The organism is Pseudomonas sp. SR18, from assembly GCF_023701505.1.
In the GTDB taxonomy this organism is placed as follows: Bacteria; Pseudomonadota; Gammaproteobacteria; order Pseudomonadales; family Pseudomonadaceae; genus Aquipseudomonas; species Aquipseudomonas cyclaminis.
The window spans coordinates 113,091-210,383 of the sequence record NZ_JAMQAU010000011.1 but is presented as its reverse complement, the minus strand read 5'-3'; the positions used below and the strand labels follow the sequence as shown (position 1 = coordinate 210,383).

Below are 97,293 nucleotides of genomic sequence, written 5' to 3'. Positions count from 1 at the left end.
AACGCGCTCATGTCGTCAAAGGTGCGCACGTAACGGCCGTCCTTGAACACCGTCACCGCGTTGCAAATGCGGAACACTTCTTCCATGCGGTGCGACACGTAGAGCACCACTTTGCCCTCATCGCGCAAGCGCGTGATGATCGCCATCAAGCGGTCGATCTCCCGCGCCGACAGGCTGCTGGTGGGTTCGTCGAAGGCAATCACATGGGCGCCACGGGACAACGCCTTGGCGATTTCCACCAGTTGGCGTTGGCCCAGGGACAGCCGCCCGAGCTTTTCTTCAGGATCGATTTCATCCGCCAGGCCCTTGAGGCAAGCCAGGGCCTGCTTGCGCAGCAGGCCCCGATTGACCACGCCGAAGCGCGACGGCAGATGGCCGAGGAACAGGTTCTCGGCGACGCTCATTTCCGGCACCAGGTGCAGCTCCTGATGGATCACCGCGACGCCGCTGGCGATGCTGTCCGCCGCGCATTTGAACGCCATGGTCTGCTCGCCGATTTGCACGGTGCCGGTGCTTGGGATGTAAGCGCCGCCGAGGATTTTCAGCAGCGTCGACTTGCCCGCGCCGTTCTCGCCCATCAACGCGTGCACCTGCCCCGGCTGGGCGCTGAAGCTGATGCCGTCCAGCGCCTTGACCCCGGGAAAGGTCTTGCCGATCCCCTCGAACCGCAGGGCCGCCGTACTCATTTCCACAGCCCGATCTTGGTCAGTTCTTCCTGGAAGTTGGCGCGGGTGATCAGGGTCACTTCATCCATCGCGGTGTACTTGGCGGGTTCCTTGCCGGTGGTCACCCACTCGTACATCGCCAGCGCGGTGTTGTAGCCCTCGATATGCGGGCTTGGCAGCATCGAGCCGAAGAAGCCGCTGTCGGCCTTTTTCAGTTCGCCGATGGCGTCGGTGCCATTGATGCCGATGCCGATCACGTTGGCCGCCTTGAAGCCGGCGCTTTCCGTGGCGCGCACGCCGCCAAGCACGGTGTTGTCGTTCATGCCGCCGATGATCAGGTTTTTCGCGCCGCTGGGCAGCTTGACCAGCGCCGAGTTGGTGGCGTCCATGCTGCCGGGCACGTCGAGGGTTTTCAGCGCGGCGGTGAGGATATGGTCTTTCGGGATGCCGGCTTCTTCGAGGGATTTGATCGAGCCGTCGGTGCGTTTTTTGCCGGTGTCGAGTTCATTGAAGGTGTTGATCACCGCGTAGGTGTCTTTCCAATCCCAACCGCGTTTTTTCGCTTCGGCGGCCATGGCGGCGCCCTGTTTCTGGCCGACTTCAAACGCGGCCATGCCCAGGTACGGCACGTCCTCCATGAAATTGCCCTTGGCATCGACAAAGCGGTCATCCACGGCCATGACTTTCAAGCCATTGAGCTTGGCCTTGGCCACAATGGCCGGGCCGAGGGACACGTCCGGCGGGCAGATCACAAAGCCCTTGGCGCCGTTGGCAGCCAGGCTGTCGATGGCAGAGAGGGTTTTTTCGCCATCGGGCACGGCGATCTTGATCACGGTAAAACCGTGTTCCTTACCGGCTTTTTCGGCGAAGGCCCATTCGGTCTGGAACCAGGGTTCTTCGGCTTGTTTGACCAGGAAGCCGATCTTTACTTCTTCGGCTGAGGCGATGCTGCTGAGGCTGCTTAACGCAACGGCGGCGGCAAGGACGCGTAGGACTTTTTTCATGAACGACACCTCTTGTTGTTGTTTTTGAGTCTTGGGGTTTAACCGGCAAAGCGATGGCAAGGTTTGCCAGGAATATCCACTTCAATAGCCAGCACCGCACCGTCCAGGGAGTGATCCAATGGACTGGCGGCACTGGTGATGTACAGCGTGGTGAGGTCGGGCCCACCGAATACGCAACTGGTGGGCCGGCTGACGGGCAATTCAATGATGCGATCCACCTCGCCATCGGGCGTCAGACGCAACAGACAACTGCCGTCCCAACGGGCATTCCAGACATAGCCTTCGGCATCCATCGCCGAGCCATCCGGACCGCCCCGTGTGTGCGGGCCGAACCAGACCTGTGCCGGTTCGAGTTGGCCGTCGGGCTGGATCGCATACTGGTACAACGTTCCATCCATGCTGTCGCCAAAGTGCACCCGGCTGCCCTCCTCGTTCCAGAGCAAGGTGTTGGGAATGCCCAGGCCGCTCAGCAACGGCTTGACCTGCCCATCGGCGTCGATGCGAAACAGGCCACCGGAACGCCGTGTGATCGGCAGGTCTTCGCCGTGTTCGCCGATGTTGTTCTGCATGGTGCCCAGCCACAGCCGACCCTGGGCATCGCAGCGCGCTTCATTGCCACGGTTGCCCGGTTGCGGGTCGGCCACGCACAGCAGGGTCAGGGCTTCGGTGACCAGGTCCAGGCGGTAGACGCCGCTGCTCAAGGTCACCAAGGCATCGCCGCTTTCACACGGGATAAAGGCCGAGACGTGCTCGGGCAATTGCCAGATCTGCAACTGCCCTTCCATCAGGCGCAAGGCCTGTTTGCCGGCGATATTGACCCAATACAGCGCCTGGGTGGGCGCGTCCCAGAACGGGCCTTCGCCCAATTGCGCACGGTGTGCAGTGACGGCCTTACACGACATGAAACCTCCGGGTTCCTTACAGCGAATCGCGCGATGGCGTGCCATCCACCAGGCGCTGGATACGCAACGGGTTAGCGTTTTTCAACGCATCGGGCAGCAGGCTATCAGGGTAGTTCTGGAAGCACACCGGACGCAGGAAACGATCGATGGCCAAGGTGCCGACCGAGGTGCCACGGGCATCGGACGTGGCCGGGTACGGGCCGCCATGCACCATCGAATCGCAGACTTCCACGCCGGTCGGGTAGCCGTTGAGCAGGATGCGCCCGACTTTCTGTTCCAGCAGCGGCGTGAGTTCGGCGAACTGCTGAAAGTCCGCCGGCTCGCCAATGATCGTGGCAGTGAGTTGACCGTGCAGGCCGTGCAGCGCGGCGCTGAGTTGGGCCTGGTCCGCCACTTCGATAAACACCGTGGTGGGGCCGAAAACTTCTTCTTGCAGCACGTCATCGCCATCGAGCAACAGGCGCACATCGGCCTTGAACAGCTGCGGTTGCGCCTGATTGCCCGCCTGGGTGCTGCCTGCCAGATGTTTAATGCCAGGGTGCGAGAGGAGTTTTTCCAGGCCCTTGCCGTAGCTGCTCAAGGTACCGGCGTTGAGCATGGTTTGCGCCGGTTGCTCGCCGATCAAGTGCGCCACCTGCTGGGTGAACGCAGTGAATGCCGGCGAGGCAATACCGATCACCAGGCCAGGGTTGGTGCAGAACTGGCCACAGCCCTGCACCACCGACGCGGTGAGATCACGGGCGATGGTCTCGGTCCGCGCCTGCAACGCCTGAGGCAACACGATCACCGGGTTGATGCTCGACATCTCGGCAAACACCGGGATCGGTTGCGGACGCGCCGCGGCCATATCGCAGAGGGCGCGGCCACCTTTGAGGGAGCCGGTGAAGCCCACGGCCTGGATCGCCGGGTGCTTGACCAGCGCCTCGCCGACGCCACCGCCAAAGATCATGTTGAACACACCGGCCGGCATCTCGGTCGCTTCAGCGGCGCGGATGATTGCATTGGCGACCTGTTCAGCCGTCGCCATGTGCCCGCTGTGCGCCTTGAACACCACCGGGCAACCGGCGGCCAGCGCGGCGGCGGTGTCACCGCCTGCCGTGGAGAATGCCAAGGGGAAATTGCTCGCGCCAAACACCGCTACCGGGCCGAGGCCGATGCGGTATTGACGCAGGTCCGGACGCGGCAGTGGTTGGCGATCCGGCAGGGCTTTGTCGATGCGCGCACCGTAGAAGTCGCCGCGACGCAACACGGTTGCGAACAGGCGCATCTGGCCGCTGGTACGTCCGCGCTCGCCCTTGATGCGGGCCGCTGGCAAGGCGGTTTCACGGCAGACCAGCTCAACGAAGTTATCGCTCAGCGCATCCAGCTCGTCAGCGATCGCATCCAGAAATTGTGCACGACGTGCGGCGCTCAATGCACGGTACGCCGGGTAAGCCTGCGCGGCGGCCTGGGCGGCGGCGTCGACTTCCTGCGCGGTGGCCTGGTAGAACGCCTGGGGCAAGGCTTCGCCGGTGCTGGCGTCGACGCTTTGCAGCGTAACGCTGCCGTTGGCGCTACGCTGGCCGCCGATGAAGTTGTGGCCGAGAAACTGGGTCATGTTGCGCTCCTTAAAGGGTGATGACATTGCCGGGTTCGAACACCGCATCGACGCTGCCGACACTGTTGATCAACGGCGCGCCGAACTCAGCCTGGCTGATCTCGAACACATCCCCCGGTTGGGTACGTATACCGTCGGCGAATGACAAGGTGGCGGTGCCGAAGAAGTGAATGTGCACGTCGCCCGGCTTGAGGAACTGGCTGTACTTGAAGTGGTGGTATTCGAGGTTTTCCAGGCTGTGGCACATATTGGCCTCGCCACTGAGGAATTCGTTCCGCCAGATTTCCTCACCGTTACGCAGGATGCGGCTGGTGCCGGCCAGGTGCTGGGGCAGTTCGCCGACGCGCAGCTCCGGGCCGTAGCTGCAACTGCGCAGTTTGGAATGAGCCAGATACAGGTAGTTCTTGCGCTCCATTACGTGGTCGGAGAACTCATTGCCCACCGCGAAGCCCAGGCGATAGGGCTTGCCGTCGTGGCCGATCACGTAGAGGCCGCCGATTTCCGGCTCCTCACCGGCATCTTCGGCAAATGGCGGCACCGGGAAGGCCTGGCCTGGGCGCACCACGATGCTACCGTCGCCTTTGTAGAACCATTCAGGCTGCACACCCGCCTGGCCGGCGGCGGGTTTGCCGCCCTCCACGCCCCATTTGAAGATGCGCATGGTGTCGGTCAAGGCGCTGTCGTCACCGCCCTGGTGCATTTTGTCCCGCGCCGCGGCGCTGCCCAGGTGGGTCAGGCCGGTGCCACTGATCAGCATGTGGGCCGGATCGGGGTGGTCCAGGGGCGGCAGGATTTTTTGTTCGGCCAGCAAGGCGGCGTAGTCGTGGCTGTCGCCCAGGCCGAGGCTGTCGACCTGCTGCTGCAGCTTGACGCCCGCTTCGATGGCGGCCAGCGCCAGTTCGCGCACGCTGTGGGCGCTGCGCACTTCACGCAGTTGCTTGCCTTCCACCACGCCAACGCGGCGCTCGCCATTATTGAGTTCGAACTGCACTAAACGCATGAAGGTTCTCCTAGATTAAGTACGTGTGGCGCCACGGGCGCTGACGGCGAACTGGTCGGCGGGCAGCACATGCTTGCGCTCCAGCAGGCGATAGACCACGCCGGTCAGCAGCAGCCCGAACAGCATCACCCCGGACAGGAAGTACAAGCCCGAGGCCAGGTTGCCGGTGTATTCCTTGAGTGCGCCGATCACGAACGGGCCGATATAGCCGCCGAGGTTGCCCACCGAGTTGATCAACGCGATGCCAGCCGCCGCACTGGCGCCGGCGAAGAAGCGCCCCGGCAAGGTCCAGAACACCGCCGTGCACGAGAACATCGCAAATGCCGCCAGGCACAGCGCCGCCATTTGCAGCACCGGCACACTCAGCCAGGCGCTGCAGAACAGGCCGATGGCGCCCAGCACATAGAGCACGGCGAGGTGGCCGTAGCGGTCATTCAAGCGGTCGGAACTGCGCGGGATGATCAGCAGGCCAATGATGCCGAAGATGTACGGCACCGCCGAGATAAAGCCGGTGGTGAGGTCGCTGCCGCCGAACTGTTTGATCAGCGTCGGCAGCCACAGGCCCAGGCCGTAGATGCTCAGGGTCACCGGCAGGTAGAACAGCGCCAGCAGCAACACGCGCTTGTCCTTGAGCGCATGCAAGGGGTTGCCATGGCGGGTCTGGCCGTAGGCTTGCAGGTCTTTGTTGAGTTCGTCGGTCAACCAGGTTTTTTCGGCGTCGGTCATCCACTTGACCTGCCTGGGACCATCCGGCAGGTAACGCAGCACCGGCCAGGTCAGCAGGATCGCCGGGGTGCCGATCACGATAAACAGCCACTGCCAGCCGTGCAGGCCGAGGATGCCGTCCATGCCCAGCAAGCCGCCGGACACCGGGCCGGTGATCATCATCGCGATGGGTTGGGACAGGATGAACAGCCCGAGGATCTTGCCGCGATGGCGCACCGGGAACCACTGGGTGATGTAGTACAGCACGCCTGGGAAGAACCCGGCTTCGGCCGCACCGAGCAGAAAGCGCATCACATAGAAGCTGTGCGGCCCCTGCACGAACGCCATGCCAATGGTGATGGCGCCCCAGGTGATCATGATCCGTGCGAACCAGCGCCGCGCGCCGAAGCGGTCGAGCATCAGGTTGCTGGGGATCTCGAACAGGAAGTAGCCGATGAAGAACAACCCCGCGCCCAGGCCATAGGCTGCATCACCGATACCGACGTCGGCGCCCATGTGCAACTTGGCAAAGCCCACGGCGGAGCGGTCCACGTAGGCGATCAGGTAGAGCAGGATCAGGAAGGGAATCAGTTTCAGCGTGATGCGCCGGATAAGCCGCAATTCCTCGCTCATGGGGTCGATCTCCGATTGTTGTTCTTATAGGAATCGGGGATGCCTCTCGCGGAACATCCGCCAGGGTCATACCTCAGTTAAGCCAGACTATATAGTAGGACTATTTGCAAAACAACTCTTCCAAAGCGAACATTTTGCGCTTATGTTTAGCCGCAGAGAGAACATATAGTCATACAATAAGAGAATCGATCATGTCTGATAAAAAGCCCGGCCTACGCTCCGCCCAGTGGTTTGGTACCGCCGACAAGAACGGCTTCATGTACCGCAGCTGGATGAAGAACCAGGGCATTGCCGACCATCAGTTCCATGGCAAGCCGATCATCGGTATCTGCAACACCTGGTCGGAGCTGACCCCGTGCAACGCGCACTTTCGCCAGATCGCCGAGCACGTCAAACGCGGCGTGATCGAGGCCGGCGGCTTCCCGGTGGAGTTCCCGGTGTTCTCCAACGGCGAATCCAACCTGCGCCCCACCGCCATGCTGACGCGCAACCTGGCGAGCATGGACGTGGAGGAAGCCATTCGCGGCAACCCCATCGACGGCGTGGTGCTGCTGACCGGCTGCGACAAGACCACCCCCGCCCTGCTGATGGGCGCCGCCAGTTGCGACGTGCCGGCCATCGTGGTCACCGGCGGGCCGATGCTCAATGGCAAGCACAAGGGCCAGGACATCGGCTCGGGCACCGTGGTGTGGCAGCTCAGTGAACAAGTGAAGGCCGGCACCATTACCCTGGATGATTTCCTTGCGGCCGAGGGCGGCATGTCGCGTTCGGCGGGCACCTGCAACACCATGGGCACCGCGTCGACCATGGCCTGCATGGCCGAGGCATTGGGTACCTCGCTACCGCACAACGCGGCGATTCCGGCGGTGGATGCGCGGCGTTATGTGCTGGCGCATATGTCCGGCATGCGCGCCGTAGAGATGGTGCGTGAAGACTTGAAGCTGTCGAAGATCCTCACTAAAGAGGCCTTTGAAAACGCGATCCGCGTGAACGCCGCCATCGGCGGGTCGACCAACGCCGTGATCCACCTCAAAGCCATCGCCGGGCGCATCGGCGTCGAGCTCGACCTGGACGACTGGACCCGCATGGGCCGTGGCATGCCGACCATCGTCGACCTGCAGCCGTCGGGCCGCTTCCTGATGGAAGAGTTCTACTATGCCGGTGGCCTGCCCGCCGTACTGCGTCGCCTGGGCGAAGCCAACCTGATCCCGCACCCGAACGCGTTGACCGTCAACGGCAAGTCGCTCGGCGAAAACACCAAGGACTCGCCGATCTACGGCCAGGACGAAGTGATCCGCACACTGGACAACCCGATCCGCGCCGACGGCGGCATCTGCGTGCTGCGCGGCAACCTGGCGCCATTGGGGGCGGTACTCAAGCCATCGGCCGCCAGCCCGGAGCTGATGCAGCATCGCGGCCGTGCGGTGGTGTTCGAGAACTTCGACATGTACAAGGCGCGCATCAACGACCCCGAGCTGGATGTGGACGCCAACTCGATCCTGGTCATGAAAAACTGCGGGCCCAAGGGTTATCCGGGCATGGCCGAAGTCGGCAACATGGGCTTGCCGGCCAAGCTGCTGGCCCAGGGTGTGACCGATATGGTGCGTATTTCCGATGCGCGCATGAGCGGCACGGCGTATGGCACGGTGGTATTGCACGTCGCGCCGGAAGCGGCCGCGGGCGGGCCGTTGGCCACGGTGAAGGAAGGTGACTGGATCGAACTGGACTGCGCCAACGGCCGTTTGCACCTGGACATCCCCGACGCAGAGCTGGCGGCGCGCATGGCCGACCTCAAGCCACCGCAAAACCTGATCGTCGGCGGCTACCGCCAGCTGTACATCGACCATGTGTTGCAGGCGGACCAGGGCTGCGACTTTGACTTCCTGGTGGGTTGCCGTGGGGCGGAAGTCCCCCGTCATTCCCACTAATTGGGATGCTATGATGCCGCGTCTTTAAGCCAGAGCCTCCCCGTCGTTATGGATCACCAGCCGCCCAAGCCGCGCAAGAGCATGCATGCCCAGATCGTTCAGGACTTGGGCATGCACATCGTTTCCGGCCGCTTCAAGCCCGAAGAAAGACTGCCCATGGAGGCCACGCTCTGCGAGGAGTACAAGGTCAGCCGCTCGGTGCTGCGCGAGGCAACCCGGGTGCTCAGCGCCAAGGGCCTGGTGTATTCCAAGCCACGGGTGGGCGCGGTGGTGAGGCCTCGGCTGAAGTGGCACCTGCTGGACCCGGATGTGTTGTCATGGTTGATGCAGTCCACGCCCCACAGTGAATTCTTCAATACCCTGGCCGGGGTGCGGCGCATCCTCGAACCGGAAATCGCCGCCATGGCCGCCACGACGGCGACCGATGAAGACATCGCCACCATCGAAAAAGCCTACACCGGCATGGAAACCGCGAAGACCCACGAAGACCTGTTGCAGGCCGACCTGGACTTCCACCGCGCCATTGCCGACGCCACGCGCAACGACCTGCTGGCGTATATGTGCAACATGCTGTCGTTGCCGTTGCGCGAGTCGATCAATATCACCAACCGCCGCCCGGACATCCAGGGCCTGAGCCTGCCCCGGCACAAGGCGATCCTCACCGCGATCCAGAACCGTGACGCGCTGGGCGCACGGCATGCGTCGCTGGTGCAGCTGGATGACACGCGGGTGGCGTTGGATACGGTGATGAATGTGCTTACGCCGCTCTAGAGCCTGGTGAAAGCAAATGTGGGAGGGGGCTTGCCCCCGATGGCAATAGATCAGTCAGTATTGCTGTGACTGATCCACCGCTATCGGGGGCAAGCCCCCCTCCCACATTGGAGCTGTACAGGCCGTTAGAGGGTGTAGGCGATGCCGACCTGGACTGTACGCGGGGCGCCTGGGTAGGCGTAGAAATTACCGAATGCGCCTTCTTCAAAGTCACGGTTGAACAGGTTCTTCACGTCCAGGTTGAGCCGGACTTTCTCGTTGACCTTGTAGTAGCCGAGCAGGTCGACCACGGTGTAGGCGTCCATCGTGAACGGCGTGTTGGAGGTCTGGCCGACGCGCTCATCCACGTATTTCGCACCTGCTCCCAGTCCCAGCCCCTTGAGGCTGCCATCTTGGAATTCATACACGTTTAGCAGGCTGAAGCTGTTGCGCGGGATGTTGGCGAGGTGGGTGCCGGCGCGCAGGGTGTTGTCCTTGGTGACTTCGGCATCCACGTAGGCGTAGCCGCCAATTACGCGCCACTCGGGGGTGAGATTGCCGGCGACGTTCAAGTCAAAACCGCGACTGCGGACCTGGCCGGCGGCGACCCTGGAGTTGGTATCCAGCGGATCGGTAGTCAGGACATTCTTTTTATCGATCTGGTAAACCGCAGCGTCGATGCTCAACTGGCGATCCAGCGCTTCCCACTTGATGCCCATTTCATAAGACTTGCCCTTCTCCGGCTCAAAGCCCTCACCGGTCCGAGTGGCGCCCGTATTCGGCTTGAATGAACGCGCGGCATCCGCGTACACGGCGAGGGAGTCAGTGAGGTCGTAGATCAAGCCGACACGTGGCGTCACTGCGTTATCGCTGGCCTCCCAGCTCTTGGTATTGGCGACGTACGTCTCGTACTTGTGCTCAAACCGCTCGAAACGGGCGCCCGCCAGCACCTTCAAGCGCTCGGTCAGGGCGACCTGGTCCTGGACGAAGGCGGCGTAGGTCTTGAGGTTTTCTTTATCGTTCGTCGGCGTGTTGACCAAGGCAGGACGCGGCTTGCCGTACACCGGGTTGAAGATATCGCTGGTGTAGGCGGCGGCGGAACGCTGGATGATCGACTTGTAGTCGTAGTCCTCGAATTCCACGCCGGTCAGCAAGGTATGCTCGAAACCACCCGTGGAGAAATGACCGGTAAGGTTGAGCTGGGTGTCCTTGTCGGTCCACTCCAACTTGCGGTAGTTGAAGTTGCGGTTGAGGGTGTGGCCGTCGGCGGCCAGGCTGTTGGCCTCGATGGCGTTGCCTTGAAGCGTGCCGTCCAACCACTGAAAACCACCGCCCAGGGTCCAGTCTTCGTTGAGGATGTGCTCGAAACGCAGCTGGGCCATGTTGTTGTCGTTGTGCAACTTGCCGACGTCTTTATCACCCCAGAAGGTATCGCGGGACGCGGTGCCTTTCTGCGTGGAAAAACGCGTCAAACCACGATCCAACGGATGATTGTTACGCATGAAGTCACCTTCAAAGATCACCTTCGTCTCATCAGTAGCTTGCCAGGTGATCACCGGCGTCACGCCGTAGCGTTCGGTTTCCACGTGGTCACGGAAGGTATCGCCGCCCTCGCCCACCACGTTCAGGCGATAGGCCAGGCGACCTTCTTCATCCAGCGGGCCGGAGGCGTCCAGGGTGCCGCGTTTCATGCCTTGGTCATTCAACTGGCTGCCGAGGGTCACGGTACGCTCGGGCAGCGGTTGCTTGGACACCACGTTGAAGGTTCCGCCTGGGTCGCCACGGCCGTAGAGCATGGTCGCTGGGCCGCGCAGTACTTCGAGGCGTTCGATGGTGTTGGCGTCCGGCATGTTCGGGTAGCCACGGTTGATCGGGAAACCGTTGCGGTAGAACTCGCCGGTGGTGAAGCCGCGCACGGTGAAGGTGGTCAGGCCCTGGCCGCCAAAATTGTTGGCACGGCCGACGCCGCCGGCATAGTCGAGGGCGTCTTGCAGGCGGGTAGCGCCGATATCCTCGACTACATCCTTGGACACCACGCTGATGGACTGCGGGGTTTCATGAATCGAGGTGTCGGTACGCGTCGCACTGGCTGAGCGTGTGGCGTGGTAGCCCTTGACCGGTCCCTGAGCGGTTTCATAGTCGGCCGTACCGGTCACATTGGTCGCTTGCAACTCCAGGCTGGTTTGCTCGGTAGGCGCGACATCCGCCCAGGTGAAGGGGGAAAACGCCTGCAACACGCAGATTGAAATCAGGGTACGACGCATGGATGTTGGACCTAGTGAATGAGCCAGATGGGACGGCAAACCTGCCAAGAATTTGCGGGGCATGCTATACCATCGAATTCTCGTTTGATATCTATTCTCATTCGTTATTTTTTGCGTATCTGCTTTGTATCAAAATCAAGATAAAGAAAAGCCACTCGATTGAGTGGCTCCCTGCACTGCGTGGCTCGCCTCAGCGATACCGCTCCAACCAATGCGCGTAAGGCGCCGGCAAGGTCCAGGAGGACTTGTCCACGCCCAGCTCCTTGGCCGCAAAGTACGCCCAATGCGGGTCGGCCAGGTGCGCACGACCCACCGAGACCAAGTCCAGATGCCCCGCCTGCAACGCGCCTTCTGCCAGTTGCGGCGTACCAAACCCCCACGCCGACGTCACCGGAATACCGGCTTCACGCCGCACGCGTTCGGCAATCGGGCCCATAAAGGCCGGGCCCCACGGGATGTTGGTGTCGGGGATGGTGAAACCGACGCTGACGCTCAGCAGGTCCAGGCCACCGGCCTTGAAGTTACGTGCCAGTTCGATGGATTCGGTGAGGGTCTGCTCGTCACGGCCGTCGTATTCGATCACGCCGAAACGCGCGGTCAATGGCAGGTTTTCCGGCCAGACTTCGCGTACGGCGGCCAGGGTTTCCAGGAGGAAGCGGCTGCGGTTATCGAAGCTGCCGCCGTAGGCGTCAGTGCGCTGGTTGGAATGCTCGGAGAAGAAGCTCTGGGCCAGGTAACCGTGGGCGAAGTGCAGTTCGATCCACTCGAAACCGGCGTCACGGGCACGGCGGGCAGCGTCGACGAAGTCCTGTTTAACCCGAGCGATGTCTTCCAGGGTCATGGCACGCGGTACGTTGGGCAGGTTCGCACCAAAAGCGATGGCCGAGGGCGCAATGGTTTCCCAGCTGCGGTCGTCGGCGGACGAAATATGGTCATCCCCTTCCCACGGACGGTTGGCGCTGGCTTTACGACCGGCATGGGCAATCTGGATGCCGGGCACCGAGCCTGCGGCCTTGATGGCCTGGACCATCGGCACGAACGCCTGGGCGTGGGCATCGCTCCAGATACCGGCGCAGCCTGGTGTGATGCGGCCTTCCGGCGCCACGGCAGTGGCCTCGACCACCAGCAAACCGGCGCCGCCACGGGCCATGCCGGCCAGATGCACGTGATGCCAATCGTTGACGATGCCGTCGTCGGCCATGTATTGGCACATCGGTGGGATGGCGATGCGGTTACGCAGGGTCACGTCTTTGAGTTTGAACGGTTCGAACAGAGCGGACATGGAAAACTCCAGCAGCAAGTGAGTGATTCGATAGTTCGATGGTAATCGAACAATGGTATTCAGCGATACCCCCCTGTTATCATCCGTCCCCATGCGAGCCTTCAAACACCCTACCCTTCAAGACCTGACCTTAGAGCGTCTGCTGTACGCCTTGAGTGATCCGGTGCGCCTGGAAATTGTCCGCTACCTGGCGGGCGTGCCAGAGGCAACCTGTGGCGAACTGGACGGTGGGCGCCCCAAGTCGAGCATGTCCCACCACTTCCGGGTACTGCGCGATGCCGGCCTGGTGCACACCCGCAGCGTGGGCACGACCCATCTGAACTCGTTGCGCGCCGAAGAGCTGGAAAGCCGGTTTCCAGGATTGCTGGCCAGCGTTCTCAGCCAGCGCTGAGGCTGATTGCCTCACCGTCCAGGTACACGCGGTCTTTGCCGTTGTGCTTGGAGGCATACAGGTTGCGGTCGGCACATTTAAGTACCGCCGACATATCGGCCCCCGCCGAAAAGCGCGCCATGCCCGCGCTGCAGGTGTAGTGGTGAGGCGGAGCCACACTGCAGCGGATCGACTGCAACAGGCGTAGCGCGAAATCACTGGCGACTGAAGGGTCATCGCCCACCAATAGCACGCCGAACTCCTCGCCGCCGATCCTGCCGAAGCTATGACTGCCCGGCGTCGATTTGAGGCAACCGGCCATGGCGCAGAGGATGGTGTCGCCGACATCGTGACCGAACTGGTCGTTCTTCAACTTGAAACTGTCAATGTCCAACATCATGAAATAGCCGCTCTCGCCTGCCGCAAGCAACGCGGCGAAGCTCTCCATAAAGGCGCGTCGATTCAGGATGGAGGTCAGGTAGTCTGTTTCAGCCAGTACCCGAAACTCACTCTCGACCAGCAACACCGAACGCAGGTTTTTCAGGTAGGACACATTAAGAACGCAGCCAATCGAAACGGACGCCGCGCAAAAGATAAACAAGTAAATGTCGACGCCTTGGTAAATACCTACCGGAATATGGGGCCAGGCCATTAACCACACCACGATCGCGCACACCAGAAAGTCCTGGACCGCGATAAACAGAATTGCACTGCACGCCACCAAGATCACTGCCAGCGGCAAGGCAAACACCTGCAACTGCAGGTCGGTGCGAACAACGTAGGTAAACCCGGCCGTCAACAGCGCCATGTAGACCACCCCCAGCGCCCGCCACAAATAATAGTGAGTGACGCGTCGGTGAAGCCGATACACAACGATCAGACAGAGGGTGACAATGACGGCCTGCACGCCCAGCAGCTTAGCGTGATCAGCCATCAGCACTCCAACCCACGCAATAATCCCGATAAGCTCGGCCTGTGCGATCGCGGGTGACAATAGCCTTTGCATCCGTGGCCTGAGTTTCAAAATAGCTGGCACCCCTTCACTCCTTGCGAATAAGCAGCCTACTGACTGTCGGCCTGACTCGCTTGCAGACTCAACAAACAAGTTGCAAACGAATACGCCATAAAGCGTCTTACCAGATAAATAAACGGTGGCAGTACCTCAAGCATGGTCTTGGAATGGATTTTGAAATACCCCCGGTCAGCACCTTCTTGAACCAGACGAATAACGTGGGTTTTAGACACCGACAACTGCTCGGCGATTGAAAGATAAGACGACGACCTGAAACTTGCGCCCTGGTTATCCAGCGAACACGCGTCGTTATAAATTGCGAGCATCAACATATGTCCTGCATCGCGGTTTACCAGCCAATAACAGTCAGGCAGTAACAGATCAATCGTCAAATTTTCATTGAGCAACGTCGAATAACCTTTGAAGTAACGGGCGAGATACGTACGGTCATCCAACTCATGCAAATGCCGAAAAACTGCTTCATCGACGTGCATCAACTCCAACGGCTCCACAACGGACGCCAGCATCAACCGGATTTCCCCACACGCCTGGGAAGACGGCCTGAACACGCGCAAGCGGCTGTCATCCGGATGCCCCGCCACCTTCATGAACCCCAGTGCCCTGAACAGCAGAAATATGGATTCGAGGCTGTTTTTCGAACAGAACCTGCGCGCAACGCAAAATTCTTTTACTTCCGACAGTAATGCCACGGGTTTGGAGAAATAGGTGCTCAATAATGTGTAGGACACCATCAAACGGTTGAACTTAAGTGCTGTCTTGTAGAAAAACGCTCTTTTTGAATAGGGCTCCAGCAACATTTTGTAATGATTACGCACGCACGCTTCAAACTCCACATGGCGCTCCAATGCTTGCGCCGTATGTTCCATCGCCAACTTCAACGAACTGCCACACATGAGAAAGAGCCCTGATCAAACAACTTGGATTATGATCTCAATGCAGTACCGGTAATGGCGTTTTGCCTTGAACGCAATCTATCGCGATTAAGTAAAAGGACATCGTCGCTACCAAAATTGTTCCAACATCCCGAAGTGGCTTAAGCGTTTCAGTTGCCCAGCGAACCTTCCCCCCAACCCGGCGTCCGAGCTAAGGCACTGTTGCTTACCGCTCACCGCGAGGTTGTCGTTTGAAAGCCGCCATCATCAAAAAGTACCGCCTGATCATCAAGACCATGGGCTACGTAGGCTGGTCGCTGTTCTGGCTGTTGCTGTGGGATATCGCCGTCACGGTGGATTTCATGCTGTTTCTCAATGCCAAGATCAACCTGCCGCTGATGCCCCTTACGCTGCTGGGTTCGGCGCTGATTGTGCTGATCAGCTTTCGCAACAGCAGCGCCTACAACCGCTGGTGGGAGGCCCGCACGCTGTGGGGGGCGATGGTCAATAACTCGCGCAGCTTTGCGCGCCAGGTGCTGACCCTGCTGGACGACCCCGGCAGCGAAGTGAACCCGGTCAAATCCACCCTGCTGCGCCGCCATGTGGCCTACGTCAATTGCCTGGCCGCGCACCTCAAAGGCGAGCCGTGCCCGGATGAAGTCCGCGCGTTTATCCCCACCGAGGAGTTCGCCCGCAACGGCGCCACCAATAACTTTGCCAACGATATCCTCACCGGCTCGGCGGCCATCCTGGCCCGGGAATACAAGGCCGGGCACCTGGACAGCATTCGCCTGGCCCGGCTGGAGTCAACCCTGGTAGACCTGTCCAACGCCCAGGGCGGCATGGAGCGTATCGCCAACACGCCACTGCCCTACCCTTACGTGTATTTTCCACGGCTGTTTATCTCGTTGTTCTGCCTGATCGTACCGGTGGGCCTGGTTGAATCCCTGGGCTGGTTCACCCCGCTGGCGTCTACGGTGGTGGGCTTTATGCTGCTGGCCATCGAACGCATCGGCACCGATTTGCAAAGCCCGTTCCGCTCCAGCGAACACCAGATCCAGATGGAAGCCATCTGCGAAACCATCGAAAAGAACCTGCAATCGATGCGACGCGACGCCCTGGCCGACGACCAAATCGGCTGATCACCACTGCGGCCCTAAAGTGCGTGACTTCGCGGTCGATAAACCGGAGGTACGCATGGGCCACACCCCCTCATAACAACACATGCGACGTTCAGCGCTACCCACTGCCTTGCCAAAACTATAAATACTCCGCAGGTGAAGTCATGAATATCAAGCAGAAGCTGACCTGGGCGTTCGCAGCTATCGCGTGCGTCCCCGTCATCCTGGTCGCCGTGTTGGTAGTGTTGAACCTGCGCGAGGGGGCCCAGGCCAATTTCCTCGACAGCAGCGGGCGCGAGATCCGCCAGATCGACAATGGCATGAAGCAGTTTTTCGACGGCATCAGCCAGAACGTCGACTTTGTGGCCAAGGACCCGCGTGTTATCGCGGCCAAGGACCTCAAGAGCTACGCCGGCGCCGACGCCGCGCAAATCCCCCTCACACCCACGAATAAAGCACTGCTGGATATCTTCGACCAGTTCGCCAAAAGCCATCCGAGCACCGCTTACCTGTCCCTGGGACTGAGCGACGGCGGCTACGCCAGTTGGCCGGACGACACCAAACTGAACAACTACGACCCCCGCGTGCGCCCTTGGTACAAAGCGGCCATCGCCGCGCCTGGCGCTACCGTGCGCACCGGCGCCTACTACTGGGCACCGGATGACGTAGTGCTGATCGGCACCGTGCACACCGTCGCTGACGCCACCGGCAACATCCTCGGTGTGGTCGGCCTGGACGTGTCGCTCAAGCAGCTCACCGAACTGGTGCGCAACATCAAGCTGGGCGACAGCGGCTACCTGATGCTGGTGGAAGCCAACGGCAACGTGCTGGTGGACCCCAGCGATGCCAAGCACAACTTCAAGCCCCTGGCGGACCTCGGCCCCAACTACGCGGAACTGTCCAAGCGCGGCGACGGCGTGACCCAGATCGACATCGACGGCGTGGCCTACATGGCCAACGTGGTCAGTTCCAAAGACCTGGGCTGGCGCTTTATCGGCCTGATCAAGCGCGACGAAGTGATGGCCGGCGCCACCAGCCTGACTTGGCTGATCGCCGCAATTGCCGCCGCGCTGGCGGTGGTCTTTGCGATTGTCGGCGCCAGTTTCGCCAGCGTCATCGTGCGTCCGATCCGTGGCGTGGCCGACGGCCTGCAAGAAATCGCCGAAGGCGAAGGCGATCTCACGCGCCAACTCAAGGTGCAGGGCAAGGACGAAACCGCCAGCCTGGCGGGCTGGTTCAACCAGTTCCTGAGCATGATTGCGCAACTGGTGCAGCGCATCGGTAACGCGTCATCCGACTTGCAAACCGCCGCCGCCGACACCAGTGAAGTGGCCAACAACATGAACCAGGCCGCCGGTCGCCAGCGTGAAGCGGTGGAACTGGTGAGCACTGCGTTCAACGAAATGGTCGCCACCGCCAACGAAGTGGCACGCTCTTGCAGCGCCGCAGCCACCAGCGCCGACGAAGGCTACCGCGATGTGCACACCGGCCAGCAACACATCGGCGAAGCCACCGGCAGCGTGCTCAAGCTCAGCGAAGACCTGCAGAAGTCGACCCAGACCATGCAGTTGCTGGAGCAGGACAGCCAGAACATCAACACCATCCTCGACACCATCCGTTCGATTGCCGAGCAGACCAACCTGCTGGCACTCAACGCCGCAATTGAAGCCGCACGTGCCGGTGACCAGGGCCGTGGCTTCGCCGTGGTTGCCGACGAAGTCCGCGCCCTGGCGCGTCGCACGGCTGACTCCACCGGCGAAATCGACAGCCTGCTGGGCAACCTCGCCCGCCGCACCCAGGAAGTCACGCAGCAGATGCAAGGCAGCCTGCTGGTGTCCCACACCAGCGTGGAACGCATCCAGCAAGCCCGCGACAGCTTCGACAAGATCCGTGGCTCGGTGGACTCGATCCGCGACCAGAACACCCAGATCGCCACGGCCGCCGAAGAACAGCACCAGGTGGCCGAAGAGATCAACCGACACATCGCGCAGATCCATGCCGATGCGCAGTTGGTTGAAGGCTTCGCCCATTCGGCGCAGACCGGGTCAGGTCGTTTGACGGATATTTCCGGTCAGCTCAAAGGCCTTGTGGGGCGCTTCAAGTTTTAAGCTTTCTCAGCCCGGGGTCGCTTGGGTGGGCGTGTATTGGCTACTATAGCCACGTATTACCCGCCCTTTGCCCAGCCACTCCGGAGCCTCAATGCCCACCCCCAAGGACACTGCCCCCGACAGCAGCCCACCGATGATTCCCGAGCAGCGCCGCGAGCAAATCCTGCGGCAATTGCGCAAGCATCAGGTGATGAGCGTGCACCAGTTGATGGAAATGTTCGACTGCTCGCACATGACCGTGCGCCGTGACATCGCGCTGTTGGAGCAGGAAGGTCGGGCGTATTCCGTTACCGGCGGGGTCAGGATCGCCAGCCAGTTGCACAGCGAACCAAGCCATCAATCCAAAGCCGTGGTGGAATTACCGCAAAAGCAGGCGATGGCAAGGTTGGCCGCGCGGTTGCTGCACGCGGACATGACCGTGTACCTGGACGCCGGCACCAGCACCCTGGAAATCGTGCCGTATATCAAGGCGCTGTCGGGCATGACGGTGGTGACCAACGACTTCGGAATCGTGCAGGCGCTGATGGATGCGACACAGGTGACCGTGATCCACACTGGCGGCCAACTGGACCACGATAACCACTCCTCCGTCGGTGGGCTGGCCGTGGCGACGTTGCGCCAGGTGGTGACGGATATCGCGTTTGTGTCCACCAGTTCGTGGGACCTGCACCGAGGCATCACCACCCCCTCGGCGCTGAAGGTCGAGGTCAAGCAAGTGGCAATGCAGTCAGCGGCTCAGGTGGTGCTGGTGGCGAGCAGTTCCAAGTACGGCACGTTCAGCATGTACCGCATCGCCGGGCTGGAACCGTTCGACGTGATCATCAGCGACGACGACCTGACCCCGGCTGCGGCAGACGGCATCCGCAAGCGTGGGATTGAACTGATGCTGCCGGGTGATCCGTTGCCGGCGTGATGCCCTAGCCCCCTCCCACATTTGAGCGCTGTTGGCAGGCAGAACGGCTCGTCGACTATTGAGCAGTTTTCCAGTCCCGCAACCATTGCAAGCCTGCCGAGGTGTCGCCCTTTGGCCGGTATTCGCAACCGACCCAGCCGTCGTAACCCAACTGGTCCATAAGGTCGAACAAGTACGGGTAGTTCAGCTCGCCCAGGTCCGGCTCGTGGCGGTCCGGCACGCCGGCAATCTGGATATGGCCAATGCAGGCGAAGTCGCGGCGCAGTTTGGTGGCTATATCACCTTCGACGATCTGGCAGTGGTAGCAGTCGAACTGCACCTTGAGGTTGCTCGCACCGACTTCCCGGCAGATGGCGTGGGCCTGGTCCTGGCGGTTGAGGAAGAACCCCGGCATGTCGCGGGTGTTGATCGGCTCCAGCAATACCGTTACGCCAACCTGCGCCGCCGCGGCGCTGGCGTAGGCAAGGTTTTCCAGGTACACGGCGTGATGGCGCTGGCGCAGGTTTTCCGACGGCAGCAACCCCGCCATGACATGCACGCGGCTGTTACCGAGCACGGCGGCGTACGCCAGGGCGCGGTCGAAGCCGCTGCGAAACTCGGCCTCGCGCCCCGGCAGGCTGGCGATGCCCCGCTCCCCTGCGGCCCAGTCGCCCGGTGGCGCGTTGAACAAGGCCTGTTCCAGTCCGTTATCGCTCAGGCGCTGCCTGAGCACCTGCGCGTCGTAGTCGTAGGGGAACAGGTATTCCACCGCATCAAAACCATCGGCCTTGGCCGCGGCGAAGCGCTCAAGAAAGTCGTGTTGCGGATACAGCATGCTCAGGTTGGCGGCAAAACGAGGCATAAAAACTCCCAGGAGTCAGACAAAAGGCCAGATCAGCAGGGTAATCAGGAAACCCAAGGTGCCGAGCAACGTCGTGATCACCGTCCATGTGCGCAACCCGTCGGCCACATTAAGCCCGGCAAGCTTGGTGAAGATCCAGTAGCCGGCATCGTTGATATGGGACATGGCCAGCCCGCCACCGCCCATCGCCAGGCACAGCAGCGCCAGGTGGTTGGGCGTGAGGTTGAGGGTGGCGATCAGCGGGCTGATGATACCGGCCGTGGTCACCAGGGCAACGGTGGTGGAACCTTGCACCGCCCGCAGCAGCATGGTCAGCAAAAAGCCCAGGCCCAGCACCGGCAGGCCGGTGGTGCGCAGCATGTCGGAGACCACGGCGCCGATCCCGGTGTCCACCAGCACTTTGCCGAACACCCCGCCGGCACCGGCGATCAGGATCACCATGGCCACGCCCGGCAGCGCCGAGCCGATCACGTCCGAGACCTGGGTGCGGCTCCAGCCCCGACGAGAGCCCAGCAGCCAGGCGCACAGCAAGGTATCAATCAACAGCGCCACCAGCGGCGCACCAAGCACGGTCATCACCCCACGCAGCACCGATTCAACCGGCAGCAGCGAGGTGGCCAGGGTGCCCAACAGGATCAGGACGATCGGCAGCAGAATCAGGCTCACGATCAGGCCGAAACCCGGCGCCGGGGCCGCTGGCAACTTGGCGACGATGGCGCTGGTGGACTCTTCCAGGCCCATGTGGGACTCGGCAACGCCAGCCTGCTGCACCGCTTTGTCGTTGCCGTGGGTCCAAGCCTTCAAATCGTCATTGGTAACGTGGGGGCCATAGACTTCGGCACGAATGTCGTCGGTCATCGGGTAAAAGCGGCGGGTCATGCGCCCCGCCACGCGATAGCCGACGTAGCAGAGCAATGCAGTGATCGGCAGGCCGAACATCAGCACCCGACCCAAATCCGCCCCCAACTGACTGGCCGCCGCCACGGCGCCTGGATGGGGCGGCAGGAATGCATGCACCGTCAGCAGCGCCGCACACATCGGCAAGGCGAACATCAGCAGCGGTTTGCGCGCCCGGCGCGCCACGCCGTAGGCCAGCGGCATCAGGATAATCACCCCGACCTCAAAGAACACCGGCACGCCGATGATGAACCCGGCGATGGTCAGCGCCAATGGCGTGCGGCTGTTGCCGAATCGCTCGATCAGCGACTTGGCCAGGGCCTCGGCGCCACCGGAAAGCTCGATGATCCGCCCGATCATCGCGCCCAGGGCGATGATGATCGCGATATGACCGAGGGTCTTGCCCATGCCGCCTTCGATGGTCGCCACCAGGTCGGCCGGTTTCACCCCGGCCACCAGCGCCACCACGATACTCACCAGCATCAGCGCGACAAACGGCTGGAATTTGTACTTGAGGACCAGGAATAGCAGCAGCGCAATACCCGCGCCGGCAGTCAACATCAAAATCAGTGGGCTCATTCGAAAATGTCCTGTTGTTATTGTTTTTTGGCGCAAGCCGGCCCCGTCGAAATCCGCAGGCGGGTCTCGCTGGAGGCTTGCAGTGTCGGTCTACGGGTTACCAGTGCGCGCCGAACGTCTCGCGCAGTTCATCCAATGCCGCTTGATCCATCGGCGCGGGCCGAGGGTTGCTCATCAACCAGAGCCTGGCGGTTTCTTCCAACTCTTCCAGGGCATAGCTGGCCCTGGCCACTGAGCTTTCCCAGACCACCGGTCCGAGGCGTTCGAGCATCACTCCGCGCACACTGTTGGCCAGTTGCGCCACTTGCTCGGCGACCTTGGGCGAACCAGGGCGTTGATAGCCGATCAATGGAATGTGCCCGACCTTCATCACTTGGTAGGGCGTGAGCGGCGGCAGGATATCGTCGTCGCGCCAGACACCGGCGAGGGTCAGCGCCACCAGATGGGTGGAATGGGTATGCACCACGCCGCCCACCGAAGGATTGCGGTCATACACCTGCCGATGCAGGGCCAGGGTCTTCGACGGCTTATCCCCGGACACCCACTCGCCTTGCAGGTTGACCTTGGCAATTGCCGCCGGCTCAAGACGGCCGAGACAGACGTCGGTAGGGGTAATCAGCCAACCATCGTCGAGGCGCGCGCTGATATTGCCGGCGCTGCCGACGGTGTAGCCGCGCTGATAAAGGCTGCGGCCGACGTCGCAGATTTCTTCGCGCTGGGCCTGCTCGTCGATGCCGCTCATTGGGCATCTCCGGCCAGGTGCGCGAGGGCTTTGGCAAAGAAGTCGCGGCCACCGAAGTTGCCCGACTTCAGCGCCAGCGCCAGCGGTTCGGCGGAGCTGCTGAGCGTGGCCGGCACGCCGGGGTCGATCTGCGCACCGATCTGCAACAGGTTGACGCCAAGCGCCTTGACCACGGCGCCAGAGGTCTCGCCGCCCGCCACCACGAAGCGCCGCACACCTTGCTCGCGCAGGCCGGCAGCAATCTCGCCCAACGCCTCCTCCACCAGCGCCCCGGCGCGTTCGACGCCGAGTTGTTGCTGCACCGCCTTGACCTCGGCCGGGGTGCTGGTGGCGTAGATCAACACCGTTTGTAAGCTGTCACGGGCAAAGGCCAGCGCCTGCGCGACCACAGGCTCACCCGCGGCCAGGGCGACGGGGTCAATGCGCAACGCCGGGCGACCGGCTTCGCACCACTCGGCCACCTGGCCGAGGGTCGCTACCGACGCACTGCCTGCCAGCACCACTTCGCCGCCGCCGACGGTGGGCAATGCGCTGACATCCAAATCACGCAGTTTACCGGCGCGTCGAAAATTGCCCGGCAGGCCCAACGCCAGGCCCGAGCCGCCCGTCAGCAACGGCAAGTCGGCGCAGGCACTGCCCAATGTGTAGAGATCCTGGTCCGACAGCGCGTCAGCGATGGCGATGCCCACCCCTTGCTCGCGCAGCTCGGCAATCTTCTGGCGTGTAGCCTCGACACCCGCAGCGACCGCGTCGTAGCGCAGCAACCCCACCGGTAATTGCGTCTGCTGTTGCAGCACCCGCACCAGGTTCGCGTCGCCCATGGGGGTCAACGGGTGGTGCTGCATGCCCGATTCGCTGAGCAACTGGTCCTGCACAAACAAGTGGCCACGGAAAATCGTCCGGCCGTTTTCCGGGAAGGCCGGGCAGGCCAGCGTGAAGTCACTGCCCAGCGCCCTGAGCAACGCCTCGCTGACCTGGCCGATATTGCCGGCGGCGGTGGAATCAAAGGTGGAGCAGTACTTGAAGAAAATCTGCTCACAGCCCTGCCCGCGAAGCCACTCCAACGCGGCCAGTGATTCTTCGACGGCCTCGACAGCAGGCGTGGTGCGCGACTTGAGCGCGATGACGATGGCATCGGCATCCAGCCCATCGGCGACTTCGCGGCTGGGAATGCCAATGCTCTGCACCGTACGCATACCGCCGCGCACCAGCATGTTGGCAAGGTCGGTGGCGCCGGTGAAATCGTCGGCAATGCAGCCCAGCAACGGGCGTGCGGTGGGGTTAGTCATGGAGCGGTCCTCACACAGATTCGGGCTTGGCGGTCGGCAGATCGATGCCAGGGAAAATCTTGATCACCGCCGAATCGTCCTCGCGGCCGAAACCGGCGCTGGAGGCCTGCATGAACATCTGGTGCGCCGTGGCCGACAGCGGCAGTGGAAACTTGCTCGCACGGGCGGTATCCAGCACCAGGCCCAGGTCCTTGACGAAAATGTCCACGGCCGACAGCGGCGTGTAGTCGGCCTTGAGAATGTGCGGCACGCGGTTCTCGAACATCCACGAATTGCCGGCGCTGTGGGTGATCACCTCATACAAGGCATCGGCGTCGACCCCTTCGCGCAGGCCCAGGGCCATGGCTTCGGCGGATGCGGCGATGTGCACCCCGGCGAGCAATTGGTTGATGATCTTGACCTTGGAGCCCAGCCCGTGGACATCGCCCAGGCGATAGACCTTGCCGGCCATGCCCGCGAGTACCGCTTCGGCCTTGACATAGGCGGCCTGCGGGCCGGACGTCATCATGGTCATTTCGCCGGCGGCGGCTTTGGCCGCACCGCCGGAAATCGGCGCATCCAGGTACAGCAGGCCGTGTTCGCCCAGGCGCTGGCCCAGTTCTACGGCGTAGGTCGGCGCCACGGTGGCACAGCCGATCAACAGGCTGTCTGGCCGCAACGCCGCCACGGCACCGCCTTCACCAAACAACACGGTCTCGGTTTGTTCGGCGTTGACCACCACCGTGATGATCACATCGCACGTGTCCGCCATGTGTGCGGGCGATGTGCACGCCACTCCGCCTTCGCCGGCGAACTGTTGGGTGACTGCCTCACGCACATCACAGGCATGCACATTGAACCCGGCGCGCAGCAGCGAGCGGGCAATGCCCAGCCCCATCGCGCCCAAACCGATCACACCGACATTCTTATTATTCATGGGTACTCCAGGGGAAAACGGCGGCTGACACCACACCGGCGAGCCGCGTTGGAATTGTGATCGATCATCCACCAATGAACGGATTATGTGAAGTATTTTTTCAATCTAACATTTTTTAACATCGACTCGATTAAATCTCACACCCGCCCTTTGTCGCCTCACCTCATTTTCGCCACTTGTGCTTTGCGTATTATGGTATACCATCATACGAAATCCTCCCCCACACCTGATGGAGCCGCTCATGAGTTTCGAAATCCGCAAGATCGTCAGCTATGTAGAAGAGACCTTTATCGAAGGCGGCAAAGCCTCCGACACTCCGGTAAAAATGGTCGGCCTTGCCGTCGTACTGAAAAACCCCTGGCTCGGTCGCGGTTTCGTGGAAGACCTCAAGCCTGAGATCCGCGCCAACTGCTCCGACCTCGGTGCCCAGATGGTCGAGCGCCTGGTGAGCATCATCGGCGGCGCTGAAAAGATCGAAGCCTATGGCAAGGCCGCCGTGGTCGGTGCCGACGGCGAGATCGAACACGCCAGCGCGATCATCCACACCCTGCGCTTTGGCAACCACTACCGTGAAGCGGTCAAGGCCAAGAGCTACCTGAGCTTCACCAACAAGCGCGGCGGCCCAGGCACCTCGATCCAGGTGCCGATGATGCACAAGGACGACGAAGGCCTGCGTTCGCACTACATCACCCTGGAAATGCAGATCGAAGACTCACCGCGTGCTGACGAAATCGTCGTGGTCCTGGGTTGCGCCGACGGCGGCCGCCTGCACCCGCGCATCGGCAATCGCTACATCGACCTGGAAGAACTGGCGGCGGAAAACGCCCAGTAAGCACGGCCGGCCACCACAACAAAAAGCATGCAGGAGCGCTCCATGATTCGGCTCACCGCTGAACACACACCGGCTGGCACCAGTTACCTGGCGACCGGCCAAGGCCAGCCTGTGGTTTTGATCCACGGCGTGGGCCTGAATAAAGAAATGTGGGGCGGCCAGGTGGTTGGCCTGGCCACGAATTACCGCGTGATCAGCTACGACATGCTCGGCCACGGCGCCAGCCCGCGCCCGGCCGCCGGCACGCCGCTGCTCGGTTACGCCGACCAGTTGCTGGAACTGCTCGACCACCTGCAACTGCCCAAGGCCACGGTGATCGGCTTTTCCATGGGCGGCCTGGTAGCGCGTGCCTTTGCGCTGCATTACCCGCAACGCCTGCAAGGCCTGGTGGTGCTCAACAGTGTGTTCAACCGCAGCCCCGAACAGCGCGAAGGCGTGATCGCCCGCACCGCCCAGGCCGCCGAACATGGCCCGGATGCGAATGCCGAAGCGGCGCTGTCGCGCTGGTTCAGCCGCGAATACCAGGCGGCCAACCCGGCGCAGATTGCTGCGCTGCGCGAAACCCTGGCGGGCAACGATCCCCAGGGCTACCTCACCACCTATGAACTGTTTGCGACCCAGGACATGTACCGCGCCGACGACCTGGGCAGCATCCAGGCGCCGACCCTGGTCGCCACCGGCGAGCTGGACCCCGGCTCCACGCCGCAGATGGCCCGGCAACTGGCCGAGCGCATTCCCGGCGCGACCGTTGCGGTACTGCCCGAGCAACGGCATATGATGCCGGTAGAATCGCCGCGCCTGGTCAACCAGCTGCTGCTGGGGTTTCTTGAAACGGCACACTCCCAACAACACCCGATAAAGGGGATCGTGGCATGACGCTTGAACGCTTCCAGATGTGCATCGGCGGTGAATGGGTCGATGCCCTGTCCGGCAAGACCTTTGACAGCCTCAACCCGGCGCTGGCCGAGCCTTGGGCGCAATTGCCCGACGCCGACGAAGCGGATGTGGAGCGCGCCGTACAGGCCGCCCAAACCGCTTTCGACAGCCCGGCCTGGCGCGGCCTCACCGCCACCGCACGGGGCAAACTGCTGCGTCGCCTGGGTGACCTGATCGCCGCAAACACAGAGCGACTGGCCCAGCTGGAAAGCCGCGACAACGGCAAGCTGATCCGCGAGACCCGTGGCCAGGTCAGCTACCTGCCAGAGTTTTTCCACTACACCGCAGGCCTGGCCGACAAGCTTGAAGGCGGCACCCTGCCGCTGGATAAACCCGACCTGTTCGCCTACACCGTGCACGAAGCCATGGGCGTGGTTGCCGCGATCATTCCGTGGAACAGCCCGCTGTACCTCACCGCGATCAAGCTCGCACCGGCCCTGGCGGCGGGCAACACCATTGTGATCAAACCGTCGGAACATGCCTCGGCGACCATTCTCGAACTGGCACGCCTGGCGCTGGAAGCCGGGATCCCACCGGGTGTGGTCAACGTGGTCACCGGTTACGGCCCGAGCACCGGCGCCGCCCTCACCCGCCATCCGCTGGTGCGCAAGATCGCCTTTACCGGCGGCGCGGCCACGGCGCGGCATGTGGTGCGCAGCAGCGCCGAGAACTTCGCCAAGCTGTCCCTGGAATTGGGCGGCAAGTCGCCGAACATCATCTTTGCCGATGCTGATCTGGACAGCGCCATCAATGGCGCGATTGCCGGCATCTACGCGGCGTCCGGGCAAAGCTGCGTGTCCGGCTCGCGCCTGCTGGTGCAGGCTGAAATCTACGACGAATTCGTCGACCGCCTGGTGGCACGCGCCCAGCGCATCCACATCGGCAACCCCCAGGACGACGCCAGCGAAATGGGCCCCATGGCCACCGCGCAGCAACTGGCCGTGGTCGAAGGCCTGGTCGCCGATGCCATCGCCGAAGGCGCGCGCCTGCGCACCGGCGGCAAGCGCCCACAGAACCTCGGCGAAGGTTGGTTCTATGAGCCAACGCTGTTCGAGTGCGACCGCAATTCGATGAAAATCATGCAGGAAGAAGTGTTCGGCCCAGTGGCCTCAGTCATCCGTTTCAAGGATGAAGCCGAAGCTCTGGCCATCGCCAACGACTCGCAGTTCGGCCTCGCCGCCGGTATCTGGACCCGTGACCTGGGCCGCGCCCATCGCCTGGCGCGGGACGTGCGTTCGGGGATCATCTGGGTCAACACCTACCGTGCGGTGTCGGCGATGGCGCCCATCGGCGGTTTCAAGAACAGCGGCTACGGGCGCGAAAGCGGCATTGATTCGGTACTGGCCTACACCGAGCTGAAGACGGTGTGGATCAACCTCTCCCAGGCGCCCATGCCTGATCCTTTTGTGATGCGTTAAGAGTCCACGACCATGATCGAACCCGGCATTTATAAAGACGTCATGAGCTCCTTCCCCTCCGGCGTCACGGTGGTCACCACCCTCGACCCGGACGGCGGTATCGTCGGCATTACCGCCAGCGCGTTCAGCGCGCTGTCGATTGACCCGGCGCTGGTGCTGTTCTGCCCCAACTATGCGTCGGACACCTACCCGATCCTGCGCGACAGCAAGCGGTTTGCAATCCACCTTTTGTCTGCCGACCAGACCGCCGAAGCCTATGCCTTTGCCAGCAAGGGCAAGGAAAAGGCCAAGGGCATCGAGTGGCACTTGAGCGAACTGGGCAACCCGCTGCTGGCCAAGGCCACGGCGATCATCGAGTGCGAGTTGTGGCGCGAATACGATGGTGGTGACCACGCGATCATCGTCGGCGCGGTGAAGAACCTGATCCTGCCCGCCGAACCGGTCACGCCGATGATCTACCACAAGGGCAAGCTGGGCCCATTGCCGACGCTGGCGTGAGGCGTCCGGGGGGCCGTGAGGGTTTGTCGCTTAAAGAACGCAGCATGATAAACTTGGGCACGATTTTCGGCCCTCAATCGGCCCCCGGCCGGCCGAGGCCTCCAGTCAACCGCCACATTCAGAGCTAACCCCATGAAACGCGCGCCCCTCGACGACAGCTTCAAGGTCAATCACAACCCGGTCACCCTGCGCGAAATCGTGTTGGAAAAACTGCGCAGCGCCATCATGAACTTCCAGTTGCTGCCCGGTGACCGCCTGGTGGAGCGCGACCTGTGCGACCGCCTCGGCGTCAGCCGCACCTCGGTACGCGAAGCCTTGCGTCACCTGGAGTCCGAAGGCCTGGTGGAGTTCGCCGATGCCAAGGGCCCGCAAGTGGCAATCATCACCCTGGCCGACGCCGTCGACATCTATGAACTGCGTTGCGTGCTCGAAGGCTTGATCGTGCAGCTGTTCACCCTGCGCGCCAAGGCCAAGGACATCAAGGCCCTGGAAAAAGCCCTGGAAGAAAACCGCAAGGCCCTCAAGGACGGTGAACTGCAACAGGTCATCGACTCGGTCCAGGGCTTCTATGACGTGCTGCTCGAAGGCTCCGGCAACCACGTGGCCGCTACCCAATTGCGCCAGTTGCAGGCCCGCATCAGCTACCTGCGTGCCACCTCCGTGTCCCAGGAAAACCGTCGCGGCACCAGCAACCAGGAAATGGAACGCATGGTCCAGGCGATCAAGAGCGGCGACCCGCTCGCGGCCCACCAAGCGTGTGTCGATCACGTGCGTGCCGCCGCCGCCGTGGCTCTGGATTACCTCAAGCGCAAACAGGAAGAGACCGGCAAGACGCCGGAAATCACCCTGCCGATTGCGCTCAAAGAACCGCGCATAGGCCGCTGACCGTGCCCAGCCCGCGCTTTTGCCCGACCTGCGGCGGCAGTGACCTCGGTCACCAACTGCCACCGGGCGATACCCATGAGCGCCTGATGTGCCGGGGCTGCGGCTATATCCATTACATCAATCCCAAGATCATCGCCGGCTGCATCATCGAGCAGGACGGCAAGTACCTGCTGTGCCAACGGGCTATTCCCCCGCGCCCCGGCACCTGGACCTTGCCCGCAGGCTTCATGGAAGGTGGCGAAACCACCGAGCAGGCGGCATTGCGCGAGGTGTGGGAAGAAAGCGGCGTACGCGCCGAGATCGTCTCGCCCTACTCCATCTTCAGCGTGCCGAAGATCAGCGAGGTGTACATCATCTTCCGTGCGATTGCGCTGGAGATCACCGGGCAGTTCGGGCCGGAGACGCTGGACTATAAATTCTTCGCACCCGAGGACATTCCCTGGGACAGCATCTACTACCCGGCGATCCGGCAGATCCTCGAGCGGTATATCGAGGAAAGGCAGGCTGGGGTGTATGGCATTTATATCGGCAACGACGACAGCGGCAAGATTCACTTCATTCGCTGACCTCAAGGCCAAACACGAATCAAAATGTGGGAGGGGGCAAGCCCCCTCCCACATTTGGACCACTATTTGGCTTGATAACTAGGGTGCCAAGCCTTCCACGATGATGATCTGCGCCACCCCCGCGCCCTTACGGTGCGCCTTGGCTTGCTGATACTCGGCAGACTCATAACACGCCACCGCCTGCTCGTAGCTATCAAACTCGATCACCACATTACGCTGCCGTGCCGGCGCGCCTTCCAGCGCCTCACTGCGCCCGCCCCTGGCCAGAAACCGCCCGCCGAACTTCGCAAACGCCGCCGGCGCGCGCTGGGTGTATTGCGTGTACTGCTCTGCATCAGACACATCCACATGGGCAATCCAATAGGCCTTCATCGTGACATCCTCTTGTTTAGAATTTGTGGTATACCATAATACATACAACCAACAAGTCGAGCATTTCACATGGCCTTCAACAGCATTGCAGACATCATCGAAGACTACCGCCAAGGCAAGATGGTGCTTCTGGTGGACGACGAAGACCGGGAAAACGAGGGTGACCTGTTGCTGCCCGCCGCCTGCTGCACCGCCGAGACTATCAGCTTCATGGCCCGTGAAGCCCGCGGCCTGATCTGCCTGACACTCACCGACGAGCACTGTCAGCGCCTGGGCCTTGAGCAAATGGTGCCGAGCAATGGCAGCGTGTTCAGCACCGCGTTTACCGTGTCCATCGAAGCCGCCACGGGCGTGACCACCGGCATCTCCGCCGCCGACCGCGCACGCACCGTGGCAGCGGCCGTGGACATCAATGCCGGACCGACCGACATCGTGCAGCCGGGGCATATCTTCCCGTTGCGCGCCAAGGATGGCGGCGTGCTGACTCGCGCCGGGCATACCGAAGCCGGTTGCGACCTGGCGCGCCTGGCTGGGCACACGCCGGCCTCGGTGATCGTCGAAGTAATGAACGACGACGGCACCATGGCCCGCCGTCCGGAGCTGGAAGTCTTCGCACGCAAACATGGCATCAAGATCGGCACCATCGCCGACCTGATCCACTACCGCCTCAGCACCGAACGCACCGTGGTGCGCATCGGTGAGCGCGACCTGCCCACGGTGCACGGCACCTTCCGCCTGATCACCTTTGAAGACCGTATCGACGGCGGCGTGCACATGGCGATGGTCATGGGCCAGTTGCACCGCGATACACCTGCATTGGTGCGCGTGCATGTGATCGACCCGCTGCGCGACCTGGTCGGTGCCGACTACAGCGGCCCGTCAAACTGGACGCTGTGGGCTGCCTTGCAACGCGTGGCGGCCGAAGGCAGCGGCGTGGTGGTGGTGCTGGCCAATCATGAGTCGTCCCAGGCCCTGTTGGAACGCGTACCGCAACTGACTCAGGCGCCGCGCCAGTTCAGCCGGTCGCAGTCGCGCATTTACTCGGAAGTCGGCACCGGAGCGCAAATTTTGCAGGACCTCGGGGTGGGCAAGTTGCGCCACCTGGGCCCACCTTTGAAATACGCAGGCTTGACCGGTTACGACCTCGAAGTAGTGGAAAGTATTCCCTTCGTTTCATGACCCGGCCAGATAGCCGGTATGGCAAAGTGCTTGCGCAAAGTTTGGAATACCATAATATGATATTCCATAGGTTGGATGACCTTTATAACGTCATCCACACCGACTGCTCCCGATAGGCGGGCATCCAAAGCCCCGCTCATAAACACAACAATGAGGGCGTAAAAATGGTGTTGAACAAAGGTGCAACCGCAGCGCTGTTTGCGGGACTACTGAGCGTGACCAGCCACGTCGCGCTGGCGGCCGAAAGCGTCAATTTCGTGAGCTGGGGCGGTAGCACCCAGGATGCGCAGAAGCAGGCGTGGGCTGACCCGTTCAGCAAGGCCAGCGGTATCACCGTCGTGCAGGATGGCCCCACCGACTACGGCAAACTCAAAGCCATGGTCGAGAGCGGCAACGTGCAGTGGGACGTGGTGGATGTGGAGGCCGACTTCGCCTTGCGCGCCGCCGCCGAAGGCCTGCTCGAACCGCTGGACTTCTCGGTGATCCAGCGCGACAAGATCGACCCGCGCTTCGTCTCCGACCACGGCGTCGGTTCGTTCTTCTTCTCCTTCGTGCTTGGCTACAACGAAGGCAAGCTCGGCGCGGGCAAACCCCAGGATTGGACCGCGCTGTTCGACACCAAGACCTACCCCGGCAAACGCGCCCTCTACAAATGGCCAAGCCCTGGCGTGCTCGAACTGGCGCTGCTGGCCGACGGTGTACCCGCCGACAAGCTCTACCCTCTGGACCTGGACCGCGCCTTCAAGAAACTCGACACCATCAAGAAAGACATCGTCTGGTGGGGCGGCGGCGCGCAGTCGCAACAACTGCTGGCCTCCGGCGAAGTCAGCATGGGGCAGTTCTGGAACGGCCGTATCCACGCCCTGCAGGAAGACGGTGCACCGGTCGGCGTGAGCTGGAAGCAAAACCTGGTGATGGCCGACATTCTCGTTGTGCCTAAAGGTTCGAAAAACAAAGCGGCAGCGATGAAATTCCTGGCCAATGCCAGCAGCGCCAAGGGCCAGGCGGATTTTTCCAACCTGACCGCCTATGCGCCGGTGAACATCGACAGCGTGCAGCGCCTGGATTCAGTCCTCGCACCCAACCTGCCGACGGCGTATGCCAAGGACCAGATCACCCTCGATTTCGCCTACTGGGCCAAGAACGGCCCGGCCATTGCGACACGGTGGAATGAATGGCTAGTCAAATGAAAATGACGGCAACCACACCGACCGGGAGCGCCCTCGGCGCTGCCGGTGCGGTACCGGCCAGGACACACTCGCCGTCCCTGGCACAGCGTTGGCGCGGATCGAGCAACCTGATCCCGGCCCTGCTGTTTCTCGGCCTGTTCTTCCTCGCGCCGCTGATCGGCCTGCTGCTGCGCGGCGTACTGGAGCCGGTGCCGGGCCTGGGCAACTATGAACAGCTGTTCGCCAACTCGGCCTATGCCCGGGTGTTGCTCAATACCTTTTCGGTGGCGGGACTGGTGACCTTGTTCAGCCTGCTACTGGGCTTTCCGCTGGCCTGGGCAATCACCCTGGTGCCGCGTGGTTGGGGGCGCTGGATGCTGAGCATTGTGCTGCTGTCGATGTGGACCAGCCTGCTGGCCCGCACCTATTCCTGGCTGGTGTTGCTGCAAGCCTCTGGGGTGATCAACAAGGCGTTGATGGCCATGGGCATCATCGATCAGCCATTGGAGATGGTGCATAACCTCACCGGCGTGGTGATCGGCATGAGCTACATCATGATCCCGTTCATCGTGCTGCCGTTGCAGGCGACCATGCAGGCCATCGACCCGATGATCCTGCAGGCAGGCTCGATCTGCGGCGCGAGCCCGTGGACCAACTTCTTCCGTGTCTTCCTGCCGCTGTGCCGGCCGGGGTTGTTCTCCGGCGGGCTGATGGTGTTCGTGATGTCTCTCGGTTACTACGTCACCCCGGCGCTGCTCGGCGGTGCGCAGAACATGATGCTGCCCGAGTTCATCATTCAGCAGGTGCAGTCGTTCCTCAATTGGGGCCTGGCCAGTGCCGGCGCCGCGTTGCTGATCTTCATCACGCTGGTGCTGTTCTACTTCTACCTGAAGCTTCAGCCGGAATCCCCGGTTGGCGCCAGCAACGCGAGGTAAGCCGTCATGCTCCTGACCCCCAACGCCATGAGCCGCAGGATGCGCTTGGGCCTCTACACCACCACCGGGTTGATCGGCCTGTTCCTGCTGCTGCCGATCGTGTTTATCGTGCTGCTGTCGTTCGGCTCGTCGCAATGGCTGGTGTTCCCGCCGCCCGGCTGGACGCTCAAATGGTACGGCCAATTCTTTTCCAACCCCGATTGGATGAACGCCGCCGTGGCCAGCCTCAAGGTCGCGGTGTTGACCACGGTGTTCGCCGTCGCCCTGGGCCTGCCCACCGCGTTTGCCCTGGTGCGCGGGCGCTTCCCCGGCCGCGAGTTGCTTTACGGCCTGTTCACCCTGCCGATGATCGTGCCGCTGGTGATCATCGCGGTGGCGGTGTATGCGCTGTTCCTCAAGCTGGGCTACACCGGCACGATGTTCGCCTTTGTGGTCAGCCATGTGATCGTTGCGCTGCCGTTTACCATCATCTCGATCATCAACTCGCTGAAGCTGTTCGACCAGTCGATTGAAGACGCGGCGGTGATCTGCGGCGCCTCGCGCTTGCAGGCCGTGTTCAAGGTGACGTTCCCGGCGATTCGCCCTGGGATGATCGCCGGTGCACTGTTCGCGTTCCTAGTCTCATGGGACGAAGTGGTGCTCAGCGTGATGATGGCCAGCCCGACCCTGCAAACCCTTCCCGTAAAAATGTGGACCACCCTGCGCCAGGACCTGACGCCTGTGATCGCCGTCGCCTCGACGCTGCTGATCGGCCTCTCGGTGCTGGTCATGGTGATTGCCGCCGCCGTTCGCCGGCGCACCGAAACCCGCGCTTGAGCGCCGAGGATTAAGACATGAGTGCAGTGATCAAAGACCCCGTGCAAACACCTGGCCAAAGCCTGGTGAGCCTGCGCAACCTGAACAAGTTCTACGGCGAATTTGCTGCCGTGGACAACATCTCGCTGGACATCCAGGACGGCGAATTCCTCACCTTCCTCGGCTCCAGCGGCTCGGGCAAAAGCACCACCCTGTCGATGCTCGCCGGTTTCGAAACGCCGAGCAGCGGCGAGATCCTGGTCAGCGGCCAATCGCTGGTCAACGTGCCGCCGCACAAGCGCGACATCGGCATGGTGTTCCAGCGCTACTCGCTGTTCCCGCATTTGTCGGTGCGCGACAACATCGCCTTCCCCCTGGCGATCCGCAAACTGGCCAGCGCCGAGCGCGAAAAGCGTGTCGACGCCATGCTCAAGCTGGTGCAGCTTGAGCAGTTCGCACATCGCCGCCCTTCGCAACTGTCCGGTGGCCAACAGCAACGAGTCGCCATCGCCCGCGCGCTGGTGTACGAACCGCGCATCCTGCTGATGGACGAACCCCTCGGCGCCCTCGACAAAAAGCTGCGTGAAGACCTGCAGGACGAACTGCGCCAGCTGCACCGGCGCCTGGGCATCACCATCGTCTACGTGACCCACGACCAGGAAGAAGCCATGCGTCTGTCCCAGCGCATAGCGATTTTCAGCCACGGCAAGATCGTCGGCCTGGGCAGCGGCTTCGACCTGTACCAGAACCCGCCGAACGCGTTCGTGGCGTCGTTCCTCGGTAACTCCAACTTCCTCAAGCTCAAGGCCCAGGGCAACGCAGTGGCGTCGTTCGAAGGCCAATCCCTGTCGATCCGCCTGACCACCGGGTTGCGCACCGAACAGGACGTGCTGCTGATGGTACGCCCGGAAAAAGCCCTGGCGCTGAGTGTCGAACAGGCCGCCGAGCAACTGCTGGCGGCGGGCTGGAATGAAGTGTCGGCCATCGTCGGGGAAGTGTTGTTTCTCGGCGAAAGCCAGACCTGCACCGTGCGCACCCTGGGCGGCACGTCGATGACGGTCAAGGCGCTATCGGCTGCGGGTATGCCGCTCAAGGCCGGCGACCCGGTGCGTGTGCGCTGGGCGACGGCGGATGCGTGTGTGTATACCGAGTGGGCCGAAAGCGACCTGAACAAGGCCGCTGGCGCGCATTGAGTCACGGTTGTGGGGCCAATGACGATTGCCTATCTGCTCAAAAACAACGCAAATCAAATGTGGGAGGGGGCAAGCCCCCTCCCACATCCAGACGAGAATCCCGGCGCTGGCGCCCCTCGCCACAGGGTTATGACAGTCGGTAGACCGCCTTGGCCTTGCGGGTGTGTTGACGTGTCTCCAGGCAGTAATACAACGGACACGTCACCACCAAACCCACCAGCCACGACAGGTCCGTGCCTTCCACCAGGTTGGCCCACGGCCCCACGTACAGCGACGTATTGGCAAACGGCAACTGCACGATGATGCCGATGAAGTACGCCACGATCGCATGCAGGTTAAAGCGCCCATACACGCCGCCATCAGCCTGGAAGATCGAAGCGATGTCATAGACGCCGCGCTTGATGACGTAGAAGTCGATCAGGTTGATCGACGCCCACGGCACCAGTACCAGCAACAGCGCGAGGATCAGGCCGATGAACTGCGAGATGAAATCCGCCGACGCGCCCAACGCCACCACGCAACAGCCGGCGAGGATCACGCCCGACAGCACCACGCGCACTTTGATACTGGGAGTCCAGTGGCTGGCGAAGGTCTGGATCGAAGTGACGATCGAGAGCACCGCGCCGTACAGATTCAAGGCGTTGTGGCTGATGATATTGAGCAAAAACAGCACCATCAGGATCGGCCCCAGCCAACCGGTGGCCTGCTTGACCGCTACCATGGCTTCGGTGCCCTCGGGCGTGGCGAGTGCGGCAACCAGGCCAAAGGCGAAGGACAGGATCGTGCCGAGGGTGGCGCCCAGGTAGGTCGCAATGAAAGGCCGGGTAATTCCGATGTCCGCCGGCAGGTAACGCGAGTAGTCGCTGGTATAGGGCGAAAAGCTGATCTGCCAGATCACCCCCAGCGACACGGTGGCCAACCAGCCAGCCGCGTTGAAGCCGCCACGGCTCAGGAAATCCGCCGGCAGGTCATGGGCAAAGATGTAGGCAAACCCGGCGAGCAATGCGCTGCCCATCACCCAGGTGCCGATACGGTTCAAGGTGTGGATAAAGCGGTAGCCGATCACGCCGATGGCGGTGGCGCTGAGGGCGCCGATCAGGATGCTTGCCGGCACCGGCACCGACGGCACGATGCCGACGATGGATTTGCCGGCCAGCACGATGTTGGAAATAAAGAAGCCGATGTAGATCAGTGCGGCGAAGAACACAATCAGCAAGGCGCCGTAGCGGCCGAACTGGCCACGGCTCTGCACCATCTGCGGAATGCCCATGCGCGGGCCCTGGGCCGAGGCAAGGGCTATCACGATACCGCCGAGCAGGTGCCCGAGGGCAATTGCCAGCAGTCCCCAGGCCAGATTGAGGTGGAATACCTGGGCGACCATGGCGCCGGTGACGATGGGCAGCGGCGCGATGTTGGTGCTGAACCATAAAGTGAACAGGTCGCGGGCCTTTCCGTGGCGCTCTGCGAGAGGGACGTAATCGACCGTGTGATGCTCGATCAGGGGGTCTTGCCGGGACATCTGGGGCATGGAAATGAACTCGCGTTTGTCTGATCTTATAGTTGTTTGACGCCATACCGAGAGGAGCTCTTCGGCCCTCTCGGATGAACACCATATTATGGTATTCCAACATTTCCACAAGACTGATCCGCTGTTTGTACCTGCAACTGATCCGGTTCCCTGTCGCCTTGAATCCTTTAAATTTCAGCCTGAACCCCAGCATTCATTGGATATTTCGCCAGAACAAGACGTTTATCGGGGGTTTAAAAAAGCGCTTGCAAGCTGTGTATTACGGTATACCATCATACCTACAAGTTAATAAAAACCGCTCCACCGCCAGAGGACCGTCACATGATCGATGCCGCCATCTACAAACAAGTGATGGGTTCATTTCCGTCCGGGGTCACCGTGATTACCACGCTTGATGACGACGGCCAGATCGTCGGCCTCACCGCCAGCGCCTTCAGCTCCTTGTCCATGGAACCGGCCCTGGTGCTGTTCTGCCCCAATTACAGCTCCGACTCCTACCCCATTCTGATCAAGAACAAGCGCTTTGCCATCCACGTCCTGTCGGGCGGCCAGCAAAGCGAAGCCTATGCGTTTGCGCGCAAGGGCAAAGACAAGGCCCAAGGCATCGAATGGACGCTCAGCGCGCTGGGCAACCCGATCCTGGCGAATGCCACGGCGGTGATCGAGTGCGAGCTGTGGCGTGAATATGAAGGCGGCGACCACGCGATCATGGTCGGCTCGGTCAAGAACCTGATCGTGCCGGAACAGGCCAACGGGCCCTTGGTCTATTGCCACGGCAAAATGGGCGCCCTGCCCGTGCCTGCCTGACCTCCCAGCAAACCCGGTATTTGCGCAAAACAACAACAGATTAGAGGTAAGCACCATGAAGTTTTCGCTGTTCGTACACATGGAACGTTGGGACGAAAGTGTCAGCCATCGTCAGTTGTTCGAAGACTTGACCGAACTGACCCTGATGGCCGAGGCCGGCGGTTTCAGCACCGTGTGGATTGGCGAACACCACGCCATGGAATACACCATTTCGCCAAGCCCGATGCCGCTGCTGGCTTACCTCGCGGCCAAGACCACCACGATTCATCTGGGCGCCGGCACCATCATCGCGCCGTTCTGGCACCCGCTGCGGGTGGCGGGCGAATGCGCCTTGCTAGACGTGATCAGCAACGGGCGCATGGAAGTCGGCCTGGCTCGCGGCGCGTACCAGGTGGAGTTTGACCGCATGGCCGGCGGCATGCCCGCCTCCAGCGGCGGCCAGGCCCTGCGTGAAATGGTGCCGGTGGTGCGTGCACTGTGGAAAGGCGACTACGCCCACGACGGCGAGATCTGGAAATTCCCCACCTCCACCAGCGTGCCCAAGCCGATCCAGCAGCCCAACCCGCCGATGTGGATCGCCGCCCGCGACCCGGACTCACACAACTTCGCGGTGGCCAACGGCTGCAATGTGATGGTGACGCCGCTGATGAAGGGCGACGAAGAAGTCCTCGACCTGAAAAACAAATTCCAGGCGGCCCTCGACAACAACCCCGACGTACCGCGCCCGCAATTGATGGTACTGCGCCACACCCATGTGCACGCGGCCGATGATCCGGAAGGTTGGAAAGTCGGGGCCAAGGCAATCTCGAAGTTCTATCGCACCTTCGATGCCTGGTTCGGCAATAAAGAAGTCCCGGTGAATGGCTTCCTGGCGCCAAGCCCGGAAGAAAAATTCGCCGCCCGCCCTGAGTTCGAACTGGAAAGCCTGCACAAGACCGCGATGATCGGCACCGCCGCCGAGATCATCCCGCGCATCCAGTACTACCAGGAACTGGGCGTGGATGAGTTCAGCTTCTGGTGCGATAACAGCTTGTCTCATGCAGAGAAGAAGAAGTCGCTGGCGCTGTTTATCGAGAAGGTGGTGCCGGTGTTTCGTTGATTAAAATCGAAAACTGAGGCGTGCGAGGGCGGCGGTGTGCGGGCCGCCTTTGCACCGAACTGATATCAAATTGGAATCATTTGCCGCACTTGCTCTACACTGCCTCCTTTTCACGCCTCACTGATCGGCAGTTGCCGGCCCGTGAATAAGGAGATTCTGGTGTCGCTCAACGTCCGTCGCTGCCTCGCCGTGGGTGCAATAACCCTGGCATCCCTCAGCCTCACAGGCTGCTTTACCGAAGAAATCGATGCCCGTCAGACCCGGGAAATCCAAGGCTTACTCTATAAAGTCCATGCCGATGATCCGTTCAGCGGGCGCGTGCTCAACTACCCAATGTCTGTGCTCGGTTTGTTCAACGTCGGCACCTGTACTGTCGATATCGAAAAAGGGCTGCCCGACGGTGAAATTCATTGCTCCGACAACGCCGGTAACTTACTGGCCTCGGGCGAGTTCAAAGCCGGCAAGCGCGATGGCAAAGAAGAAAAATTCGACGCCAAGACCGGCAAGAAAATCTTGATCGCCCATTGGAAAAACGGAGCGCAGGACGGTGTAACCGAGCAGTTCAACCCGCAGAACGGTGAACGTATCCTCGAGGTGCAATACACCGCCGGTAAAAAGAATGGCGCCGAACGCGCCTGGGACAATGAAGGCGATGCATTGATCGCCGACCTGAAATGGGAGAACGGCCTGCGCAGTGGTTTCGATAACCGTGGCACCCAGCACCGCACGTACCTGAACGGCAAGCAGCACGGTCCTCAAAAAGACTATGGCCTGACCGGCAATCGCTTCTATGTCTCTGACGAAGAAAACTACGAAAACGGCCTGCAGCACGGCGCCCAGCGGCGTATCGATGCGCGCGGGAACGTGACTGAGTCCAGTGTGTTCGAACACGGAAAACTGCGCACACGCGTAGTTGACCAGTACAGCTATGACGGTAAACACATCCATCACGTCAGCCGTGTGGCCCTCAAGGAAGACGTCAACCAATACATGGCCAGTGACTTGGCCAACGACGGCACCGAACAGTACTGGGATGACAACGGCCACCTCATCCGCGAACTGGAGTGGAACAAAGGCAAGTTGATCAGTGCCACCGCAACGGTGTGGGTCGGTGACCGCCAGGAAAGCCAGTTCCAGGGACTCGGGCGCGATAACTATGACCAACAACAGCGCGTGGTCAAACAGGGCCAGGAACGGCTGTTCAGTGACAAGGGTGAACTACAGGCAATCATCGTCTGGAATGCGGGCCAGGTCAGTCAGGTGCTTGTCACCCTCACACCCGATCTGCGCCAGCAGCACCCCGGCAAAATCGGCTTGCTCGGCGGCTTTCAGCAATGGGCCAATCCGGTGAGAGAGGAAGAGGCCTTCGACAAGAACAGCACCTACGTCGGTGCCGGCTTTGTCTCCCGCTATGAGCAACTGGTCGACATCCCCGCGCCAGGCCAGGCGATCGTCACCACCCCGCCCCAGGCAACGGTGGCCACGAACTCCGGCAACAGCACCCGTGATCGTGAAAGCTGCGTACAACGCCAGGTCGACGCGGTGCATGCCGAAGACCCTGAGGCGCTGATCCGCGCCGACATGCTCGAAGAGTTCGAGCAGAGCTGCCTGTAATGGCCTTGTTGATGGAGTGCGACATGAAGCAATCGCTGGAACGCTTTGTCCTGGCTCAAGCCTCACAATTCGAAGCTGCCCTTAATGAGTTGGAGCACGGAAAAAAAGACGGCCATTGGATGTGGTTCATCTTTCCCCAACTGCGCGGCCTGGGCTCCAGTGAAAAGGCCACCTACTACGGCTTGCAGGGTGCTGCTGAAGCACGCGACTACTTGCAACACCCGATATTAGGTCCCCGGCTTGCTCGCGCCACCCGTGCAGTCCTCGATGCAGCAGTGCCTTTGGAGGAGCTGCTCGGCGACGTCGACGCGCTGAAATTCGCCTCCTGCATGACGCTGTTCGCGGCTGCCACTGATGCCGGATCCCTCTATGCGCAAGCGCGGGATGGCCTGAGCGGCGTAGATGAAAAAACACGTATGATTCTTAACCAGCAAGAGAATGGACATGACTGATTACGAAAAATGGACATTGGCAGTGCAGATCATCGTGGCGTTGGCCGCTTTCCTCTCTGTGTACCTGGTGGGCCGCCAGATCGGAATCTTGACGTCCCAACTCAAGGCAACACAGCTGGCCTCCGAAGCACAGAGCATCATCTCGATTGTCGAATTCCTGCAAGCCAGTGACGCCCGCGAAGCACGCGAAACGGTCCGCGCGACGCTATCGAGCCTGCACCATGACAGCTGGGACGAACGCCACGTCCAGCAGGCATCCTTGGCCTGTGCAAACTACGACGTCGTGGCAGCACTGCTGCGTGTGGATTTGATCACGAACAAACACGTCATCATCGAAAACTGGGCGCCCAGCATCCTGCACTGCCACCAAGTGCTTGCGCCCTACATCGAGAAAAAGCGCACCCAGGCAGGCGGCGACCGCAAATACTGGAGCAACTTCGATTGGTTGCGCGATCAGTGCGTCCGAAGCTGAATGCAACTTCTTGAGGTGAAACGATGAACGCCGAAACCCTTTTCCAACACACTCTCGAGAAGCTGCGCACGGCACGGCATGTAGTGATTTCTACTGGTGCAGGTATCTCCGCCGAAAGCGGCATTGCCACATTCCGCGACCCCGCGACCGGGCTCTGGTCGCGCTATAAGCAAGGCGAACTCGCCAGTGCTGAAGCCTTTGAACAAAACCCTGCATTGGTCTGGGGCTGGTATTCCTGGCGTCGAATGCTGGTCAGCAAAGCGAAGCCAAATGCTGCGCACCTGGCCGTGGCCGAGCTCGAACAATCCCTGCACCGCGTAACACTTATCACGCAGAACGTCGACGATCTGCATGAGCGCGCGGGCTCCAGGGATGCGATTCATCTACATGGGCACCTGACCACTGCTCGCTGCTACACGTGTAATAAACCTTATCTGGATGCCCTACCTGTCAATGCGTCCCTGGAAGAAGGTCCATCAGATCCGCCGCACTGCCAATACTGTGACGGCCTGGTTCGACCGAACGTTGTCTGGTTTGGTGAGAAATTGTCGCCTGAGGAGATAAACCGCGCCAATGCAGCGGCGCTCGACTGCGACGTTTTCCTGTCCGTTGGGACCTCCGAAAGCGTCGCTCCAGCGGTATACCTGCCGATCTTGGCCGCCGAACGGGGAGCCTGGGTCGTGCACATCAATCTTGCACCCTCCGTATCAGCGCCCGGCAACACCCTAATTGGCACCGCGACCAGTTGGCTTCCCAGAATTGCACAGGCATTGATCAGCGTTTAAATCACCAGAACAACGTGCCCTTTGCCGTGCGATGCCCCCGCATCGCACCCAAAGCGGCATTTAACCGCACTGCATCATCGCAGCACCTGTAATAGTCTATTGCAGGACTACAATGTACTAACTGGTTACTTATCTTGCTAAAATCGCGTCTTTGCCCTCTCTCACTCGAGTCCTTTCGACATGAAACGAGCATCGCGCGCCACTGGCGTCTCTAGATTCCTACTCCTGGGCCTGGGCGTAATCATCGTCCTGCTCGGCCTCGCGCTGGCCGTTGGCGGCGCCAAACTGGTGAGCCTCGGCGGTTCCTGGTACTTCCTGATCGGCGGCGTGGCCATGGCGGTTTCCGGCCTGTTGATTGCCCGGCGCAACACCGCCGGTGCATGGTTGTTCGCCGCGTTCCTGATCGGCACGGCCATCTGGGCCGTGGCGGATGTGGGCCTGGTGTTCTGGCCGCTGTTCTCGCGCGTGTTCATGTTCGCCGCCATCGGCATGGTCGTAGCGCTGGTGTATCCGCTGCTGGTCGGCAAGCCTGCACGCGGTGCCTATGGCGTCGCTGCCGTGTTGGCAGTGGGCGTAGCGGTTGCGGCGGGTAATATGTTTGTCGCCCACCCAAGCGTCGCCCCCACCGGTGCCGGCCCAGGCGTCACGCCCGTGGCCCCGGCCGATGCGCAGAAAGATTGGGCGCACTACGGCAACACCGAAGGCGGCAGCCGTTTCGCCGCGCTGGACCAGATCAACCGCGACAACGTCAACAAGCTTAAAGTCGCCTGGACCTACCACACCGGCGACGTAGCGATCAGCGACGGCAACGGTGCCGAAGACCAACTGACCCCGCTGCAGATCGGCAACAAAGTCTTCATCTGCACCCCGCACAACAACCTGATCGCCCTCGACGCCGACACCGGCAAAGAGCTGTGGAAGAACGAAGTCAACGCCAAGTCGGCGGTGTGGCAGCGTTGCCGTGGCATGGCGTATTTCGACGCCACCGCGCCGATTGCCCAGCCGACCCAGCCCAACAGCTCGCCGATCATCGCCGCCACGGTTGCGCCCGGCGCGCAGTGCCAGCGCCGTTTGCTGACCAACACCATCGACGCACGCCTGATCGCGGTCGATGCCGACACCGGAAAATTCTGCGAAGACTTCGGCACCCACGGCCAAGTGGATTTGAAAGCCGGCCTGGGCAACGTCCCGGACAGCTACTACCAGCTCTCCTCTGCCCCACTGATCGCCGGCACCACCGTTGTGGTGGGCGGCCGCGTGGCGGATAACGTGCAGACCGACATGCCAGGCGGCGTGATCCGTGGTTTTGATGTAATCAGTGGCCAGATGCGCTGGGCCTTCGACCCCGGCAACCCAGAAGACAAACAAGCCCCGACCGGCGACAGCACCTACGTGCGCAGCACGCCAAACAGCTGGGCGCCGATGTCCTACGACCCGCTGATGAACACGATTTTCCTGCCGATGGGCAGTTCGTCCACCGATATCTACGGCGTTGAGCGCACCCAGCTCAACCATAAATACGGCGCTTCGGTGCTGGCCCTGGATGCCTCCAGCGGTGCGGAAAAATGGGTGTACCAGACCGTCCACAACGACCTGTGGGACTTCGACCTGCCGATGCAGCCGAGCCTGATCGACTTCACCCCGCCTGGCAGCGACAAAGCTGTACCGGCGGTGGTGATTGGCACCAAGGCCGGGCAGATCTACGTGCTGGATCGCGCCACCGGCAAGCCGCTGACCGAGGTCAAAGACGTACCGGTCAAGGCCGCCAACATCCCCAATGAGCCCTACTCTCCAACCCAGCCTAAATCGGTGGGCATGCCGCAGATCGGCGCGCAAACCCTGACTGAATCGGACATGTGGGGCGCCACGCCGTACGACCAGTTGCTGTGCCGCATCGACTTCAAAGGCATGCGCTACGACGGTCTGTACACCGCGCCAGGCACCGATAAATCCCTGAGCTTTCCCGGCTCCCTGGGCGGCATGAACTGGGGCAGTATTTCCACCGACCCGGTGCACGGTTTTATCTTCGTCAACGACATGCGCCTGGGCCTGTGGATCCAGATGGTGCCGGCGCAGAAAAACGCCCAAACCTCCTCCGGTGGCGAAGCGCTGAACACCGGCATGGGCGCCGTCCCGCTCAAGGGCACGCCGTATGCCGTGAACAAAAACCGCTTCCTGTCGGTGGCCGGCATTCCGTGCCAGGCGCCGCCGTTCGGCACCCTGACCGCTATCGACATGAAGACCCAGAAGGTCGCGTGGCAAGTACCGGTCGGCACCGTTGAAGACACTGGCCCGCTGGGCATCCGCATGCACCTGCCGATCAAGATCGGCCTGCCGACCCTCGGCGGCACGCTGTCGACCCAGGGCGGTTTGATCTTTATCGCCGGTACCCAGGACTTCTACCTGCGCGCCTTCAACAGCGGCAATGGTGATGAAGTCTGGAAGGCCCGCCTGCCCGTCGGCAGCCAAGGCGGCCCGATGACCTACGTGTCGCCGAAAACCGGCAAGCAGTACGTAGTCATCACCGCTGGCGGTGCACGCCAATCCACTGACCGTGGCGACTACGTGATCGCCTACGCCCTGCCATAACCCCTCTGTCCGCGCGGTGCCCTTGCACCGCGCGCTCCGGCATCGGCAACAAGCCCCTTCTACATCGCCTGCATTTCAATAGGTGAGCGGTATCGTTAGTGGCATTTGGTCATGGTTTGTAAAGGGCCAGCAAGTCGGGTCGCTTTTAATTGCAGGACGTTTCCTAGACAATTCCTGCCGCCTTGTGCCTGTTGGAATCGCTGGCTAGTCCGCCGTCCGTCACTGCCAAATCAGTGATCGGGTTTAGTCGCCTGATCTTCCAACGCGTGCATGGTCCTTCATCAGTTTTATGGTGGCTGTGCGCAGGGCACCTTCGGGTGCGCCGGTATTTTCGCGTTGGAGCCGGTCGACTAACCTGCGTACAGCCGCCACCCTCGTTTAGTCGCGAAGGGTGTCGGCCCCTCATCCAACGCGAAGGTACACCATGAATAAAGTCATCCCCGATCCACCCTTTGATCCCGCCAAAGACCGCGCCGCCTTCAACCGCGCCATCGACCACTACCTGCCCACTCAAGGCCTCCACTCGGTCAACGAAGACCTGAGTTTCGAAGATGCCCTGCTTTACACCGCCAGCTTGCTCGACAGCGCTTCCGCCACGGCGCTGGATTGCGGTGACCTGCTACCAAGCCCCGAACGGGCGAAGATTCTGGCCGTGTGGCATTTGCTGGAAATTGCAAAGACCACCGTGGATCGCTCCATCGAATGCCTGAAGCCCGCTAAAGCAACTGCCTGAACACGTTAAAAAGGTGGGAGGGGGCAAGTCGAAGCGTCGCACCGCCCCTCCCACATTGGGTCCAGCAGTGTATGTAAGGCCTTACTCAGGCACGGGCAACTCAAACTCCGCACCCTGCTGGTACTCCCGCGGCGTACAACCCAATTCACGACGAAACACCGTATGCAGGTACTGCGCCGACTTGAAGCCGCACTTGGCCGCAATATCGGCAATCGCCAGTTCGTGGCTCTCCAGGCCCTTGGCGGCGGCGGCGAGTTTGAAGCGCAGGATCTCGTCATGCACGCTGCAGCCGCGCACCTTGCGAAAGTGCGCTTCCAGGGATGAGCGCGACACGCCGACATAGGCCGCCACCTGCGCGGTCTTGATGCCCTGGCAGGCGTACTGGCGGATAAACAGCAGCGCCTGCATCACGTACGGATTACCCAAGGGTTGATGCAAGCTGGAGGCCTGCACATTGATCGCCTCCGGCGGTACCAGGACCCGCGTGCCCACGCACGGCTTGCCATGCAGCATCTGGTGCAACAGCGCGGCGGCAGTACGGCCCATGGTTTCGGTGCCCTGGATCACCGAACTCAGCGGCACCCGCGTGAGGGTGCGGGTCAGCGGGTCGTTGTCGATGCCGATCAGCGCCACTTGTTCCGGCACGGCGATACCGGCGGTAAGGCAGGCTTGCAGCAATTGCCGGGCACGGGCATCGGTGACGGCGATGATGCCGATGGGTTTGGGCAAACTTTCCAGCCAGGCGATCTGTTGCTCCACGGCGCTGTCCCACAACGGCGCGCTGGTGCCCAGGCCGCGATACACCTCAACGTGCAAACCATCGCGCAGCATCAGGCGGCGAAAGGCTTTTTCGCGCTCCTGGGCCCAGCGATTGGCCTGGGCCTCAGGCAGGCTGAAACAGGCAAAGCGCGTCAGCCCGGCCTCGATCAGGTGCTCGTAGGCCAGCTTCATCAAGGCGTAATTGTCGGTGGCCACATAGGGAATGCCCTGGGGATAGGCGCGCGTATCCTCATAGGAACCGCCCACCGCCACCACCGGCAACTGGCTGCCAGCCAGCGCCTCGCCGATCAGCGGGTCGTCGAAGTCGGCAATGATCCCATCGCCTTGAAAGCGCTCGATGCCTTTGAGGCGGCACAGAAAGTCTTCTTCCAGGAACAAGTCCCAGGAGACCCGCGTACTGCTCAGGTAATTGCCGATGCCGGCGATGATGCCGCGGTCGTAGATTTTGCTGCCGTTGAACAACAGCGCAATGCGGTGCACGGGCGGTAGGGTTTTCATTGTTTTTGTCCTGGGGCCTGTTTCGACAGACTAGCCCTCACTGCACAAAATCGCACTACGCCTTGGTGATTTTCATAATCGGCAGGCCTGTTGCCGTTGCTAGTATCCAGACACCGCCAAGAACAATAAGGAAAACGCCATGCCGTACTTCCCCGGTGTCGAGAAGGTTCGCTTCGAAGGCCCCAGCAGCGACTCCCCCCTCGCCTTTCGCCACTACGACGCCAACAAGTTGATCCTCGGCAAACCCATGCGCGAGCATCTGCGCATGGCGGCTTGTTATTGGCACACGTTCGTCTGGCCCGGTGCGGATATGTTCGGCGTGGGCACTTTCAAGCGCCCGTGGCAGCGCAGCGGCGAGCCGATGGAGCTGGCCATGGGCAAGGCGGATGCGGCCTTTGAGTTTTTCTCCAAGCTGGGCATCGACTACTACAGTTTTCACGACACCGACGTGGCGCCCGAAGGCAGTTCGCTCAAGGAATATCGCCAGCACTTCGCGCAGATGGTCGACCACCTGGAGCGCCACCAGGAACAGACCGGTATCAAACTGCTGTGGGGCACCGCCAACTGCTTCAGCAACCCGCGCTTTGCCGCCGGCGCGGCCAGTAACCCGGACCCGGAAGTGTTCGCCTATGCCGCCGCCCAGGTGTACAGCGCGATGAACGCCACCCTGCGCCTCAAGGGTTCCAACTATGTGCTGTGGGGCGGCCGTGAAGGCTATGAAACTCTGCTCAATACCGACCTCAAGCGTGAGCGCGAACAGCTCGGGCGCTTTATGCGCATGGTGGTGGAACACAAGCACAAGATCGGCTTCAAGGGCGACCTGCTGATCGAGCCCAAGCCTCAGGAGCCGACCAAGCACCAATACGATTACGACAGCGCCACGGTGTTCGGCTTTTTGCATGAGTACGGCCTGGAACATGAGATCAAGGTGAATATCGAGGCCAACCACGCGACCCTGGCCGGGCACAGTTTCCATCACGAGATTGCCACGGCCGTGTCCCTCGGCATCTTCGGCAGCATCGACGCCAACCGTGGCGACCCGCAGAACGGCTGGGACACCGACCAGTTCCCCAACAGCGTCGAGGAAATGACCCTGGCCACTTATGAAATCCTCAAGGCTGGCGGGTTCAAGAACGGCGGCTATAACTTTGATTCCAAGGTGCGGCGCCAGAGCCTGGATGACGTGGATCTGTTCCACGGCCACGTCGCGGCCATGGACGTATTGGCGCTGGCCCTGGAACGTGCGGCAGCCATGGTGCAGAACGACCGGTTGCAGCAGTTCAAGGACCAGCGCTATGCCGGCTGGCAACAGCCACTGGGCCAGGCGGTGCTGGCGGGTGAGTTCAGCCTGCAATCGCTGGCCGAGCATGCATTTGCCCAGGAGCTCAACCCGCAGGCGGTGAGTGGGCGGCAGGAGATGCTTGAAGGGGTTGTGAACCGGTTTATCTACACCTGAGTGATCCTGTGCACTTTTGCCTGTGGCTGCAGTTGGGGTTGGGATTATGGTTGGGATTGGGATTGGGATTGTGGTGAGCGGGCTTGCCCCGCGCTGGGCTGCGAAGCAGCCCCAAACCAGACGACACAATTTTACCTGAAACACCGAGGTGCCTGACTTCAGGGCTGCTTCGCAGCCCAGCGCGGGGCAAGCCCGCTCACCACAACAGCAACAGCAACAGCAACAGCAACAGCGGTGTTCGACTAGAGTCTTCCAACAACAATAAAAGGACGCACCACCATGAAGTCATTCAAACGCACCCTGCTCGCCACGGCCCTGGCCTTGCTCGCCCTGCCGGTCATGGCCGACCCTGCCCACCCGAAAATCGGCTTTTCCATCGACGACCTGCGCCTTGAACGCTGGTCCCGCGACCGTGACTACTTCGTCGCCGCTGCCGAAAAACTCGACGCGAAAGTCTTTGTGCAATCGGCCGATGCCAACGAGCAGAAGCAGATCTCCCAAATTGAAAACCTGATCTCCCGGGGCGTCGACGTGATCGTGATCGTGCCGTTCAACGCCACGGTGCTGACCAACGCGGTGGCCGAAGCCAAGAAAGCCGGGATCAAGGTGGTGTCCTATGACCGCCTGATTCTCAACGCGGACATCGACGCCTACATCTCCTTCGATAACGAAAAAGTCGGCGAAATGCAGGCCGCCGGCGTGCTGCAAGCCGCGCCCAAGGGAAACTACTTCCTGCTCGGCGGCGCGCCCACCGACAACAACGCCAAAGTGCTGCGCGAAGGCCAGATGAAGGTGCTGCAACCGGCCATCGACAAGGGCGATATCAAGGTGGTCGGCCAACAATGGGTCAAGGAGTGGAACCCCACCGAAGCCCTGAGCATCGTCGAAAACGCCCTGACGCGGAACAACAACAAGATCGACGCCATCGTCGCCTCCAACGACGCCACCGCCGGCGGTGCGATCCAGGCCCTGGCCGCGCAGAAACTCGCGGGCAAGGTGCCGATCTCCGGCCAGGACGCCGACCTCGCCGCAATCAAGCGCGTGATCGACGGCACCCAGACCATGACCGTGTACAAGCCGCTCAAGCTGATCGCCACCGAAGCCGCCAAGCTCTCGGTGCAACTGGCACGCAACGAAAAACCCACCTACAGCTCGCAGTACGACAACGGCAGCAAACAGGTGGACACCATCCTGCTCACCCCGACCCCGCTGACCAAGGCCAATATTGATCTGTTGGAGAAGGATGGGTTCTACACCAAAGAGCAGATTGCCGGGCAGTGACCGCCATGGCCGACTACCTGCTGCAAATGACCGGCATCGTCAAAACCTTTGGCGGTGTCAACGCCCTGAACGGCATCGACATCAGCGTGCGGCCGGGGGAGTGTGTCGGCCTGTGCGGTGAGAATGGCGCGGGCAAATCAACCTTGATGAAGGTGCTGTCGGCGGTCTACCCGTACGGCACCTGGGACGGCGAGATCCTCTGGGATGGGCAGCCGCTCAGGGCCCAGTCCATCAGCGAAACCGAGGCCGCGGGCATCGTGATCATCCACCAGGAGCTGACCCTGGTGCCCGACCTCTCGGTGGCCGAAAACATCTTTATGGGCCACGAGCTGACGTTGCCCGGCGGACGCATGAACTACCCGGCGATGCTCCACCGCGCCGAAGCGCTGATGCGTGAACTCAAGGTGCCGGATATGAACGTCGCCTTGCCGGTGTCGCAATACGGCGGCGGCTACCAGCAACTGGTGGAAATCGCCAAGGCGCTGAATAAAAAAGCGCGCCTGCTGATCCTCGACGAGCCCTCGTCGGCCCTGACCCGTTCGGAAATCGAGGTGCTGCTCGACATCATTCGAGACCTCAAGGCCAAGGGCGTGGCCTGCGTGTACATCTCCCACAAGCTCGATGAAGTGGCGGCGGTGTGCGACACCATTGCGGTGATCCGCGACGGCAAGCACATCGCGACCACGGCCATGGCCGACATGGACATCCCGCAAATCATCACGCAGATGGTCGGGCGGGAAATGAGCAACCTCTACCCCACCGAACCCCATGACATCGGCGCGGTGATTTTCGAAGCGCGCAACGTCACCTGCTATGACGTGGACAACCCCAGGCGCAAGCGTGTCGATGATATTTCCTTCGTGCTCAAGCGCGGCGAAATCCTCGGCATCGCCGGACTGGTCGGCGCCGGGCGCACGGAGCTGGTGTCGGCGCTGTTCGGCGCCTACCCCGGCCGCTACAGCGCCGAAGTGTGGCTGGACGGCCAGGTGATCGACACACGCACGCCGCTCAAATCGATCCGCGCGGGGCTGTGCATGGTGCCGGAAGACCGCAAGCGCCAAGGCATCGTTCCCGACCTGGGCGTGGGCCAGAACATCACCCTGGCGATCCTCGACACCTATGCCCATATGACCCGCATCGATGCCGAAGCAGAACTGGGCAGCATCGACCAGCAGATCGCACGCATGCACCTCAAGACCTCCAGCCCGTTCTTGCCGATCACCAGCCTCTCTGGCGGCAATCAGCAAAAGGCCGTGCTGGCAAAAATGCTGATGGCCAAGCCCAAGGTGCTGATCCTCGACGAGCCGACACGCGGGGTGGACGTGGGCGCCAAGTATGAGATCTACAAACTGATGGGCGCGCTGGCGGCCGAAGGCGTGTCGATCATCATGGTGTCTTCGGAACTGGCCGAAGTGCTCGGCGTGTCCAACCGCGTGCTGGTGATCGGCGACGGCCAACTGCGCGGCGACTTCATCAACGAGGGGCTCACCCAGGAACAAGTGCTCGCCGCCGCGCTCAGCCATAACAACAATAATGATCGGAAGACCGCGTAGATGAATCAGGTCAAACAGCTGTTTACCCGCTACAAAATGCTCGCCCTGGTGATCGCCGTGGCGGTGATCTGGCTGTTTTTCAGCTGGCAGACCGAGGGCGGTTTCCTGACACCGCGCAACCTGTCGAACCTGCTGCGCCAGATGGCGATCACCGGGATCCTGGCGTGCGGCATGGTGCTGGTGATTATCAGCGGCGAGATTGATCTGTCGGTGGGTTCGTTGCTGGGGTTGTTGGGCGGGTTGGCGGCGATCCTGGATGTGGTCTATCACATCCCGTTGCTGGCCAATCTCAGCCTGGTGGCGCTGTGCGGGCTGATGATCGGGTTGGCCAACGGCTACATGACGGCCTATCTGCGCATCCCTTCGTTTATCGTCGGATTGGGCGGCATGCTGGCGTTTCGCGGGATTCTGCTGGGGATCACCGGCGGCACCACCATTGCGCCGGTATCGCCGTCGCTGGTGTACGTGGGCCAGGGGTATTTGCCGCACACCGTGGGCATCGGCCTCGGGGTTTTGTTGTTTGCGCTGACGCTGTTCTTGACCTGGAAACAACGGCGCAACCGTGCGCTCCACGGGCTTGCCGCGCATTCGCTGGTGCGTGATGTAGTGCGCGTCGGGGTGATCGGCGCGGTGCTCGCCGGGTTCGTCACCACCCTCAACAGCTACGACGGCATCCCCGTGCCGGTGCTGCTGTTGCTGGTGCTGCTCGGCGTGTTCAGCTACGTCACCAGCCAGACCGTGTTCGGTCGCCGCGTCTACGCGGTGGGCAGCAACATGGAGGCCACACGCCTGTCGGGCATCAACGTGCAGGCAGTGAAACTGTGGATTTTCGGCATCATGGGGGTGATGTGCGCACTGGCCGGCCTGGTCAACACCGCACGTCTCGCGGCGGGTTCGCCGTCGGCGGGCAACATGGGCGAACTGGATGCGATTGCGGCGTGCTTTATCGGCGGCACGTCGATGCGCGGTGGCTCGGGCACGGTGTATGGCGCGCTGCTCGGCGCGTTGGTGATTACCAGCCTGGATAACGGCATGTCGATGCTGGATGTGGACAGTTACTGGCAGATGATCGTCAAGGGCAGCATCCTGGTGCTGGCGGTGTGGGTGGACGTGAGTACGCGGGCGGGGCGCAGGTGAGTGATCCCAAGCACACCGCAGGCTAAATGTGGGAGGGGGCTTGCCCTCGAAGACGGTGGGTCAGCCACACATCCATTGACTGACACTCCGCTTTCGCGAGCAAGCCCGCTCCCACAATGACTATCCGGCGTTAACTACCGAACACCAACGCCACCGCCTGAGCCCCCGCATTTTTCTGCGTGAAGTCCTTGGCCTGGGCGGCTGTCTTCAAGGTATAGCCATAGTTGGAACTGGCCGTCCATTGGGCCTTGGGCGACTTCTGGTTGGTGATCGCCGGCACGCTGTTGGTGTCGGTGAATGTTCCGGTGCCCTTGTCATCCAACATGCCTTTGTTCTGGCTGCCCTCTCCAAAATAGTTGCTCTCAGAAAGGATGTTGGCGTTCTGCGCCAGGGTGAAACCCAGGTGGAAGTTGTTGATGTAGTTGTTGTAGACGTGGAAGTACCCGTAGCGCATCAAGCCCGGCGCGCGGACTTCCATGTTGTCGAAGCGGTTGTGGCACAACGTGAGGCGCGGGTAACCATTGAACTCGGCTTTGTTGTCATCGGCCGGGTGACCGAAGATCAGGCCATATTTGTGGTTACCGAAGAAGCAGTTGCTGATGGTGGCGTAGTCAGCCTTTTCACCGATGTACACCAATTTGTCTTCGCTGCCATCCGTGGTTGACCAGGTGTGGCCAACAAAGGAGCAATGATCGATCCAGTACTTGCTGCCGTAGTTCAGGTACACCTGAATATCGTCATTGGCCTTAATGCTGGCCGAATGCTTGAAGATAATATTTTGCAGAATGATGTTCTGCGACTGCGCGGTTGCACGCAGGTGAATATTCTCCAAGGTACGGTTCTGGAATGAGCCGATCAGGGTCTTGTTGGCGCCCATGTTGACCTTGGTGAGGCTCGACGCCGCGATGTTGCTGTTGATCACCAGGACCCGTGGGGTGGTGTCGCCAATGTTGGCTTTGAGTTGATCCAGCGTGGTGATACTGACCACCTGGCCAGACCAGCCGCCGGTGACTTTGGCGGCGAGTGCAAAACCGGTCAGGCCGGTGAGTTTGCTTTCTGGATACGACATGAGTTCCCTCTCTCTATAAAAACGGCTCGGTTTGACAAGCCTGTGCATTGAGTTAATCCGTTAACTTGCACACAGTGTTTGGCGTAGCTGATGGTGCCGTCCTGGTTGATCAGCGCTTAAACACTGTGTTTATGTACAGTATTATTCAATCGCCTGACCGTCAACCCTCGCGCAAAAAAAATGTGGGAGAGGCAAGCCCCTCCCACACTGGATTTCTACAATCCTGGATTACTTGGACACCGGCATCGCAAACTCCGCGCCCTGCTCGATGCTCTCCGACCAGCGCTGCATGATCGATTTTTGCTTGGTGTAGAAACGCACACCCTCGGTGCCATAGGCGTGCATGTCGCCAAACAGGCTCTTCTTCCAGCCACCAAACCCGTGCCAGGCCATCGGCACCGGGATCGGCACGTTGATGCCGACCATGCCCACCTGGATACGCCGCGCAAATTCGCGGGCAATGTTGCCGTCGCGGGTGAAGCAGCTGACGCCGTTGCCGAACTCGTGATCGTTGACCAGCTTGATCGCCTCGCCAAAATTGTTGACCCGCACACAGGCCAGGACCGGGCCGAAGATTTCTTCGCGGTAGATGCTCATTTCCTGGGTCACATGGTCGAACAGGGTCGCGCCGAGCCAGAAGCCGTTTTCCAGACCCGCTTCGGTGGGCACGTAGTCACGCCCGTCCAGCAGCAATTGCGCGCCGGACTGTACGCCCTGTTCGATGTAGCCGCTGATGCGTTCCAGCGCGGCGCGGGACACAATCGGGCCCATCTCGGCCTTGAGGTCGCGACCGTCAGTGATGCGCAGCTGCTTGGCGCGTTCGGTCAAGGCAGCAATGACTTTGTCACCGACATCGCCGACCAGCACGGCGACGGAGATTGCCATGCAGCGCTCGCCAGCACTGCCATAAGCAGCGCCCATCAGCGCGTCGACGGTTTTTTCGATGTCGGCGTCGGGCATCACCACCATATGGTTTTTCGCGCCGCCCAGGCCCTGTACACGCTTGCCGTTGCGCGCGCCGGTTTCGTAAATGTATTGGGCGATCGGTGTGGAGCCGACGAAGCTCACGGCCTTGACGTCCGGGTGTTCGATCAGTGCATCCACCGATTCCTTGTCGCCCTGGACCACGTTGAACACGCCTTTGGGCAGGCCGGCTTCACGCAGCAGCTCAGCCATGAACAGCGAGGCGCTTGGATCAGTCGGGCTTGGCTTGAGGATGAAGGTGTTGCCCGCCGCGATGGCGATCGGGTACATCCACATCGGCACCATCACCGGGAAGTTGAACGGCGTGACGCCGGCCACGACGCCCAGCGGTTGGCGCATTGTCCAGTTGTCCATGCCTCGGGAGACCTGGTCGGAGTGCTCGCCCTTGAGCAGGTTGGGGATGCCGCAGGCGAATTCCAGAATATCGATGCCACGGTCCACTTCGCCTTGGGCGTCGGTGAAGACCTTGCCGTGCTCGGCGACGATGATGCGCGCCAGGTCGTCCTTGCGCTCACGCAGCAGGTGCAAGTACTGGAACAGCACACGGGCGCGGCGGATGGGCGGGGTGTCGGCCCAGCCGTCGAAGGCGGCTTGGGCGGCGGCAACGGCTTCGGACACGGTCTGGCGGCTGGCCAGCGCAACGCGAGCGGTTTTTTCGCCGGTGGCCGGGTTGAAGACGTCCTGGTAGCGATCATCGCGAGACACGCGCTGGTCGTTGATGTAGTGCTCGATAGTAGTGGTCATGGCAGTCGATCCCGGTGGGTAGCGTTGGGACACACGATAGGCTTTCGCTTTGTTCCAAACCAGAGCAGAATCCTGAACTTATTGTCCACATATGCGAACAATACACCCATGGAAAAATCTGAGATCGAAGGGCTGTGGACCCATATCCACTGGCTTTCCATATTGGAAGAGCAAGGCACTTACACCGCAGCCGCCGCACGCCTGGGGGTGAGCAAGTCGGCGGTCAGCCAGCGGATTGCCGATCTGGAAAAGGCCACCGGCACCCAGTTGGTCACCCGCACCACGCGCAGTGTGCGGCTGACCGATGCGGGGCTGTCGCTGACCCGTGAAGTGCGTAGCGCCTATGCGCAAATCGCCCGCAGTTTCTCGTCGGTGCGTGACTCGGTGGGGGAGATTCGCGGGCTGGTGCGCCTTACCGCGCCAGTGGCATTTGCCCGACAGCAGCTGGTGCCGCATCTGTCGGAATTCCTGCAACGATACCCGCAAGTACGTATCCAGCTGGATGTGTCCGATGCGCTGAGTTCCCTGGCCGCCGAAGGCTACGACCTGGCCGTGCGCCACGGTTTCCAGGTGCCGGAAACCCACGTCGCCTGGAAACTCTGCGACACCGGCTCGGTGCTGGTGGCCACCCGCGACTACCTGCAACACCACGGCGAACCTCGCGAACCCGGCGACCTCTCGACCCACAACTGCCTGTTCTACCCTCGGGGCACCGACCAGCCTGCCTGGACCTTCGAGCGCGGCAGTAAAAACGTCGAACGCCTCACCGTGCCCATCGCCGGCAGCTTTGCCACCAATAACAGTGAGGCGCTGCGCGACTCGGCCCTCAACCACTTGGGCATTGCCTTGCTGCCGGACTTCAGCGCCCATGCCGCGCTGGCCAGCGGCAAGCTGGTGCAGGTGCTCAAGGACTGGACGCTCAAGGGCGCGTTTGCCAATGAGATCTACCTGATTCGGCCGTATTCGCCCCATGTGCCGAAGTCGGTGAGTGCGTTGGTCAGCTATTTGAAGGAGAAGCTGGCGGATGGGTTTCGCTTCGCGGGTTGAGGTTTATCGCTTGATCAACAGGACTAAAAGTCCATAATGGACAAAATAGTTTAGTCGCGGAGATTTTCATGTCCAGCACGCCTCAAGTGATTAACCAGCTCCAGGCTCGCGAATTACTCGCGCAGGTCGATGTAACGCAGATCCTGCGCAAGCTGTTTCGAGACCTGGCGGCCGGGCAAGCGGTGCAGCCGGCGCAACAGTGGGTCGAGTTCCCCCAGGGTGCCGGCGACTTTATCAACTACCTGGGCGTGCTGGCGGAGGAAGGCGTCTATGGGGTGAAAACCTCGCCGTACATCGTGCGTGAGCAAGGCCCGCTGGTCACCGCATGGACGCTGTTGATGTCGATGCAGACCGGCCAGCCGCTGCTGTTGTGTGAAGCCGCTGAGTTGACCACCGCACGCACGGCCGCGACCACGGCATTGGCGGTGGATGCACTGGCGCCACAGTCGGCGCAACGGCTGGCGATTATCGGCAGCGGCAAGGTGGCCCAGGCTCACCTGCATTACGTGAAAACCCTGCGGGACTGGCAAAGCATCAGGGTTTTTTCGCCCCGCCTGGCCGGTAAAAGCTCCGCGTTTGAACGCCCGGACCCACGCGCAAGCATCGCCCCCACCTGCGATGCGGCCCTGGAAGATGCCGACGTGATCCTGCTGTGCACTTCATCGGCCGGCCCGGTGATCGACCCTTCGCGCTTGAACAAGCCTGCACTGATCACCTCCATCAGCACCAACGCCCCGCGTGCCCACGAAGTACCGCCGCAATGCCTCAATGATATGGACGTGTTCTGCGACTATCGTCAGACCACCCCAGGTTCGGCCGGCGAGATGCTGATCGCCGCCGAACAGCACGGCTGGAACCCGAGTGCAGTCATGGGCGACCTGGCCGAACTGCTCAGTGACCAGGTACAGCCCCCGTCCTACGACCGCCATGTATTTTTCCGCTCCATCGGCCTGGGCCTGGAAGACATCGCACTGGCCAACGCCCTCTGGAGACGCCTATGAACCACGCAGATTTCATCATCATCGGCGGCGGTATTGCCGGCGCATCCACGGGTTTCTGGTTGTCGCAACACGGCAAGGTGCTGGTGCTGGAGCGAGAATCCCACCCGGCCTATCACTCCACGGGGCGTTCGGCAGCGCTCTACACCGCCGCCTACGGCACCCCGCAGGTGCGGGCGTTGACCCTCGCCAGCCGAGAGTTTTTCGACCAGCCGCCAACAGGGTTCTGCGAGCATCCTTTGCTGACGCCACGCGGCGAGATGACGGTGGACTTCACCGGCGACCCGGCCGAGTTGAACGCGCAATACCTCAGCGCCAAAGCCACTGTGCCGCAGGTCATACAGCTGAGTGCCGACGAGGCCTGTGCGAAGTTGCCGATCCTGCGTCGGGAAAAGGTCCACGGGGCAATCTATGACCCGACCGCAAGCGACATCGACACCGATGCCCTGCACCAAGGGTATTTGCGCGGGATCCGGCGCAACGGCGGTGACGTGCGTACCGACCGCCACGTGCTGGGCTTGAGCCGTGACAGTGCCGGTCTCTGGCACGTCAACACCCAGCACGACACCTTCACCGCCCCGATTATCATCAATGCCGCCGGCGCCTGGGCCGACCACATCGGGGGGCTGGCCGGTGCCGCCTCCATCGGCCTGCAACCCAAGCGCCGCTCCGCGTTTATCTTCGCCGGCCCTGAAGGCGTGGACAGCCACGGGTGGCCAATGCTGGTGGCCCTCGACGAAGCGTTCTACATGAAGCCCGACGCCGGCATGTTCCTTGGCTCACCGGCCAACGCCGACGCGGTCGAGCCCCAGGATATCCAGCCCGAAGAGCTGGACATCGCCATGGGCATCTACCAGATCGAAGAGGCCACCACCCTGACCATCCGCCGCCCGACCCGTACCTGGGCCGGCCTGCGCAGTTTTGTGCACGACGGGGATTTGCTCTCGGGCTTCGATCCTCAGGTGCCGGGGCTGTTCTGGGTGGCAGCGCAAGGCGGTTATGGCATCCAGACTTCACCGGCCATGGGCCAGGCCAGCGCGGCACTGGTGCGCGGCGCGCCGCTGCCGGAGGCATTGACGCGGTTCGGGCTGGACGCTGGTATGCTCTCCCCCGCCCGCCTGGAGCCCTATTGATGAACAGCGTCGAACCCGACAACGCCTTGCAGAACTTTCGTGCGATTGCCGATGCAATCGCCACCCTGTTTTTCCCCCACGCCGAAGTGGTGCTGCATGACCTGCGCTCGCAAAAGGTCGATTACATCGCCAATAACCTGTCGAAACGCACGATTGGCGACGACTCGGCGCTGGAGGACATGCTCAGCGATGACGTCAGCGAAGTGAATATCGGCCCGTACGAAAAGCTTAACTGGGACGGCCAGAAAATTCGCAGCCTGAGCACCGTGCTGCGCGACACCAGCGGTCGGCCCCTGGCGGTGCTATGCATCAACCTGAATATTTCACTGTTCGAAAACGCCAAGGCGGCGCTGGACCTGTTCCTGTCGCCCAGCAAGTTGATCCCACAGCCGGATGCGCTGTTTCGCGATGACTGGCAGGAACGTATCAACACCTTCCTGCATGCCTGGATGCGCGAGCGCCAGTTGAGCCTGAACCTGCTGACCCGCGACCACAAACGCGAACTGGTGCTGGCGCTGCATGCCGAAGGCGCGTTCAAGGGCAAGAGCGCTTCGAACTACGTGGCGAACGTGCTGGGCATGGGGCGGGCGACGGTCTACAAGCATCTGAAGGAATTGAAGGGCTGAACCTTCAGCCCTGTTTTTGGGTTTGGTGGTGAGCGGGCCCGTGCATCAATCGCCGTAGATATCGGCCTTGAAGTATTGCTGCGAAATCTTCTGGTATTCGCCACTGGCGCGAATGCCATCAATCGCCGTATTCAACTCGCTGACCAGCGCCTCGTTGCCCTTGCGCACCGCAATCCCCGCGCCTTCACCCACATATTTCGGGTCCTTGAGTTCCGGCCCGACAAAGGCATAGCCCTTGCCCCGTGGCATTTGCAGGAAGTCATTCAAGGGGATGGTGTCGGCAAAGATCGCATCCAGGCGCCGTGACGCCAGGTCCATGTAGATCTCTTCGTTATTGCTGTAGCGCTTGACGATGATGCCCTTGGGCTCGAACACCTCGGTGGCGTAGCGGTCAGTGGTGGTCGCACGCTGCACGCCGACGGTCTTGCCCTTGAGACTGGCGTACTGGTCATCGACCACGGCGCCGTCCTTCATCACCAGGCGTGACGAGGTGAAATAGTACTTGTGGGTGAAGTCCACCGACTTCTTGCGGTCTTCGTTGATGGTCATGGACGACAACGCCATGTCGATTTTCTTCACCTTGAGGGAGGGAATCAGTCCATCGAACTCACCTTCAACCCACACGCACTTGACCTTCATCTGCGCGCACAGCGCATTGCCAATGTCGTAGTCGAAGCCGACGATCGTGCCTTCCTGGGTCTTGGAGGCAAACGGCGGATAGGCCGCCTCGATGCCGATGCGCAGGGTTTTCTCGGCGGCCAGTACGTGGCTGGAAGCGATCAAGGCCAGCGCGGTGATAAGCAAGCGTTTCTTCATGGGTGATCTCGCAGGTTGTTGTTGGTTTGGCAAGAGAGAAGAAAAAATGCAGCAGAAATATTTGTACTTATAATTCCATCCTGGACTTTTATGTATGAATCGTCAATCCAGCCTGCATACACATGACTTTTTTGCACAACGCACCGGTGTTTTTGAGCGTTCATCTCCGGATTTATGCATGCCTATACTCGGTCCAGCCTGCCGGTTTAGCCGCAGGCCGTCCCTACAACAATAATCAAGGACACCGACCATGACGCATCCCTTCCTGGCCGCCCGGGATTTCCTGCTCGCCCATCGCACCGACTACGCCATCGCCGCCCGCGACTTCCGCTGGCCGCAGTTGGATGCGTTCAACTGGGCCCTGGACTATTTCGATGTGATGGCCGAGGGCAATTCGGCCAACGCGCTGTGGATCGTAGAAGAAGACGGCAGCGAGCAGCGCTACAGCTTCCAGCAGTTGGCTGCGCGCTCCAACCAGGTCGCCAACCATCTGCGCGCCGTTGGCGTGCGGCGTGGCGAGCGGGTGCTGTTGATGCTCGGCAACGACGTGGCGCTGTGGGTAACCATGCTCGCTGCCTTCAAGCTCGGCGCGGTGGTCATCCCCGCCACCGCCCTGCTCAACCCGGATGATCTGCGCGACCGCATCGAGCGCGGCCAGGTGCGCCATCTGGTGGTCGGTGAGGCGCATGTGGGCAAATTCGACGGCCTGGGCGATGGCTGCAGTCGCATCTGTGTGGGCACGGCACCCGCTGGCTGGGTTGCGCACAACGCTGCGTTTGAGTACCCCGAGCAGTTCGACGCCGAAGGCCGCACGTTGGCAATCGACCCGATGCTGCTGTATTTCACCTCCGGCACCACCTCCAAACCGAAGATGGTACTGCACAGCCACCAGAGCTACCCGGTGGGTCACCTGTCGACGATGTACTGGATCGGCCTGCAACCGGGCGACCTGCACCTGAATATCTCGTCTCCAGGCTGGGCCAAGCACGCCTGGAGCTGCCTGTTCGCGCCGTGGAACGCCGGCGCGTGCATCTTTATCCATAACGTCGCGCGGTTCAGCGCGCCGGCCTTGCTGACGGCGCTGGAACAGTATCGCGTGACCAGCCTGTGCGCGCCGCCCACGGTGTGGCGCATGCTGATCCAGGAAGACTTGGCCAGTCACAAGACGCGCCTGAACCTGCGTGAATTGGTCGGCGCGGGCGAACCGCTGAACCCGGAGATCATCGAGCAGATCCAGCAGGCCTGGGGTTTGCCGCTGCGCGATGGCTTCGGCCAATCGGAAACCACCGCACTGGTCGGTAACACGCCCGGCCAGTTGCTCAAGCCGGGCTCCATGGGCCGCCCGTTGCCGGGTTACCGCGTTGCGCTGCTCGACCCCGACGGCGTGCCTGCCACCGAGGGCGAAGTCGCCCTGCCCCTGGATGTGCGCCCTCTCGGTTTGATGATGGGCTACGAAGACAGCCCGGAAAAAACCGCTGAAGTGATGCGCGACGGTTACTACCGCACCGGTGACACCGCGCAGATCGACAGCGACGGCTACATCACTTTCGTCGGCCGCGCCGATGATGTATTCAAAGCCTCCGACTACCGCATCAGCCCGTTCGAGCTGGAAAGCGCGCTGATCGAACACCCGGCCGTGATGGAAGTCGCCGTAGTCCCCAGCCCCGACCCGCTGCGCCTGGCCGTGCCCAAAGCCTTCCTGATCCTGGCCCACGACGCCCCAGGCAGTGTCGAGCTGGCCAGGCAGATCCTGGCCTTCGCCCGCGAACACCTGGCGCCGTACAAGCGCGTGCGGCGCATCGAGTTTGTCAGTGAACTGCCCAAGACCATTTCCGGCAAGATTCGCCGGGTGGAATTACGGCAGATGGAAGTGCTGCGTCGCCAAGGGGAGACACGGGGTGAACAGGAGCATTTCGAGGAGGATTTTTCCTGAGCCGATACCCGGTATTGAGCGGGCTACCAGCGGTACCAGACGCTCCAGATAAATAAGCTGGCAGCCCATATGAAGCCGAAATTGGTCGGCCACAACGCCCAGCGCTTGAGGGATAAGGGGATGGCGGCCAGTTCGGCTTCGGTCACGTCCCCTCGCTTGATATGGGTCTTGGGCATTGCCAACAACTGATTGATCAAGAGCATGCGATAAAACCGGTCGATATGCGTATTTCGGCCCCAAAAACGTTTGTTATCGCAGACCACTTTGTTCTCGCTGAAGTAGCTTTCCAACGCTTCGAGCTTGGTGTATTCGACGTAGAAAGACAGCACGGCACCAATCAGGCCAGCTGCAAATACCAAAATTGTAAAGATGAGAAAGATATCCATGGTTAAGCACCCTCTGGTTGAAAGATCAGATCACCATCGATCTCCAGAATTTTCCCGCCAAGAAATGCGCCCGAGTCGCCGAATGCACTGCCCACCGTATGTCCTCCCGCAGCACCGCCAATAACAGCACAAGCCAACTCACCGTTTCCTTTAGCGGCAACGCCCAAAAAGAGCGTACAGGCGCGACGGGCTAAGTGTGAACCGAACTTCCCACCCCAATAAGCGCCCGCCACACCGCCCACCAACTTCCCCGACTCCACATATTTCGCCCGCCGACACTGCATCTCCCGTCCGTCCACATACGTCCCTTCCCCAACCACTTCGACGTCTTCGCAATCGCCCGCACCCGCTGCGCATACCCGGCGACCTCGCCCTTGTGCAAGCGATGCGTCGCCAAGGGGCGACACGGGGTGAACAGGAGCCTTTCGAGGAGGATTTTTCCTGAGCCGATACCCGGTATTGAGCGGGCTGTCAGCGGTACCAGACGTTCCAGATAATTAAGCTGGCAAACCATATGAAGCCGAAATTGATCGGCCACAACGCCCAGCGCTTGAGGGATAAGGGGATGGCGGCCAGTTCGGCTTCGGTCACATCCCCTCGCTTGATATGGGTCTTGGGCATTGCCAACAATTGACTGATCAAGATCATGCGATGAACCCTGTCGAGATGCGTATTTCGGCCCCAAAAACGTTTGTTATCGCAGACCACTTTGTTCTCGCTGAAGTAGCTTTCCAACGCTTCGAGCTTTGTGTATTCGACGTAGAAAGACAGTCCTGAACCAATCAGCGCCCCTGCAAATATAAAAATCGTAAAGACGAGATAAAAATCCATGATTAGGCGCCTTCTGGTTGAAAGATCAAATCACCGTCGATCTCTAGGATTTGGCCGCCAAGAAACGAACCGCGAGCGCCAACTACATCGCCCCCTACATACCCTCCCGCAGCACCGCCAATAACAGCAAAGCCAGTTCACCGTTTCCTTTAGCGGCAACGCCCAAAAAGAGCGTACAGGCGCGACGGGCTAATTTTGCACCGAGCGGCCCGCCCCAATAAGAGCCCGCCACGCCGCCCACCAACTTCCCCGACTCCACATATTTCGCCCGCCGACACTGCATCTCCCGTCCGTCCACACACGCCTCCTTGATCTCCAAACCTGCCACGCCCACATCCAGCGCCAACCCCACATACGTCCCCTTCCCCAACCACTTCGACGTCTGCGCAATCGCCCGCATCCGCTGCGCATACCCGGCGATCTCGCCCTTGCGCAAATAGCTTTTGGTTGAAATCCCGAGCACCGTCTTCAACGCCTGATTGCCCCGCAACCCCGTGCCAAATCGTGCAGCGCCCTGCAACTGCGTTTCCAGCAGCCCAAACAGCACCTGGCGCTGGCGAAAAAACGCTTGCCGGTCCAGGCCGCCGTCCCGCAAACGCTGATGCAATCGCTCGATCTCCTCCAGGGTATGCACCACCTCGTTCAGATGCCGCGACCACGCCGATGTGGCGCTGCCTATCCCCAACGAGCTGTAGCCCAGAAGGCTCTGCAGCAAGTCATAGTCATTGACCACCCGGGTTCCGGCAGCACTCTCCAGTTCTCGGCGAATCGTCTCAGCCTGACGCACCAACCAGGCTTCCTCCAGCGAACAGGTGACGCTGTAAGCATCGGGAATGACGATCAACTGCCCAGGCGTCACCAGCCCATGGCGCAGATGATGATTCAACACATCGAAATGGGCCGAACGTTCCCGGCTTATGCCGCCGCCCATCAAGCGGGATTTCAGGCTGTGATAGTCCGTGGTTCGGTCGTTGATATAGCCCTGCGCCATGCCCTACATCCCTGGATGCAATGAAGATGGCGTCGAAATATAAGCAAGCGAATGCTCCCCGGACACAAGCCCAGAGGGTCTGAATTACATTTGGGAAGTTGCCTACATCGCAGGAACGAGTCACCTACGGAAATGCCGCACTTGGGGCTTAGCGGACAACTGCCCGATCATTCGGGCAGTGCCGCCAAGCTACTTTGCGACTGCGCGAAACCGGTCACGCGCAAGCAGTGAACACGGTGCCGCCTACAGGTCGTAACGCAGCGCCATACCGAAGGTGCGCGGCGCGCCGGCGTCGATGATTTCGTCATCGCGGTTGTTGGTGACGTAGCGCTTGTCGAAGGCGTTTTTCACGAAGCCCGACACAGATACGTTCTTGGTGACTTTGAATTCGCTGCTGAAGTTCGCCAGCACGTAGTTGTCGCTCCTGCGCTCGCCGTTGACCTTGCCCGCTGCATCGAACTCGTAAGCGGAAGGCGCGCTGCTCTGGTAAGTCACGTCAGTGTTGAAGGTCAGGCGGTCGTTGAGGCGATAAATGCCGCCCACCGAGGCCTTGTACTTGGGCGAGTAGTAGAACGCCTCGCCGCTGCGGTCCTGGCCATTGCCGACGACAAAATCCTTGTACTTGCCATCGGTGATGGCGCCGCCGACGGTCAGCGTCAGTTGCTCGCTGAGGTCTTTCTCGATGAACACTTCCAGACCCTTGATATCACTGCGACCGGCGTTGTACACGTTGATAATGTTGCTGCCGGCTTGGCGCACGCTGACCTGCTGGTCTTTCCAGTCGGTGTAATACAGGTTGGCGCGGGCGCGCAGGGTATCTTCGAGGAATGAACCGCGGTACGACAGCTCATAGTTGGTGGTGTATTCCGGGTCATACGCCTCGTGACCGCTGCCGGAGCGCACATTCACGCCGCCGCCGCGATAACCTTTCTGCACCATGAAGCCCAAGTACTGGCCGGTGGCGAGTTCGTAGTTGATACCCAGTTTTGGCAGTACGGCCGCGAACGATTTCTTGACCTTGGCGGCCTCGGACAGGTCGTCCTGCTTGATGTCGGTGTCGTTGGTTTCGTGGTCGTAGCGCAGGCCGGTGACCAGGGTCCAACGCGGGGCGAAGGTCCAGTCGACCTCACCGAACAGCGCCTTGTTTTCGATGACCGTGTCGCCTTTGACCGTGACCGCCAGCACGTTATCGAACAGCAGTCGGTCGTGGAAGTTGTTGGAGTTGTGGCCGTAATAGGCGCCGAGGAAACTCTTCACCGTGTCCGAGTTGTAGTTCAGGCGCAACTCCTGGCCGAACAGGTTGCCATCCTGCTGGCGTCGGATGACTTCATTGGCGTCGGCGGTCTGGTCGAAGTCCAGGCGGTTGGTGTAGTCGGACCGGGTGTTGGTGGTCAGGCTGGTCAGCGACCATTGGTCATCGAGGCGGTAGTCAACCTTGGCGCTGACGGTGTCCTGGTTGAGGTTGTCGAACGCCTGGGTATCGGAGGAAACCTTGTAGTAGCGGACCTTGTCCGGGGTGCGGATGACCGAGTTGTCACCCTGGCGGTGCTCGTTGTGGGCGTAGGTGAGCAGGACGTCGAGATCGTCGCTGGGCAGGATCAACAGCTTTCCGCGAGCATTGCTGGTGCGGTGCGGGTTGGCGTCTTTACCGAGGGCGATGTTGTCGATGTAGCCATCGCCGTCCTGATAATCCAAGGCGATACGCCCGGCGATCTTGTCATCGACGATGCTGCCACCGCCGGCCACCGCTGCGCCTTTTTCACCGTAGTTGCCCACGTTGGTTTGCGCCGAGAAGGTCGGCTGGAACGTCGGGTTGCGCGTTTGGATCACCACGGCGCCAGCCAGGGAGTTACGCCCCTGGGTGGTGGATTGCGGGCCGAGGAAGACTTCGACCTGTTCCACATCCCACAAGCCGGTCGGGCTCAAGGTCAGGGTACGGTTGGGCTGCACCGCGCCATCGACATATACCGAAACGGCACCGTTGAGGGTGGCCGGGCCCTGGTCGTCGAAACCGGATACCGGTACACCGCGAATACCCCAGTTTTCGTTGCCGGCCTGGCTGTACACACCCGGCGTGCGCGCAAACACGTCGACCAGGCTGTGGTCGGCCTTGTCCCGCAGTTGTTGTTCGGTCACCACCACGACGCTGGATTGGGTCTGTTCAAGGGAGCGGTTGATTTTCTCGCCGCTCACTGTGATCGGGGCGATTTCCATTGTGTTCGGCTCAGCCGCCCAGGCACCGCCAGCCAAGCACACCGACCCGACCGCCAACGCAATTGTGTTCTGTTTGAAATTCACACCCTGCTCCCCTGCCATCCATCGTTATTGTTTTTTGCGGCGGGCTGAAGGCAGCCAAACGCCAGCGGGGCGGAGTCTAAGGGATAAGAATTCCAAAGTGAACATAATTGATAAGTGATCTCATTTGAGATAACTACGCATTCACGTATCAGCTTGAATACATTAGCGTAACGCTGACCGCCCGCTAAAAGGCGGCCCCGACACGCCCTTTACGCCGCCCTAGAAATCCACCGTGGCCGACACCTGCAACGTACGCGGATAACCCGGCGAAAACGCGCCATACGAGGCCACGCCAGACCAATACTCACGGTCAAACACGTTCTGCACCGTGGCGCGGAACGTGGTCGGCCGCCCTTCTATCTTCGTCGCATAGCGCGCGCCGGCATCAATGCGCGTCCAGGAATCCAGCGCCTGGGTGTTGGCCTGGTTGACGTATTGGCTGTCGGTGTAGATTGCCCCGCTGGTGAGGGTAAAGCCTTCCAGCCACGGCGTGTCGTACTCGGCCCACAGGTTGGCCTGGATCTGCGGCACGCCGACCGGTTTGTTGCCCTGGTTGGCCGCCGTGGCGGATTTTGTCAGCTCGCCATCGAGAAAGGTCACGCCGCCCATCAGGCGGGTACCCGGCGCCACTTCACCGTAAACACTCAGCTCGACGCCACGGTTGCGCTGTTCGGCCTGCACCGAATACACACCGTTGGCCCCCAACTCACCGCTGGGCTTTTCGATCTGGAACAACGCCACGCTGGTCATGAAGGTGCCGTGTTCGTACTTCACGCCCAGCTCGTGTTGCCTGGATTCATACGGCGCAAAGGTTTCGCCCGCGTTGCTCGCCGTGCCGGGCGCGATATCGCCCTTGCTCAGGCCTTCGACGTAGTTGTAGTAGAGCGACACGTCGTCCCAAGGCTTGACCACCACACCCACCAAGGGCGTGGTGGCGTTGTCCTTGTAGCGGGAACTGACCGCGCCTGCGGCGTTGTAGTTGCGCGACTCAATGGCCTGGCGACGCAGGCCCAGTGTCAGTTGGATACGGTCATCCAGAACGCCCAGGGTATCGGTCAGCGCTACGCCAGACAGCTCGGATTCGGAAATGCGCAGCACCTTGGGCGTATTGATGGTTTGCTCGGGCCTGTCCACCGGATGGTAGATGTTCGAGCGAATGATCGTGCCGTTGTTGATGCCCCTGGACAGCTCGTCCTGGTAACGGGTCGCCATCAACGTGGTGGTGTGGGTCACCGGGCCGGTGGCGAACAGTGCGCGCAGGCCCACGTCGGCGGTGGAGCGGTCGACGTTGAATTTGTAATAGCCCGGAATGTTTTCGGTGTCACCGGCGTCGTTGAGGATACGCGGCACCTGGTCGGACATGCGCTTCACATCCGAGCGGCCCCCACCGGCATGGGCGAACACGGTGAGCGAGTCATTCAGGTCATATTCGCCGCCGAGCAACACCGACTGCTCCTTGGTGTCTGACCAACCCCACTTCTGCGGCAGGCTGGTGCGACCGTTCGGCGCAGAGGGCACGTCCACGCCCGGCGCGATGGTGAACGGCCGCGAGGCGCCCTCCCAGCTTTCTTTCTGGCTGATGTAGTCAAGGTTCAGGCGCAGCCGTTCGCCGCGATAATCCAGGGCGATGGCGCCGATGCCGACGTCGCGGTGCTGGTCGTCGACGGCGGTGTCGCCGCCCTGGAGGCTGCCGTTGAAGCGCAGGCCAAACTGGTTTTGCTCACCGAAACGCCGGCTGATATCGAGGTGGCCGCCCACTTGGGTATCGGAGGCGTAGCTGCCGGTGAAGCGCGTCAGGTCTTGATCCAGCGGGCGCTTGGGCACAATGTTGATCACCCCGCCGACGCCGCTGTTGGGTGAGATGCCGTACATCAACGCACCCGGGCCCTTGAGCACTTCGACGCGTTCGGCGTACTCGGTAAACGCCCGATAGTTGGGCGCCACGCCATACACGCCGTCATAGGCCAGCTCGCCCAGATTGCCCTCACCAATGGCAAAGCCGCGCACAAAGAACGAGTCGACAATCCCGCCGGTTTGCCCGGTCGAGCGCACCGACGGATCGCGTTCCAGGGCATCGGCCACGGTCACGGTCTGCAGGTCGGCGAGGGTCTTGGCGGTGTAGCTGGTGACGCTGAATGGCGTGTCCATCACATCCTTGTTGCCCAGCATGCCCAGGCGTGCACCACGGGCCACCTGGCCACCGGCGAGCACCTCAGGCAAGTCGGTGGGGCCGCTGTAGCGGGCGTTGACGTTGGTCGCGTCAAGGGTCAGGCTCTGCGCGCTGTCGTCAGTCGAGCCGGCGGTGGCGGCCCAGGCGTTGCCGCTGGCAGCGGCGACAATCAGGGCGGTACGAATGGCGAGGGTTAACCGGCTGGCAACAAGCATGGCGTCGGGGTCCTTTGATCGAGAGAAAATGAGAATTACTCCTGATGCCAGCCAACGCGCGAAAAAGTATCAGCCCCTGCGCATTTTTTTGAAGACTGAGAGTGATGCATGCCACCGACCCGCGTCCTGATAGCCCTGCTGTTCGCGATCCAGCTTGTGTCCATGGGCGCCATGGAAATGAGCGGGCCATTCTGGCCCGTGCACCTGCGCGGGTTGACCCGCTCCGACAGCCTGTTCAGCTTCGCCAGCGTCGCGGTGTACGTGGGCCCGATGCTTGGCATCCTGCTGACCAGCGCATTCTGGGGTCGCATCGGCGATCGTTATGGCCACAAGCTGATGATGATCCGCGCGCTGGCTGGACTGACCCTGACCCAGTTGGGCCTGGCGCTGTTCAGCGACCTGTGGGCAATCCTGATCCTGCGCTTTTTGCAGGGTGCGTTTGCCGGGTATATCGCCCCGGCCCAAGCCTACGGAGTGAGCATCGAGGTGCCTGCGCGGCGGGCGCGGCTGTTCGCGATCCTGCAGATTTCCACTAACGTCGGCTCACTATTGGGCGCGGTGGTCGGTGGCTTGATCCTCGATCACGCGACGTTCTTCTGGATCAACCTCAGCGCCGCAGCGCTCTGCGCGGTGTGCACGCTGATCGCAGCGGTGACCTTGCCGGATGTGCCGCCGGTGAAAAAATCCGCGCCCGCGCCAAAGAGCGATGCCTGGCAGGCATCTGCCCTGCTGCCGTTGCTGACGGTGATGGGCATTCTGCTCTTGGCGCGGATGCTGCCGCAGACCTCATTCGCGCTGTACGTGAGCACAACGTTCACGCTCAGCAACGCCCTGGTCGGGCTGTGCTACGGCTTGCTGGCACTGGGGTTCATCCTGTCGGCGACGGCGTGGGCGCGCCACTTCGAAGGCCGGACTCAGGCCGACACCTTGCGGCGCCTCACCTGGGTCGTAATCGGTTGCATTGTGCTGACTGCAGCGGCCGGCCTCACCCGCAACCCGCTGGTGTTTGTCATCGGCTACTTCCTGTGGGGCGTGCTGCTGGGCGCCACCACGCCGGTGCTGATGGCCTTGATTTCAAAGACTGCCGACAGCGCACAACAGGGCCACGTACTGGGAATCGCCCAAGGCACCGCGCAGTTCGCCTCGATTGCCGGAATAGCGGCCGGCGGCCTGCTCAGCCAGGCCTATGGCTTGGCGTATACCTACCTGTATGTGTGCCTGGCCTACGCCGCGGCGTTGATTGCGATTCTCGCGTTGCGCTCACGGCAGGTTTCCCCTTAGCATTGGGAATACTTCTCAATTGCACGGTTGCGCGCCATGAGCGAAAGCCTTCCCGCCGATAACTACAATCACCTGCGCGCAATCGAAGCCCTGTATAGCGGGCATCACGGCTGGCTGTACGCCACGCTCAAACGCAAACTCGGCAACGCCATGGACGCGGCGGATCTGGCCCAGGACACCTTCACCCGCATCCTGGCCTCCCAGGTCACGGTCATCGACCAGCCACGGGCCTACCTGACCTGCGTGGCCAAGGGCATCCTGGTCAATTGGTACCAGCGTAAGGCCCTCGAACGCGCCTATCTGGAGGCGCTCGCCCTCGTACCGCAGCAGGAAGCGCCCTCGCCGCAAGCCCATTTCATGGTCATGGAGACCCTGCACGAAATCGACGCAATGCTCGACTCGCTGCCACCGCTGGTGAAGCGGGCGTTCCTGCTGTCACAACTCAACGGCCTCAAGTACGACACCATCGCCGAGCAACTGGGCGTGTCGCTGATTACCGTCAAGCGCTACATGAAGCAGGCGTTCGTGCAATGCCTGATGCTGGTGGAATGAATGCTCAGCCTGCGCAAAGAGCCACCGCTGCCCACGGAAGTCCTTGAAGAAGCCGCCGAATGGCTGATGCGCCTGAGCGAAAACAACCTCAGCGACAGCGAACGCGCCGAGTGGCAACGCTGGAAGGTCAGCACCCCCGAGCGTGATCGCGCCTGGGCGCGGGCGCAATTGCTGCAAAGCAAGCTCGGTGGCCTGCCGCCGTCCCTGGCGATGTCGGCATTGGATCGCCCAAGCCACCCGGAACGCCGCGCCGCCCTGGGCAAACTCGCGCTGTTGCTGGCGTTGATGCCGGTGGGCTGGGGCAGCTGGAAACTCGCGCAATCCCAGCAATGGACCGCCGACTACCGCACCCGCGTCGGCGAGCGCCGCGAGCTGACGCTGGCCGATGGCTCACACATCACCCTCAACACCGCTACCGCTATCGATGTGCGGTTCGACAGCCAGCAGCGCCGGGTGCGCCTGCGCGAAGGTGAAATCCTGGTGCAGACGGCACAGGACGCGTCCCGCCCGTTTCTGGTCAGCACCCGCCAAGGCCTTATGCAGGCGCTGGGCACGCGGTTTACCGTGCGCGAACTGAGCGCGCGCACGCACCTGGCCGTGCTCGAAGGGGCCGTCCAAGTGGTGCTGGCCGACAATCGCCAGACCGCGCCGATAATCGTCAACGCCGGGCAACGCACGGAGTTTTCCGCGCAACAGTTCGGTGCGCTCACCGCCACCGACCGCAATGTCGGCGCCTGGACCCAAGGCATGCTGATGGCCGACAACATGCGCCTGGCGGACTTCGTCGCGGAACTGACGCGCTATCGCCACGGCTTCGTGCGCTACGACCCGGCGATTGCCGACCTGCGCATCTCCGGCGCGTTCCCCATCAGCGACACCCAGCGCACCTTGAACATGTTGGTGCAGACCTATCCGGTGCTCGCCAACGGTCATTTGAACGGGTATTGGGTCACCCTCTCGCCGGCCTGAGCAGCCGCGAAAAATAAAACGCGCGGCGGCTGATACTTTTTCCGATCTCGGCTGGCAAACACACAGACCCCTTTTACCTCCCGTCCATAGGGCCGCCCTCCATGCTTGTGATTCGCAGCGCGCTGCTCAGCCTGGCCCTGGCCAGCACCGCCCTCGCGGCCGTACCAGCGCAGCTGGATACGGTGGCGGTGCGCGCCTACCACATTGCCCCGGGCCCACTTGGCGCCACGCTGTCGAGTTTTGCCGTGGACGCCGGCATTGCCCTGTCGTTCCTCCCGGCGCTCACCGAAGGCCTGACCAGCCCTGGCCTGTCTGGCACCTACTCTACCCAGCAAGCCGCTACACGGCTGTTGGCCGGGAGCGGCCTGGAAATGGCGCTGCGCAGCGATGGCAGCTACACCCTGGTGCTGCGCCGGATCACGCTGTCGGACACCACGGTCAGTGCCGCCGAACAACGCGCCAGCAGCCTGCCGCCCCTGTACTCCGGCGGCCAGGTGGCCACGGGCGGACGCCTGGGCATGCTGGGCAATACCGACGTGATGGATGCGCCGTTCAGCGTCAGCACCTACAGCGCAGCGCTGATCAAGGACCAACAGGCAACCACCGTGGGCGATGCGCTGGAGCGTGACTCCTCGGTGCGCTCCACCGGGCAGACCGGCGGGATTGTCGACTCGTTTTTTATCCGTGGTTTCCCGGTGGGCGAAGGCAATCTCGGCGAGTTGGCGTTCGACGGCGTCTACGGTGTGGCGTCCAACTATCGCGTCTTCACCGAATACGCCGAGCGTATCGAAGTGGTCAAGGGCCCCGGCGCGCTGCTGTACGGCATGTCGCCCAACAGTGCCGTGGGCGGCGTGATCAACGTGGTGCCCAAGCGCTCTCTGGACGAAGACCTGACCCGCTACACTGCCAGTTATGCCCAGGATGCCCAGTTCGGTAATCACTTGGATATCAGCCGACGCTTCGGTGAAGAGCGCCGCTTTGGTGTGCGCCTCAATGGCAGCGTGCAGCGCGGCGACACGGTGATCGACGAGCAATCGCGCGAAGTCGGCCTGGGCGCCCTGTCCCTGGACTATCAGGGCGAACGCCTGCGCACCAGCCTGGACCTGATCTCCCAGGAAGAAGCATTTGACGCTGCGTCGCGGCCGTTCCTGATCGAACCCGGCGTGGCCATCCCCTCTGCCGCCAATGGCCGTACCAACGTGAGCCAGGATTGGGGTTGGTCAAGAACCCGCGATAAGTCCGCCTTGCTCAGCGCTGAATACGACCTCAACGACAACCTGAGCGTATTCGCCCACGCCGGTGGCGGTCAGTCGGCGGTCGCGCGCATGTCCGACCAGACACCGAAAATCGTCAATGCCGCCGGGGACACCTCGTCAACCCCCGGCTACTACCGCTTCGAAGTGCAACGCTACACCGTCGACATAGGCGCACGCCTGCACTTCGACACAGGCCCCATCAGCCACAACGGCACCGTGCAGACCAGCCGTTACCGCGATCAACTGTCACGCGGGATTATTTCCGGGCCACCGGTGCTGTCGAATATCTACCACCCGACCGACCGTCCCGAACCGTCGATCGCCAAGCCCGATGCGCCCAAAGTCTCTGCCAGCGAATTGTCCGGCGTGGCCATCGCCGACACCCTGTCGGTGCTCGATGAGCGCGTCCAGGTCACCGTGGGCCTGCGCCAGCAGCGCATCCAATCCAACAACTACAACAGCGCCGGCGCCGTGACGACGGCCTATGACGACGGCAAGACCACCCCGCTGTTCGGCGCGGTGCTCAAGCCATGGGAGCATGTGGCGTTCTACTACAACTACCTCGAAGGCCTGAGCAAGGGTGACGTGGCACCGTCCAACGCGGCGAATGCCGGCGAAGTCTTTGCGCCCTACGTTTCAAAACAGCATGAGATCGGGGTCAAGCTCGACTACGGCACCTTCATGTCGACCCTTGCCCTGTTCCAGATCCAGAAGCCCAGCGGCGAACTGGCCTCGGGGACGTTCTCCGTGCAGGGCGAGCAGCGCAACCGTGGCCTGGAGCTGAGTGTGTTCGGTGAGGTCGCCCCAGGCACACGCCTGCTCGGTGGCGTGACCCTGCTGGATGCGCAGTTGATCAAGACCAGCGTCGCCGCCCACCAGGGCAATACCCCGGTGGGCGTGCCCGAAGTGCAAGCCAACCTCTGGGCCGAATGGGACACCCCGTGGCTCGAAGGCCTGACGCTGACCAGCGGCGCGATCTACACCGCCAGCCAGTACGTCAACCAGGCCAACACCCAGCAGCTCGATCCCTGGACGCGCTTTGATATCGGCGCGCGCTACAGCACGCGCATCGCCGAGCGGCCGACCACGTTCCGCGCCACGGTACAGAACCTGTTCGACCGCGAGTACTGGTCGGGGGTCGCCTCCTACGGCGCGTTTTCCCAAGGCTCGCCGCGCACCCTCCTCCTCTCGGCCACGGTCGATTTCTGACACCTGCAAGGGCTTAATCCATGGTTTCCATTGTTCGACGCTGCCAGGTTTTTGCGGCGCTGCTCTTTACCGGCATGCTGGGGTTGGCCAGCGCCACAATGGCGGCGCCGACCACCGTCACCGATCTGCTGGGACGCAAGGTCCAGGTAAACCTGCCGGTGCAGCGGGTGATTCTCGGCGAAGGCCGCCAGCTGTACCTGCTGGCCGCACTGGACACGCAAAACCCCATCGAACGCATCGTCGGCTGGCGCAAGGACCTGATCCAGTCCGACCCGGACACCTACAACGCCTACCTGCGTAAATTTCCCGGGATCGCCAACATTCCCACCTTCGGCGGCTTTGAGGACGGCACCTTCGATATTGAGCAAGCCATTTCACAGCGCCCCGATGTGATCATCCTCAATATTGAGGCGCAACATGCCACTGAAGATGCGCGCTATATCGAGAAGCTCGGCGCCCTGGGCACCCCGGTGGTGTACGTGGATTTTCGCAACCAGCCGATGACCAACACCGAACCGACCATGCGCCTGTTCGGCCAGTTGTTCGGCAAGGAGCAGCGGGCCGAGGATTTTATTGCGTTTCGCAACCAGCAGATCCGCCGCGTCACTGACGTGATTGCGGCGCAACAACCGGCGCGGCCGACGGTGTTCATCGAGCGGATCGGCGGCTACACCGACGATTGCTGCCTGAGTTTCGGCAATGAAAACTTCGGTCTGTTCGTGGAGATGGCCGGCGGCAACAACATCGCCAAAGGCATCATCCCAAGCACCTTCGGCCAATTGAACCCCGAGCAGGTGATCGTGGCCAACCCCGACCAGGTGGTGGTCACCAGCGCCAACTGGGAGGCTTTCGCCCCAGGCGGGCATTGGGTCGGCGTAGGCCCCGGCGCGGACATGGCCCAGGCGCGACGCAAACTTTCGTGGTACACCCAACGCCCGGCGTATGCCGGCATCAAGGCCCAGCAAACCCAGGCCTTCCACGCCATCTGGCATCAGTTCTACAACAGCCCTTACCAGTTCGTGGCGATTCAGCAATTGGCCAAGTGGTTTCACCCGGACCTGTTCGCCGAACTGGACCCCGAGGCGTCGTTTCGTGAACTGCACGAACGTTTCTTGCCGGTGCCTTACGCACCCGGTTATGCCGTGAGACTCAAGCCATGAGCGCCGTGACCTACCGCAGCCTGGTGCTGCGCAAACGCCTGATCCTCGCTGCGTTGTTCGTATTATTGCTGTGCAGCGTGCTGCTCGACCTGGCGTCGGGGCCGGCGCGCTATAGCCTCAGTGAAGTGATGGGCGCCCTGCTCTCACCCGACAGCGCGGCGCCGCAAGTGCGCGTGGTGATGTGGGATATCCGCCTGCCCGTCGCGTTGATGGCCGTCGCGGTGGGCGCGGCATTATCCCTGGCCGGGGCGCAGATGCAGACCATCCTCAACAACCCGCTGGCCAGCCCCTTCACCCTGGGCCTGTCCGCCGCCGCCAGTTTTGGCGCGGCCATGGGCCTGGCGTTCGGCGTGGCGCTGTTTCCGTTGGCGGCGCAGTACATGGTGCCGGTCAATGCGTTCATCATGGCGATGCTCTGCGCCTTGCTGATTCATTTCCTCAGCCTGCGCCGCGGGGTCAGCGCCGAGACCCTCGTGCTGCTGGGCATTGCGCTGGTGTTCACCTTCAACGCGCTGCTGGCGCTGGTGCAGTTTTTTGCCACCGAGCAAGCCGTGGCCGCCGTGGTGTTCTGGACCATGGGCAGCCTGACCAAAGCCACCTGGCCCAAACTTGGAGTGATCTGCCTGATCATCCTGCTCACCGCGCTCGTGTTCGCCCGGCGCGCCTGGGCCATGACCGCCCTGCGCCTGGGCGATGAAAAGGCCGCCAGCTTCGGCATTAACGTGCGCAGCCTGCGCTTTCAGACGCTGATCATGGTCAGCCTGCTCGCCGCGTTCCCGGTGGCGTTTGTCGGCACCATCGGCTTTATCGGCCTGGTGGGCCCGCACATCGCGCGGATGTTGATTGGTGAAGACCAGCGCTTTTTCCTGCCGGCCTCGCTGCTCACCGGCGCGTTGATTTTGTCGGCCAGTTCGGTGGTCAGTAAAACCCTGATTCCGGGCGCGATCTTTCCCATCGGCGTGGTGACTTCGCTGATCGGCGTACCGTTCTTCATTTCCCTGATCCTGAGCGGGAAGAAACATTCATGGTAACCCTGCAACTGGAACATCTGGGCGCCCGCTACGGCCAGCGCAACATCATCAGCGGCGTGACCACGGCCGCCTTTACCGGCGGCCAGGTGGTGGCGGTGGTCGGCCCCAACGCTGCGGGCAAATCCACGCTGTTCAAGCGCATCGCCGGGCTGATCGACGGGCCGGGCCGGGTGATTTTGCAGGGCTCGCAACAAGGCGCCCAGGCCATCAGCTACATGCCCCAGGGCCTGAATGGTAGCGCCCGGTTGACGGTTTACGAATCGGTGCTGCTGGCGCGCAAACAACTGTCGCCAGGTTGGGTGGTACAAGACGCAGAGCTGCACCTGGTCGACGAGATGCTCGACGCCCTCGGCATCACCGACCTGGCCTTTCGTAACCTGGGCGAACTCAGCGGCGGGCAACAACAGCTGGTGTCCATCGCCCAGACCCTGGTGCGCGAACCCGAGGTGCTGCTGATGGACGAACCCACCAGCGCCCTCGATATGCACCGCCAGGTGCAGGTGCTGAGCTTCATGCGCGCCCTGGCACGCCAGCGCGAGGTCATCGTGTTTATCGCCCTGCACGACCTCAACCAGGCCCTGCGCTTTGCCGACCAGGTGCTGGTGATTGCCGACGGCACTGCCCAAGGCAGCGGGCCGAGCCATGAAGTGATCAACGAAGGAATGCTGCGGGCGGTGTACAAGGTCGAGGCGCGCATCGAGCGTTGCAGCCGTGGGCAGCCGCATATTTTGATCGATGACATCGTGTGCCAAATCTAAGCGGAAGGACTGAGTCTGAAAAAAGCAGTTTGACTTTACAATCCATTGGCTTTCGTAAAAATACTCCTTGGAACGCCCTCCCGACAGCAGTTCAATAGTCAAGAGAAAACCGTATAGCAAAAACCTAAGAACTCCAAAAACAGGAAGTTGCTGGCGGGAACAAGGCGTCTAAAGCTTGCAGATGGGGAAAACACAAGCATCGACTCGTTGATAGCGTTTTGATACCATACCTTCAATTCAAAAGGAGTTGAAATGAAAAATTTTTTTGTTATCAGTGAAATCCAAAAACAAAGATTCAATCAAGTTGCTCTTATACCCAACAGCTGGGACGACTTCAGTTACAAGACACAATTCTATGTACGCTACTATGACAACAATGGAAAAACTCACGACATTGGAAATGTAAAAATAGGATTCAAAGGTCAAACAGAGGGATGGACCAGCGATCATTTAGAAAAACAATTTAACACACTAGATGATAGTTTTTTCTCACTAGGTCAAGATACAGATTACTACTTAAACGCTAGAAATCTACCTAAAGAGTTACGCAAGGATATTCTTGAGGGGTTGCGAGACATCGTGAGCAGCAGTGAACAGCTCCCCCTAATACTTAATGAATCGGTATTCTCGACTTCACTCTTACGCCATACCAGCTTATCCGCAATACACCATCAATATAAACGCATCCTGAACGGCGGCGACGTCCTCACAGATTTTGACTTTTCTTATCAACAAAAAGACACCAAAGACATCTCGGGCTTCAGCTTAAATTTCTCGATATCTCCCGACTCCAAACCCCCTACTAACATGCATGTACTCATCGGTAGAAATGGCGTTGGAAAAACAACATTACTGAATGGCATGGTAACTTCAGTAACTAACAACACATCATCCTCACAGACTCCCGGCGAATTCCAAGACACGTCAGTTCGACGTGCACGCCCCATAGACAAAGATTACTTCAGTAGCGTCATATCTGTATCTTTCAGTGCTTTTGATCCTTTTACGCCTCCAGCAGACCAACCTGACCGTTCCAAAGGAGTACGTTATTTCTATATAGGCCTGAAAGCTACAGACACCAAAATCTCATCACTCAAAGAACCGAAAGATTTATGCGCTGATTTTATCGATAGCTTTGACGCTTGCTTCGCGCAAGAACGAAAAAGACGCCTATGGGAAAACGCTGTCGAAAAATTGAACTCTGACATAAACTTCAAAGAAATAGGCTTACTAAACCTAATTCGTTACGTAGAAGAAGAAAAATTCAAAGAACGACTTATAAAAGTATTCCAACGAATGAGCTCAGGGCATGCAATTGTACTTTTGACCCTCACCAAGTTGATCGCAAACATTGAAGAAAAATCTCTAATATTAATTGACGAACCTGAGAGCCACCTACACCCACCTTTATTATCAGCTTTCACTCGGACGTTGTCGGATTTACTGATTGAGCGAAATGGCGTCGCAATCGTAGCTACGCATTCACCTGTTGTGCTACAAGAGGTACCTAAGTCCTGCGTATGGAAACTCCATAGAATTCGGCTTGAATCCAAAGCTAAAAGACCTCTGAACGAGACGTTCGGTGAAAACGTCGGAACATTAACTAGCGAGGTTTTTGGACTTGAGGTTTCAACTTCAGGCTTCCACGCAATGCTACGACAGTCAGTCGAGGAGGGAAAAACATACAAACAAATCACTGAAGAGTATGGGGGACAGTTAGGATTCGAAGCAAAATCAATAGTCAGGGCGCTAATTTCTGCCAACTCAGATTCAATTGGAGACTCTCAATGAGAATCCTGCCACTGCCTAACCTTGACAACTCCGAAATCTTTCTAGAATGTGTCAAAGGCGTAAGTAACGCAGCACTACGCCAACGATACATGGATGCCGAAGACCTAATCAAAATATGGGCGATTAAATACTCCACAAACGCTCAAACCGCCAAGTTATTCAAATTCGCACCCCATACAGGAAAGAGAAATGAAATCGCCGTACAGACACTTACAAAACTAGAATGCTACAAACTATATGAACAATATTTTAGAGGCAGCACAAAGTCCGCCAGGCGACACTACGACTCGCTACTGCTAAGTATACCAACGCAACTATGTCCTTACTGCGGTTTTGGCCACATATACACCATTGACCACTATCTACCAAAAGCAAAATACCCTCAATTCTCAGTTACCATTCCAAACTTAATACCGGCATGCAGAGATTGCAATGAAGGATGCAAGAACGCGCTATACTCTGTGACTGAAGGTGAGCAGCCACTTCACCCTTACTATGATGGTGGGCAATTCATAAAGGAGCAGTGGCTTTTTGCAAAAGTTGTTGAAACTTCACCTGCTACAGTTCAGTTTTATGTGTCATGTCCTCATCATTGGAGCGACTCAGCAAAAACTCGCACTAGACACCACTTTAAGAGCTTCAGCCTCAAAAGCAGATTTGCTGTGGAGGCGGGAAAAGAGCTTTCCGGATTGAGTCCGAGCCTAGCTAGATATCATGCTAACGACACGCCAAAAAAAATTCGAGACAGGCTACACGAAACCCTTGATGTCGAAATTGAAAATCATATGAACTCGTGGAAAACCGCCTTATATGATGCGCTTATAAAGAGCAACTGGTACTGCAATGGCGGATTCAAAAACAAATAATAGAAACATTCACCAAGGCATTTAAATACAGTAAGATATTCCTAGTTCAATCACCGCCCTTCTTTATTACTCTGATGCCTGAGGGCCTAGCGTTCTTAAGCGGCCATGACTGACTGGGCGGTCACCTCACTCATGTGCTCGGTTTTCTTGCATTGTCCTTCACCGGTCACGCCTTGGTCATCCCAAAAGCAGCACACTCCATAGGAGTGTCTAGTGTTGCCGAAAAAGAAACTATGACCCAATCCTGTTGAATCCTTGCCTGATCCTCTGAACATCACGGCTATCGCATAGATCCCCCCCGCGCAGTGGTCTAGAGTTCGACGATGGGCGACTTGCAGTCGCACCACTCCTATAAGAAATCAGCACCACCAACCGATGATCAGCAGGTGAGCCAGCCATGGAATTACGTATCAACCAAAAGGCCTATCAGGTCGATGCCGAAGCCGACACGCCCCTGCTGTGGGTGATCCGCGACAATCTGGGCATGACCGGCACCAAATACGGCTGCGGCCTGGCCCAGTGCGGCGCCTGTTCGGTGCTGGTGGACGGCAATGTGGTGCGTTCGTGCGTCACCCCGGTGGCCGGGGTCGTTGGCCGCGAGATCACTACCATCGAGGCCATCGAAGCCGATGACGTGGGCAAGCGCGTGGTCAGCGCCTGGGTCGAGCACCAGGTCGCGCAATGCGGTTATTGCCAGTCCGGGCAAGTGATGGCCGCCACCGCGCTGCTCAAGCACACCCCGGCGCCCACCAAAGCGCAGATCGACGCGGCGATGGTCAACCTGTGCCGGTGCGGCACCTACAACGCCATCCATGCAGCCATGGATCACTTGGCCACCGGGAAGGAGACTGCCTGATGAATACGCCAGCATTCATCCCGGGTGAGCCTGTCAACCTGTCGCGTCGGCGCTTCCTGGCGAGTACCGCCGTGGGTGCGTTGGTCATCGGTTTCGGCCTGCCACTCGGCTCGGGCCGGGTGCAGGCGGCCACCGGCGCCGCAGCCGAACGCGGTACGCAGGTGCCGGCATTCCTGGAGATTCGCCCGGACGGCACTGTGCGTTTGCTCAGCCCCTTTATGGAAGGCGGTCAAGGCACCCACACCGCCATGGCGCAGATTGTCGGCGAAGAACTCGACGCCGACCCGGCCACCTTCATCGTCGAAGCCGCGCCACCCGGCGAAGCCTATGTGGTGATGGACAACGGCATGCGCATCACCGGCGGCAGCATGTCGGTGCGCATGAGCTACCCGACCATGCGCCGCCTCGGTGCCCTCGCCCGCGCCATGTTGCTGCAGGCCGGTGCCGAGCAACTCGGTGTGCCCGTGGGTGAGCTGACCACCCAACCCGGCCGCGTGATTCACGCTGCATCCGGCCGTTCCCTGGGCTACGGCGAGTTGGCCAGCCGCGCCCTGGACATGCCAGTGCCTGACGCCGCAAGCATCACCCTGCGCGACCCGAGCCAATTCCGCTGGATCGGTAAACCGGTCAAGCGTGTAGACGCCTACGACAAATCCACCGGCAAAGCGCTGTACAGCATCGACCTGAAAGTCGACGACATGCTCCACGCCGCCGTGCAGCACGCGCCGCGCCTGGGCATGACCGTGGGCAGCCTGCGCAACCAGGCGCAGGTCGAAGCCATGCCCGGCGTGCACTCGGTGCATCAACTGCCCGGCGCCGTGGCGGTCGTCGCCGAACGCTGGTGGCATGCCAAGCGTGCGGTGGAAGCCATCCAGGTCGACTGGCTGGAACCGACTGCCGACTCCAAAGTCCGCGCCATGCCCGCTGACTTTTCCAGCGATGGTTTTCGCGACTTCCTCGCGGCCCAGCAAGGCCCGGCCCGTGACGAGGAAAACGAAGGCGATGTGGCCGGCGCACTGAAAAACGCCAAGACCCAGGTCGAGGCCACCTACCACAACCAGTACGTCAACCACGCCCAGTTGGAGCCGCCTTCAGCACTGGCGCGTTTCAACCCCGACGGCACCCTGGACATCTGGCTGCCTAACCAGGCGCCGGACATGTTCCGTGCCGACATCGCCAAGCGCACCGGCCTGGCGCCCGAGCAGATCAACCTGCATTCGCCGCTGCTGGGCGGTTTTTTCGGTCGGCACTTCCTGTATGACTCGGCCAGCCCTTACCCGCAGGCCATTGCCCTGGCCAAGGCGGTGGGCCGTCCGGTCAAGCTGATCTGGAGCCGTGAAGAAGAGTTCCTGCGCGATGTGCTGCGCCCGGTTGCGGTGGTCAAGTTCCGCGCCGCGCTGGATGCCGACGGCCTGCCCGTCGCCATCGAAGCGGTCAGCGCCACCGAAGGCCCCAGCGAAGCCATCGCCGGCAAACAGGGCGAAAAACTCGACCCCACCGCCCTCGAAGGTTTGTCGGGCAAGAGCTACGCCATCCCCAACAAACGCATCGCGCAGATTTACGTCAAAGGCCCGGCCATGCTCGGCTACTGGCGCTCGGTGGGTAACTCGCTGAATGACTTCTTCTACGAAGCGTTCCTCGATGAACTGGCGGACCAGGGCAAGCGCGACCCCTATGAGTTGCGCCTGCATCTGCTGCGTGACAACCCCCGGCTGACCACCTTGCTCAAGGCCGTGGGCGAGTTGTCCGGCGGCTGGAAACGCGGCCCCTACACCGCCGAAGACGGCACACGACGGGCGCGTGGCGTGGCCATGGCCTCGCCGTTCGGCTCCCACGCTGCGGTGATTGCCGAGGTGTCGATTGAACACGGCCAGGTAAAAGTGCACCACATCTGGGAAGCCATCGACCCTGGCAGCATCGTCAACCCGGCGATTGTCCAGGCGCAGGTCAACGGCGCGGTGGCCCTGGGCCTGTCGCAAACCTTGCTGGAGGAAGCGGTGTACGTGGACGGCAAGCCACGGGCGCGCAATTACGACCTTTACCCGATCCTGCCGCCGTCCCGCATGGCGCAGGTGCATGTAAAGATCATCGAGAGTGGTGAAAAGATGGGCGGCATCGGTGAGCCTCCGCTCCCCGCTGTGGCGCCGGCGGTGGTCAACGCGGTGGCGCAATTGACCGGCCAGCGCGTGCGCAGCCTGCCATTAAGCCGACACACCTTCAGCTAACCGAGCGAGACCGCCCATGAACAACCGTCGATTCGCAAGAACCGTAGGCTGGCTCGCGCTGCCCTGCGTCGTCGCCGCCGGCCTGCTGGCCTGGTATGTCAGCCGCCAACCCGCTACACCGTTTGAAGCGCCACAGGCAGCCAGTGCCGACCCGGCCCTGGTCAGTCGTGGCGAGTACGTCGCCCGCGTCAGCGACTGCGTGGCCTGCCACAGCCTGGCCGGCAAGGCACCGTTCGCCGGTGGCCTGGAAATGGCCACGCCGTTGGGAGCGCTTCACGCCACCAACATCACCCCGGACCGCACCCACGGGATCGGCACTTACAGCCTGGCCGATTTTGATCGCGCAGTGCGTCACGGCGTGGCACCGGGCGGCCGCCGGCTCTATCCGGCCATGCCCTATCCGTCGTATGCCAAGCTCAGCGACGACGATATCCAGGCGCTGTACGCGTTTTTCATGAAAGGCGTGCAACCGGCCAACCAGCCGAATATCCCCAGCGATATTCCCTGGCCGCTGAACATGCGCTGGCCCATCGCCCTGTGGAACGGCGTGTTTGCACCGACCGCCACCTACGCCGCCAACCCCAACCAGGATGCGCTGTGGAATCGCGGCGCCTATATCGTCCAAGGCCCAGGCCACTGCGGCAGTTGCCACACACCGCGTGGCCTGGCGTTCAACGAAAAGGCTTTGGATGAATCCGGCAAGCCGTTCCTCGCCGGCGCCCTGCTCGATGGCTGGTACGCACCCAGCCTGCGCCAGGACCCCAACAGCGGTTTGGGTCGCTGGAGCGAGCCGCAGATCGTGCAGTTCCTCAAGACCGGCCGCAACCAGCACGCGGTGGTCTATGGCTCGATGACCGAGGCGTTCAACAACTCCACGCAGTTCATGACCGACGACGACCTGGCCGCCATCGCCCGCTACCTCAAGTCGCTGCCCGGCGACCCGCAGCGCGACGGCACGCCTTGGCAGTACGTAACCGCCGCCGTGCGCCAGGACGTCCCCGGCGCCCACACCTACGCCACCCGCTGCGCCTCGTGCCATGGCGCAGACGGCAAAGGCCAGCCCGAGTGGATGCCACCTCTCGCGGGCGCCACTTCGGCCTTGGTCAAGGAGACGGCGTCAGCGATCAACATCACCCTCAATGGCGCACAACGCGTGGTCGCCGCTGGCGTGCCGGATGCCTACCGCATGCCGGCGTTTCGCGAGCAATTGTCCGACCAGGAAATCGCCGAGGTGCTGACGTTTGTGCGCAGTACTTGGGGTAACCAGGGCGGCGCGGTGGACGCCAAGGCGGTGGGCAAACTACGCGGGCATACAGACCCGGCAAGCAGCAGCCCGATTATTTTGCATATGCGTTGAAGGTCGCTCTTGCGACCCTTTCCACGGCGTGGTCATTAACCTGAGCATGCCGCGGAATAAAGGGCAATGTGCACAAACTTGGTATTGACCCGGCCCCGTGCATGCTGACCTATCTGACTACTCGCCGGTTCAAGTTCGCCTATTCTGACAATCAAAAAAGAATCCTTCTACGCAACGGATTGGCCATTACGCGCGCAAATATGTTGGCAATTTCAGCAAGATCGAGACCCAACTGACCGAGCGGAACATGGCAAATTCACACTGCCGCTATTTATAGCTGGCCATCTTCCTGACTGACGGTTTCTTCAACTGCTTTTTAATACATATAAAGTATGCATAATGAAGAGATTCAGGATTCAATACGATGAGGCAAAAAACATCGCAAATCAGCAAAAGCACAAGGGCATAACCCTGGCCGACGCAGAACCGGTGTTCAACGATGAGATGGCCCTGACCATACAAGACCCCGATCACGATGAAGAGCGCTGGGTGACCATGGGCAGCGACGCGAGGGGACGAATTCTGGTAGTGACGTACACTTATCGCGATCCAAATTTCGTACGCGTTATCAGCGCCAGGCTCGCATCAAGAAATGAACGGCGTCGTTATCTGGAGGCTTGAACAATGAAAGACGAATACGATTTCACCCACGGCAAACGTGGTGCTGTCGCCAGCAACAAGGGCAAGACCCGCATCACCATCATGCTTGACGACGCGGTAATCGAAGCCGCCCGTGAACGCGCCGAAAGCGCCGGTACGGGCTATCAGACCGTGATCAACAATCTGTTGCGTCAGGCGTTGATTTCGCAACAAGCACACAATCTGGCTCCCGCCCCCAAGAAGCGGGCTAAAACCCTGCACGTTATCAACAATGGCATCAGCCTCTCTGAGGTTGAAGCGCTTGAACAGCAGCTCATCGCTGTCGCTGGCGAGCTGAATCGAGTGCTGGGAACATCCAGATAGGTCGATTGACCAAGGCTTATACCGAGGTCGACCAGGGCATACCTGGCGGTCAAAGCGCCTCAGGCAGAAAAAGCCCGCGTGAACTCCGCGGGGTTGGTGTGTGCCGGTGCGGTTGCTGACGGGCTAGCTGTGCCTGAAGCTGTGCGACGGCATCCAATACCCGCTGCGCCCACTGCTCATCCTGGGGGTCTACCACGACTACGCGAAAACCGTGGTCCTGGCCTTCACTGTGCACGCCTTCGGAGTCATCCACGTGCAGGTCGATGTCGAAGGCCGGTGGGAATTTCGACGGTGCGTTCGACAGCCCGTGCGCTGTCAGCGCCTGGTTGTGCAGCACGCTGTTGACCACGCCGTCGACGCGGATGCCGTACAGCATCAGCCAGCGCCGGATATAGGACGGCGTACGCCCGGACGAGGTGTAGACCCAGACGCTGCAACCCTGGCGGCGCAGTTCGCGGGTCAGGGAGCGTGTGCCGATGCGCAGCGGCTCACCCAGCCAGCGGTGCACGCAGGCTGGCAGCCGGCTCGGCTCGACGTCGCAGTGGTGGAGCTGGCAGGCCAGGGTGTCGTCTATGTCGAATGAAATACGGATGCGCGGGCGCTTGAGCAACTGCGTCGGGAGGAGGCGCTGCATGGCCTGCCCTGCCCTGGCGAACAGCCGAGAACCGCTCATCAATGGCCCCCTTGATAGGCGGGCAAGGGCGTGTCCTGGAGAAAAAACCTCATTGGATCCGGTGCCTGTTCTTCCAGGAAGGCGGCGTATTTTTTCTTGATCTTGGGCAATTCGTACAACGCCTTGACTCCATGTTTGGCTGAGTTGCGGATGACCGACGAAGGGTTGAAGTAACCCTCGGCGTTCTCCAGCGACAGCACGAACGGCGGCAAACCCGCACGCATCAGCAGATAGCTGACGATCAGCGAGCCGCTGCGGTGGTTGCCTTCAATAAACAACTGCGGCTTGCTGAGGATGCGCACATACACCCCGGCTGCGCGCTTCCACACCGATTCACTGCGATACGCGCAGTACCAGTTGTACAAGTCCTTGATGCCGCCCTCGACGTTGTTGAAGAAGTGTTCTTCGGTCGCCGCCAGGTGCTGGGCGTATTCCAGGCGACGGCTCGGGTCGCTGCCACAGAGTACGGTGGCGTTGATCTCCAGCATCAGGTTCAGTTGCTGAAGGTCAAACAGGTCGACGCCCCGCGCCACATAATCGTCAATCAGCGCATAGCCTTCAAGCACGTTGTGCAGCACTTCGTCAGTCAATGGGTCGCGTGGCTCGGTGAAGTCCTGGCTGAGCGCGGCAAAGCGCTGCTGCACCTCACGCAGTGCGCGTTCAATCGCAGGCAGATCAAGGCGTCGCGTTGCAGGCATCAGCTGAACTTACCCGTGATGTAGTCCCCGGTCATTTGCTCGCGCGGGTTCTCGAAAATCTGCGCCGTTGGGCCCATCTCAACCAGATAGCCGGTGCGCGTGCCCTGGGAAATATCCACCGAGAAAAACGCCGTGGTGTCGGCCACACGGATGGCCTGCTGCATGTTGTGGGTCACCAGGGCGATGGTGTAGTCCTTCTTCAGCTCGACCATCAACTCTTCGACCCGGCGCGTGGCAATCGGGTCAAGCGCCGAGCACGGTTCGTCGAGCAACAGCACTTCCGGCTCGGTGGCGATGGCGCGGGCAATGCACAAGCGCTGCTGCTGGCCACCGGACAGCGACAGGCCGCTGACCTTGAGCTTGTCCTTGACCTCATCCCACAGCGCGGCGCCTTGCAGGGCGTGCTTGACGCGGTCGCCCAGGTCGCCTTTGTAGCGGTTCAGGCGCAGGCCAAAGGCCACGTTATCGAAGATGCTCATGGAGAACGGGTTCGGCTGCTGGAACACCATGCCGATATAGCGGCGCACCACCACCGGGTCCACGCCCTTGCCGTAGACGTCCTGCCCGAGGAAGTGCACATGGCCCTCGAAGCGGAAGCCTTTGACCAGGTCGTTCATACGGTTGAGGCTGCGCAGCACGGTACTTTTACCGCAGCCGGACGGCCCGATGAAGCCGGTGATCTTGTTCTTTTCGATCGGCACATGGCTGTCACGCACAGCCATGAAGTTGCCGTAGAAGATCTTGTCCAGCTTGCAGTCCATGACCACAGGCGCCTGGGTGACAAACGGAGCGGCTATTTGCGCAGTTGATACGTTCAAGATTCAGGTGCTCCCGTTTTCAATACTTTGGCTTGCCGAAAATACGGCTCACGATGTTCACGACCAGCACGATCATTACCAGTACCAGCGACGCCGCCCAGGCGAGTTCAAGCTGGTTGTCGAAGGGCATGCCGGAGAAGTTGTAGATCAGCACGGCCAGCGAAGCCGTCGGGTTCATCACCGCCAGGCTGCCGTCGTGGTAGATCCAGTAGTTGCTGAACAGCGCGGTAAACAACAGCGGCGCGGTTTCGCCTGCGGCGCGGGCCACGGCGAGCATCACGCCGGTGAGGATGGCCGGCAGGCCGGTGGGCAGGACGATTTTCCAGATCACCTGGGAGCGGGTGCAGCCCATGCCGTAGGCGGCGTCCTTCATGATCTTGGGCACCATGCGCATCGACTCTTCAGCGGTCAGCACCACGATGGGCAGCATCAGCACCGCCAGCGCCACGCCACCGGCCGGAGCCGAGTAGGTGCCGGTGGTCATCACCACCAAGGCGTAGGCAAACACACCGGCCAGGATCGAAGGCAGGCCGGTGAGCATCTTCGCGGCGAAGCGCGCGGCGTTCGCCAGTTTGCTCTCCGGGCCCAGTTCGGCGAGGAAGATCGCCGCCATGATGCCAACCGGCACCGCAATGGCTGCGGCGATGCCAACCATCACGAAGGTACCGGCCATGGCGTTGCCGAAACCGCCGCCGGTCTCGAAACCGGTGGGCGGCAGTTCGGTGAATACTTCAAGGCTCAGGCGCGCCCCGCCGCGCATGATCAGCATGTAGAGCACGGAAATCAGCGGCACGCTGGCCAGCAGCGCGCCGGTCCACACCAGGGTCGTCAACACCAGGCTGCGCAGGGCACGGCCTTCGAACCGGCGTTGCAGGCTGGGCAGCGCACCGGCGGGAGACGTCAGGTCGGTTGCAGCAGAAAGATCAGTCATCACTTATTACCCCGTTGGGCGTACATCATGATCATGGAGCCGAAGATGTTGACGATCAGCGTGATCAACATCAGCACCAGTGCGGCGTACATCAGCACCTCGATCTCGTTCGGCCCGGCTTCGGGGAAGTTCAGCGCCAGCAACGCCGCCAGGGTGTTGGCCGGCGCGAACAGCGAAAGCGAGATGTTGTTGGCGTTGCCCACCAGCATGGCCAGCGCCATGGTTTCACCGAGGGCGCGGCCCAGGCCCAACACCAGGGAACCGAAGATGCCGGTAGCGGCGGACGGCACCATCACTTTGAGAATCGCTTCCCAGTGGGTGGTGCCCATGCCGTAGGCGGCCTGCTTGGTTTTCATGGGGACGGCGGTGAGGGCGTCCTGGGACACGGCCGCGATGGTCGGCAGAATCATGATCGCCAGCACCAGCGCGGCTGGGAGCAGCCCCGGCCCGCTCAACGAGGTGCCGAAAAAAGGGATCCAGCCCAGTTCGCTGTTCAACCATGCGGTCAGCGGCCGAATCGCCGGGATGACCACGTAAATGCCCCACAGGCCGTAAACGACGCTGGGGATGGCCGCGAGCAGTTCGACGATGGTACGAAACACCGCCGCCAGCTTCGCCGGCAAGAAATCCTGAGTGAGAAAAATCGCCATGCTGACGCCAAAAACACCGGCAATCAGCAACGCGATAAAGGCACTGTAGAGCGTGCCCCAGATGGCCGGCAGAATGCCGTACTTGCCTTGATTGACATCCCAGACGCTGCCGAACAGCACGTCAAAGCCGTGCTTCTCCATGCCTGGGAGGGCCTTGCGCCCCACTTCAAACACCAGCGCAAACACCAGCGCCAGCACCAGCACCACGCCTATCCGCGCAAGCGCACGGAAGGTGCGATCAACCAGGAAATCCTTCGTCGAAGGTGGCTGGCAGGCAGAGTCCGGGTTACCCGGTACGACAAACGGTGTGTTCATTGGCTGATTCCGGAACAGGGGGGTAACTCTCCCGGCGGGGCTCACAGCGCCCGCCAAGAGAGGCCACACGAGCGTTACTGAATGTTGGCGGACGCTTTGCGAACCTGATCAACCACCGATTGCGGCAGCGGGATATAGCCCATCGAGTCGGCGATTTTCTGCCCTTCGGTCAGGCTGTATTCGACCATGTCACGCATGGCCTTGGCCTTGGCCGGGTTGCCGTTGTCCTTGCGGAAGATCATCCAGGTGTAGGACGTGATCGGGTAGGACTTGGCACCGTCCGGATCCGGCAGCCAGGCCACCAGGCTTTCCGGCATCTTCACTGCGGCCAGCGCTTCGGCACCGCTTTCGGCGTTAGGGACCACGTACTTGCCGGCCTTGTTCTGCAGCTGGGCAAAGTTAACCTTGGCCAGTTTGGCGAAGCCGTATTCGATGTAGCCAATCGCGCCCGGAGTCTGGCGTACGGTGGCGGTCACACCGTCGTTCTTCGGCGATTTGATGAATTTGTCGCTGGCGGGCCAGTTAACGGTGTTGCCTTCACCCAGGTCCTTCTGGAACTGCGGATTGATGGCCGCCAAGTGCTTGGTGAATACCGCAGTGGTGCCGCTGGAGTCTGCACGCACGACCACGGTGATCGGCATATCCGGCAGCTTCAGGCCAGGGTTGGCGGCGACGATCTGCGGATCGCTCCACTTGGTGATCTTGCCCAGGAAGATGTTGGAGTACACATCGCGGGGCAACTTCAGCTCTTTGGGATTGCCTGGCAGGTTGAACGCCAGCACGATCTCGCCCGCGGTCATCGGCAGAAGCTGCACGCCTTCGGCGACCTTGGCGATGTCTTCATCTTTCATGGCCGAGTCACTGGCGGCGAAGTCCACGGTTTTGTTCAGGAAGTCCTGGACACCCGCCCCGCTCCCCTTGGATTGGTAGTCAACCGTGACACCAGCGGTCTTCTTGCTGAAATCCTTGAACCAGGTGAGGTAGATCGGCGCAGGGAAGCTGGCGCCAGAACCTGTCAGACGGACGTTTTCGGCAGCAAATACCGAGGTGGCACTGAGAGAAACCGCAACGGCGAGTGCAGCAGACTTCATCAGACGTTTCATTCAGGGAAATCCTTGTGATTACGGGCTCCCGGAACTTTGCAGCAGCATTGTTACGCTTTTATGAAAATTGAATGGCAAACCGCTATTTCGTCCCTCATTTCCGCCACAGCCAACTATTTAGTTAGAGGTCAGTGGCGCCGATAACTTTTCTGTCCGGAGGGCGTAAGGCAGAACACCCCGCCCCGTGGCCCGGTGCAGTAAGTACCGCTACCGCAGCTGCAGCTCTCTGAACGACCTTGCAGCGGTTGCACAGCGGGGCGTGCCAAGCGGTTGCCGGTATAGGCGGTGCAACTTCTTTTCGAGGCGCTGATGGAGCCGTCGTTGCAGAGGAAGACATCGCCATCACACCCGGCAATGCCCCCCTTGCGACCGGAGCAAGGGGTATTGGCCGCCAGGGCGGACAGGCTCGACAGCATCAACACGAGGCCCAGGACAAGTACGCGGATATGGCCAGGAAGCATAAGGAATACTCGAGATAAGTGGCCCAATGCTATCAATCTTTATAAGTAACTGCTGGCTAATGTCACACAACCCTGTAGTGAGCGGGCTTGCCCCGCGCTGGGCTGCGCAGCAGCCCCAACAAGGCCACCGCAGAGTGCCAGAATTAAGCGAGGTGAAGGTTTTGGGGCTGCTACGCAGCCCAGCGCGGGGCAAGCCCGCTCACCACAAAAGCCGCTCACCACAAGAATATGGTGGTTCAGGGCGTCGGTTGCACGTCCTTGAAGACCACCCCTTGGCTACCGCTCACTTGCCACGGATTGGCGCCGCCGGTCTGGCTGAACACCACGTGCTCGAAGCGTGAGTCTTTCAACCCATCGATACGCGCCTTGGCCGCGCCGCTGAAATGCACGCGCTCAAACACCAAGCCCTCATGGTAGGCGCTGTGCGCAGCATCGCCCTTGACTTCGATCGCCGCGCCTTGGGCGTTTTCCACGCTGACATCGCTCACGCGGATGTCCTTGAACTGCCCGGCAATTGTTGAGCGCTCGTAGTCGAGTTTGGCGTTGGGGTCGTTGTAGTCAAGGGTGAAGATGAAGGCCTGCTTGACCGTGTTGCGAATCGCCGAATCACGGAAGGTGACGTTGCGCGCACCACCGCCCATGAAGTTGGTGCTTTTCATGCGCAGCCCGGCGTCGGTGCCGTCGGAGACGTTGTCTTCAGCCAGGATGTTCTGGATCCATGCGCCTGTATGACTGCCAGCCACCACCATGCCGTGGCCCTTGCGGAAGTAGTTGTTGAAAATCCACGCATCTTCCTGAGGCGGCTGGTGCACGGCATTCGCACCGGTGCCGGCGGCGAAGTTGACGCAGTCGTCGCCGGTGTCGAAGAAGTTGTTGAAGACCATCGCGCCCTTGCTGTTGGCGAATTCGATGCCGTCGCCGTTGTTGGCGTCGTAGGTCTTGTGGGTGGTGTTGGCCAGCACCACGTTTTCAGTCTCCAGGTTCATGATGCCGTGGAACGCCGGGTTGAGTACGGTGAAGCCGCCGTAGAACACGTTCTTGACGTTGCGCAGGGTAATCAACGAGGAACGCATCTGCCCATAGGCGTCCTTGACGTTCATGCCCCGTGCCACAGCTTGCTCGACCTGGGCCTTGGCGAGGATGCCGTCCTGGGCATAGCGGGTGTTGTCGCTGGGCAGGTAGAACGGCAGCGCCTGGCCGCGCTCGTCGATGACGTCGGCGTTGCGCTTCCAGCCGTTGCCGTCGAGGGTGCCCTTGCCGACGATGCGGATGTTTTCGAACGTTTGATGCTGGCGCGGATCGCGGGGCAACGCGTTGATCAGCGAGGCTGGGCGCACGGTGGTGGAATACGGGTACTGGATATAACCGGCCAACGGGTAATCTTCAGCGCGTTCGGAACCGAGCAGGGTCGCGCCTTCGGCGATCTCCAGGGTCATGTTGCTCTTGAGGTAGAGCGCGCCGCTTTTATAGGTACCTTTGGGCAGCAGGACTTTGCAGCCTGGGGTGCAGGCATCAATGGCGTTCTGGATCGCCTGGGTATCAAGGTGGCTGCCGTCGCCTTTGGCGCCGTATTTTTTCACGTCAAACAGTGCCGCAACCTGGGTGGTGCGTTGCTGTACGGGGGCGCTGTCTGCCGACTCCTTGCCGTTTGCGTCCACCGAACGCACGGTGAAACGGTAGGCCGTGTCGGGCTTCAAGCCTTGGGCGGTGTAGCTGTGAATGCCGATGCGATGGTGGAAGTTGGCCGTGTCCTGGCGGTAGAACTGGTCGATATAGGGCTTGGCCGGTGACACCTGATCGTTGTTGGCGTTGGCACTGCCCAACAACACGCCGTTGGCGTACACGTGGTAATCCTGGATGCCGCCATGATCGGCAGGCTTCTCCCAGACCAGGATGATCTGCTGATCGTCATAGGCCAGGGTGGGTACTTGCAGTTTTGACGGTGCTTGCAGCGCCCAGGACAGCGGGCTGCAACCGAGGGCGATAAGGGCAAGCGCGCAATGCGCTGAGGGTTTATACGGCATGTTGTTCTCCTTGTTTTTGCCGGTATTCACGTTGAAGGGCTGCATCTGTTGCGTGGAAGCTTCGAGGTATTGGCTGCGATTGAGGAAGGTTGAATCTATTCCCCCAGCAATCCCCGTAGGAGCTGTCGAGCTTTAGCGAGGCTGCGATGCAGGCGACTCGGTTTTGCCGACACACCGCAGCGATCCCATCGCAGCCTCGCTGGGGCTCGACAGCTCCTAAATTGGAGGTTCGTACGCGCCTTACTGGGCGCCGAGGGCCTCGATCAGCACCGCCAGTTGCTCCACTTCATCGGGCAGCAAGTCGGTCAGCGGCGCACGTACCGGGCCGGCGTCATGGCCAACCAAACGCGCACCGGCCTTGACGATGCTCACGCCATAACCTTCACAGCGGTTGCGAATCGCCAGGTACGGCAGGAAAAAATCATCAATCAAACGGCCCACGGTCGCGTGGTCGTCGGCAGCCACGGCGCGGTAGAAGTCCATCGCGGTTTTCGGGATGAAGTTGAACACCGCCGAGGAATAGACCGGCACGCCGAGGGCTTTGTAGGCAGCGGCGTAGACTTCGGCAGTCGGCAGGCCGCCGAGGTAGGTCAGGCGGTCGCCCAGGCGACGGCGGATGCTGACCATGGATTCGACCTCACCAATGCCATCCTTGAAGCCGATCAGGTTCGGGCAGCGCTCGGCCAGCTGTTCCAGGCTGTCGGCGTTGAGGCGGCACAGGTTGCGGTTGTACACCACCACGCCGAAATCCACCGAGTTGCACACTTGCTCAACGTGCGCCACCAAGCCCTTCTGGCTGGCTTCGGTGAGGTAATGGGGCATCAGCAAAATACCCGCGGCGCCCAGGCGCTCGGCTTCCTGGGCGTAAGCGATGGCTTGGCGCGTCGGGCCACCGGCACCGGCGAGGATTGGCACCTGACCTTTGCAGGTGTCCACGGCAGTCTTGATGATCTGCGTGTATTCCTTGGACTCCAGGGAGAAGAATTCCCCGGTGCCCCCTGCCGCGAACAACGCACTGGCGCCATAAGGCGCCAGCCATTCCAGGCGGCGAGCGTAGGTGTCGGCGCGGAAGTCGCCGGCGGCATCAAAGTCAGTGACCGGGAACGAGAGCAAGCCGGAAGACAGGACTGTTTTTAGTTCTTGTGGCGTCATGTTCGCAAACCTTTATTCGAAATTTGAATGGAATACCTTAAGAGGTACGTCATCGTACAACTACAAAAATAGTAATGCTACCCTCTAAACGCCCTTCATGGTTAAAATGCCATTAAACCCAATGAAATAAGCATTTATTCACACCAATAAATAAATCAACTAAAGCCAAGTCATACGATGACTAGTGCTTTTAGCCCACACGTCGCCGCTCGGACTCCTGACTGAAGTCACGGCTGGCCTGCACCAGCATGCGCGTGTAATCGTGCTCCGCCTGGTCCTGGCTCAGGGCCTGACAGTCGAGCAGTTCGACGATCTTGCCGTGCTGCATCACCGCCACCCGGTCGCACAAGTGAGTCACCACGCCCAGGTCATGGGTCACCAACAAGTAGGTGAGTTTCTCGCGCTGACGCAGGTCCGCCAGCAGGTTGAGAATCTCGGCCTGGACCGACACATCCAGCGCCGAGGTCGGTTCATCCAGCAACAGCACCCGTGGCTCCAGGATCAAGGCCCGCGCAATTGCCACGCGCTGGCGCTGCCCGCCGGACAGTTGGTGCGGGTAGCGAAAGCGGAAACTGTCGTTCAGGCCAACCTTGAGCAGGATCTCGTTGATGCGGTCGTCCTTGTCCCCTACCCCGTGGATAATCAGCGGCTCGCGCAATGCGGTGTCGATGGTGTGTCGAGGGTGCAAGGAGCCGTAAGGATCCTGGAAGACCATTTGCACCTTGCGAAAGTGCTCCTTGGAAATTTTGTGATGCAACGGCGCGCCGGCAATGCTCAGCTCGCCGTTCCAGTGCCGGTATTGCCCGGCCAGGCAGCGCAGCACGGTGGTCTTGCCCGAGCCGGACTCCCCCACCAGGCCGAACGATTCTCCGTCGGCAACACTCAGGCTCACATCGTGCAGCACTTGGTTGATGGCAGCGCCTGTGCCGAAGCTCAGGTTCAAGGCGTGCGCTTGGATCATGGGCATGGTCGGGTTCCTTATTGGGTCAGCCAGAGAGGATCGCGCTTGAGCACCGGCAGGTGCGCACGGCGGTTATCCATGCTCGGCAGCGCGGCCAGCAGGCCACGGGTGTAGGGGTGCTCGGCGTAGTGCAGGTCACAGGCGGCCAGGGATTCGACGACGCGCCCGGCATACATCACCAGCACGCGGTCGCAGTAGTTGCGCACCAGGTTGAGGTCGTGGCTGACGAAGATCAGCCCCATCTGCTGCTGGTCCACCAACTCTTCCAGCACGTTGAGCACTTGTTGGCGCACCGAGACATCCAGGGCCGAGGTGGGCTCGTCGGCGATGATCACTTCCGGACGGGTGATCACCATCATCGCGATCATGATGCGCTGCCCCATGCCGCCGGAGACTTCGTGGGGGTACAGGTTATAGACGCGCTGCGGGTCGCGGATGTGCACCTGCTCCAGCATCTGCAGCACGCGCTCGCGGGCATCGCTGCGGCTGGCCTTGTGGTGAGCCAGGTAGGCTTCGGCGATCTGGTCGCCGACCTTGACCACTGGGTTCAGCGAATACTTGGGGTCCTGCATGATCATCGAGATGCGCTGGCCGCGAATCTTCTGCATGGCTTTTTCACTGGCCGACAGCAGGTCGACCTCGCCAAACGCCATGGCCTTGGCGGTGATCCTGGCGCTGGGCGGATGCAGCTTGAGCAGGCTGCGGCCCACGGTGGATTTACCGGAGCCGGACTCACCGACAATCGCCAGTTTTTCACGGCCCAAGGTGAAGGACACATCGCGCACGGCGTGGGTTTCTTTCTGGCCACTGACGAAGCGCACGTTAAGCCCTTCGACATTCAGTTTGATGGCGGACATCAGGTGTTCCTCCGATTATTCGCTGCGCGGATCAAGGATGTCCCGCAGGCCATCGCCCAACAGGTTGAAAGCCAGGCTGACCAGCATGATCGCCGCCCCTGGCACCGCCACCAGCCACCAGCATTCGAGCATGTAGCGGCGGCCAGTGGAGATCATTGCGCCCCACTCCGGCAGCGGCGCCTGGGCGCCCAGGCCTAGAAAGCCCAGTGCCGCAGCGGTGAGGATGATCCCCGCCATGTTCATGGTCAGGCGGATGATCACCGAGGACAGGCACATCGGCACGATATGGCGCAGGATAATCCGCGCCGGCGAGGCGCCTTGCAGCTCCACCGCGACGACGAAATCAGCGTTACGCAAGGACAGGGTTTCAGCCCGCGCCAGCCGCGCAATCGGTGGCCAGGAGGTCAAGGCTATCGCCACCACCGCATGTTCCAGGCCAGGGCCGAGCGCCGCGATAAAGGCCAGGGCCAGGACCAGGCTGGGGAAGGAGATGAAGATGTCGGTCAGGCGCATGAACACGGTGTCGACCGCGCCACCGAAGTAGCCCGATACGGTGCCGATAAACAACCCGATCGGCCCCACAATCACCGTCACCAGACCGATGATGTACAGCGTGATCCGCGAGCCGTAGACCAGCCGGCTGAAGATGTCCCGGCCATATTCATCGGTGCCGAACCAATGCGCCGAGCCCGGTGCCTGCAAGGCATTGGCAAGATTCTGCGCCACCGGATCGTGGGTGGCGATCCACGGCGCAAAGGCCGCGACGACCACCAACAGCAGCGCCACCAGCAGGCCTGCCAGGGTCATGGGGTTGCGCAACAGGTGACGCAACACCCGCAGGCCACTCTTGCAAAAAGCATCGAAGCTGGAGCCTGGCGAGCGATCCACCGGGCGCTTCGTCGCCGATTCGATGGAAGACAGATTGGCATTCATAAGCATCTTCTCTGTGTGAATTCTGGAAGCACTCAACGCTGCTTGTAGACACCCAGGTAACGGGTGGCCTCGGCATCGTCACCGGTGAAACCCTTGACGTCGGCAGCGCTGACCACGGTGTCGGTCATCTGCGAAATCATCAGGATCGGCCCCACTTGCTGGTCGTAGAGGTTCTGCGCCTGGTGGTACAGGCTGACCCGCTGCGCCGAATCACGCGTCACGCCAGCCTGGTCGATCAGGCTGTTGATCTGCGGGTTGAAAAACGAAGCGCGCCAGCCCTGGAAGTTCGGCAGGCCGGCGTCATCGCTGTTGTTGGGGTTGTAGGCAAAGGTGCGCAGGCTGAAATACGGGTGCGGGTAACGCTCGGCGCCACGGGCCACGATGATCTCGAAATTGCGCGCGCGCATCGCGCCGTACACCTGGTTGCCGGTACCGGTGACGATACTGGCCTTGATCCCGCCTTCGGCCAGCGTGGCTTGCAAGCGCGCAGCGATATCAATGAACGGCGGCTCCGACAGCGTGCGAATGGTGGTGTTGAAGCCCTCGGGGTAACCGGCCTCTGCCAGCAGGGCTTTCGCCTTGGCCACGTCCATGTGATAGCCGGGATCCGGCAGCCGCGCTTCCAGGCCCAACTGCATCGGCTGCTGGTTGAGCTTGCCGTAATACGGCATCACTTGTTGGTCCAGGCCTTTGTAGTCGATCAGGTTGCGCACCGCTTCGCGCACCTTGGGCTTGGCGAATTCCGGCTGCTTCATGCTCATGGCGACGTAGTACATGGTGCCGCGTGGCAGCGACTGCACCTGGATCTTGTCCGAGCCGTCGATGGCGCGAATGTCCGGTGCGGCCATGCCGTAGGCCAGATCCAGATCGCCGCGTTCGAGCATCAGGCGCAGGGACTGGGATTCGGTCATGTGCCGCACCACCACGCGCTTGAGCTTGGCCGCGCCGCCCCAGTAGCCATCGAAACGGGTCAGCAGCAGCGAGTCGTTGGCGCTCCACTTGGTCAGCACGAAGGGGCCGCTGCCCGCCTCGTTCGTCACCAGCCAACCGGCGCCGAGGTCACCGCTTTTTTCATGGGCCAGGGCGGTCTTGCGGTCCACGATCACGGCACTGGGCGAGATCGCCAGGGAGTCCACCAACAACAAGGGGTCCATGGTCTGCGGCAGGTCGACCACCAGGGTGTGGGCATCCGTGGCGCGGATCAGCGCCTGAATGTTGTCGACGCTGTA

Annotated in this window: 85 protein-coding genes and 4 pseudogenes (1 of these 89 cut by a window edge); 49 read left to right on the top strand and 40 right to left on the bottom strand. The window is 61.1% G+C overall.

What is annotated here, in order from left to right; genetic code table 11:
• The 6 genes from NDJ82_RS17840 to NDJ82_RS17815 all read right to left on the bottom strand — a co-directional run.
• On the bottom strand, window positions 1-686 hold a 686-nt coding region (locus NDJ82_RS17840; protein WP_284738627.1), incomplete at its 3' end, for an ATP-binding cassette domain-containing protein.
• Window positions 683-1,669 (bottom strand): substrate-binding domain-containing protein, encoded by a 987-nt coding sequence (locus tag NDJ82_RS17835; RefSeq protein WP_112194766.1) that lies wholly within the window; start codon window positions 1,667-1,669, stop codon window positions 683-685. The genes NDJ82_RS17840 and NDJ82_RS17835, both read right to left, overlap by 4 nt.
• 38 nt (window positions 1,670-1,707) lie before the next feature.
• Window positions 1,708-2,571 carry an SMP-30/gluconolactonase/LRE family protein gene (locus NDJ82_RS17830; protein ID WP_250925987.1) on the bottom strand — a complete coding sequence of 288 codons (864 nt, stop codon included), beginning with the start codon at window positions 2,569-2,571 and terminating at the stop codon, window positions 1,708-1,710.
• A 16-nt stretch (window positions 2,572-2,587) separates the two neighbouring features.
• On the bottom strand, window positions 2,588-4,168 hold the full coding sequence (locus NDJ82_RS17825; RefSeq protein ID WP_250925986.1) for an aldehyde dehydrogenase (NADP(+)): 1,581 nt from the start codon (window positions 4,166-4,168) through the stop codon (window positions 2,588-2,590).
• Between the two features lie 10 nt (window positions 4,169-4,178).
• The gene (araD1, locus tag NDJ82_RS17820; protein WP_099584591.1) at window positions 4,179-5,168 is read right to left on the bottom strand and encodes an AraD1 family protein; all 990 of its coding nucleotides are present in this window, start codon (window positions 5,166-5,168) and stop codon (window positions 4,179-4,181) included.
• Window positions 5,169-5,183: 15 nt separating this feature from the next.
• Window positions 5,184-6,506: an MFS transporter gene (locus NDJ82_RS17815; RefSeq protein ID WP_250925985.1), complete on the bottom strand. Its 1,323-nt coding sequence runs from the start codon at window positions 6,504-6,506 to the stop codon at window positions 5,184-5,186.
• Between the two features lie 191 nt (window positions 6,507-6,697).
• Here NDJ82_RS17815 and NDJ82_RS17810 point away from each other — a divergent pair, with 191 nt between their 5' ends.
• Window positions 6,698-8,434: an IlvD/Edd family dehydratase gene (locus tag NDJ82_RS17810; RefSeq protein ID WP_099584589.1), complete on the top strand. Its 1,737-nt coding sequence runs from the start codon at window positions 6,698-6,700 to the stop codon at window positions 8,432-8,434.
• A 48-nt stretch (window positions 8,435-8,482) separates the two neighbouring features.
• A complete protein-coding gene (locus NDJ82_RS17805) occupies window positions 8,483-9,205 on the top strand; it encodes a FadR/GntR family transcriptional regulator (RefSeq protein ID WP_099584588.1) in 723 nt (240 codons plus the stop codon).
• A gap of 125 nt (window positions 9,206-9,330) precedes the next feature.
• Here NDJ82_RS17805 and NDJ82_RS17800 read toward each other — a convergent pair whose 3' ends face one another.
• Together NDJ82_RS17800 and NDJ82_RS17795 are read right to left on the bottom strand one after the other, a co-directional pair.
• The gene (locus tag NDJ82_RS17800) at window positions 9,331-11,448 is read right to left on the bottom strand and encodes a TonB-dependent siderophore receptor (protein ID WP_112194760.1); all 2,118 of its coding nucleotides are present in this window, start codon (window positions 11,446-11,448) and stop codon (window positions 9,331-9,333) included.
• 190 nt (window positions 11,449-11,638) lie between these two features.
• Window positions 11,639-12,730, bottom strand: a complete 1,092-nt coding sequence (locus NDJ82_RS17795; protein ID WP_099584586.1) for an NADH:flavin oxidoreductase/NADH oxidase — start codon at window positions 12,728-12,730, stop codon at window positions 11,639-11,641.
• A 91-nt stretch (window positions 12,731-12,821) separates the two neighbouring features.
• Here NDJ82_RS17795 and NDJ82_RS17790 point away from each other — a divergent pair, with 91 nt between their 5' ends.
• Complete coding sequence (locus NDJ82_RS17790; protein ID WP_099584600.1) at window positions 12,822-13,121, top strand: ArsR/SmtB family transcription factor; 300 nt, start codon at window positions 12,822-12,824, stop codon at window positions 13,119-13,121.
• Here the strand turns inward: NDJ82_RS17790 and NDJ82_RS17785 are convergent.
• Both NDJ82_RS17785 and NDJ82_RS17780 read right to left on the bottom strand, forming a co-directional pair.
• The gene (locus tag NDJ82_RS17785; RefSeq protein WP_177411525.1) at window positions 13,108-14,136 is read right to left on the bottom strand and encodes a GGDEF domain-containing protein; all 1,029 of its coding nucleotides are present in this window, start codon (window positions 14,134-14,136) and stop codon (window positions 13,108-13,110) included. The two genes, NDJ82_RS17790 and NDJ82_RS17785, sit on opposite strands and share 14 nt — an antisense overlap.
• Window positions 14,137-14,162: 26 nt before the next feature.
• A complete protein-coding gene (locus tag NDJ82_RS17780) occupies window positions 14,163-14,999 on the bottom strand; it encodes a hypothetical protein (protein WP_099584584.1) in 837 nt (278 codons plus the stop codon).
• A 257-nt stretch (window positions 15,000-15,256) separates the two neighbouring features.
• On the opposite strand from NDJ82_RS17780, the gene NDJ82_RS17775 reads away from it, so the two are divergent.
• From NDJ82_RS17775 to NDJ82_RS17765, 4 genes and pseudogenes are all read left to right on the top strand, one after another.
• Window positions 15,257-16,147, top strand: coding sequence for a bestrophin family protein (locus NDJ82_RS17775; RefSeq protein ID WP_099584583.1), 891 nt, complete (start codon window positions 15,257-15,259; stop codon window positions 16,145-16,147).
• Window positions 16,148-16,290: 143 nt separating this feature from the next.
• Window positions 16,291-17,370: pseudogene (locus NDJ82_RS27705) on the top strand (HAMP domain-containing protein); the annotation flags it as partial.
• Window positions 17,371-17,718: 348 nt separating this feature from the next.
• A pseudogene (locus NDJ82_RS27700) lies at window positions 17,719-18,234 on the top strand (methyl-accepting chemotaxis protein); the annotation flags it as partial.
• A 91-nt stretch (window positions 18,235-18,325) separates the two neighbouring features.
• Window positions 18,326-19,147: a DeoR/GlpR family DNA-binding transcription regulator gene (locus NDJ82_RS17765; protein ID WP_250925984.1), complete on the top strand. Its 822-nt coding sequence runs from the start codon at window positions 18,326-18,328 to the stop codon at window positions 19,145-19,147.
• Between the two features lie 55 nt (window positions 19,148-19,202).
• Here NDJ82_RS17765 and otnI read toward each other — a convergent pair whose 3' ends face one another.
• The 5 genes from otnI to ltnD form a co-directional block, all read right to left on the bottom strand.
• The gene (gene otnI / locus NDJ82_RS17760; RefSeq protein WP_250925983.1) at window positions 19,203-19,988 is read right to left on the bottom strand and encodes a 2-oxo-tetronate isomerase; all 786 of its coding nucleotides are present in this window, start codon (window positions 19,986-19,988) and stop codon (window positions 19,203-19,205) included.
• A gap of 15 nt (window positions 19,989-20,003) precedes the next feature.
• Entirely contained in the window at window positions 20,004-21,464 is a 1,461-nt protein-coding gene (locus NDJ82_RS17755) for a GntT/GntP/DsdX family permease (RefSeq protein ID WP_250925982.1), read from the bottom strand.
• A 97-nt stretch (window positions 21,465-21,561) separates the two neighbouring features.
• On the bottom strand, window positions 21,562-22,206 hold the full coding sequence (gene otnC / locus NDJ82_RS17750; RefSeq protein WP_099584578.1) for a 3-oxo-tetronate 4-phosphate decarboxylase: 645 nt from the start codon (window positions 22,204-22,206) through the stop codon (window positions 21,562-21,564).
• Window positions 22,203-23,495 carry a 3-oxo-tetronate kinase gene (gene otnK / locus NDJ82_RS17745; protein ID WP_250925981.1) on the bottom strand — a complete coding sequence of 431 codons (1,293 nt, stop codon included), beginning with the start codon at window positions 23,493-23,495 and terminating at the stop codon, window positions 22,203-22,205. The genes otnC and otnK overlap by 4 nt, the downstream gene beginning before the upstream one ends.
• Window positions 23,496-23,505: 10 nt before the next feature.
• Window positions 23,506-24,495, bottom strand: coding sequence for an L-threonate dehydrogenase (ltnD, locus tag NDJ82_RS17740; protein WP_352230444.1), 990 nt, complete (start codon window positions 24,493-24,495; stop codon window positions 23,506-23,508).
• A gap of 157 nt (window positions 24,496-24,652) precedes the next feature.
• On the opposite strand from ltnD, the gene NDJ82_RS17735 reads away from it, so the two are divergent.
• The 6 genes from NDJ82_RS17735 to NDJ82_RS17710 all read left to right on the top strand — a co-directional run bounded on the left by NDJ82_RS17735 (window position 24,653) and on the right by NDJ82_RS17710 (window position 29,546).
• Window positions 24,653-25,243: an amino acid synthesis family protein gene (locus NDJ82_RS17735; RefSeq protein WP_158876346.1), complete on the top strand. Its 591-nt coding sequence runs from the start codon at window positions 24,653-24,655 to the stop codon at window positions 25,241-25,243.
• A 42-nt stretch (window positions 25,244-25,285) separates the two neighbouring features.
• Window positions 25,286-26,119: an alpha/beta fold hydrolase gene (locus NDJ82_RS17730; RefSeq protein WP_112194743.1), complete on the top strand. Its 834-nt coding sequence runs from the start codon at window positions 25,286-25,288 to the stop codon at window positions 26,117-26,119.
• Window positions 26,116-27,597 (top strand): aldehyde dehydrogenase, encoded by a 1,482-nt coding sequence (locus NDJ82_RS17725; protein ID WP_250925980.1) that lies wholly within the window; start codon window positions 26,116-26,118, stop codon window positions 27,595-27,597. The genes NDJ82_RS17730 and NDJ82_RS17725 overlap by 4 nt, the downstream gene beginning before the upstream one ends.
• 12 nt (window positions 27,598-27,609) lie before the next feature.
• The gene (locus tag NDJ82_RS17720; RefSeq protein ID WP_099584572.1) at window positions 27,610-28,095 is read left to right on the top strand and encodes a flavin reductase family protein; all 486 of its coding nucleotides are present in this window, start codon (window positions 27,610-27,612) and stop codon (window positions 28,093-28,095) included.
• A 132-nt stretch (window positions 28,096-28,227) separates the two neighbouring features.
• Entirely contained in the window at window positions 28,228-28,980 is a 753-nt protein-coding gene (locus NDJ82_RS17715; RefSeq protein WP_099584571.1) for a GntR family transcriptional regulator, read from the top strand.
• A 2-nt stretch (window positions 28,981-28,982) separates the two neighbouring features.
• A complete protein-coding gene (locus NDJ82_RS17710) occupies window positions 28,983-29,546 on the top strand; it encodes an NUDIX hydrolase (protein WP_099584570.1) in 564 nt (187 codons plus the stop codon).
• A gap of 78 nt (window positions 29,547-29,624) precedes the next feature.
• Here the strand turns inward: NDJ82_RS17710 and NDJ82_RS17705 are convergent, their stop codons facing one another.
• On the bottom strand, window positions 29,625-29,918 hold the full coding sequence (locus tag NDJ82_RS17705; protein WP_191948169.1) for a DUF1330 domain-containing protein: 294 nt from the start codon (window positions 29,916-29,918) through the stop codon (window positions 29,625-29,627).
• A gap of 69 nt (window positions 29,919-29,987) precedes the next feature.
• Between NDJ82_RS17705 and ribBA the strand changes: the two genes are divergently transcribed.
• The 5 genes from ribBA (at window position 29,988) to NDJ82_RS17680 (ending at window position 35,189) form a co-directional block, all read left to right on the top strand.
• Complete coding sequence (gene ribBA / locus NDJ82_RS17700; protein ID WP_099584568.1) at window positions 29,988-31,097, top strand: bifunctional 3,4-dihydroxy-2-butanone-4-phosphate synthase/GTP cyclohydrolase II; 1,110 nt, start codon at window positions 29,988-29,990, stop codon at window positions 31,095-31,097.
• Between the two features lie 164 nt (window positions 31,098-31,261).
• Window positions 31,262-32,287 (top strand): ABC transporter substrate-binding protein, encoded by a 1,026-nt coding sequence (locus NDJ82_RS17695; RefSeq protein WP_112194732.1) that lies wholly within the window; start codon window positions 31,262-31,264, stop codon window positions 32,285-32,287.
• Window positions 32,284-33,201 carry an ABC transporter permease gene (locus NDJ82_RS17690; protein WP_250925979.1) on the top strand — a complete coding sequence of 306 codons (918 nt, stop codon included), beginning with the start codon at window positions 32,284-32,286 and terminating at the stop codon, window positions 33,199-33,201. Before NDJ82_RS17695 ends, NDJ82_RS17690 begins: the two co-directional genes overlap by 4 nt.
• Window positions 33,202-33,207: 6 nt before the next feature.
• Entirely contained in the window at window positions 33,208-34,017 is an 810-nt protein-coding gene (locus NDJ82_RS17685; protein WP_250925978.1) for an ABC transporter permease, read from the top strand.
• Window positions 34,018-34,034: 17 nt separating this feature from the next.
• A complete protein-coding gene (locus tag NDJ82_RS17680) occupies window positions 34,035-35,189 on the top strand; it encodes an ABC transporter ATP-binding protein (protein WP_158876338.1) in 1,155 nt (384 codons plus the stop codon).
• A gap of 127 nt (window positions 35,190-35,316) precedes the next feature.
• On the opposite strand, the gene NDJ82_RS17675 is transcribed toward NDJ82_RS17680, so the two are convergent.
• The gene (locus NDJ82_RS17675) at window positions 35,317-36,717 is read right to left on the bottom strand and encodes a purine-cytosine permease family protein (protein WP_250925977.1); all 1,401 of its coding nucleotides are present in this window, start codon (window positions 36,715-36,717) and stop codon (window positions 35,317-35,319) included.
• Window positions 36,718-37,038: 321 nt separating this feature from the next.
• Here NDJ82_RS17675 and NDJ82_RS17670 point away from each other — a divergent pair, with 321 nt between their 5' ends.
• From NDJ82_RS17670 to NDJ82_RS17635, 8 genes are all read left to right on the top strand, one after another.
• Window positions 37,039-37,524 carry a flavin reductase family protein gene (locus tag NDJ82_RS17670; RefSeq protein WP_112194727.1) on the top strand — a complete coding sequence of 162 codons (486 nt, stop codon included), beginning with the start codon at window positions 37,039-37,041 and terminating at the stop codon, window positions 37,522-37,524.
• A 55-nt stretch (window positions 37,525-37,579) separates the two neighbouring features.
• Window positions 37,580-38,623: an LLM class flavin-dependent oxidoreductase gene (locus tag NDJ82_RS17665; protein ID WP_250925976.1), complete on the top strand. Its 1,044-nt coding sequence runs from the start codon at window positions 37,580-37,582 to the stop codon at window positions 38,621-38,623.
• A gap of 159 nt (window positions 38,624-38,782) precedes the next feature.
• Window positions 38,783-40,237: a toxin-antitoxin system YwqK family antitoxin gene (locus tag NDJ82_RS17660; protein ID WP_250925975.1), complete on the top strand. Its 1,455-nt coding sequence runs from the start codon at window positions 38,783-38,785 to the stop codon at window positions 40,235-40,237.
• Window positions 40,238-40,260: 23 nt separating this feature from the next.
• Window positions 40,261-40,689, top strand: a complete 429-nt coding sequence (locus NDJ82_RS17655; protein ID WP_250925974.1) for a DUF1810 domain-containing protein — start codon at window positions 40,261-40,263, stop codon at window positions 40,687-40,689.
• Window positions 40,682-41,161, top strand: a complete 480-nt coding sequence (locus NDJ82_RS17650) for a DUF4760 domain-containing protein (protein WP_053139554.1) — start codon at window positions 40,682-40,684, stop codon at window positions 41,159-41,161. Before NDJ82_RS17655 ends, NDJ82_RS17650 begins: the two co-directional genes overlap by 8 nt.
• Before the next feature lie 23 nt (window positions 41,162-41,184).
• A complete protein-coding gene (locus NDJ82_RS17645; RefSeq protein ID WP_250925973.1) occupies window positions 41,185-41,946 on the top strand; it encodes an SIR2 family NAD-dependent protein deacylase in 762 nt (253 codons plus the stop codon).
• Window positions 41,947-42,126: 180 nt separating this feature from the next.
• Entirely contained in the window at window positions 42,127-44,535 is a 2,409-nt protein-coding gene (locus NDJ82_RS17640) for a glucose/quinate/shikimate family membrane-bound PQQ-dependent dehydrogenase (protein ID WP_250925972.1), read from the top strand.
• Window positions 44,536-44,959: 424 nt separating this feature from the next.
• Entirely contained in the window at window positions 44,960-45,268 is a 309-nt protein-coding gene (locus tag NDJ82_RS17635) for a DUF6124 family protein (protein WP_112194721.1), read from the top strand.
• 81 nt (window positions 45,269-45,349) lie between these two features.
• Here the strand turns inward: NDJ82_RS17635 and NDJ82_RS17630 are convergent, their stop codons facing one another.
• The gene (locus NDJ82_RS17630; RefSeq protein WP_250925971.1) at window positions 45,350-46,546 is read right to left on the bottom strand and encodes a XylR family transcriptional regulator; all 1,197 of its coding nucleotides are present in this window, start codon (window positions 46,544-46,546) and stop codon (window positions 45,350-45,352) included.
• 139 nt (window positions 46,547-46,685) lie between these two features.
• Here NDJ82_RS17630 and xylA point away from each other — a divergent pair, with 139 nt between their 5' ends.
• The 4 genes from xylA to NDJ82_RS17610 all read left to right on the top strand — a co-directional run bounded on the left by xylA (window position 46,686) and on the right by NDJ82_RS17610 (window position 51,973).
• On the top strand, window positions 46,686-48,002 hold the full coding sequence (gene xylA, locus NDJ82_RS17625; protein ID WP_250925970.1) for a xylose isomerase: 1,317 nt from the start codon (window positions 46,686-46,688) through the stop codon (window positions 48,000-48,002).
• Window positions 48,003-48,281: 279 nt separating this feature from the next.
• Window positions 48,282-49,283 (top strand): D-xylose ABC transporter substrate-binding protein, encoded by a 1,002-nt coding sequence (xylF, locus tag NDJ82_RS17620; RefSeq protein ID WP_099584557.1) that lies wholly within the window; start codon window positions 48,282-48,284, stop codon window positions 49,281-49,283.
• 5 nt (window positions 49,284-49,288) lie between these two features.
• On the top strand, window positions 49,289-50,836 hold the full coding sequence (gene xylG / locus NDJ82_RS17615; protein WP_250925969.1) for a D-xylose ABC transporter ATP-binding protein: 1,548 nt from the start codon (window positions 49,289-49,291) through the stop codon (window positions 50,834-50,836).
• Window positions 50,837-51,973: a sugar ABC transporter permease gene (locus NDJ82_RS17610; protein WP_191948180.1), complete on the top strand. Its 1,137-nt coding sequence runs from the start codon at window positions 50,837-50,839 to the stop codon at window positions 51,971-51,973. It abuts the gene before it with no gap.
• A gap of 130 nt (window positions 51,974-52,103) precedes the next feature.
• Here NDJ82_RS17610 and NDJ82_RS17605 read toward each other — a convergent pair whose 3' ends face one another.
• Window positions 52,104-53,042, bottom strand: a complete 939-nt coding sequence (locus NDJ82_RS17605) for a pectate lyase family protein (protein WP_112194713.1) — start codon at window positions 53,040-53,042, stop codon at window positions 52,104-52,106.
• Window positions 53,043-53,270: 228 nt separating this feature from the next.
• Complete coding sequence (locus tag NDJ82_RS17600) at window positions 53,271-54,770, bottom strand: CoA-acylating methylmalonate-semialdehyde dehydrogenase (RefSeq protein ID WP_250925968.1); 1,500 nt, start codon at window positions 54,768-54,770, stop codon at window positions 53,271-53,273.
• Window positions 54,771-54,878: 108 nt separating this feature from the next.
• On the opposite strand from NDJ82_RS17600, the gene NDJ82_RS17595 reads away from it, so the two are divergent.
• The 4 genes from NDJ82_RS17595 to NDJ82_RS17580 all read left to right on the top strand — a co-directional run bounded on the left by NDJ82_RS17595 (window position 54,879) and on the right by NDJ82_RS17580 (window position 58,574).
• Complete coding sequence (locus NDJ82_RS17595; RefSeq protein WP_099584552.1) at window positions 54,879-55,817, top strand: LysR family transcriptional regulator; 939 nt, start codon at window positions 54,879-54,881, stop codon at window positions 55,815-55,817.
• Window positions 55,818-55,885: 68 nt separating this feature from the next.
• Entirely contained in the window at window positions 55,886-56,818 is a 933-nt protein-coding gene (locus tag NDJ82_RS17590; protein ID WP_250925967.1) for an ornithine cyclodeaminase family protein, read from the top strand.
• Window positions 56,815-57,948: an NAD(P)/FAD-dependent oxidoreductase gene (locus tag NDJ82_RS17585; protein WP_250925966.1), complete on the top strand. Its 1,134-nt coding sequence runs from the start codon at window positions 56,815-56,817 to the stop codon at window positions 57,946-57,948. Before NDJ82_RS17590 ends, NDJ82_RS17585 begins: the two co-directional genes overlap by 4 nt.
• Window positions 57,948-58,574 (top strand): helix-turn-helix transcriptional regulator, encoded by a 627-nt coding sequence (locus NDJ82_RS17580; RefSeq protein ID WP_250925965.1) that lies wholly within the window; start codon window positions 57,948-57,950, stop codon window positions 58,572-58,574. The genes NDJ82_RS17585 and NDJ82_RS17580 overlap by 1 nt, the downstream gene beginning before the upstream one ends.
• A gap of 45 nt (window positions 58,575-58,619) precedes the next feature.
• Here NDJ82_RS17580 and aotJ read toward each other — a convergent pair whose 3' ends face one another.
• Window positions 58,620-59,390, bottom strand: a complete 771-nt coding sequence (gene aotJ, locus NDJ82_RS17575; RefSeq protein WP_250925964.1) for an L-arginine-binding protein AotJ — start codon at window positions 59,388-59,390, stop codon at window positions 58,620-58,622.
• 250 nt (window positions 59,391-59,640) lie between these two features.
• Here aotJ and NDJ82_RS17570 point away from each other — a divergent pair, with 250 nt between their 5' ends.
• A complete protein-coding gene (locus NDJ82_RS17570) occupies window positions 59,641-61,323 on the top strand; it encodes an AMP-binding protein (protein ID WP_250925963.1) in 1,683 nt (560 codons plus the stop codon).
• 23 nt (window positions 61,324-61,346) lie between these two features.
• Here NDJ82_RS17570 and NDJ82_RS17565 read toward each other — a convergent pair whose 3' ends face one another.
• From NDJ82_RS17565 to NDJ82_RS17540, 6 genes and pseudogenes are all read right to left on the bottom strand, one after another.
• On the bottom strand, window positions 61,347-61,709 hold the full coding sequence (locus NDJ82_RS17565; protein ID WP_250925962.1) for a hypothetical protein: 363 nt from the start codon (window positions 61,707-61,709) through the stop codon (window positions 61,347-61,349).
• Between the two features lie 2 nt (window positions 61,710-61,711).
• Window positions 61,712-62,091, bottom strand: a pseudogene (locus tag NDJ82_RS17560) (hypothetical protein); the annotation flags it as partial.
• Between the two features lie 89 nt (window positions 62,092-62,180).
• Window positions 62,181-62,540 carry a hypothetical protein gene (locus NDJ82_RS17555; RefSeq protein ID WP_191959895.1) on the bottom strand — a complete coding sequence of 120 codons (360 nt, stop codon included), beginning with the start codon at window positions 62,538-62,540 and terminating at the stop codon, window positions 62,181-62,183.
• A gap of 2 nt (window positions 62,541-62,542) precedes the next feature.
• Window positions 62,543-63,531 (bottom strand): annotated as a pseudogene (locus NDJ82_RS17550) (hypothetical protein).
• Between the two features lie 243 nt (window positions 63,532-63,774).
• Entirely contained in the window at window positions 63,775-65,829 is a 2,055-nt protein-coding gene (locus tag NDJ82_RS17545; protein ID WP_250925961.1) for a TonB-dependent receptor, read from the bottom strand.
• Window positions 65,830-66,048: 219 nt separating this feature from the next.
• Window positions 66,049-68,214: a TonB-dependent receptor gene (locus tag NDJ82_RS17540; RefSeq protein WP_250925960.1), complete on the bottom strand. Its 2,166-nt coding sequence runs from the start codon at window positions 68,212-68,214 to the stop codon at window positions 66,049-66,051.
• A gap of 108 nt (window positions 68,215-68,322) precedes the next feature.
• On the opposite strand from NDJ82_RS17540, the gene NDJ82_RS17535 reads away from it, so the two are divergent.
• From NDJ82_RS17535 to NDJ82_RS17470, 14 genes are all read left to right on the top strand, one after another.
• The gene (locus tag NDJ82_RS17535; RefSeq protein ID WP_250925959.1) at window positions 68,323-69,495 is read left to right on the top strand and encodes an MFS transporter; all 1,173 of its coding nucleotides are present in this window, start codon (window positions 68,323-68,325) and stop codon (window positions 69,493-69,495) included.
• Between the two features lie 36 nt (window positions 69,496-69,531).
• The gene (locus NDJ82_RS17530; protein ID WP_112194695.1) at window positions 69,532-70,047 is read left to right on the top strand and encodes a sigma-70 family RNA polymerase sigma factor; all 516 of its coding nucleotides are present in this window, start codon (window positions 69,532-69,534) and stop codon (window positions 70,045-70,047) included.
• Window positions 70,048-71,016 (top strand): FecR domain-containing protein, encoded by a 969-nt coding sequence (locus NDJ82_RS17525; RefSeq protein ID WP_250925958.1) that lies wholly within the window; start codon window positions 70,048-70,050, stop codon window positions 71,014-71,016.
• A gap of 101 nt (window positions 71,017-71,117) precedes the next feature.
• The gene (locus tag NDJ82_RS17520; RefSeq protein ID WP_250925957.1) at window positions 71,118-73,481 is read left to right on the top strand and encodes a TonB-dependent receptor; all 2,364 of its coding nucleotides are present in this window, start codon (window positions 71,118-71,120) and stop codon (window positions 73,479-73,481) included.
• Between the two features lie 20 nt (window positions 73,482-73,501).
• Entirely contained in the window at window positions 73,502-74,641 is a 1,140-nt protein-coding gene (locus tag NDJ82_RS17515; RefSeq protein ID WP_250925956.1) for an ABC transporter substrate-binding protein, read from the top strand.
• A complete protein-coding gene (locus NDJ82_RS17510; RefSeq protein WP_250925955.1) occupies window positions 74,638-75,672 on the top strand; it encodes a FecCD family ABC transporter permease in 1,035 nt (344 codons plus the stop codon). The genes NDJ82_RS17515 and NDJ82_RS17510 overlap by 4 nt, the downstream gene beginning before the upstream one ends.
• Window positions 75,666-76,430 (top strand): ABC transporter ATP-binding protein, encoded by a 765-nt coding sequence (locus NDJ82_RS17505; protein WP_250925954.1) that lies wholly within the window; start codon window positions 75,666-75,668, stop codon window positions 76,428-76,430. The genes NDJ82_RS17510 and NDJ82_RS17505 overlap by 7 nt, the downstream gene beginning before the upstream one ends.
• A 252-nt stretch (window positions 76,431-76,682) precedes the next feature.
• A complete protein-coding gene (locus tag NDJ82_RS17500) occupies window positions 76,683-78,221 on the top strand; it encodes an AAA family ATPase (protein WP_158878840.1) in 1,539 nt (512 codons plus the stop codon).
• Window positions 78,218-79,087: an HNH endonuclease gene (locus tag NDJ82_RS17495; RefSeq protein WP_158878841.1), complete on the top strand. Its 870-nt coding sequence runs from the start codon at window positions 78,218-78,220 to the stop codon at window positions 79,085-79,087. The genes NDJ82_RS17500 and NDJ82_RS17495 overlap by 4 nt, the downstream gene beginning before the upstream one ends.
• A 397-nt stretch (window positions 79,088-79,484) precedes the next feature.
• On the top strand, window positions 79,485-79,943 hold the full coding sequence (locus NDJ82_RS17490; protein WP_250925953.1) for a (2Fe-2S)-binding protein: 459 nt from the start codon (window positions 79,485-79,487) through the stop codon (window positions 79,941-79,943).
• Entirely contained in the window at window positions 79,943-82,168 is a 2,226-nt protein-coding gene (locus NDJ82_RS17485) for a xanthine dehydrogenase family protein molybdopterin-binding subunit (RefSeq protein ID WP_250925952.1), read from the top strand. Before NDJ82_RS17490 ends, NDJ82_RS17485 begins: the two co-directional genes overlap by 1 nt.
• A gap of 16 nt (window positions 82,169-82,184) precedes the next feature.
• A complete protein-coding gene (locus NDJ82_RS17480) occupies window positions 82,185-83,525 on the top strand; it encodes a cytochrome c (protein ID WP_250925951.1) in 1,341 nt (446 codons plus the stop codon).
• Between the two features lie 339 nt (window positions 83,526-83,864).
• The gene (locus NDJ82_RS17475; protein WP_112194680.1) at window positions 83,865-84,146 is read left to right on the top strand and encodes a BrnT family toxin; all 282 of its coding nucleotides are present in this window, start codon (window positions 83,865-83,867) and stop codon (window positions 84,144-84,146) included.
• Window positions 84,147-84,149: 3 nt separating this feature from the next.
• A complete protein-coding gene (locus NDJ82_RS17470; protein ID WP_250925950.1) occupies window positions 84,150-84,488 on the top strand; it encodes a BrnA antitoxin family protein in 339 nt (112 codons plus the stop codon).
• A gap of 49 nt (window positions 84,489-84,537) precedes the next feature.
• Here NDJ82_RS17470 and NDJ82_RS17465 read toward each other — a convergent pair whose 3' ends face one another.
• The 13 genes from NDJ82_RS17465 to NDJ82_RS17405 form a co-directional block, all read right to left on the bottom strand.
• On the bottom strand, window positions 84,538-85,161 hold the full coding sequence (locus NDJ82_RS17465) for a hypothetical protein (RefSeq protein WP_250925949.1): 624 nt from the start codon (window positions 85,159-85,161) through the stop codon (window positions 84,538-84,540).
• Window positions 85,161-85,859, bottom strand: a complete 699-nt coding sequence (locus NDJ82_RS17460; RefSeq protein WP_112194676.1) for a hypothetical protein — start codon at window positions 85,857-85,859, stop codon at window positions 85,161-85,163. The genes NDJ82_RS17465 and NDJ82_RS17460 overlap by 1 nt, the downstream gene beginning before the upstream one ends.
• Complete coding sequence (gene pstB, locus NDJ82_RS17455) at window positions 85,859-86,620, bottom strand: phosphate ABC transporter ATP-binding protein PstB (RefSeq protein ID WP_217284518.1); 762 nt, start codon at window positions 86,618-86,620, stop codon at window positions 85,859-85,861. The genes NDJ82_RS17460 and pstB overlap by 1 nt, the downstream gene beginning before the upstream one ends.
• 76 nt (window positions 86,621-86,696) lie before the next feature.
• Window positions 86,697-87,608, bottom strand: a complete 912-nt coding sequence (gene pstA, locus NDJ82_RS17450; protein WP_099584524.1) for a phosphate ABC transporter permease PstA — start codon at window positions 87,606-87,608, stop codon at window positions 86,697-86,699.
• Window positions 87,608-88,573, bottom strand: coding sequence for a phosphate ABC transporter permease subunit PstC (gene pstC, locus NDJ82_RS17445; protein ID WP_099584523.1), 966 nt, complete (start codon window positions 88,571-88,573; stop codon window positions 87,608-87,610). Before pstC ends, pstA begins: the two co-directional genes overlap by 1 nt.
• Before the next feature lie 74 nt (window positions 88,574-88,647).
• Entirely contained in the window at window positions 88,648-89,676 is a 1,029-nt protein-coding gene (pstS, locus tag NDJ82_RS17440) for a phosphate ABC transporter substrate-binding protein PstS (protein ID WP_250925948.1), read from the bottom strand.
• A 128-nt stretch (window positions 89,677-89,804) separates the two neighbouring features.
• Window positions 89,805-90,092, bottom strand: a complete 288-nt coding sequence (locus tag NDJ82_RS17435) for a YdcA family protein (protein ID WP_371926573.1) — start codon at window positions 90,090-90,092, stop codon at window positions 89,805-89,807.
• Window positions 90,093-90,373: 281 nt separating this feature from the next.
• Window positions 90,374-92,161, bottom strand: a complete 1,788-nt coding sequence (locus NDJ82_RS17430; protein ID WP_250925947.1) for a glycosyl hydrolase family 28 protein — start codon at window positions 92,159-92,161, stop codon at window positions 90,374-90,376.
• A gap of 240 nt (window positions 92,162-92,401) precedes the next feature.
• Window positions 92,402-93,313 (bottom strand): 5-dehydro-4-deoxyglucarate dehydratase, encoded by a 912-nt coding sequence (kdgD, locus tag NDJ82_RS17425; RefSeq protein WP_099584520.1) that lies wholly within the window; start codon window positions 93,311-93,313, stop codon window positions 92,402-92,404.
• A 190-nt stretch (window positions 93,314-93,503) separates the two neighbouring features.
• Entirely contained in the window at window positions 93,504-94,280 is a 777-nt protein-coding gene (locus tag NDJ82_RS17420; protein WP_112194674.1) for an ABC transporter ATP-binding protein, read from the bottom strand.
• Window positions 94,281-94,291: 11 nt separating this feature from the next.
• Window positions 94,292-95,131 carry an ABC transporter ATP-binding protein gene (locus NDJ82_RS17415; RefSeq protein WP_099584518.1) on the bottom strand — a complete coding sequence of 280 codons (840 nt, stop codon included), beginning with the start codon at window positions 95,129-95,131 and terminating at the stop codon, window positions 94,292-94,294.
• Between the two features lie 15 nt (window positions 95,132-95,146).
• On the bottom strand, window positions 95,147-96,064 hold the full coding sequence (locus NDJ82_RS17410) for an ABC transporter permease (RefSeq protein WP_160385064.1): 918 nt from the start codon (window positions 96,062-96,064) through the stop codon (window positions 95,147-95,149).
• A gap of 32 nt (window positions 96,065-96,096) precedes the next feature.
• On the bottom strand, window positions 96,097-97,293 hold the 3' portion of the coding sequence (locus tag NDJ82_RS17405) for an ABC transporter substrate-binding protein (protein WP_250925946.1). Its footprint extends 414 nt past the window's final position; the window shows 1,197 of its 1,611 coding nt (coding positions 415-1,611); its start codon lies off the right edge, out of view; it ends in the stop codon at window positions 96,097-96,099.

Coding starts and splice junctions, on each gene's coding strand:
- NDJ82_RS17835 (WP_112194766.1), bottom strand. CDS start 1,669: ATGAAAAAAGTCCTACGCGTCCTTGCCGCCGCCGTTGCGTTAAGCAGC.
- NDJ82_RS17830 (WP_250925987.1), bottom strand. CDS start 2,571: ATGTCGTGTAAGGCCGTCACTGCACACCGTGCGCAATTGGGCGAAGGC.
- NDJ82_RS17825 (WP_250925986.1), bottom strand. CDS start 4,168: ATGACCCAGTTTCTCGGCCACAACTTCATCGGCGGCCAGCGTAGCGCC.
- araD1 (WP_099584591.1), bottom strand. CDS start 5,168: ATGCGTTTAGTGCAGTTCGAACTCAATAATGGCGAGCGCCGCGTTGGC.
- NDJ82_RS17815 (WP_250925985.1), bottom strand. CDS start 6,506: ATGAGCGAGGAATTGCGGCTTATCCGGCGCATCACGCTGAAACTGATT.
- NDJ82_RS17810 (WP_099584589.1), top strand. CDS start 6,698: ATGTCTGATAAAAAGCCCGGCCTACGCTCCGCCCAGTGGTTTGGTACC.
- NDJ82_RS17805 (WP_099584588.1), top strand. CDS start 8,483: ATGGATCACCAGCCGCCCAAGCCGCGCAAGAGCATGCATGCCCAGATC.
- NDJ82_RS17800 (WP_112194760.1), bottom strand. CDS start 11,448: ATGCGTCGTACCCTGATTTCAATCTGCGTGTTGCAGGCGTTTTCCCCC.
- NDJ82_RS17795 (WP_099584586.1), bottom strand. CDS start 12,730: ATGTCCGCTCTGTTCGAACCGTTCAAACTCAAAGACGTGACCCTGCGT.
- NDJ82_RS17790 (WP_099584600.1), top strand. CDS start 12,822: ATGCGAGCCTTCAAACACCCTACCCTTCAAGACCTGACCTTAGAGCGT.
- NDJ82_RS17780 (WP_099584584.1), bottom strand. CDS start 14,999: ATGGAACATACGGCGCAAGCATTGGAGCGCCATGTGGAGTTTGAAGCG.
- NDJ82_RS17765 (WP_250925984.1), top strand. CDS start 18,326: ATGCCCACCCCCAAGGACACTGCCCCCGACAGCAGCCCACCGATGATT.
- otnI (WP_250925983.1), bottom strand. CDS start 19,988: ATGCCTCGTTTTGCCGCCAACCTGAGCATGCTGTATCCGCAACACGAC.
- NDJ82_RS17755 (WP_250925982.1), bottom strand. CDS start 21,464: ATGAGCCCACTGATTTTGATGTTGACTGCCGGCGCGGGTATTGCGCTG.
- otnC (WP_099584578.1), bottom strand. CDS start 22,206: ATGAGCGGCATCGACGAGCAGGCCCAGCGCGAAGAAATCTGCGACGTC.
- otnK (WP_250925981.1), bottom strand. CDS start 23,495: ATGACTAACCCCACCGCACGCCCGTTGCTGGGCTGCATTGCCGACGAT.
- NDJ82_RS17735 (WP_158876346.1), top strand. CDS start 24,653: ATGAGTTTCGAAATCCGCAAGATCGTCAGCTATGTAGAAGAGACCTTT.
- NDJ82_RS17730 (WP_112194743.1), top strand. CDS start 25,286: ATGATTCGGCTCACCGCTGAACACACACCGGCTGGCACCAGTTACCTG.
- NDJ82_RS17725 (WP_250925980.1), top strand. CDS start 26,116: ATGACGCTTGAACGCTTCCAGATGTGCATCGGCGGTGAATGGGTCGAT.
- NDJ82_RS17720 (WP_099584572.1), top strand. CDS start 27,610: ATGATCGAACCCGGCATTTATAAAGACGTCATGAGCTCCTTCCCCTCC.
- NDJ82_RS17715 (WP_099584571.1), top strand. CDS start 28,228: ATGAAACGCGCGCCCCTCGACGACAGCTTCAAGGTCAATCACAACCCG.
- NDJ82_RS17705 (WP_191948169.1), bottom strand. CDS start 29,918: ATGAAGGCCTATTGGATTGCCCATGTGGATGTGTCTGATGCAGAGCAG.
- ribBA (WP_099584568.1), top strand. CDS start 29,988: ATGGCCTTCAACAGCATTGCAGACATCATCGAAGACTACCGCCAAGGC.
- NDJ82_RS17695 (WP_112194732.1), top strand. CDS start 31,262: ATGGTGTTGAACAAAGGTGCAACCGCAGCGCTGTTTGCGGGACTACTG.
- NDJ82_RS17690 (WP_250925979.1), top strand. CDS start 32,284: ATGAAAATGACGGCAACCACACCGACCGGGAGCGCCCTCGGCGCTGCC.
- NDJ82_RS17685 (WP_250925978.1), top strand. CDS start 33,208: ATGCTCCTGACCCCCAACGCCATGAGCCGCAGGATGCGCTTGGGCCTC.
- NDJ82_RS17680 (WP_158876338.1), top strand. CDS start 34,035: ATGAGTGCAGTGATCAAAGACCCCGTGCAAACACCTGGCCAAAGCCTG.
- NDJ82_RS17675 (WP_250925977.1), bottom strand. CDS start 36,717: ATGCCCCAGATGTCCCGGCAAGACCCCCTGATCGAGCATCACACGGTC.
- NDJ82_RS17670 (WP_112194727.1), top strand. CDS start 37,039: ATGATCGATGCCGCCATCTACAAACAAGTGATGGGTTCATTTCCGTCC.
- NDJ82_RS17665 (WP_250925976.1), top strand. CDS start 37,580: ATGAAGTTTTCGCTGTTCGTACACATGGAACGTTGGGACGAAAGTGTC.
- NDJ82_RS17655 (WP_250925974.1), top strand. CDS start 40,261: ATGAAGCAATCGCTGGAACGCTTTGTCCTGGCTCAAGCCTCACAATTC.
- NDJ82_RS17650 (WP_053139554.1), top strand. CDS start 40,682: ATGACTGATTACGAAAAATGGACATTGGCAGTGCAGATCATCGTGGCG.
- NDJ82_RS17645 (WP_250925973.1), top strand. CDS start 41,185: ATGAACGCCGAAACCCTTTTCCAACACACTCTCGAGAAGCTGCGCACG.
- NDJ82_RS17640 (WP_250925972.1), top strand. CDS start 42,127: ATGAAACGAGCATCGCGCGCCACTGGCGTCTCTAGATTCCTACTCCTG.
- NDJ82_RS17635 (WP_112194721.1), top strand. CDS start 44,960: ATGAATAAAGTCATCCCCGATCCACCCTTTGATCCCGCCAAAGACCGC.
- NDJ82_RS17630 (WP_250925971.1), bottom strand. CDS start 46,546: ATGAAAACCCTACCGCCCGTGCACCGCATTGCGCTGTTGTTCAACGGC.
- xylA (WP_250925970.1), top strand. CDS start 46,686: ATGCCGTACTTCCCCGGTGTCGAGAAGGTTCGCTTCGAAGGCCCCAGC.
- xylF (WP_099584557.1), top strand. CDS start 48,282: ATGAAGTCATTCAAACGCACCCTGCTCGCCACGGCCCTGGCCTTGCTC.
- xylG (WP_250925969.1), top strand. CDS start 49,289: ATGGCCGACTACCTGCTGCAAATGACCGGCATCGTCAAAACCTTTGGC.
- NDJ82_RS17610 (WP_191948180.1), top strand. CDS start 50,837: ATGAATCAGGTCAAACAGCTGTTTACCCGCTACAAAATGCTCGCCCTG.
- NDJ82_RS17605 (WP_112194713.1), bottom strand. CDS start 53,042: ATGTCGTATCCAGAAAGCAAACTCACCGGCCTGACCGGTTTTGCACTC.
- NDJ82_RS17600 (WP_250925968.1), bottom strand. CDS start 54,770: ATGACCACTACTATCGAGCACTACATCAACGACCAGCGCGTGTCTCGC.
- NDJ82_RS17595 (WP_099584552.1), top strand. CDS start 54,879: ATGGAAAAATCTGAGATCGAAGGGCTGTGGACCCATATCCACTGGCTT.
- NDJ82_RS17590 (WP_250925967.1), top strand. CDS start 55,886: ATGTCCAGCACGCCTCAAGTGATTAACCAGCTCCAGGCTCGCGAATTA.
- NDJ82_RS17585 (WP_250925966.1), top strand. CDS start 56,815: ATGAACCACGCAGATTTCATCATCATCGGCGGCGGTATTGCCGGCGCA.
- NDJ82_RS17580 (WP_250925965.1), top strand. CDS start 57,948: ATGAACAGCGTCGAACCCGACAACGCCTTGCAGAACTTTCGTGCGATT.
- aotJ (WP_250925964.1), bottom strand. CDS start 59,390: ATGAAGAAACGCTTGCTTATCACCGCGCTGGCCTTGATCGCTTCCAGC.
- NDJ82_RS17570 (WP_250925963.1), top strand. CDS start 59,641: ATGACGCATCCCTTCCTGGCCGCCCGGGATTTCCTGCTCGCCCATCGC.
- NDJ82_RS17565 (WP_250925962.1), bottom strand. CDS start 61,709: ATGGATATCTTTCTCATCTTTACAATTTTGGTATTTGCAGCTGGCCTG.
- NDJ82_RS17555 (WP_191959895.1), bottom strand. CDS start 62,540: ATGGATTTTTATCTCGTCTTTACGATTTTTATATTTGCAGGGGCGCTG.
- NDJ82_RS17540 (WP_250925960.1), bottom strand. CDS start 68,214: ATGCTTGTTGCCAGCCGGTTAACCCTCGCCATTCGTACCGCCCTGATT.
- NDJ82_RS17535 (WP_250925959.1), top strand. CDS start 68,323: ATGCCACCGACCCGCGTCCTGATAGCCCTGCTGTTCGCGATCCAGCTT.
- NDJ82_RS17530 (WP_112194695.1), top strand. CDS start 69,532: ATGAGCGAAAGCCTTCCCGCCGATAACTACAATCACCTGCGCGCAATC.
- NDJ82_RS17525 (WP_250925958.1), top strand. CDS start 70,048: ATGCTCAGCCTGCGCAAAGAGCCACCGCTGCCCACGGAAGTCCTTGAA.
- NDJ82_RS17520 (WP_250925957.1), top strand. CDS start 71,118: ATGCTTGTGATTCGCAGCGCGCTGCTCAGCCTGGCCCTGGCCAGCACC.
- NDJ82_RS17515 (WP_250925956.1), top strand. CDS start 73,502: ATGGTTTCCATTGTTCGACGCTGCCAGGTTTTTGCGGCGCTGCTCTTT.
- NDJ82_RS17510 (WP_250925955.1), top strand. CDS start 74,638: ATGAGCGCCGTGACCTACCGCAGCCTGGTGCTGCGCAAACGCCTGATC.
- NDJ82_RS17505 (WP_250925954.1), top strand. CDS start 75,666: ATGGTAACCCTGCAACTGGAACATCTGGGCGCCCGCTACGGCCAGCGC.
- NDJ82_RS17500 (WP_158878840.1), top strand. CDS start 76,683: ATGAAAAATTTTTTTGTTATCAGTGAAATCCAAAAACAAAGATTCAAT.
- NDJ82_RS17495 (WP_158878841.1), top strand. CDS start 78,218: ATGAGAATCCTGCCACTGCCTAACCTTGACAACTCCGAAATCTTTCTA.
- NDJ82_RS17490 (WP_250925953.1), top strand. CDS start 79,485: ATGGAATTACGTATCAACCAAAAGGCCTATCAGGTCGATGCCGAAGCC.
- NDJ82_RS17485 (WP_250925952.1), top strand. CDS start 79,943: ATGAATACGCCAGCATTCATCCCGGGTGAGCCTGTCAACCTGTCGCGT.
- NDJ82_RS17480 (WP_250925951.1), top strand. CDS start 82,185: ATGAACAACCGTCGATTCGCAAGAACCGTAGGCTGGCTCGCGCTGCCC.
- NDJ82_RS17475 (WP_112194680.1), top strand. CDS start 83,865: ATGAAGAGATTCAGGATTCAATACGATGAGGCAAAAAACATCGCAAAT.
- NDJ82_RS17470 (WP_250925950.1), top strand. CDS start 84,150: ATGAAAGACGAATACGATTTCACCCACGGCAAACGTGGTGCTGTCGCC.
- NDJ82_RS17465 (WP_250925949.1), bottom strand. CDS start 85,161: ATGAGCGGTTCTCGGCTGTTCGCCAGGGCAGGGCAGGCCATGCAGCGC.
- NDJ82_RS17460 (WP_112194676.1), bottom strand. CDS start 85,859: ATGCCTGCAACGCGACGCCTTGATCTGCCTGCGATTGAACGCGCACTG.
- pstB (WP_217284518.1), bottom strand. CDS start 86,620: ATGGACTGCAAGCTGGACAAGATCTTCTACGGCAACTTCATGGCTGTG.
- pstA (WP_099584524.1), bottom strand. CDS start 87,608: ATGACTGATCTTTCTGCTGCAACCGACCTGACGTCTCCCGCCGGTGCG.
- pstC (WP_099584523.1), bottom strand. CDS start 88,573: ATGAACACACCGTTTGTCGTACCGGGTAACCCGGACTCTGCCTGCCAG.
- pstS (WP_250925948.1), bottom strand. CDS start 89,676: ATGAAACGTCTGATGAAGTCTGCTGCACTCGCCGTTGCGGTTTCTCTC.
- NDJ82_RS17435 (WP_371926573.1), bottom strand. CDS start 90,092: ATGCTGTCGAGCCTGTCCGCCCTGGCGGCCAATACCCCTTGCTCCGGT.
- NDJ82_RS17430 (WP_250925947.1), bottom strand. CDS start 92,161: ATGCCGTATAAACCCTCAGCGCATTGCGCGCTTGCCCTTATCGCCCTC.
- kdgD (WP_099584520.1), bottom strand. CDS start 93,313: ATGACGCCACAAGAACTAAAAACAGTCCTGTCTTCCGGCTTGCTCTCG.
- NDJ82_RS17420 (WP_112194674.1), bottom strand. CDS start 94,280: ATGCCCATGATCCAAGCGCACGCCTTGAACCTGAGCTTCGGCACAGGC.
- NDJ82_RS17415 (WP_099584518.1), bottom strand. CDS start 95,131: ATGTCCGCCATCAAACTGAATGTCGAAGGGCTTAACGTGCGCTTCGTC.
- NDJ82_RS17410 (WP_160385064.1), bottom strand. CDS start 96,064: ATGAATGCCAATCTGTCTTCCATCGAATCGGCGACGAAGCGCCCGGTG.